Genomic DNA, 115,343 nt, shown 5'->3' on the forward strand with positions numbered 1-115,343 from the left:
TTTGGCAATCTCCTCGCCCATCTCAATGCGCATGCCCTTTAACTTGCCTTCACCGTCGACGTACTGCAGCGGCGGCAGCGTTGGGTTGGTAGACATTTTCAGTTCGCCTGAGGTGACCAGGCTGGCTCCCTGCGGTGCCGTACAGTCGGCGAAGCAGCTGCCGGACAGCAGCGTTAACGCGGCTAATAAGGTTAATTTGGCGTTCATGGTGATTCTCCGGGTGTCAATTCAGGCCAGTGATTAATGCTGGAAGCTGTTCAGCACGTTTAGTTTTTCTAATTCATGACGTAAAACATGATGCAGGTCGTCGGCCAGCGGCAGGCGCGGCGCGCGCGGGATGCCGACCTCCAGCCCAATCATCGACAGACCGGCCTTGCTGGCGGCCACGTAGTGCGGTCCGCCGACGGCGCGCACCACCGGCAGGATCTGGTGATACAGGGCGAGGGCCGCGTCGCGATCCAGGCGATCCGCCGCGACTTCAAACATCTGCGCGCACTGCGACGGCAGCAGATTAGAGGCCACGGCCACCCAGCCGCAGGCGCCCAGCCAGAAGGATTCGTAGCCGAGGATCCCGGCAAAGACGTTCATCCGATCGCCGCACAGCTCGATAATGTCGCGAACGCGGGTCACTTCCAGCGTGGATTCCTTGATGTAGCTGACGGTGTCGATCTGCGACAGGCGGGCGACGGTTTTCGGCAGCAGGTCAACGTTGGCGGTGGCCGGATTGTTGTAAATCATGATCGGAATGGAGATCGCTTCCCCGACCGCGCGATAGTGGGCAAACAGTTCGTCTTCGTTCGGGCAGCTGTAGAACGGTGGAATGATCATTACCCCGTCGGCACCCATATTTTCCGCTTCTTTGCTCAGCTCAACGCACTCCGGGGTCCACTCGGCACCGGTCCCCATCAGCACCGGCACGCGCCCGTTTGCGGTGCAAATCACCGTTTCGGTGACCAGTTGGCGCTCTTCACGGCTCATCGATAAAAATTCGCCGGTGCTGCCGAGTGGAATAAGCCCATGAATTCCCTGTTCAATTTGCCAGTTAACCAGTTTTTTCAAAGCTGGCACATCTATTGCTGAACCATCAGGGGTAAAGGGGGTAATCAATACCGTGTAAGTGCCGCGAAACGTAGACATGCTGAGTTCCTTGAGAAAGTTCTTGATGAACACCGTTTGTATACCGTATACGTACTGTATACGTATACGATGTCGGAGCACAAGATCTGTGGAACTAAAATCTCAAGATATCAGCCAGAGTGCGGAAACCCGGACCATCTGGTTTGATGGCCAGGCCGTGCAGGCTCTGGCTTCAGAGACGATCGCGGCCGCCCTGGCCCGCAGCAATATCGTGGCGCTGCGCGAAAATACCCAGGGTGAGAAGCGCGGATTGTGGTGCGGGATGGGATCCTGCTATGAATGCGTGGTGGAGGTGGACGGCAAAGGATCGCAGCGCAGCTGCATGACGCTGGTCGAGCAGGGGATGCAGATTCACAGCCGTCGTTCGGACGATCGCACACCTCAGCCGCTGGCGTCGGCACCCGCGACCACTGAACCCGCGGAAACCGTCTGCGATCTGCTGGTGCTGGGCGCCGGGCCCGCCGGACTTTCCGCCGCACTGACGGCGGCGCAGGCCGGGGCAGCGGTTATCGTCATCGATGAGCGACCGCAGAGCGGCGGGCAGTTTTTTAAGCCGCTGGCACCTTCCCATATTCTGCACGGCAACATGCCGCCGCAGTGGCGGGACGGCGAAAAGCTGCTGACCGACGCCGTCGCAGCGGGCGTCACCGTGGTTCAGCAGGCTACCGTCTGGGCGGCCTTCTCCGTGAATGAAATCGCCGTGATTGTTAACGGTCAGACGCGGCTGTTTCGCCCCAGGCAGCTGATTATTGCCACCGGTGCTTACGAACGCCCCGTGCCGTTTCCCGGCTGGACGCTGCCGGGCGTGATGACCACCGGAGCCGGACAAACGCTGGCTAAAGCCTATCGCGTGATCCCCGGTAGCCGGGTGGTGGTCAGCGGCAACGGCCCGCTGAACCTGCAGTTTGCCGCCGACCTGCTGGAAAGCCAGGGTTCGGTGGTGGAAGTGCTGGAGCGCGCGCCGAAACCCGGACTGAAGCATTTTCGCCAGATCTTCACCATGCTGCAGGCGGCCCCCGAACTGCTGTGGAAGGGGCGGCATTACCTTGGCGTATTGAAAAAGCATCGCGTGCCGCTCCGCTGGGGCTATGAGGTGGTGGCCGCGCACGGGCAGAATCGCCTGGAGCGGATCACCGTGATGCGCGTTGACGCGAACGGGCAGCGCATTGCCGGTTCCCGCCGGGAAATCGACTGTGATGTGCTCTGCCTGGGCCACGGCTTTATCCCTTCTACCGATCTTGCCCGTATGCTCGGCTGCGAACAGCAGCTCTCTTCCACGCCCTTCAGTACCCCGACGATAAAAACCGATCCGAACGGTGCCACCAGCGTTGGCGGCGTTTACGTGGTGGGCGACGGCGCAAAGCTGGGCGGCGCGCAGGTGGCGCAGGCCCGGGGTCGGCTGGCAGGTATCGCCGCCGCTGCCGCGCTGGGCAAAACGGTCAGCCCTCAGGATATTCCCACCCTCACATCCCGCCTCACGCAGGCCGAAGATTTTCAGCGCGCGCTGTGGCAGGTTTATCAGGCACCCGCCGTCAGCCTGGCCTCGCTGGAAGACGAAACGGTGATCTGCCGCTGTGAAAATATCACCCTCGGCAGCCTGCGCCGCGCCATCAGCCAGGGGATCGACACGCCCGCCGCGCTGAAGCGCAACCTGCGCAGCGGCATGGGGCTGTGCCAGGGGCGTACCTGTTCCGGAATGGTGGCGCAGCTGGTGGAAGAGATGACCGGCCGCCAAAACACCGTCAGCGGATTTTATGCTCCCCGTTTCCCCGTTCGTCCTGTCCCGATAGCCGCCCTTGCCTTTGAAAAGCCGGAATGGGGCGGGCACAAACCCGCCATCACGCCCAACCTTGCCCGGCCGGTAGAGCAGGCGGCGCTGCCGTTGCAAAAAACCGACATCCTGGTGATTGGCGGCGGCGTGATGGGCAACTGCCTCGGTTATTACCTCGCGGCGGGCGGTGCGGACGTACTGGTGGTCGAACGTGACGACATCAATTTGCAGGCGTCCGGTGCTAACGCGGGCAGCCTGCACGTCCAGCTGCTGTCATTTGATTTTGGCAGCAAGGCGCAGGAGGGCGGTGGACCGGCGGCGCAGACGCTGCCGCTGGGGCCTGTTTCGGTCAGGCTCTGGCAGGCGCTGGAGCACGCCAGCGGCGAATCGCTGGAGATCAAAATCACCGGCGGGCTGATGGTGGCCGAAACGGAACAGGACATGCGCTTTCTGGAGCAGAAAATCGCTCTGGAGCGCCGCTACGGTATTGAAACCGAGCTGGTGGATGCCGCCCAGCTCAGCCGGATTTCCCCACACCTGTCACCGGACCTGCTCGGCGCGGAGTTTTGCCCGATGGAAGGCAAAATCAACCCGCTGCGGGCTACCTACGTGGTCAACCGGCTGGCAACCGCTGCCGGGGCCCGATTCCAGCGCGGGACCGACGTGCAGGCCATCGAACCGCTGCCGCACGGCGGCTACCGGGTACAAACCAGCCGCGGGGTGATTGAAGCCGGGCGGGTGATCAACGCCGCCGGAGCCTGGGCGGCCAAAGTGGCTGAAATGGTCGATGTTGCGCTGCCGGTGAAAGGCGCGCCGCTGCAAATGATCGTCACCGAACAGTCCGCGCCGCGTATTGACCACCTGATCGCCCACGCGGGCCGCCACCTGAGCCTGAAGCAGACCGCGCACGGCAGCATCCTGATCGGCGGCGGCTGGAGCGCCGGATTCAACCCCGATATGCGCATGAACCAGTCACTGCGCGCCAGCATCGAAGGCAACCTGTGGGTGGCCGGAAAAGTGCTGCCCGCCCTGAACAGTCTGCATATGGTGCGCAGCTGGGCGGGCATGAACATCAATATCGATGGTGCACCGATCGTCGGTGAAGTTCCCGGCAAAGCGGGCTTTTACCACGCGGTCACCTCTAACGGCTACACGCTCGCACCGGTCGTTGCCTGGAGCCTGTCACAGCTGATTTTGCAGGGCCGCAGCGAGATCGATCTTGCGCCCTATACGATTTCCCGATTCCACTGATAATAAGGACCGCTTTTCGTGAGCAACACACAACACACCCTCGCCGGCTGGATTGACAGCCATTTCGATCGCCAGGTTGCCATGCTGAAAAAACTGGTGCAGATGCCTTCCGACAATCCGCCGGGCGACTGCACGCCGCACGCGTTAATGACCGCCCAATGCCTGCATGAACTCGGGCTGGAAGTGGACATTCTTACCGTGCCCGATGATGTTGTTGCCGCAGGCGGGATGCGCAGCGCCACTAACCTGATTGTGCGCCACCGCTTCGGCCCGGGCCCGACCGTGGCGCTAAACGCCCACGGTGACGTGGTGCCGCCGGGCGGCGGATGGAGTAAAGATCCCTACGGGGCGGAAATTGAAGACGGCTGGCTGTACGGGCGCGGGGCGGCGGTATCGAAATCCGATATCACCACCTACACTTCCGCGCTGCTGGCGCTGATCCACAGCGGTGCAGATCTGCAGGGCACCGTTGAACTGCATATCACCTACGATGAAGAGACGGGCGGGTCGACCGGCCCCGGCTGGCTGCTGGCCAACGGCCACAGCAAACCCGACTACGTGGTCTGCGCCGCGCTGAGCTACTTTGTGGTCACCGCGCACAACGGCTGCCTGCACCTGGAAATCGAGCTTAAAGGGCAGTCGGCCCACGCCGCGTTTCCCACCACCGGCTGCGATGCCATTGAAGCCGGGAACCGGTTAATGACCGTCCTTTACCGCTACCGCGATGCCCTGGCGAATAGCCATTCGGCGATCGACGGCATCGATTCACCGACGATGGTGATTGGCCTGGTGAACGGCGGCATTAACACCAACGTTGTTTCGGACAAGTTCGTGCTGCGCCTGGATCGCCGCATTATCCCGGAAGAAAACCCGGAGGCCGTTGAGCAGGAGCTGCTGGCGCTGGTCGCCGACGTTGAGCAGCAGGTGCCCGGCGTGACCTTTAACGCGCGCCGTATCCTGCTGGCCCGTCCGTTTACCCCTTCGCCGCAGAGCCTGGCGCTGGCGGCGATCTTCAGCCAGCACGCCGAAGCCGTATTCCATGAGCCGATCCCGCTGGTCGGCCTGCCGCTGTACACCGACGCGCGGCTGTACAGTGACGCCGGTATCCCGACCATCATGTACGGCGCCGGGCCGCGCAGCTTTCTGGAAGCGAACGGCCATCGCGCCGACGAACGCATTCACCTTGATGACCTACGCCGCGCCACCCTGGTGGTCGCCAACAGCCTGGTCACCCTCTTGCAGGAGAAAACCGCATGATTGCCATTAAAAATCTGACTAAATACTACGGCGAACTGCCGGTATTAAAAAACTGCACCCTCGATATCCAGAAAGGCGAAGTGGTGGTGATCTGTGGCCCTTCCGGCTCGGGGAAATCCACGCTAATTAAATGCATGAATGCGCTGGAGCCGTTCCAGAAAGGGGAAATCAATATCGATGGCATGATGCTGAGCGATAAAAAAACCAGCCTGCCCGCGCTGCGCCAGCAGGTGGGCATGGTATTCCAGTCGTTCGAACTGTTCCCGCATATGACGGTGATGGACAATTTAATCGTGCCGCAGATGCGCATCCTTAAACACAGCCGCGAGCAGGCGCAGAAAAAAGCCCACGAGCTGCTGGAGCGCGTCGGCATGAAACCGCACGGCCACAAATACCCGGCACAGCTTTCCGGCGGCCAGCAGCAGCGCGTGGCGATAGCCCGCGCGCTGGCGATGGAGCCGAAGGTGATGCTGTTTGATGAACCGACCTCGGCGCTGGATCCGGAAATGGTCGCCGAAGTGCTGGCGGTGATGGCGGAACTGGCGGAGCAGGGCATGACCATGTGCTGCGTGACCCACGAGCTGGGCTTCGCGCGGAAAATCGCCGACCGGATGATCTTTATGGATGCCGGAGAAATTATCGAAGATTCGCCGACCGACACCTTCTTTACCGCCCCGGCTTCCGGGCGGGCGAAAGATTTCCTGGAGCAGATTATCCACCATTAACCGCATTGAAAACCGCGCCTGTCCACTGAGCCAGGCGCGGGAACGCGCTCAACGGAATAATCGGGCGGCGCTAAACATCAGGCTCATCCCACAGCCGCGAACACAGTTCAAATACCCTCCGCGCGGCGGGCGTCACGGCGGTCATATGCATTGCGCCATGGACCGTCCCCGCCAGCCGTTCGAGCCGTACTTTTCCCCCGTCCCGCGCCAGCCTGCGGGCGTACTCTTCCGCCTCATCCCGCAGCGGATCGCATTCACAGCTCAGCAGCAGCGTATCCGGTAGGCCGTGCAGCGACGCTGCCGCAGACGGACTGGCCAGCGGATTCTGCTGCTCGCGGGCGCCGGGCAGATAGCACTCCCAGCAGTATTCCATCATCGACCGCGTCAGGCCAAAGCCTTCGCCGAACTGCTGCCAGGAAGCCGACCGCATCGCCGTATCCAGCGCCGGGTACAGCAGCAGCTGGCGGGCAATCAACGGCCCTTGGCGATCTCGCGCCAGCAGGCAGGCCGCCGCGGCCAGGTTGCCGCCCGCGCTGTCGCCGCCAACCGCGATGCGCTGCGGGTCGATGCCCAGCGAATCCGCCCGTTCGACAATGGCACAAAGCGCGTGATAAAAATCGCTTAACGGCACCGGGAACGGGTGCTCCGGGGCCAGGCGATAGGCGACGGAGAACACCACGCTGCCGGTGGCGTCGGCCAGCTGCTGGCACGGAGTATCCCAGGCATCCAGACCGCCCAGGCACCAGCCGCCGCCGTGGGCATACACCACCGCCGGGTACATCAGGCCGTCTTCTGACCCTGCCGGATAATACGTTCTTACCGCGATCGGCCAGCCATCCTGCGCCGCAATGCTTAACGCCTCCCAGCGGCGAGTTGCTCCGGCAACGGGCTGCTGACCGGCAATCAATCCTGCGTCGGTGGCCGATCGCATTACCGCCAGCGGCACGGCGGCGCTGAAAGCGGGCGCGGCGGCCAGCCAGCGTTGGGTTGCGCTATCGAGCGGCATAGCCTTTCTCCTGTAAAAACGCCGCGATCAGCGCGCAGAATTCATCCGGGCACTCTTCGGTAATAAAATGCCCGCAGTTGCTGACCATCGCGCTGCGTAAATCGGGGGCGACTTTTTTCATCGTCTCCGCCGGGGCATCCCGCGTGGCGTGCTCCGCACCGATAGCTAGCACCGGCATACTCAGCGGCGTGGCGGCCCGCTGCTGATTCTGGCGGATGGTCTCCGGGATGGCGCGATAGTAGTTAAACCCGGCCTCCAGTTTCCCCGGCACGCTGTAGGCGTCGATATAGACTTCCGCCGCCACGCGTTCCCGCCGCCATGACCATTTATCGAACATATAGCTGAGATACAGCCGTTCGCGCCCCGCGATCAGCGCCTCCGGCAGACCGCTCAGCTGGTTGAACATGAAGTGCCAGAGGAAGATATTCTCCTGCGGGCTGACAAAAATCTCCGGCGCGGGGGCCAGCCCGGGGATCACCGCTTCGGTCAGCAGCAGTGAATGCACGCGCTGCGGGAAGTCCGCGCCCATCGCATAGCCCACCCACATACCAATATCATGGCCGATAACCGGATAGCGTTCGTGGCCGAGTTGCAACATCGCGTCAGCCAGCTGCGCGGCGATATTCCCGGTGTCAAAGCCGCCGGTTGGCGCATCCGACTCGCCGGTGCCGGGCGGGTCGACCGCCACGGCGGTATAGCCCGCACGGGCCAGATGGTCCATCACGTGCCGCCACGTGTACCACGTCTGCGGCCAGCCGGGGATCAGCAGGACCGCCGGGCCGTGGCCCTGAGTCACGCAGTGCAGACGGCGTCCGCTAACGCGCAGATAGCGGTGTTGAAGAGTGGTGTTAACCATGGTGTTCAGCCTCCGTGGTGGTGATGCCTAACAGGCGGTCTATCTGACTCTGGCTGACCGGGGCCGCCGCGAAATCATCGAAAACTTCATCGGTGACCGGAATAATATGGTCGCGGATAAACGCCGCCCCCTCGCGCGCGCCAACGTCCTTATTCTTCAGGCAGCACTCCCATTCCAGCGCCGCCCATCCGGTATAGCCGTTCTGAGTCAGGCGGGAGAATATCGCCCTGAAGTCGACTTGACCGTCCCCCGTTGAGCGAAAACGCCCGGCGCGATCGGCCCACGACTGATAGCCGCCGTACATGCCCTGGCGTCCGGTCGGATTAAACTCGGCGTCTTTAACGTGGAACATGCCGATGTGGTCGCGATAGATATCCAGAAAATCGAGGTAATTTAGCTGCTGCAGGACGAAATGGCTGGGATCGAACAGGATTTTACAGCGCGGATGATGGCCGGTGCGCTGCAGGAACATCTCAAACGAAATACCATCGTGCAGATCCTCGCCCGGATGGATTTCATAGCAGAGATTGATGCCCCGTTCGTCGCAGGCATCAAGGATCGGCAGCCAGCGGCTGGCCAGCTCGTCAAAGGCGGTTTCCACCAGCCCGGCCGGGCGCTGGGGGAAGGGGAACACGTAGGGCCAGGCCAGCGAGCCGGAAAAGGTGCCCATCTCGGTTAGCCCCAGGCGGGAAGAAGCGCTGACCGCTGCCATCAACTGCTGTTTTGCCCATGCCGTGCGGGCTTCAGGATTGCCGTGCAGATGCGGCGGCGCAAAGCTGTCGCACAGCGCATCGTAGGCCGGGTGTACCGCCATCAGCTGGCCGAAAATATGCGTGGTCAGCTCGCTGATAACCAGCCCGTGCTGCGCCAGCATACCGGTGATCTCGTCGCAGTACTGCTGGCTCTCCGCCGCCAGATTGACGTCAAACAGCCGCTTATCCCAGGCCGGGATCTGCAGGGCGCGAAACCCGTTCTCCGCTGCCCATCTGGCAATGGCCTCAAGACTGTTAAACGGAAAAACATCATCACTGAACTGTGCCAGGTGCAGGCTGGGACCCTTGATTGTTTGCATATGAACCTCTATTGTTTGTCGATTGACAAACAATAGAGGTGTGACGGTTCAGCAACAAGGCGTTTTTGCTAACGCAGCACGTAGTGCTCAGTCATCAGGGCAGAAGGTGGCTGATTTAATGTGATATTCTTTTTGCCAGACCGTGAACGCATCATTCCAGAAAAGAGAACCGCTATGGCCGGAAGACCCAGAGAATTCGATCGTGAAGCCGCACTGATTCAGGCGCGGGATTTATTCTGGCGTCACGGCTTTGAGGGCACTTCGATGTCCGATCTGGTGGCGGCGCTGGGGATTGCCTCCGCCCGGATCTACAAAGCATTTGGTTCAAAGGAGCAACTGTTCCGCGAGGCGGTGGCGCACTATGCGGAACACGAAGGCGGCTTTGCCGCGCGCGCACTGGAAGAGGGGGAAATTACCCGCGCAATCAAACGCATGCTAACGGATGCCGTCGCGCTCTATACCCGGCCCCTTGCGCCAGCGGGCTGTATGGTGGTTTCCTCGGCCAGCGCGCTCAGCGATGAAAACCAGCCGTTGCAGCAGTGGATGTCGGAACAGCGCCGCCTGCGCACGGAATCTATCATTGACCGTTTCCGCCAGGCGGCGGAAGCCGGCCAGCTGCGGCGCGATGCCGACCCGGATCTGTTGGGTAACTATTATGCATTAGTGCTGCACGGCCTATCGGTGCAGGCCCGGGACGGCGTGCCGGTGGGCGTTTTGGAGAACGTGGTGAATGTTTCACTGGCGGCGCTCTGATTTATAAGCAGCGGATAATTTAACCTTCGCCATTCTCTTTGTTTAGAATCCGCGCCCGACAAACGTCCAGAATTTCGTCGGCCAGCGCAGAATCATCAGGGCAGGCGCGGGAGAGCACCACTGCGCCAACCAGCTGCGCAAGGGTCGCCATCAGATCGGCTCGCGTCGTGCCTTCTACACCGCTTTCGTCTGCCAGCCTGGCCAGATGTTTTTCAATGCCGTCGGCAAATAATGCCTTAACCGACTCAGGCTGACGTGCCGCGTCGGTACTCAGCGCCGACATCACGCAGCCTGAACCCATTGCATCGCGATGCTGGCGGGACAGGTAACGTTTATTAAAGGCGTCGCGGCTTAATCCTGCGGAGATGTCGGCCGCCTGCACAAAGCCGCAGCTCACCGCTTCCGCCATCAGATCCGCCTTAGAAGCAAAGTGCTTATAGAAGCCGCCGTGAGTGAACCCCGCAGCAGACATCAGTTCCGCCACGCCCACGCCGTCGAAGCCGCGCTCACGAAACAGCGCCGAGGCCGTTTCGACAATTCGCTTGCGATTTTCGCGCACCTGCTCTTTCGACACTTTCATTGCTTCAGGCTCCTCTGAAAGAAAATTCTGCCGTAATTATACATTGATGATAACCGTAATCAAAAAATGTTGACGATTTAGATTATGATCGTCATCATTAAATCCGCATCGCATCGCATCGCATCGCATCGCATCGCATCGCATCGCATCGCATCGCATCGCATCGCCACCGTCAGCGGGATCTTCCGTGACAGCCGGGCGCGGCGGGCAGAGAGCAATATGGGCAGCACGACTCATTCAATCATCCACACAGGAAATACGCAGATGTCCAAACCTTCCGTTCTGATTACAGGTGCTTCAACCGGTATTGGCGCAGTCTATGCGCAGCGCTTCGCCCAACGCGGAAACGACCTGGTGCTGGTCGCGCGCGATAAAGCGAAACTGGCCGCACTGGCCGAACGTTTGCATCAGGAATACGGCGTTGCCGTAGATATTCTGCCCGCGGATCTCACGCAGTCGGAAGATGTCGCCACGGTAGAAACGCGCCTGCGTGACGATGCAAAAATTGGCATTCTGATCAACAACGCCGGTATCGCCCAGTCGGGTGGATTTACCGGGCAGACGGCCGAATCGATTGAGCGCCTTATTGCGCTGAATGTTACCGCGCTGACGCGGCTGGCTAACGCGGTCACGCCACGTTTCGTGCAGGCCGGGGAGGGCACTATCGTCAATATCAGCTCGGTCGTGGGGCTGGCACCGGAATTCGGCATGTCGGTTTATGGCGCAACCAAAGCCTATGTGCTGTTCCTGTCCCAGGGGCTAAACGTGGAACTGGCGGGCAAGGGCGTTTATGTGCAGGCGGTGCTGCCTGCTGGCACCTACACCGAAATCTGGGATCGGGCGGGGATTGATATCAAGACCCTGCCGCAGATGATGGAAGCGGGCGATCTGGTTGACGCCGCGCTGGTAGGCTTTGACCGCCGCGAAACGGTGACGATCCCGCCGGTGCAGAGTGCATCAAGCTGGGGCAGCCTGGAGGCGGCGCGGCAGGGGCTGATTGCAGATATTAATCAGGCGAAGGTGGCGGACAGGTATCAATCTGCCTGACCAGCGCGGCCTTACGCAGGTCAATTTCAGATGTGATCGAACAGCTTCTTCTTGAGGGCGTGGTGGTGAAAGAGGATGCGTTGATAACATTAAAAAATGTCGTGGTTGAAGAATAGCTCAAAGGCAAATGCTGGCGCAAAGTACGTTTTCTTTGCGCCAGTATGACGGATTCATTCAGGCTATATTCAGTTACAGTCCACTCTGCGGCTGTAGCTGATAAATCCAGGCACTCACCTGCAGGCCATCAACCGTGGTGACGTCAACCGTCACCCGGTCATAGCCGTCTTCGAATTCATCCAGCATCGGCCAGTGCGCCTGCAGATTGTTGGATAAAAACAGGTAGCCGTTCACCTGCGCGCCATCGCTGTGCAGCACAATGCCGGGGAAATCCGCCGCCGCGCCCCAGCCCCGCTCGTAAAAGGTGCCGGTGACGTGGCCAGCCAGCCACTCGCCGCCGATGCTTTCCATGATATGCGCATTCGAATGGCCCGGGCGCAGCGTGCCGTAGACAAACAACGATTCCATCTTGCCTCAACAGTGAAAAAGGGATTACCCGCCGGGTAAGGAACAGCATTCAACATACGGTCTAATCCGGCGGCTGGCAAACCCTTCGTCATGCAGGCACTCAATGCCGCCCTCCTACAGATACTGCTCCAGCAACGTCTCCAGACTGTTCTGGTCGACGGCAAATAGTCGAATCCCTTCGGCCAGTTTTTCCACCGCCATCGCGTCCTGATTATGCGCCCAGTAGAATTCCGCTTCGGTCATGGCGGCAGGCCTAGCCAGCACTTCGCCCGCATAGCTTAGCGGCGCGGGCACCGGCTCCTGGCTTTGCTGTAGCTGTGCCAGCAGCGCCGGAGACACGGTCAGCCGATCGCAGCCGTTCAGCGCCAGCACCTGTTCCGGCGTACGGAAGCTGGCCCCCATCACCACCGTGCGGTAGCCGTGCTGTTTATAGAAGCGATAAATAGTTTGCACCGACTCCACCCCCGGATCGTTGTCGACGGTCCAGGCGGTGCCGGGATTGTTTTTCCTGTACCAGTCGTAAATGCGGCCGACAAACGGCGAAATCAGGAACACGCCGGCATCGGCGCAGGCTCTCGCCTGGGCAAAGGAGAACAGCAGCGTCAGGTTGCACTGGATGCCTTCTTTTTCCAGCGTTTCGGCGGCACGTATCCCCTGCCAGGTGGCGGCAAGCTTAATCAACACCCGTTCTTTGCCAATGCCTTTTGCTTCATATAGGGCAATGATTTCACGCGCTTTGGCAATGCTGGCTGCGGTATCGAAGGAGAGGCGGGCATCCACCTCGGTGGAAATACGCCCCGGCACGCTTTTCAGGATCAGCGCGCCGATGCTGACGGCCAGAGCGTCGGCAACATCTGCCGCCTGCACCGGTTTTCCCGCCTGGCGGGACTTCACCGCCGCGACGGCTTCCGTAATCAGCGCCTGATACTGCGGAAGCTGTGCGGCCTTGTAGATAAGCGACGGGTTGGTGGTGGCGTCTTCCGGCTGATACGCGATGATGCTGTCAATATCCCCGCTGTCGGCAACAATCGTGGTGTGCTGCTTTAGTTGTTCAAGCTGATTCATAATCGTGACCTGTAATGAGAAGTAGAATTGAATGCACGGGGAACGGCACGGAGCCGCTCCCTGTGGTGGGGCTGGCAGGGCGATCAGTTAGCCTGCGCGACGCGGGTGGTCAGGCCTGGCATATTGAAGCACTCGGCTTCATTCTGGATCATATCCTTGATTTTATTGACCACGTAACGCTCAGGCTCCACGCCAAACGATTTCAGATTGGCAAACATCGCCTTCATCTCTTTCACTACCGCTGGCTTTTCGTAGTTGTAGTGGCCGCTGAGTTCGAGGATCTCCTTCAGCAGTTCCGGCTCACTGAAGATTTGCTCTTCGGACTTATTTTTGTGCTCATCGGTCATCCATTTTTCCCACTTGTGGCTCAGCACGCACTCGCGGGTCAGCACGGTTTTCAGGTCGGACGCGGTTTTGATAAAGCCCTTCGCCGCCAGATCTTTTTCCACCTGTGCCAGCTTCAGATAGGCGCGGGTTTCAATGGTGCCGTAGGCCGGGGCGACGTTCATCGCGGTGATCCCCAGGCCCGGGTGCTTCAGCAGGATCTCATCCGGCAGGTAGTCGCCGTTGTGTTCTTTCAGGCCTACGCCGTGACGGGTGCTGATGGCGGACAGTTCAGCGGACTGCTTATCGTTGAAATGACCGACGTTCTTGGTCAGACGGGTCAGGGTACCGGTCTGGCCGACGATAAACAGCGGCTGCGGCAGCGATTCGGCCGCCAGGCGCTTGTTCAGCTCGATAATAAACTCTTCGTAGGCGCTGACGTCGGTCAGGCCACCGTTGGTCTCTTCGGTGCCGACTTCGTAGAAGAACTCTTTCAGGCTGTTGGCCCTGCGGTAATCTTCGCAGAAGCGGATCAGCTCAACGGTGCGGCTCAGAACCAGTTCAATATCAATCGCTTTACCAACGACGTACGGGTCTTTGGTCGGGTCGATATGCAGCAGGTCGAAACCGGCATCCATATCAATCTGGTAGGAGCGGCGGGCCAGCTTCATCGCTTCGTCTTCCGGGATATGGTCTTTACGTTCTTTATCGCGCTGCCACGGGCCGCCGTGGTCGCGGCAGAGGAAGTAATCGCCGTCAAAACCGACTTTATCCGCCATCGCTTTCAGGTCAGCGGCAAAGCGGAACTGATCCCAGTTGTTCACGTAACCGGCACCGAATTCATCGGCATCGACCTGGTTACGGCTGGCAATAAACATCAGCGGCAGATCTTTTTCTTTGCCCAGCTCAAAACAGGCCTGAATTAATGCCGGAGACATGGGGCCAATTCCCAGCATGGTAGATTTGCCACCGTTAACGATATAATCGACGTACTGTTTCATTGTGTTTTTCATAATAACTCCTCAGGCTTTATTCATATCAGAAGTGATGGGTTTTTTAGTCGACGATTTTTTTACCGGCTCGGTAATATTCGGTCGTAGAATATGCAGGCAGATGGCGGTCACAATCACGCCGATAGCCATATCAATGACGTACCACATCGGGGCTTTGTTCACCCCGGCAATAGCAATTAATCCGCCGTGGGGAACCATGGATTCAACGCCGTGAATCATGGCCAGACCGGCACCGACGGCGCTGCCGATAATAATTGACGGCAGTACAGTCTTGAGGTTTTTAACCGCAAACGGAATGGCGCCCTCGGTAATGCCGATTAATCCCATAAAGGCGGCAGAGGTGCCCATTCTTCTTTCGTCTTCCGCCCATTTACGCTGGGAAATAAAGGTTGAGAGGGCAATGCCCAGCGGTGGAATAGCGCAGGCAATACGATATGCGCCGTTTGGGCCATAAATACCTTCGGCCATTAAGGCGAGGGTAAAGGCCGTGGCGGTTTTATTAACCGGGCCACCCATATCAAAGGCCGCCATCGCACCCAGAATCAGGCCGAGAATAACGCCGCTGCTTCCCTGCATATTCGACAGCATGGAAACCAGCCACTTCATCGCAAAGCCGATTGGCCCAATCAGCACGTAGAGATAGAGCATGCCGACAATACAGGTGGAGACGATGGGGATGATCATGATTGGCATCACCGGCATTAACGCCTTGCCAACCTTCCAGGTTTTGATCCATTTGGCGACGTAGCCGCTGAGGATGCCGAGCAGCATGGCCCCCAGGAAACCGGTGACCACGTGGTCTGCGCCCAGCGGCGTGCTGGCCATAAAGCCGGTGATAAAGCCCGGCGTCAGCCCCGGTTTACCGGCAATGGAGTAAGAGATATAGGCCGCCAGCACCGGGATCATCATACCCAGCCCGGCACTGCCGATAGCGCCTAAATTCAGCAAAAACGGGTTAGTGACCACCATCCCTTTACCGACGACCGGCTCGCCGCCCACCAGCGATAGCGCCAGGCAGATCCCGCCGACCACCACCACCGGCATCATATAGGACACCCCGGTGCTGAACGCTTTGACTAAATCATCTTTAATGATTTTGATATTTTCCGACATTTTTTATCCTCCCGAACCCGCTATTTTTATTGGCTGCTGCGATTTTTGAACGCAGCGATCCCCGTGCGCCCGAGCGCGCTTTTAGAAATGCAGGATTCGCAGATATGTAATTAACGGTTTGAATTTTCCGGTGACGGCCGTCGAAATAAACGCACCGGTGTTGTGTTTAATTCACCAGGCTTACCGCTTTATCAATAATCGCTGCCGGATCGCGCACCACTTCGGCTGGGTTGAGGGAAATAACCCGACCCTCATCTTCTTTTTCTTCAAAGCGCTCAACGCCCTCAATACCGATAGCAATCGCCAGAATCACCACATCGGCTTCGGCAATTTCATCGTCACTTAATTCATTTTCAATGCCCATGCCGCCTTGGGTTTCCACCTTGACGTCATAACCTCTTTTTTTACACTCCTGCTCAATCGCTTCCTGCGCCATATAGGTATGGGCAACTCCGGTAATGCATGCTGCAACGCCGACAATTTTCATAATGAACTCCTGATTTTTTTTTGGCTGATTTTTAAAATAGGACTGACGGTTATTCTGTTTTTATATAGCCAGCGTGCTGGCCATCAGGTTGTAGAGTACGGTCACGTTTTCGGCCTGTTTTATTTCATTGCGGAAATCCTCTTTCATTAGCTTTCTGGCAAGCGTTGAGAAATATTTCATATGTTCGTTGGGGTCAGCAGATTTGCTCACCGTCAGCATAAATACGGTTTCAACCTGCTGATCGCCCCACATAATGGGCTTCGCAAGGGTGGCCATACTGATAGTGGAGTGCTGAATATGGTCCGATTTGGTGTGAGGAATGGCAAAGCCATAGCCCACGGCGGTGGAAAAGGAGTCTTCCCGCGCCCAGATATCATCGGTTAACCGATCGCGATTATCGGTACGGTGATGCAGCCAGAGATTGTCGGTCATCATCTTGATCGCTTCGTTCTTATCACCGGCATCCAGAGCGTAAAGGATAAATTCCGGCGTGAGGATCGGCATTTTGCTTATTGCCCTGACCTCCGGCGAGCGCAGGGCGCTTTTCACCCCGGCGGAACGTTTTACGCTGACGATCTCCTGCACCAGCCGCTGACATTTGGTGAAATCCAGCTCGCGCAGCGTGTGCTTAACCCCCGGGATCGCGGTGCCGCTCATGCTCAGTTCGTCAAAGCCCATTCCGACCAGCAGCGGCAGGAAATCGCTGCTGGCACCCAGCTCGCCGCAGAGGCCGATCCACTTGCCCGCGCGGTGCACCTCCTCGACGGCCAGCTTCAGGGCGCGCAGGAAGGACGGTGCATAATTGTCGTACACCGATTCAACCTGCGAATTGCCACGGTCGGCGGCAAAAAAGTACTGCGTCAGGTCGTTGCTGCCGACGCTGAAGAAATCGGCGTAGTCGGCAATTTCGCCGATGGCGAAGAGAACCGAGGGGATCTCCAGCATCACGCCCAGCGAGATGGCGTCGTTGAACGGCAGGCCTTCATCGCGCATCGTGCTTTTGACCTCTTCGAGCACCTCGCGACACCAGATAACCTCATCAACGTTGGCGATCATCGGGATCATGATTTTCGCCTCGCCCAGTGCCGAGGCGCTGAGAATGGCCTTCAGCTGCATGGCAAAGAGGTCGCGATAGCGGGGATAGGTGCGCACAGCGCGGAAGCCGAGAAACGGGTTTTCCTCCTCGCCGGTATCCAGATAGTCCACCGGCTTATCGCCGCCGATATCGAAGGTGCGGAAGATAACCGGCCTGCCATCTGCCAGCGCCATGACCTGGCCATAAAGATCCGCCAGCTCGCGGTAGTCCGGTGGCGTTTTGCGGTCCATAAACGACATTTCGGTACGGAACAGGCCGATGCCTTCCGCGCCGTTGTTGAATGCCGCTTCGGCTTCCGCCACGCTGGCAATATTGCCGGCGATTTCCACGCGGTGGTTATCGCAGGTCGTTGCCGGTTGCATCACGCCCGCCATCATCTGCTGCTGCATCAGCTGCTGGACGGTGATTTCATGGCGGTAATAGCGCAGGACCTGCTCATCCGGCGCGGTGATCAAAATCCCCGGGTTACCGTCGATAATGATGTCCGTGTTCGCCTCCAGCGTCAGGGCCGTAAAATCAATATCCGTCAGGGTCGGGATGCCAAGCGAACGCGCGAGGATCGCGGTGTGTGAGGTTTTACCGGTGGCGGATAAAACCAGGCCGGCAAGATACTGCTTATTGATGCCGAGAAACTGGCTCGGGGTCAGGCTGTTCGCCAGAATAATCGACGGCTGGGTTAATTCCAGGCTGTTTTGCGGCAGTGCACCCGTGCCATAAATCGCCATGATCAGCTGCCCAGTAATATCGAGAACGTCAAGGCTTCTCTCTTTGATATATTTGCTCGCTGAGCGGTTAAGAATGTCACAAAATTCCATCGCCGATTTAATCACGGAATTCCACGTATTCTCGCCGTTTGCAATGGCGCTGGTAATCTGGCTTTGAAAGGTCGCATCGGTCACGATCGATAAATGCGCCTGTAAAATATCATGCTCAACGCCGGTTTTAATTTCCAGTGCGGTAAGCTTCTCATCCTTCAGTGTCGCCAGGCCCGCCAGGAAAATACGCTGTTGCTGTTCTGCGGAATATTCTCCGCCGGGATTACGCGCCAGCATTTCGTTTAAAGACAGGCTCTGTATGCGCACCGGCTTCGCAATCGCCACGCCGCCGCTGATGCGTGAACCCTGAATAAAGTCGAGCCGGGTTTCCCGCAGGGATCGCGGCAGATAGCCCGCTGGCGCTGTGGCCTCCTCCGCCTGGCTGACCTCGAAAGAGGGCAGCTTTTTCAGCAGAGCCCGCAGCTGCTGTGCTGCTTCAGCCGCATCTTTCCCGCTGAGCGATATTTCGCAGGCGTCGTTGAATAATGTATCGGTCGCCACCACCGAGAGAGCGCTTTTCCCATTACCCTGAATGCCGCTGCGAATATTCTTCCAGCACACGTCGGATTGAAACGTATTACACAGTCGTTCGATGTGCCCTGCAGGCCGGGCGTGAATGCCTTCATTCAGTTCACACTGGTACGCTATTATTTCTGACATCATCGCTCCCGATAATACTTTGCAAAAGCAGGTTTATTTTCCTGGCAGGTATGTGGTCCTGCATTTCATGTTTTATATCCTTGACCTTTAATGAACATGTTTGAATAGAAAAAAAGTGACCTTTTCTCGAATAAAAAAGCAGAAATATTATTTTGTGATCGCAATCATAAAATTAATCTGCGCTGAGCCGCCTGTGATAATCGTCACGTTTTTATTCATCATCGCGCCGTGATGACATATTTTCTAATTAAGTACCTTTTCTACTCTTTAATGGCGGGGTGAATGGCGTTCAAACTAAAACACACTCTTTTATTTTCACGTGGTAAGAACGATGCATTTTCGTGGGATATTACTGGATTTAGACGGCACGCTGGTGAACTCGCTGGATTTCGTTGAGGCCTCCTGGAGTTTGTGGGCGAAAGGAAAGGGGCTGGACCCGCGAACGGTCTGCCATTACCTGCACGGCAAACCGGCGCTGAGTACCCTGCGCCACTTTATGCCGGACGCCAGCGATCAGACCATTCAGGACGAATTTCTTGCGCTGGAAGACTATGAGGCGAGCCATACCGACGGCATTACTGCCGTTGACGGTGCCGTGGATTTTCTCCAGCAGCTGGAGCGGAACCTGGTGCCCTGGGCCATCGTTACCTCGGGCTCGCTGAAGGTGGCGTCGGCGCGCATCAGGCAGGCTGGTTTTCCCATGCCGCCGGTGCTGGTGACCAGCGAAGATATTCAGCAGGGCAAGCCCCACCCGGAGCCGTTCCTGACCGGTGCCGCTCGGCTTGATGTTTCTCCCGCCCGCTGTATCGCTTTCGAAGACTCCACCGCCGGTCTGCTTTCTGCCAGTGGGGCAGGGTGCGTGGTGGTTGAAGTCCTCACCCGCCAGTCGGTGGTTCACGACATTGATAGCTGGCACACCATCGATCGCTATGCTGGCCTGAACGTGACGCCGAAGGGCGAGGCCGAATTTTTCCTGACTATTCAGAAGGAGCGTTAAATGTCATCACGAAAAACCCTGGCGAATGCCATCCCAGGCAGAGCGTTGACGCCGCGTAGCGGGTGAACGCCGGCCATCCGGGTGCGCCGCTGGGGATGGCAGGGCTTCCGCGAGCCTTAATCGGCAACTGACTTCAGATCGATCCGCCCGCCGTTATCTGCCCGCGAGGCTAAAGGTCGATCACATTGCCTCGCGGCAGATTCAGCGACTTGCGCATCGCGCCAATCACCTCGCCCGGCTTGAGCAGCAGCGAGTTAATGCAGACGTTCAGAATGCGGCAGCCGTCAAAGCGCAGAGGATTATCGATGGTGATATCGGAAGCGATAATCGTCAGCTCCGAGGCGAAAATATCCTCGCTGGTGATTTTATTCTTCAGCCCCAGCACGCCCTGCGTCTCGATTTTTATCGCAAAGCGATACTGCCTGGCCAGTTTCTCCAGCTGTTCCGCTGCCATGTAGGTGTGCGCCACGCCGGTGGCGCAGGCGGTCACCGCCACCACGTGCAGATTGCGTTCGCTGGAGAACGGCTGGATCTCTTCTCTTCCTGTGCGGATGGTCATAAGCCTGCTCCCTTATTTTTGCGCCGGTATTCCAGCGGCGTGCAGTCGTTAATATCGCGAAATACCTTGCTGAAATAGTTGGTATCGGTGAAACCGCACTGCTCTGAAAGCTCGTTGATTTTCAGATTGGTACCGATCAGCAGCGCCTTCGATCGCGTAATACGGGCCAGTTTGAGATATTCATTAAACTTCACGTCTGACTCCCTGGAAAACAGACGCGACAGATAGCCGGGGGAAATATTAAACGTCTCGGCGACGCTTTCCCGGCTAATGTCCGTATGGTAGTGGCTGTCGATATGGCTCTTAATTTCATCCAGCAGCGTGAAGGGCCGCTGGTTAACCAGGCCATCGGTGATTTGATACAGCAGATCGTTAATCAGCGCGTAGACCACGTGGGCAAAGGTCTCGCCGGTTGTATCCTGCGACCACGCCAGCGATTCGGCCAGATCGAGCAGCCGGTCGCGGACCGTACTGCTGGAGTTTTGCAGGTTGTACTTCTCCACTTCCTTAAACTGCGTGCCGTCCCAGTTGCTGATGCTGAAGCCCACATCCTGTTTCCAGAACACGATCGACATGCAGATCACCGGGCTTTCCCACTGCGGCGAATTCCAGCTGTTGGCGGGAATATAGGTGATAGTGCCGACCGGGCGCTCATACTTCACGATGCGATCCGCCCCTTTGGGCAACAGCATGCTGAGCGCGCCCTTTACCGTCAGCTCAATGCGCGGCACGTGCAGGTAATAGGCCATCGCCGGTGGGTTCGCGTTGCCGTTTGCCACCAGCACGCTGTCGTTGATCGCGCCCTGGCCGCTGAATTCGCTGAGGATAGACTGAATAAACGTGCCCATATTATGCCCGAGGTTTGATAACGGTTTTCAGAACTTTCACCGCCACGGCGGTGGCGACGGTTCCGGCAATGACCGAAACGATATAGCCAAAATGGTTGCCGACCACCGGTAAGACGATCAGCCCGCCCCAGGGCGCGGCGTTGGTGGCACCAAACCATAACGAGAGGATGGCCGCCACCGCGCTGCCGAACATAATCGCCGGGATCACCCTGACCGGATCGGCCGCCGCGAAAGGGATCGCCCCTTCGGTAATGCCCATAAAGCCCATGATTACCGCGGGCTTCCCGGCTTCGCGCTCCACATCATTAAAAACGTCTTTAAACAGAAAGGTCGCCAGCGCCAGTCCCAGCGGCGGCGTGCAGTCGGCGGCGGCAACGGCGGCCATCAGCTGCGGATTGGTGGAGATCAGCGCTACGGCAAAGAAAAAGGCGGTTTTGTTCATCGGGCCGCCCATATCAACGGCGATCATGCAGCCCAGAACGGTGCCGAGAATGATAAACGACGTGCCCTGCATATTGCCCAGCCAGGCGCTCAGCCACTTCATCAGCCCGGCGATCGGATCGCCAATAATGTAGTAAACCGCCATGCCGGTGAGGAAGGTGCCGAGCAGTGGGATGATAAATATCGGCAGTACCATGCGCAGAAAATTGGGGATGCGCAGCCGGGCAATCAGGCTGAGCAGCAGCCAGACCACCAGCCCGGCAATAATCCCGGAGAGCATGCCGCCTAAAAAACCGGCCCCCATCTGGTAGGCCATCAGCCCGCCAATCGCCCCGGGAGCCAGCCCCGGCTTATCCACCATCGACCAGGCAATAAACCCGGACAGCATCGGAATAAACAGGGTCAGACCGGCGAGGCCGATTTGCGACATCGCCTTGAGAAAACCGTGGTCGGGCACGGCCGCCTTTTCGTTGAACATCACCGCCAGCGCCAGCAGCACCCCTCCGGCCACCACAAAAGGCACCATATACGACACGCCGGTCATAAAATGACGTTTGGTATTTTTTAATATTTTTATCATGTCAGCCTCGTCGGGTGGGTGCTCAGCAGGCCAGCGTGCGGGATATCAGCGTATACAGCGCTTTCGGGCCTTTCGCCTGTTTAATTCGGCTGACAAATTCATCGTTCATTAGCATGCGCGCCAGGGTGGAGAAGTGTTTCATATGCGCGTTATTCTCCGCGTCTTTACTAATGGTCAGCATAAACAGCGTGTCCACCAGCACACCGCCCCAGGCAATCGGCCGCCGGAGCGTTGCCACGCTGAGGGTGGAGTGATGGATATAATCGCTTTGAGCGTGGGGGATAGCAAAACCCGAGCCGACGACGGTGGGGAACGGCACTTCCCGTGCCCAGATATCATCGCAGAGTTTATCCCGCGCGTTGGTGCGCTGCTGTAGCCACAGATTATCCACCATCATCTTGATTGCCTCGTTTTTATCGCGGGCGTCCATCCGCCATAAGATCGTCTCCACCGTCAGCAGCGGTTTTTCTATCACGCCGGTCTGGTCTTTATTTATCGCGGCGTTGATCCGCAGCCGCTGCTGCATCGCCTGCTGAACGGCCATTTCATGGCGGTAGTAGCGCAGCACGTTCTCATCAGGGTGGGTGATAAGAATGCCGGATTCAGCGTCGATGACGATTAGCTGCCCGGCATCCAGCGTCAGCGGCGCAAAGTCGACATCGGCAAGGGTTGGAATGCCCAGCGAGCGGGCCAGTATCGCCGTGTGCGAAGTTTTGCCGGTGGATGACAGCACCAGGCCCACCAGCCGGCTTCTGTCCAGCGCCAGTAAAAGGCTGGGGGTCAGATAGCTGGCGAAGACAATCGTCGGTTCAGTGAGCAGCAGCGGGCTTCTGTCCAGCGCCCGTTCACCGTAGGCCGCGCCAATTAGCTGCGTGGCGATGTCGAGCATATCCAGCGTGCGCTCCTGCAGGTAGCGACTGGACGATTGCTCAAGCTGCTGGCAAACGTCCAGCGACACCCGGGCGATGGCCGACCAGGCATTCATCCCGTCGTTAAGATACCCGATCGTTGCCTCCTGAAACTCACCGTCGTCGATCAGCGTGAGGTGCGCCGCAATCAGGTCGTGCTCAATACCCCGGGTCTGACTGAGCGCGTGCTGTTTTTCCCCGCGCAGCGACGCGATCCCGGCGCGAAAGCGCGCCGTTTCGCTTTCGATACCGTCGGTATGACCGGGATTGCGATCGATAATGTCGGCGAAGGTCAGGCTCTGCATCACTCGCGGCCGGGCAATGGCGGCTCCCGGATGAATACGGGTACCCTGAATCACCTGCGGGTTCAGCTCGCGCAGACAGCGGGGCAGGTAGCCCTGGCCGGTAACCGGTTCGGGCTGCATGCTGAACGCCGGAAGGTCCGCCAGCAGCGCGTGCAGCCTTGCTGCAGCTTGCTGTTCATCCTCCCCGTCCAGGGTGATGCGGCATTCATCGTTGAGCAGAGTGTCGCTGGCAATCAGCGAGAGGGCGCTTTTCGCATTCGCCCGCAGCCCGGTGCGGGTGTTTTCCCAGTCGATGGCGGCCTGAAAAAGGTTACACAGCCGGGCGATATAGCCAGCGGGTCGGGCATGGATCCCTTCATCAAGCTCGCATAACCAGGTGATTGAAACCGCCATGCCGACTCCTGAGCGTGTGTGCAGAGCAAAATTTGCAGAACAGGTTGGCTATCTTTCCCTGTTCACTACGGGGATGACATAGAAAAAATGTGACCTTTACTTGAAAATAGTGGACTGATTGTTATTTTGTGACATTTATCATATTTACGGCGGTGATAGGATTTGGGTAGTGTGTTGATTGTAGAGGGGATTGTTTTACCGCGGCGTTCTGAGTGGTTTGTGAGGATGGTCACAAAATTAAAGAAGATGAAGGGCTGCGGTGCAGGGAAGTGTTGTTGGATGCTCAATTGGTATAGCTTATGCTTCATCAGTTAATCAGTAGCAGGCGTTGTGATAGGGACATGAATGAGTTTCCTCAAGACGTCATTGCACATGCTGGCGGGTAGCACTACCGCCTGACTGGCCCACGTGACGGCAGTACATTCTTGCTATGAGGACAACATGTTAAAAGTTATTGCCGAAGATTTTATCAAACCCGAGCATATCGAAACCGTTCTGCCTTTGTACCGCGAGTTGGTTGCCGCCACGAAAAATGAACCGTTGTGTATCGCTTATGATTTGTATATTGATGAAAAAGATCCGGGGCACTTTATCTTTATCGAAGAGTGGCCGGACCGCGCGGCGCTGGACGCACACTGCGGCACAGAGCATTTCCAGCGGCTGGTGCCGCTGATAGACCGGCATAAGCGGCAGGATGCACGATTTACTCTGATGGATTCCGCTGTAGGTGTAAGTTATTAATTCAGCAGTTAATTCAAGAGCGGATCGCAGATATAATAAAAGCCCTGACCGTTGCAGCCAGGGCTTTCATTGTACTACAGACTTAGGATGTAACATTAGTGGACTTAATATGGATACGACTTATGGTACTGCGTTAAAATGTACGCGTTTATAACAGATAATATTGGGTGTCGATAACAACTAAATCCCCCTCTATTTTCTTTGTAAGCTATTCAGCCATAATAAAAATGGCACTGTAAACAAGTACATCTCCCCTCGCGACATCTACTCTTTGATGCGTGGCCTGACTTACATTGCGACACTAAAACTAATCTGACTTACACAACCCCGTCGCAAACATTAACTTTTAAAACATGGCCTTACATCGTCGCGCTATCTTCACAAATTTGCGATTAACTATTCTCACTACGTGGCCTTGAAACCTCGCTGACGTAAAAAAATTTATCTTATCGCCAGTGATCCCATACAACAAACTTCGTGACCTTTATCGCAAATTATACCGTGCTTCACTTGCTTTCAACTTAAAACCTAACTGCTTTCAACTTAGCAGCGAACTTTCATTTAACCGCTGCTGAAATCCAATCTACGCATTTTGAAAGTACTGTCAATACTGTTTTTAATGACATGTTTTTATTTACAGCAAAAGAGGTAAGCCAGTCATGAAATCGTGTTTTTTACCGTATCTTTGGTGTTAGGTGGTGACATTCAATTGGATGTGATCTGGCTAATAATAACTCCGCTAACAGTCTTATCTTTCAAATAGTATTTAAGGCAATTCATCTGAGTGTAATTGCTGTCAGTCTTCTTGTCAGTGCAATACTGTATTACGCCACGGTCGGGTTTGTCAGAGAACGTCGATGAGATTTTTTCTAATGAAGCGTTGAGTAACGGAATTCCCTTAATCGACACGCTCAAATTGCCACTATAAGTTACGCAGGTTTTTGGTTGTTCAGCTTTTGAAATTGCGATAGATGTTAGATCTCCTTTTCCCATTTCATTATCAGAGATAAACCAGTAATCCTGCCCTCTGGCACTCAGACAGAGCCATGAAGCCAGATCGTCTTGATTGACCATTGTGTTAGCGATTTTAGCAATATCTTCAAGGCGGCTGAATTCCATAGAAAAACGCTTTCCGCCGACTATCACATCAGGCACTAAACCTTTACGAGTCTCGACATCAGTGACTGAAGAGTCCTCATGATAATAATGAGAACCAAAACCTTCCATTTGTGTAGCGATAGCAACAGGAGAGGTTACTAAAATGGCCAGGAGGAGATGTTTCATTATACTATAAAATCTCATGTTCAATCCATAAGTTAACCGGAACGGCCATTGGGAAAAATCCTTTTTCGGGGTACGGTTAGGATATTATCTTTTTATATGCTTTTTATGGAAGTGATTTTTTATTTTTTTTGGTGAAAATCAAAGAGATTAGTGCACTTGTAGTGATAGCAATGCTTAAATTATTATTTGTTTAACTAATGACCGTTAAAGGAATGTATTTTATTTCAAGATCTTATATTTACCAAGAACAAAAAAGTAATAATTAGAACTGTGTTTAACAATAATTCAAGGTTAGCTTAGTGCCAAACGATCTTCACTAACAACAGTCTCGGTGATCCAGTGGGAAGAGAATCAGGCCAGTTCAAGAGGGTGTTCGTGCAATGTGGGTGGGTTTGCACCAACCTTGTCACAGTAGTCTCACTCAGATACAATCTGCTGTAAAAAAGACCCAATGAGATCATGAAATGACTCTGAATTATTATCTAAGAAAATGTCTCTGGAGTTTAACAAGTTGTGGCTATTTAGTTTACCTTATTCTAAAAGACTTACATGATGGGTTAATCTTTCCTTCATACCAACCCTATATTCCTTATGTTGCCGCTTACTTAGTCATAAGCGCAGTCGTTTATCCTTTTTCTTTCTATGTTTCAGAAAAGCTGGCAATGATGGTAATGAAAAAAGAGACGTGGGAATATTATTTTGCTTTCAATGGGCCATCCTGGAATTTATTCATTCTTACCCATTTTTTTTGTGTATTATTTTCTATACCACTACTTATGCTTTATCCACTTGTAAACAAAAAGCGTTAATCTTGCGCAGTTGCCCTAACGACCTGTACCTCATTAAAGCGAACCTTATTCCTCCTCACTCCGCAGCCTTATCCCAAAAATGTTCTTACCGCCCTCGTGCCGATAGTACGCACTGCCGCCGTGTAATGCGGCAATGGCGCTCACCAGCGACAGCCCCAGGCCGCTGCCGGCGGTGTGGCGCACGTTGTCGCCGCGCCAGAAACGCTCGAAGACTTTCTCCGGTTCCGCCAGCGCCTCACCGGCGTTTGCCACCTCTATTTCGGTGACATCGCAGCGATGAACGGCGCTGACCTTTATCGTGCCGTTGCCAGGCGCATAGCGGATGGCGTTGACCAGCAGATTGGTTATTGCCCGCTGGAACAGCATCTTATCGGCGGTCAGATAGCCTTCGGCGTGGAGTTCAATGAGCATTTCTCTCTCTTCGGCCAGCGGCTCCAGGAAATCGATCGGGGTTTCCAGGGCATCATGCAGTAAGAAGGTTTCTTTATTGAGCCGGATATTGTGGTGCGTGGCGCGGGCCAGAAAGAGGATATTTTCCGTCAGCCGCGACAGGGCTTCCAGTTCTTCAATATTCCCTTCCAGCAGCGCCTGATATTCAGCCGTGGAACGCGGGTTGCTCAGCGCCACCTGATTCTGGCCTAACAGCACGTTGATGGGCGTACGTATCTCGTGAGCCAGATCGTCGGCAAACTGCGTCAGCCGAATAAAGTCCGTCGACAGGCGCTGGCGCATGGTATTCAGTGCCTCGCCCAGCGGCAGCAGCTCTTTCGGGATCGCCTGAAGCGGTACGGTATGGGTTAAACGGTCGCTGCCGGTTTCCGCTACGATCTGACTTAACCGGCCAATCGCGCGCAGCCCGCGCCGGATAAGCAGCGGGCTGAGGGCGGCGCACAGTAATATCGCCGCCAGCGACACCAGGATACTTTGCTGGCGATAGCGTTCCAGCATTATCGCCCGCTCCCGCGCCACGCGCGCCAGCGTAATGACGATCGGCCCTTCCTGAGAACTGGCCTGCAGGCTCAGCGCCGAGGCTTCCGTATTATCCGCACCGATCCAGCGGTGCAGCTGCTGCTCATCGGGCGGGGTGCCGACCGGCGTGGGGGACATCTCCGGCAGCGCCACGCCGGTATGGTTAATGCTGACGTTTTGCTGATGCTGCGAACGGATACTGAGAATATCCTGGCGAATATCAACCATACGATTGAAATAGAGCGGCAGAGATTCGGGATGCGCGCCGTCTTCCAGCAGCTGCCGCAGCTGCGCGGCACGGTTGATTAGCGTCCGATCGTCGCGCCACACCAGCTCGCTGCGTAGCGCGTTGTACAGGATCACGCTGATACCGCCGCTGGCCAGCGCGACGATCAGCGTGAAGATCGCCGTCAGCCGTAGGGTGAGGGAAGGGCTATACACCGCCGACCTCCTGTTCAGACAGGCAGTAGCCCATGCCCCTGACCGTGGTAATCAGCTTTTGCGGAAAAGGGTCGTCAACTTTACGGCGCAGGCGACGAATTGCGACATCCACGATATTGGTTTCACTGTCGAAATTCACGCCCCAGATTTCACTGGCGAGCAGCGTGCGGGGCAGGATCTCGCCGTGACGGCTGGCCAGCAGCCACAGCAGCATGAACTCTTTGCGGGTCAGCGCCAGCGGAATACCCTCACGCGTTACCTGAAAGCGCGCCGAGTCCATCACCAGATCCGCCACGCGCAGCGTGCTGCTGTGCGGCTGATGCTGGCGAAGCTGATTTCTTACCCGCGCCAGAAGTTCAGCAAACGAGAAGGGTTTAACCAGGTAATCGTTCGCGCCCAGCTCCAGGCCTTTAACGCGATCGTCCACCGAATCCCTGGCCGTGAGGCAAATCACCGGCGTGCTGCTGGCGGTGCGCAGGGTTTTCAGAACCTGCCAGCCATCCAGGCCCGGCAGCATAATATCCAGAATCACCAGGCTGTACGGGTGCGCCAGCGCCAGATGCAGGCCGTCGCGACCGTCTGCGGCGTGATCCACAATATAGCCCGCTTCCTCAAGCCCTTTGCGCACCCAGGCGCTGGCCTTCTGGTTATCTTCAATCAGTAACAGTTTCATGGGCGCAGTGTGCCATGAAAGACAGGGTCGCCCCAGCGTTTCAGCGCCAGATGACAATATGGTCATCTTCGTGACAGGTAACCACGACCCGCGCGCAGGTATAACGGCACGGTCACTAACAAAGGAGAATAAAACATGAAAAAGTCCGTCGCTGCGTTGTCCCTCTCTATGCTGCTGGCCGCGCCAGGTATGGCCCTTGCCGCCGGTAAAAACCCGATCAGTGTGCATATCCTGAACCAGCAAACGGGGATGCCCGCCCCGCATGTAGCGGTAACGCTCGAGAAAAAACAGGGTGACAGCTGGACCGTGCTGAACACCGCCAGCACCGACGAAGATGGCCGTGTGGCGGCGCTGTGGCCGGAGAAACCGTTCGAGACGGGCGACTATCGCGTGATCTTTAAAACCGGCAAATACTTCACGGACCGCAAACAGGAAAGTTTCTTCCCAGAAATCCCGGTGGAATTCCACATCAGCAATACCGCCACCACCTATCACGTTCCGCTGCTGCTGAGCCAGTATGGCTATTCCACGTATCGTGGGAGCTGAATACCAAAACAAAAAGCCCGCTTAAGTTTCCTTAAGCGGTTTTTTTTAAGTATGGATCATCTGGCTGGGATCATATTTTCATGTAAATTGCTAATAAATATGATAAGTTTCAAGCTTCATCCTGTTAAGACCACCAGAATGACCACCAATGGTTGCTTGTTAGTTAAAAGGGGTTTTGAACACTTCGCTTCATGTGTTGATCGTTCTATGTGGCTGCGAATCGAACTCTGGGAAGAGTTGTGTCAGGGGCTACTGTTAATGTCATCTCCCTCCACCCAGACAGGCAGGAAAGCGATCCCCAACTCTTAACCACGGCCTGGCGCATTGCGTCGAAATTGTCACAGCCAAATATGGGCTGCAGGGGGCTCTCTGGCCGGATGACCAATCACGTTCGACCAGCAGAGCAGATCTGCACTGTGCAATTTGTCGATTAAACGATGGGAAGCTATTTCATTCAGTGAGGCAGTTTTCCAGATAGGCCGGGCTCGCACACTGTACGCGCGTTTGCATCGCTATTATACTAGCAATCAGCGTGCTGTCGGCTATGTCGCCAATGCGAATGACACATCTATCCGCTATCGACATGAACAGTTCACTCGAGAGGCTACGGGCTGCTCTAAGAACATAAACGGACATTCTTGTCTTCTCTGACTCGGGACGCTTTTTTAATTAACTTACTGATTATTAATATAAAGTTATGCTTTGTGGTGTCAGTAGCATCAGAATGACCACTAATTTTTTCTAATTTTCCTTTTCTGTACACAAGTCAAGTATTATGCTTTGTATGTCAGGTATTTTTGTCTTCAAACCAGAAACCCATTCCAGATAATGAACCATTGTTTTTATTAAATTTAGATTCTTTCTTCATACGGTGATGATTGAAGATGGAGTTATTCTGGCGAACATCTTTTTCATTGAACCTGATTCGCCGAAAATCTGTGAAAATAAATAATTTCAGCTTAACGATTTATCTCCAACAAATAAAATTTGAGTGATGGTTAAGGGGGTGTAATGTCATTTAACAATTTTATATTGAGCTTAAGAATCATTGAATTAATACCCGTAAATTAATTTAATGCATAGATTAACAATGAAGTTATTTATTTAAATTCTGTGTGATAATTTTTTAGGCCAAGCTGCCGGAGATAAAAATGGACAGACGGATTGTTATTTGCTGCGATGGGACTGGTAATGAATTAAATCGGACAATGTCAAACGTACTCAAGTTTTATCGCATTCTTGAAAAAAATACACAGCAGCAAGTTTTCTATACGCCGGGAGTGGGCACGCTGGCGCTGGATAATCCCTGGCAACGGTTTAAACAAAAATGTCGCCTGTTATTAGGACTGGGAGCAGGGTATGGTCTGGATAACGACGTACTCAAGGCATACGATTTTTTGTGCCAGAACTGGCATGAAGGAGACAAAATATATCTGCTTGGGTTCAGCCGAGGTGCTTACACGGTGCGTGTTGTAGCTGCGTTAGTTGAAACTATCGGCATCATTCCGCCTGGGCAGCGTAATCTGGTCGAATACGGCCTGACGGCGTATAAAAAGGCCAGAGGCGACCGTTCTGCCACAGCTACCTCTAATGATCTGGAGGACGCCTGGCTCTTTGGCCGTATTGCGGGCGGGCGACCTGCGAGAATTGAATTTATCGGCGTATGGGATACCGTCTCTTCAGTGATAGTACCCCGCAGCGATCGCCTGCTGCCAAGCATACAAACTCTTCGTTTCACCCGAACCAACAAGGCGGTGAAGTGCTTTCGACAGGCCATTTCAATGGATGAACGACGGCGTATGTTTCGTCTGAACCGATGGATAGACCCTCAACCCTACCGACCTGTTCCTTACCGGAAAGAGAGCGAAATCTCTCAGGATATTCAGCAGGTCTGGTTCGCAGGAGTTCATGCTGATGTCGGAGGAGGGTATCCTGAAAGTGAAAGCGGACTCTCCAAATATCCTTTGATTTGGATGCTGGAAGAGGCGAAAAAAGCCGGTCTGACCTATGACGAAGAGTGCCGTCGTGCGATCAGCAAGGGAGGAAAACTGGCTCGCGGCGGCGAAACCTTCGTTCCCCCGGATGCTACCGGAATGCTCCACCGTTCCCTGAGGAGGCTGTGGTGGCTCCTTGAGTACATCCCCAAAAATAAACGCTGGCGCGAGTGGTGCACTTCGCGACCTACTTTTCTGGGACACTACCTGCCTCTGGGCGAACCGCGCGCTATTCCACCAGGTTCGCTGATACACGCTTCGGTTCGGGAGCGAATGGCGAAGTACCCGCACTACCGTCCCATAAACCTCAAAGGTTCTTACCAGTTTACCGATGACGTTGTTTCAGAGCCACAACTCGAGGAAAGCATCGATGCAGTACATTGACAGACGGCGTGTTCCTCCACCGGAGGAGTTACGGGGCGATAAGCTTTTTAGCAACGGGGAGCGGATGTGGCAGTTTTTGCAGCTTGATCCCAATAGGCGTGCGCAAACTCGAGCCCCACAAAGCAGCGTTCAGTCTGGCAGCTATTCCAGCGTGCTGTCTGCACTTCACTCGCTGTTTAATGGCCGCTGTGCGTTTTGTGAATCCCAAACGTCAGCACTAAACATACATTATTTTCGCCCCGTGAATGGTGCAGAGCCTCATTACGGTTTGGTGGATAGCCATATTTACTATGCCTGGTTGGCAAACGCATGGCAGAACTTCTACCTAGCCTGTGCAGACTGTAACGTGCATGGTCGTAACTATTTTCCGGTGATAGGGCTGCGGGCGCCGATCCCCACGCAAGAGATGTATATGAAGTATCTGGAAAGTGGTACAGGGCTGTGGCCAGCGTGGCCTCCTAAAGAGAGAGCTCTGCTGTTAGATCCCTGCAAACTCCAAAATTTTTACTCCCATTTTTCGGTAGAAGTTGAAGGTCGATTAGTCGCGCAATCTGAAGCGGGTAATGAAACCATCAACACATTTGGCCTCAATCGCAGCGAACTAGTTAATAAGCGGTCGATACGTTTTAGCAACTATCTTGAAAGTGTTGCCAGAGCGATTAAGTATTCATCCTCAGGCGAACTCAAAACGTTGTTCAGTTTTTCAGAGATTGAATTTGGCGGTAGCTGGTATCTACTCTTACGGCGACTAGCGGAAAAAATTGGCACGCGCAAAGGACCAAAACCGAATCTCTCACCTGCAAGGATTATCCGCCTGTTCTTACCGTTGCTTAAAGAGCCACGCGGTTTGGAATGGTTTACTGACGCCATAAAGGAGAACCAGCGTGAAGAACCGCTATTCAATGAAGAGTTCAGCGAGGACGATATTTCTGGCGCGAAACCTGCGCGAATAAACGAAGTTGATTTTGAAAATTTTAAATCGCTGCAAAAAATCGCGCTGAAGGTCACCCCAGTGACGGTAGATCATGATGGTGCTCCGATAGCTCCTGCGGTGCTTATCCTTGGAGAAAATGCTACCGGAAAAAGTTCAATCCTTGAAGGTATTGCATTGGCGTTGGCCACCGAGGGAGCAAGAAAAAAACTCATCCTCAACTGGCGTAGCTATGTGCTGGATCCGCGGTACATGGGGGGGAAACCGGGGCGTGACTCTGATACCGCTTATGTCAATATTCTCAGTTCAGAACAGCAACGCCTCAAAATGACGCTCAAAAAGGGTAGTTATCAGATCAGCCGGGAACAAGGTTTTGATGTTGGACCTGTTTTCGCGTATGGCGCCTTCCGTCATTACCAGCATAAGCAGCGCCGCTATGCCGCCGATCACCCGGTGCGAAATCTTTTTGATGGCAACCTGCTCGGCAATCCACAGACCTGGCTATTGGGGCTTGAAAAAGATCACTTCAATATGGTGATCCGCGCTTTACGTGATGTTCTGGCGATCGAAGGAGAGTTTGACGTTGTAGAGCGCGATGAAGCGGCGGGGGTGTGCTATATCGTAACACCGCTGTTTCAACAAAACGGCGAGCCTCTTCGTATTCGCACCCCGCTGAATATTGTTTCATCAGGATTTCGTTCCGTGCTGGCGATGGTATGCGACATCATGGCCGGGCTGATGAATCCAGAATATAACCCCACCTTTGGAACGCTGGATAGCGCTCTGGGCGTGGTGTTGATTGACGAGGTTGAAGCGCACCTTCATCCTCGTTGGAAAATGCAGATAATGAAGGGATTGCGTCGTGCGCTGCCTAATATGACCTTTATTGTCACCACTCACGATCCGCTTTGCCTGCGGGGCATGTGCGATGGCGAAGTGGTCGTATTACAAAAAACGGTGAATGAGAATCCGGTATTGGACGATGAATTACCCACCACAGTTCAGGCCTTAACCGCTTTACCGAATATTGATACCCTGCGCATCGACCAACTTCTGACGGCCGACTTCTTCCAGCTCTATTCCACTGTTGAGCCCAAAATAAACCAGCAAATGGCCCATGTGGCCGACCTGCTGGCAAAGGCGCAGCAAGGGGACCCGCTAAATGACGTGGAAAAACAAGTACTTTACACGTTCGAGAAAGATATCGCCTCAGCAATGCCCGTCGGGACGTCGGAAGCGCATCGTCTGGTGCAGGAAGCCGTTGCGAGGTATTTGCAGGACCGGCATCGAGAAACGCCGAATTCCCGCGCGGCATTGCGGGAGCGCACAAAGGATAAAATTGTCGATATTCTGAAGCAGGTACTGCGATGAGAAAGGTCATCCGCACGCAGGAGCAGACGTTACCCCCCGCAGCCTTGAACGCGAAGAATAAAGACGGGACCACCGAACTGGAACGCTCGAGGGCGCATTATGCCGTGGAGCGCGAGAAAAGAGAGAGCTACGACTTTGTTGCTTATAAAGCCGATGAGGTGAAATGGCGACTTAATGCGCTGTTTCATTATAAATGCGCCTATTGTGAGAGCTTCTTTTCTGCCTCCGCACCGGTGGACATTGAACATTATCGCCCCAAAAGTGCCGTCAGCGAAGATGCGTCCCATCCGGGATACTGGTGGCTGGCGATGGACTGGGATAACCTCCTGCCAAGCTGTATTGACTGTAACCGTAAGCGTAAACAGCGGCTTGTTGACGGGGCAACCGAACTAAGCGTACTGCTGGACCGCCAGACGCAATCACGTAACTCGTCAGGTAAGAAGGACAGCTTTCCTGTTGCGCGTGGCGGGCCAAGACTTTTGCCGGAAGATAAAAACTATGTGACCGAGTCGCCGCTGTTGCTCAACCCTTACTATGACAATCCCGACGAGCATATGCGGTTTGTCAGCATCGGCAATCCACCGGTGAGCCTAGCGATCCCGATTGGCGTAGGGCCAAGTGAACGCGGGGTCACCTCAATTCATATCTACGGCCTTAACCGTCTCGGTCTCGTGCAGGAGCGGACGCGCTATCTGCGTCGGCTGGTATTTTTAGGTGAAATGCTGATTTCTCTCGGTGAACTTGTCGAGGCGATTGAGGCTACGCCGCTATCTGATGAGATTAAGGCGAGTATTAATCGCAAGCTGGAATTGCTCATGACGTGGACGGGGGAAGAAATGAAGAAAATGACTGCAGCGGATCAACCCTATTCGGCAATGGCCACGGCCTGGGTGACCGAGTTTACAGCGAAGATGGCGGAGCGCTAAAGCGATGTTAGTCTGGCGTAGCCCGCATACGGGAGCAATGCCGCATTTTGTTTATCTGATTCAATAACCCTTTGAACCGCAGAAGTAGTTTTCTGTTAGATGCCTTTGACGAATTCCCATAAGCAAGAGAACAGGATAGTGGGTGTTGCTGGTAGGGGCGTGTCCGCCTTCTAAGAGAGCGGGGGGGCTTTCTGTGAGTCTTTGTTGTAAGAAGCACGAAAACAAAAAGCCCGCTTAAGTTTCCTTAAGCGGGCTTCTTTAATTTGGCTCCTCTGACTGGGATCGCCTTTGCCAGTAACTGGCTAATAAGTAAGCTAAACCTGAAATTCCTTTCTGTCAAGACCACCAGAATGACCACCAATCGAAGCTGGTACATAGAACTGATATGAGCGATCTCGCAGCATGTAGTGCTCATTATTATGAACACTTTTACAAGGAAAGTTTGAGTTTGTCCCCGCGATGTGACCGTCAGGCTCAGTATTATAAGTGGTCGTTCATTTTGATAGCCTATCAAAAAGGACCTTTAACGTAGGTAACAGCCTGTATGAATTAACTCCTGCATCTTTTTTCGGGCTGACAACCATCCAGACCGCAACCCCTATAATGACTGACCCCATAATAAAACCGTTGTTGATGGTTTCACCCAGCGCCAGGTATCCCCATAACACGCCAAACGGAGGGATTAAGAATGTTACTGTTAATGAACGTAACGGCCCGACATCGGCAATCAGGCGAAAATACAGAATGTAAGCAAACGCAGTGCAGAGCGCCCCCACTGCAAGAACGCTTATCCATGCTTCTTGCGATAGCCAGTTCACAGCAGGACCGGTGCTGGTGCTCCATATGAAAAAGGGCAGCAGAAAAATAGATGCACCCAGTTGGCTACCGAAGGCAACGATTTCAGGATCGAGTCCACCTTTGTTTGAAATCCAGTTGCGTGTCAGAAAACTGGCGATCCCATAACAACCTGTAGCGATCAGGCAGGCAATAACACCGACAATTTGCCTACCAGCAGACTGCGTTTCTCCAATTGTGGTGATCACAGTGATGCCGACAAGCCCCAGGAGTACGCCAGCCCATTTACGGACTGTCAGTTTTTCCGCAAAGCATAAAGAACCAATGAGAGCCCCCATCAAAGGTGTTGTTGCATTCAAAATAGCTGAATACCCGGCAGGGAGCCATTTTGCCGCAAGGCAGTACATCAGGAAGGGCAACCCGGAGTTAATCACGCCAAGTATCACTGAGGACCTGAATTTATTTTTAAAGTCAAAAGAGGATTTAAACATGAGCAGAATGACCGCGAGGCCTGTAAAGCCAAATAACACTCGTAGAAAAGCAGTATTAATAGCGCCGAACTGCGGCACGGCTATGCGCATAAAAAGAAAGCTCGCCCCCCAGATAGCGGCAAGCAGAAGTAACCGGAGATAATCAGCAACACGCATAACGATTCCTTTTTATTTGAAGAGGAAGTAACAGCGAAACTTTGAACTATGTCAGAGATACCGACAAACAAGATTTTTGTTTATAATTAAGATTTTCTAACTCACAACATGGCCAATTATGAAACTGCCACCTTTACAAGCACTTATGTGTTTTGAATCTGCTGCAAGGCACATGAGTATGAAGGCCGCAGCCGAAGAGTTATGTGTGACGCCCAGCGCTGTCAGCCAGCAGATTGCGAAACTGGAAAACATGACTAACATCAGGTTATTCTTTCGGACTCCTCGCCGTCTCGAACTGACAACCGAAGGGCGCATTTATCTGCGGGCGATACGGCCCGCTTTCAGCCAGATAGCAGAAGCAACACAACGCTTAATGAATGAAGGAAAAAGGAACAAAGTTACGGTCAGTTGCACAAGTGGGTTTGCCATTCAGTGGTTGCTGCCACAGTTGCCGTCATTTGAAAAAGCCAATCCGGGTGTGGAAGTGCAAATCAGCACCACCAACAGACGCGTTGATTTACTGTCTGAAGGGATTGATTTCGCTATCCGGCACGGTGCTGGTAACTACCCCGGAATGGAGTCCGAGTGCCTGGTGAACGACGGACTTCTTCCGATCTGTAGCCCGCGGTTAATTGCACCGGAAGAGGGACTCTCATCACCGAACGATATGGCAAGGTATACACTGCTGCACGATGAGCACCGACTTGACTGGGGAGTCTGGTTTCGCGCCCTGGGTATTGCCGACGTGAATACTGACACCGGTCCCGTTTTTGTTGATTCCAACGGTGTGATTGAGGCTGCAATCGCAGGTAAAGGTATCGCGCTTGTTCGCAGTGCTCTTGTGCGCGAAGAACTGGAAAGTGGCATGCTGATTAACCCGCTGGAAATGCCGATTAGTTCACCAATTGCGTATTACCTGGTGTACGAGGAGTCCGCCATATTGCAGAGGATAAGTCGCCGCTTCCGTGACTGGATAACGACTACAGCAGCAGCCAGGAATGAACATTCAGATATGCTAGGTAATGTCAGATTGCATCACCGCATTCATCAGCGCCAGAAGAAGATGGACCAGTGCTGATAATCCCATCAGTACGGTGATGGGGTCTTCTGTGCATGAAAATATCAATCCCGCCAGCGCGATACCCACCAGGGAACCTGTCTGCCTGAAAGTGGTATGGATTGCTGAGGCGGTACCCGCTGTGTCCTGCGTTCTGCCGGCAAGTACGGCTGCGGTCATTGGCGGTACGGCAAACGCCACGCCACCTGCGAGCAGGGCCATTGAGATAAAGACCAACAGGGTTATCTGTCCGTTTAGCAATATCATTCCTGCATAACCCGCGCTGCCTGCGAGAAGGCCTGTGACCATTTGTTTTTTTATTCCCCAGCGCCGCATTAACCGCCCGGCGGACAGATTGCCTACGAAGAGAAAAAATGCCAGCGGCAGAAGCGCCATACCGGACTGAAAAGGCGTGTAATGCCAGTACTGTTGCAGAATAAGGCTGAGCGCATACAGGCTGCCAAAATAACAGACGTTGATAAAAAAGCCGCTGAGGTTGGCGAGATTAAATGCCGGGCTGCGAAAAAAAGCTAACGGCAGCATGGGCGACGCACTCCTGCGCTCCACCATGACAAAACCTCCCGCGCATAACAGTGATGCCAGCGCCATTAACGGCAGCGCACTCTGGCCCCATTCCTGTTCCGGGAGCTGTATCAGGACCCAGCTCAGACAGCCCAGGGTGGCCATCGCCAGAACCTGTCCGGTGAAATCCAGCGCCCGTAAACGGGATGGCAAGGCAGCAGGCAGCAGCCTGTAACCGGAGCAGATGCCGTACAGGCCCACAGGCAGATTGATGAGAAAGATGCTGCGCCAGCCGAAATCCCCCACCAGAACACCGCCAAGCACCGGGCCTGCCGCCGCCGCAACGGACACCAGACCGCCAAACATGCCGATGGCCTGCTGTCGTGCATGCCTGTCGGGCCAGCCCGCTGATAAAAGAGAGAATGAGGCCGGAATAAACAACGCTGCGCCAGCGCCCTGGAGAATGCGGAAGAGAATTAGCTGCCACATAGTCACACTCATACCGCACCCGAGTGAAGCGCAGGTAAACAGGACAAGCCCGGATAACCAGATGCGGCGGGAGCCATAGCGGTCAGCCAGCGTGCCTCCCGACAACATCAGGCCACAAAGCGACAGGTTATACGCATCCACCGCCCAGGTTATGGCGGAAACCGACGCATGGAATTCGGAGCGGATGTTGATGGTGGCAATATTAATCACATTCACATCCAGAATGGCCATAAACATCCCGGCGCAGAGCGTAACCAGGACAATGAACTGATGTTGTTCATGTGGGACTGTGGGCGGACCTTTCATTCTTTTTTCCTGTTGGCGAACCCGGGTATGAAGTGTAAAAAGAAAAGGCATACCTGAAAACGCAGCGGAAACAGGCACCCCCGCTGCAAAAATGCCGGGGGCATTATGAACTGGGATAATATCCGTTACCTGCTGGCGGTCGCCAGGACGGGAAGCTTACGTGCTGCTGCTGTCAGCCTGAATGTTGACCAGGCCACGGTAGCCCGCCGCCTGCGCCACATGGAAGAGGAGCTCAACACCGCTTTATTCAGCCGGTCTCCGGAAGGTTACCGTCTGACGGAATACGGGGAACGACTGTTGCCGGATATTGAGCAGATGGAAGCCACGGCGGCAATAATAGAACGTAAAAGCGCAGGAATGAACGCATCCCTGGCAGGAAAAGTCCATATTGCTTCGACGGATTCGCTGGGCAGATGTTTTATCCTGCCCGCACTGGCAGCCCTGAGGCAACGGCACCCTGACATCCGGGTAACGCTTTCCACTTCTCCTGAGATTGTGGATATCCGGCGGGGGGCCGCTGACCTGGCGGTACGTAGCGCCCGTCCGTCAGACGGCAATTTAATTATCCGCCGTCTGGCAACCTTCCATCCGGGTTTATATGCATCTCAGGAATATGTTACCCGACGGGGTCTGCCTGTACCCGGCAGTGCATTTTCAGGCCATGACCTGGTGATGTTTCCCGAGACGTCTGTTCCGCAGTACTGGCAGCGGCTGTGCGGAGAGCCGCTGACAAACGGACATTTTGTGCTGGAGGCAACGTCTCAGTGGCTGCTTATTGAAGCGCTGCGCCAGGGGCTGGGCGTGGGGATGATGGCCAAAGAAATCGTGCAGCGATGCTGTCCTGAACTGGTCAATGTCATGCCTGCGCGCAGCGAGCCAGCCGATATCTGGCTGGTCGTCAATCCGGATGTCTGGTCAGCGGAGCGCATTCAGGCAGTCATTGCGGCAATCAGTACTGCTTTTGAGGATATCTGAGCCGTTACTGGTTAATTCAACGTTTATTTGCTACACCATTTACTAAATAACTGCCTGTAGCGACAGAGATTTTTCCGGATAAGCGCAACGGAAGTCACTCCTCCGGCTGAACATATTCTGTTCAGCGATAACCTGTCTGGTTCATAAGCTCAGCCTCCCCCGCCAGCACCGCCGACCAGCTCCCACCCAACCCCATTTCACCACTGCGAAGTAAGGGGCGCTACGCCTGGTTATGCAGGGGGCGATTTTTTCTCCCGTGTGCCTTTCGTTTCCGTATTCGCTTCCGGTTAATCGTTTCCCGTTGCAACCCGTCCCGCAAGGGTGAAGTGCACGCATTCTGCGCCCCTGCGGGACAGAACGACGTCGGGAAAGCGAACCGTCAGGCGATACGAAGACGAAAATCACACCACTGACGGAGAAAAAATCATGTCCATTTCCCTGCACAACCAGACTACCGTCCCTAACACCGCAGCGGCGACCAGCGTATCGTCGCTGGAGCGCTCAGGCTCCTCAAAAACGAAAGGGTTGAAAACCCGGACAGATATTTACCAGATCGTGACAGACAGCATCATTGAAGCCCTGGAAGCGGGTGTTAAACCGTGGTTCTGCCCGTGGCAGCGCGTACCGGGCATGTCAGGATTACCTTCAAACTACGCGACTGGTGCTGCTTATAGTGGGATGAATATCATGTTGTTGTGGAGCAGTGCGTCAGAACAGGGATTCAAGGATTCACGCTGGATGACCTACAAACAGGCAAAAGCGGAAGGTGGGCAGGTACGCAAGGGAGAACACGGTACGACCGCCATTTTTTACACCACGCTGGAGAAGGAAAATGACGACGGAGAAACTGATTATATCCCAATGCTGAAGACGTTCATCGTGTTTAACGTTGAACAAATTGACGGTTTGCCTCTGACAACGGAAACAATCAGCCCGGAAGCAACCTTTGACCCTTTGCCGCAGGCTGAAAATCTGTTCCGGAAGAGCGGCGCAAATATCGTTGAGAAAGGACAAAACGCCTTTTTCAGCCCCTCAAACGATGAGGTCTGGCTGCCGGAGCGTCACCTTTTTTTTGATGCTGCTAATTTCTACGCCACCGGCCTGCATGAGCTGGTGCACTGGAGCGGTGGTAAAAGCCGCCTGAACCGTGAAATGAAAGGAAGGTTCGGCAGTGAGGTGTATGCATTTGAGGAGTTGATCGCCGAGCTGGGAAGTGCGTTCCTGATGGCGGATCTGGGGATTGACGGAGAGGTTCAGCATGAAAGTTATATTGCGTCATGGTTGAAAGCACTGAAAAACGACAAGCGTTATATCTTCAAAGCTGCCAGTGCGGCATCTAAAGCGCACCGTTATCTGATGGATAAGGTCTGAGTGAAAAATAATGTGTCGCAAGGGAATGCGGCTTTAGCCTATACCGTGGCCGACAGAATGAGTGATATTTCAGGAGATATTAATTTTCCTGCGGATATTCCGGGTATCAGATACCCGGAATATCCGCAGACTGCGGGTGCGGGCGGCAAAGAGCCCGCACGACCCGCAAACGGTATATCTACACTGGCATTGTAGTAGTGTAGCAGGTGACGAAAAAATCAGGGTTCAATGCAGACACTACAGTCTAAAAAAGAAATTTTAACAGAAGAAAGTTCCAGAGAGTTTTCTTCTGTTAAAAGAAATTTCCAGAGTCACTGTTTTTAATTATGGCCTAAGGTCTTCTTAAAATGATAAGTTGCAAACCAAAACCGATAAAAAAAAGAGAAGAAACTCTGCTCACTATCTTACCTGAGTTTTGGTGTCTTGCGAAAAATCCAGAAATATAACTTGAACAGAATATTAACAGTAATTCTATCAGTACTTTAACAAGTACAACTAATATGCCAAGAATGAACATCTGGATCTGCGGATGTGCATCATCACTCTGTACAAACATAGGTAAAAAGGCCATAAAAAAGAGGGCTGCTTTAGGATTTGAAATATTAACTAAAAAACCACTGGCAAAACTTTTTAAGCGTCCCTCTTTGATTTGTGCAGGGATCAATAAATCCTGTGAACTAAAAAATAATTTTATACCGAGCCATATCAAATATGCAGCACCTGTATATTTGATAAGTGTGAACATTGTCTGGGAGGCGAAAATAATGGCAGAGAGTCCAATTGCAACAGCACTGACGTGTGTCAGCGCCGCAGTCCATAGACCGACCGCCCCCCAAAAAGCAGACAATCTTCCGGAACGACTGGATTTTGATAAAATGAACAAAAGATCAGGACCCGGTGTAATATTTATCAGCAATGCAGCAGAAAGAAAAGCAAACCAGTACTCTATAGTCACAATTGTCACCTTTTATCTTTGCCTTAAACAGACATTCTTATAACATACCGCCCGATGTAAAATGGCGCAACTGAAATTATTTCATGTATTTCTCTTGTCCTGAAACTGCGCTACCAAAATTAAGTTTATAATGGCTGGCTTCATGCCTGACCTCTTTGGCTGCATCAATTATAGTGTCATAATCAACGGGGCAATATTTTTCAATATATTCTCTGGATATTTCATCAACATTAAACGGCCAGTCATTTTCTGAAAACTTTAATCCATCAGAAATCATTCTTTTCCCATAATAGTTTTGTGGAGTAGGTAATATGGGTTGTATTTCTATATCACTGATTAATCCTTCTTGTATTATTTTTTTAATCCACTCAATAGTTTCCCTTAACGTTGATTCCGTCTCAAACTCAGTCCCAAGAACGAATGAGCCATAGACATAGATACCTGTTTTTTTGAGTTTTCGCAGCGCTGCATAATTTACATCAACAGAATCTCGCTTACCTTTCATCATTTTTAACGTATGATTAGATCCTGATTCAAGACCAATATTCATCTTAAAAACGTTGAGTTTTTTAAGTGTACTCACCAGTTCTTCATTTCTGACGATATCAAGGGCCTGACCATAAATGAAAAAGTAAGGATCAAAACCAAGGTCGTAAGGTCTGAAATTAACCAGTTTTCTCATATAAGAGGCAAAGCTTGTAAGACTATCGCAGACTTCATAAAATAATTCAGCATGTATTTGCTGATTTGCTAATTTCACTTCTTCCCAAAACCGGTGTGGACTGGAAAATGAAATGTCCAGCAGCATATCACAATGCTTACATTTTATTTTCTCATTGGCACGACTACATCCTCTCACCCGATTCATTGTGGTTATACCAGATGGTAATGCACCATGATGCAAATGTCCGAATGACTTTTTATAATTATTTAAAGCTGTTGACCAGATGCCCTCAGAATATAGCAGGCGGTTTGTTGCAGGAAAAATATCTAAAGCATTATCTCTGTCCCGGTCACCGAGTAATTCATGGTTAAGTATGCCAAGTTTATGTTTGTCCGTATCATAATTGAAACCTGTAATATCACCATTTGCATTTCGCCATGTCAAGGACGGTATATCAGAAAAATTACAGTCATCATATGCAAGTTTTCGTATTAGTTTTTCTAACGGGTATTCTCCATACTCTGCACCTAACACAAAATCAACTTCTTTTCGATATTGCAGTATTTTATATGATAACTGAGAGGCTTGGTCATTTCCGAAAGTTGTATATGCACCAATTTTTTTTGCCTCTGAAGCAATACGAAGGGCTGGAGCATAAGTTGGTGCAAGAACACTAATCCCAACAAACCACGGCTTAAGCCGTTTTATGTCTGATAAGATTTCTTCCTCTCCTACGATCCCACCATCACTACATATGACTTCAAATTCAGGAATCCTTTTTTTTAACCATGTCCCAAGAACTAACATATTGAGAGCAGGGAAGCACTGCTCATTTGCAATTTTTGACATTGTTGGATCATTCGGAGCATTAACTAAATAAATAATCATTGTGTTAAGACCTTTCTTTTACCTTAGTAATAAATCTTACAATGTTTATAGAATACTCCCACTATCCAGCAGTGCTGGTATATGAAATGACTTTTTGATATAAAACAACAAAATGGTTAAATGGATGACTGTGAGTTTTTTCTGTATATGGATAGTGATAATGTAAAACGTTTATTTGCAGTAATATCTGTCAGCAATACTTAGCAAATCCAATAATACCATATAAAACATAATGAAAAAATCTCATTATAGTTTATGCTTTATTGGTTTCCCGACTGAAATATTATTGTAATCATGCGCAGTATTCACCTGAGATAATGGACGGGCAGGTAAAGGACAATATATTTTTCTTTATGGTAACTATTCTGAACAGAGCTCCATAACAGTGTATATATAACGATACTTGATGAGATCCCATCACTGATTTTTGTCATGAAAAACTGACACGCCATGAGCAGTCATTTTCATGCTTACTATGGGCGTCACTGATGGACGTCAGACCCTGCGTCCATCGGCGACGCCCACGGATGACGCCCATGAACCGGTTGCCCGCATCCCGCGTGCATGCTCGTTATCCGCGATTTCAGATACCCGCCGACCCGCAAGGGTGAAGTGCACGCATACTGCGCCCCTGCGGGCCAGAACGACGCCGGGAAAGCGAACCGTCAGGCGATACGAAGACGAAAATCACACCACTGATGGAGAAAAAACCATGCCCATTTCCCTGCACAACCAGACTACCGCCCCTAACGCCACAGCGGCGACCAGCGTATCGTCGCTGGAGCGCTCAGGCTCCTCAAAAACGAAAGGATTGAAAAGCCGGACGGATATTTACCAGACCGTGACAGACAGCACCATTGAAGCGTTGGAAACCTCCTCACAAAATCTAACATCTCCGCCATATCGTAGAAACCAGAATCTCAATATCATTTTAATCTTTAAAAACAAATGATTAGGAAAAAAGCATCATACTCTACTCTTATCGTATCGTTCAAATTTAGTAACCACAGAAAAAAACGTCTAAAATTTAACCATATTAAAACTAAATGGCAAACTCAAAACAGGAGATAAAATGATAAATAATGAAGGTCTCCTTCAAAAAATTCCAGTAGCTCAGTACCTTAGGATGTCAACAGATCATCAGCAGTATTCTCTCCATAATCAAGCAGACTTCATAGCAAAGTTTGCCGAGAAGCATAATATGGAAATCCTGCACACCTACGATGATGCCGGGAAAAGCGGAGTATCAATAGCCGGTAGAGACTCATTGAAAAAGCTGGTATACGATGTTATGGAGGGCATCATAAGCATACAGGCAATTCTACTCTACGATGTAAGCCGATTCGGACGTTTTCAGGAAACTGACGAAGCGGCCTACTACACTCACCTATTTAGGATGCATGGCGTTGAGCTGATATTCTGTGCAGAACCTTTGCCGACAAAAGAGTTCCCTCTGGAAGCCTCAGTCATGCTAAATCTGAGGAGAGCTGCGGCAGCAAGTTTAAGTAAAAATATTTCTGATAAAGTATTTCTCGGGCAAGCAAATCTAATCAGACATGGGTATCACCAAGGAGGAATTGCCGGATATGGATTACGTAGAATCTTAATTGATGAAAAAGGGAATATAAAAGAAATTCTTTCTTTCGGCAAACGCAAAAGTATACAAACTGATAGAGTAATACTTGCTCCTGGCCCAGCAAAAGAGGTAAGAATAGTAAATTTAATTTATGACATGTTTATAGAACAATACATCCCAGAGTTTCTTATTGCAGACAAACTGAATAGAAATGGAACACTTGCCGAAAATGGTACTCTATGGACTCGCAGTAAGATCCACACAATACTTACAAATGAGAAGTACATAGGAAATAATGTTTATAACAGAACATCTAGCAAACTAAAAACAAAAACAGTTAAAAATCCCAAAGAGGAGTGGGTTAGGTGCAATAAAGCTTATAAGAAAGTTGTAAGTATCAAGAAATTTTTGAAAGCACAAGAGATCATCCAAGCTCGTTCTAAAAACATGACAAATGAGGATCTTCTTGAATATTTAAGGCTAAAACTAAAGGAAAAGGGAAAATTATCAGGTGTAATTATTGATGAAGATGATTTTGGTCCTTCATCATCAATCTACAAAAGTCGATTTGGTGGGTTGATACGAGCATACCAATTGATAGAGTACAAGCCTGAACATGACTACACCTATCTTGAGATTAATAATCAATTAAGAGTTTTTTATTCAAAGTTAATTGAAATATTCAAAACTGAAATTGAGAATTGCAATTGTAAGATAGAAGAGGAGCCTAACACACAAGAATTTATAATAAATAACAATATGTCCGTTTCCGTGATTATATGTAAATGTAAGAAACTAAAATCAGGGAAACTTCGCTGGAAAATACGGCTAGAACCCAATCATACTCCAGACATAACTATAGTTATCAGAATGGATAGCGAGAACAAGCTGCCAGTAGATTATTTCATTTTGCCAAAATTAGACTTTAACTTCACTAAATTGATTATTAAAGAAAACAATCCTGCATTGTTTGAATTATATAGATATGACGATATTAATTTATTTTACCGCCTATTAAAGAGAACGCAAATAAGGAAACTATATGCAGCCTAGAACATTCCCACATCAGATAGTAATGATCAGTATAGATCAAATAAAAATCATAAACCCACGTTCTCGTAATAAATTCATTCATGATGGAATAAAAGAGAGTATAAATAAAAGAGGATTAAGTAAACCTGTCACTGTGAGGCGTATAGAGGATCCTTTATATTCATATGCACTTGTATGCGGCCAAGGAAGAATAGAAGCCATATTAGGGTTAGGGGAATCCTTAGTGCCAGCAATCATTCGAGACATCAGCGAAGAAGATGCTTACATCATGAGCCTTGCTGAAAACATAGTTAGAAGAAAACCTCGCTCAAATGAGCTGCTTGAAGTAGTAAGAACAATGAATAAAAAAGGGTTAAGTGACAGTGAAATAGCAGAAATACTCGGCTACTCAGGAAGCTGGGTTTCTTACATAAGAAAATTATTGGAAAAAGGGGAGCATAAATTACTGAGTGCAGCAGATAGAGGTGAAATCCCACTTTATCTAGCTGTAGAGTTTTCTAAATGCAATAATGAAGAATCCCAGAGGTTATTAGTAGGTGCATATGAAAAAAAACTAATTAAGACAAGAGACATACAAAAGATAAGAGGTATTCTTAACCAACGACAAGAAGGAAAAAAAGGAAATAGTATAATCTCTTTCTCACAAAAGAAAGACAGCAGGAGAATGACTACGGATGAACTAATGAAAATGTATAAAAATGTGATACATGAACATAGATCTATCTTAGAACATTCTGATTTTATAAAAGAAAAGCTGACAGTAATAAACGAAATATTCACCAAATTGCTACAACATGATTCGTTTATAAAATTAGCATATGAAGAAAAATTGGTAGAGATACCTAATCATATTCTTGCTGCAATAAATGGAGATAACAAAAATGATTAAGCAAAGCTTTTCAAATGAATTTATGCATTTAGATGTGTATAAACTAACACCTTCAAAACCTCTTATCCATAACATTAAGAACTCAATTAAATATCAGCAGATAAAAACATCTATTGCAGAATTTGAATTAGTTGAACCGATCTTGGTATACTTCGATAAAAAAGAGAATGAAATTCGAATCCTAGACGGACATTTAAGAATTGAAGCAATGAAAGAATTAGGAATTGAAAAGGCTGCATGTATAATATCAACTTTAGATGATACATTCACTCCCAACAAACACGTCAATCATATGAACCCTATACAAGAATATAAAATGATAAAAAAGGCTTTAACTAAAGTTTCTGTTGAAAAGCTAAGTGCTGTGCTGGGAATCTCCGTTGATAATATTATAGGGAAAACAAATCTTTTGACCGGGATAGACCCTATAGTTATTTCTCTTTTATCAGACAAACCTGTCCCTAGAACTACATTTTCCATTTTGAGAAAGATGAAGCCAATCAGACAAATTGAAGCAGTTGAATCAATGATAGGCTTTGATAACTACTCTCGAGGGTTGGCTGTATCGATGCTTGATAACACTCCGGCGCATTTACTGGCAAAAGAAGAAAAACAACCGCTTAAAAACAATCAAGCCAAACAAGCAATGCTACGTCTTGAAAGAGAAATGACTGTAACCAAAGAGGAAACTAGCAAGATAAAAAATGAATATGGGGCGAATACTCTAAAGTTTTCGATCGCCAGGTCCTATATTGATTCTTTGCTATCAAGCCCTAAAATACTCCACTGGTTTCTTGAAAATGAGCCACAATACCTTACTGAACTCAAGAATATATCGAAGGTAAATTCAATAGATGATATTAAGCCGCAAACAAATGAAGATCTATAGAGTGCGTCAGAAATCTGTCTGCGGAAACTGTCAGTGCGAGTCCGAGCCAATACACCTCATGAGAAGAGGTGCAGAATGTCCGCTTCACGCCCTGAGACATTCGACAAGCTTTTTATGGCTTCAGTAAGGGCGAGTGTCGCGCTTCGAGAGCCAGCAAATACTTTGCTTCATCGTACTGGGTTCTGGTCTTCCAGCAGCGGTAAATGATCCTTATCCATTTAAACGCCAGAGCCCGGATTGCAGACTGGTGAGATTTTCCTTTTTCTCGCAGTCCCTGATAATAAAGTCTGGCCCAGTATGATGAGGTAACCGTCTTGGCAGCCCATTCAACAAAGGTCTGCCTGACGAACTTGGCACACTGCCATCGCCAGTGAACCCAGGATTTCTGGCCGCTTCGTTCTGTCACCGGTGCAACACCTGCGTAGTTTTGAATTTCTTCAGCGCTGTTAAACCGGTCACGGTTATCACCAAGTGCAGCAAGCATCCGTGGGCCCATACACGGCCCCATGCCCGGAAGTGATTTGAACAGCCCCGCATCTGGCAATGTGTCAAACAGCGCTTCGATTCGTTCGTCATAGGTTTTGATGATTTCACTCACGACTTTAATTTGTGTCGCCAGTGCTGTTGCCATCAAAGCATTAGCCTCTATAACACTCGGGTCTGTCGTCAATGGGATCGCGTTATCAATACTCGCAACACGCTGCTCGGTAAGGGCTATTGCGCGGCCACCTTTGGCATTCAGAAAGTTGCGGATCGTGTCGCGCCTGGCTCGTTTAAGTTGTTGCAGACTGGGCCATCGTATAATCAGTTCACACAACAGTAAGCTACCCCGATGTGAGAACCACTCCAGGGGCTGAGGATAATACTGTTTAAGCGTGTTGATTATACGGTTCACAAAACGGCGTTTATCTTCAACCAGTTGACGACGCTGCTCAACCAGTTGCTGGAGTAACCGGATATTCGCATTGTCGGGTTCAATGGCTTTTATCTTTTGGGGATAACGCAGCATTAACTCTAATGCCAGCTCTGCATCCTGCGGGTCATCTTTAGCGCCGCTGGGAGAGAAGGCTTGCCGGTAACGAGCCAGTGACAAAGCGTGGACGGGGAAAACGGTGATAAAGGGATATTTTTGAAGAGCATATACCACGGGTCCCTTCTTCAGCTCGAGAGCTATTGCGATTCTACCTTTTACCTTCTGGTGTAACTCAGTAAGCCAGGCATCAAGCGCTTCTGCTGTATGTTCAATCACATGGAATACGCGTTCGCCGTTTTTAAACTGAACACAGACATCGTGTTTTTTATCTGCCCAGTCCAGACCAACGTGCGCAGCAAACTGATTAGTCACAGTCATCACCAACTCCTTTTTATCGGGGATTGGTATGCATTCCACGCTCTTCGAAAGAAATATAGCCAGCAGTTTATCTGCATGCCCTGAGTATTCGTTAGCGAACGTGGAGCACCTACTGGCTCGAAAGAAAAGCGGCGATCATCGCATGATTCTCGCTCAATATTCGTAACCAGTAAGCGCATACCCTGAATCACTTCAAAGTGTAATTCTCAGGGTGCGAATGACTATATTTCGCTAAAGCTGCCTGTCAACTGAGTAGGTGAGCTGCACTCATTTTTGTTGGCGATGGTCAAGTGATTAGCAAACGGGTAGTCAAGTAAGATGCAATTACGCAGTCGTGGCTGAAAGCACTGAAAAACGACAAACGTTATATTTTCAGGGCATCCAGCGCAGCCTCAAAAGCACACCATTATCTGATGGATAATGTCTGAGTGGAAAATAAGGTGCCGGCAGGGAATGTGGCGTTAGTCTTATATCGGGGCCGACAGAATGAGATATATTTCAGAAGATATTCATTTTCCTGCGAATAGTCCGGGTATCAGATACCTGGACTATTCGCAGGCTGCGGGTACGGGCGGCAAAGAGCCCGCGTATCCCGTTAGTCTCTCCTGCAGCCTTTCGCCCCATGGCATCATCCCGCTCATTCGGACCACGATATGGGGCGAATGGACGGGGCAATCCGTATAAAATCCCGGTGTTGTTTTTGCCATGAAAACTTATACACCAGGAACTGCCGTTTTCATGCGGGTATGAGCGTTGCCTGTGGGCGTCACTGATGGACGTCAGACCCCGCGTCCATCAGTGACGCCCACCGATGACGCCCATGAAACCGTTGCCCGCATCCCGCGTGCATATCCGTTATCCGTGCTTTCAGATACCCGCCGACCCGTGGTCGTCTGCCATCTGAAACGCCCGAATCACAGGCAACGGCGTGTGCCATGACGTTCGGGCTGGACGCCCTCACTGCCTGTCACATGGGGGTAATGTCGCAGCTGGACGCCACGCCAAAACCCCCAAAGTCAAAGGCGGCACACCGTCACGCGCTACGCGCGACCAACCCCTTTAAGACGCGCGTTTCGCCTGTTTTTTCTCGCAAGCTCCAAAAAACGGGAACGCTGCTTTAAAGGGGTTGGTCGCGCCTGATCGGTAATATTCCCCGCTGGGGCGGGAAATATTACCTGGCTTGACGGTGTGCGGGGCAAGCCCCCCAAATAAACCGCTGTCGTGGGCGACAGCTTTTCGCTCGCTGGGGCGGCGAAATTTATTCGGCTCCCCCCGGTCTGCTCAATTCGCTTTGGGCGAATGTTCGCAGGTGGGCGCGGTGCCTGAAAATTAGCAATTTCTGCGAAATTGAATTTTCTGTCCGCGCTCCACATGCTTATTTTACGGCTTAGCAATTTCTCCGAAATTGAAGCCAAAAATAAGCACGCCTGAAACCCGCCGTCTGTCAGTCTGTGGCGTCATTCGATACATTATCAATGTTTGTGATTCACATCTGTTCGCGGGCTATTTCAGCCCGGCATTCTCGTTCAGAGTTTAATACCGCATGATAGGTATCATCATCGACTTTCGTTCCCTGACTTTCGGCATACCGCCTGAGCTTCTCGGCGTCCGATTCATTAAGCTGTGACAGATGATGTCGCAATAAACCGATAAATCGGCTTTCATAGATCTCGTAATAAAGCCCGCATCCCTGATTGGCTTCTTTTGACAGAGAATCATAGATACATGTGACAGATATTCTGTCGTGATGCGTTGAGTGAATATTGGAAATAAATAGGTCTTCTTTATTCACTTTTGTTTCTCCATGCAGGGAATATATTAAGATAACGGCTAGGATTGTATTACCATCTGAACCTGCCAAACCTGGAAAGGATTTTATTCACCGCCTCCGGGTCAGCACTGGCGCATTCCCCCAGAAAATCTTTTCTGGCATTCAGTGTGTGGTTGGGTAAAAAACCGTGTTTATTCTTTTTAACGATTTTAAAGAAAGCACGCTCCGCAGAACGGCATTCGCTTCCTCCACTGTTTCCGGTTGCTTTACCGTACATACAAAGCACCACTTCGCACGGGTCAGCAGCGAAAGAATAAACAGGTGTTCCGGCGACAATGCACAGCATTGCCGCCACAATAACGAAGTATTTCATGATGGATTCTTTAGCCTATGATTAATTTCAGGATGTGAGAGGAGGATTTAATGTGAAAAATAAATGCGAGTGTCGCTGCATGTCAGGCATCCAGAGACAGGTTGATATTCAATAACGCCTTTTGCACCATATCGACGCAGCCAGTTTTTTGCAGTAAAGAATTCTGCGCCTGATGTTGTAGCAACAACAATACGTGCAGAGTGGGCGGCCGCGTAATATACGGCGGGCGTCCAGTGTGTCTCATTAAAATTCCGTGTGTGAATGGATAATAACCATGTATCTTTAACCATCGGAGAAAGAATAATTACCGGGTTGTCTCGCCATTGAGGTAAACCGGTATTGACTGACTGGCCCGGTTTATCCCATTCAACAGTAACCGGTGGCGGGGGTGAAGAACAGCCGGAAAGTACCAGCGAAAATAGCAGCATATTGATAACCTTCATCATGCTTTCATCTCCTCAAAAAAGGCGCTGCGGTGCAGTGGCCGGAAATAAATATCATTCATCCGGCGCATATTACCGTCCAGGTCGATACTCACGATAACGTCCAGACTGTCCAGCACCTTGCGTAACATAAAGGTGTAAGGCAGCCGGGCGCATTGCGGGTTTTCATAACAGCGGGTAATAAACCCGTCTACCGCTTCCATTGCTGAACCGGCATGGACAGAGGTCATACTGCCTTCATGGCCGGAACCGGTTATCTTTAGAAAATCCCAGGCTTCACCGCCGCGTACTTCGGTTAATAGTATGCGGTCGGGATTCATGCGGTAATTCCAGCGCAGCAGGCTGGCGGGCGTCACAATTGACCCTTTTTCATCTGCCGATTCTGACGGATAAAAAAGGTGGACGTAGTTTTTATGAATAAATAGGGTGATTTCTGGATTATCTTCAATGGTCGTAATACGAAGATGGCGCGGAATAAAACCAATCAGCATCTTCATATAAGTGGTTTTCCCGGTACTGGTTTCCCCGGCCACCGCAATGGTTTTGCCGTACTCCACGCACTTTTCCATAAAGCGTGGAATATCTTTTGCGTTATACAGGGCCAGTAATTCCTGATCGTGCGTCTGTATTTTTTCTGTGCCCGTCACCCGATTATAAAACCCGGCGGCGATATAGTCCTGATGCGGGATTTGCACCTGTGAGGGTTTACGCAGGGTGATGGACACCGTGTTACGCTCACAGGCCGGGGGCACAATAACCTGACAACGTTCGCCGGATTCCAGCGTGGCTGACAGCCCCGGCTTGATATCTTCGATATTGTCGCCGTGATGCTTCGCCAGGCATCTGGCGAAGTTGTAGCAGCCCTCATAATCCAGCGGGACGGTGTGCTGTTCCCAGACGCCGTTAATTTTGGTGAAAAGCTCACCCGGGCGGTTGACGGCGATCTCTGTCAGTCCCTGGCGATCCAAAAAATCGCCAAAAAATCGCTGCTTATAGCGGTCGAGAGAGAGGTTTTTCATGTGATATCCTTGAATCGGATGAACGTATGGAGGGCGCATGTCGAAGACGAAGGTACTGTTCGCTTATTGCCATGAACTGGGGCGCTGCTTGTCCATTGATGAAGCGCGAACGGAATTTTTTTCCAGAAAGCCGGAAGAAAGAAAGCGGTTCACTTTTTCCTGTAGCGATCGCAACTGTAATGTCACCATTAGCGGCGTTAACTATCACGTCAAAGCTGAGGATGGCGAAAAATTCAAGGCTGCACACTTCCGTTCCCCCCATCCTCACAAGTTCGGATGTGAATGGATCGCGTTCACCGAGGGTGCCGATCAGGACAGACGGCCGGACGAATCAGAGGCTGATTTCACGGAAAGAAAAGCAAAGCAAAAGCTGACGGACTATATCAACTGCTTTGACCCTTCGATTGATGATCCTGAGGGTGAGCCAGCTGATCCCCTGAAGCTTGCCACTCCCGCTCATGTAAAAAAACCTGTCGGGGATGATGAAAAGTCCGGTGCAGATGAAGAGCCACGCTGGAGTCGCTATACGCGAACCAACCAGCTGCAGCGACTGATCGACACATGGCAGGAAGCGAAAGAAACGCTGCCTCAGGATGAGTTCAGGGCATTGAGACTCAGGATCATGCATCACGGTCAGGTCTATCTTCATGAATATATAACGCATATTCAGCGAGGATTGACTAACCCCTACGCGGGCGTCATCTATGGCGGTGGGACCCTGATGCATCGGTATGGCCGGGGTTTTCTTATTAATTTCTTTGATAAATATGAGGGTAAACCTGTTCGCCTGTATGTCAGTAAAGATCTGATGGCGAAAGGGCGATTTGGTCATTATATCGATGAAATTTTGGACACAGAGAACGTCAGATATTTCCGTGTATTTCTGCTCAATCCGGTTGTTTTTGAAAGGGAAAATAGCGCAGGAAAATCCGTTATCAACCTTGAAATATCAAAGCTGCGCCAACTGGCGATTTACTACGAGCTGAACTCCAGCAGGGTAGATGATTCTCCATCCCCGGAGCAGGAGGGGGACAGTTCGGCATAGCGGGCTAATGTCGTCACAAGAATGATAATATCGGTGATGTCAGGCAGCGATATCTGCTTATGTGCCAGCCGGATATCGTCTGAGGTAAAAGGCGGTACATCCAGAGAACCTTCACCGATGGTGAGGCAGAACGTTTGTTCTTCCCCAAAGTCAATGATGAGCTCTGTCAATGTGCCCCCGGCACGATAACATGTCATGACTATTCTCCTGATCCCGGTAAGGTGTGACATTACGTCGTTGACTACGGCATTGCTGTAATCGTCCCTGACGATGACGTCTGTCGCGGTGACGCCAAACAGAAACTTTCGATTATTCACTCTTCAACCTCAGCGTATAGATGCCGGAAAAATCAATATCCCGCCCTGTGATCAGATTGATGATCTCCCCCTGATTTTTGTCGAGGGTCGGTGGGATATTGATGCTGTTTTCCAGCGTGGTACGTGCCATATCCGCCATGGCCTGACGGCTGTTTTCGGTATAGTCTGTATTACGATCTTTCTGACCGGCGCTGTTGGATGCCCATGCCCCAATATCAGGGATCATACCAACCAGTAATGCGCCGCCGAATCGCTCCCTGAAATGCGTGTCGATCCAACCGTCAACGCCAGCCTCGCCGAGCTCCCCAGCTGCGCGAGTGTCGATCAGCGGAATATCAAGATAAGGGGGCTGGCGGGTACGCAGTTTTGTGATGATGAGAAAGGCGCGTCCCTGTCCTTGCATCATTCCTGTCTCTGCACCAGTCTGATAAACGCCTGAAGCCGTGGTTCCTTTTTCAATCAGTTTGGTATTACCGCTGGCACTCCAGATATCGTCGGCGATCGTGCAGCGGATTTTCCCCGCCCGATCCGAGACAAAGCGGTAATCCAGTGAGCAGGGAATAGCGGTATTTTCCGGGACGTACAGGTCCGGGTTGTAAGGAATACGCCGCACTGCTGCAGGGGAGGGTTCCAGTGGTGGCGCGGTGGTGTTTTGCTGATCAGTAGATGACGTTCCTGACTGTTGCATGTCAGAGGTTGCCTGCGTCATCTCCTGCTGCCGGGTCCGTACCGGGTTTTGGGCCGCAGCGGCTGAACCATCGCGCCGAACCAAAAAATGGGCTTTATTGAGTTGAGGCGGCATTTCAGGCTCCGGGGCTGTCGTCATGCGCGGGCTGTTTTCTGCCGGTTCCGATGCTTCTGCTCCGGTATCTTGCGTACCCAGATCGGTGCGCTGCCGGTAATCGCTGCGGTTCGGCTGTGGCGCAGCATCCTGCCGCTTCTCTTCACCGGGTTGCCAGAGCAGATTGCGGTATATCCAGTTGCCCGCCCATGCCAGCGCAATCAGCGCAACGGCGGCGAGTGCCAGAAACGCGGTGGCTTTCCCGCGCCTGCGCTTTTTCAGTTTGTTTACGGCGGGTTGTAGCGGATCGTTCTCTTCATCGTCCTGCGCGGTGAGAAGCGTCGCTTCCCGCTTTGCACGGGCCTCGTGCTCCAGCGTGGCAATATCATCATCTCGTTGTGCTGGAGAAGGCTCTGCGCCATCAGGCACCGGATGCGGGTGTTCATCGTTCATCTGCATGACTCCTCATTTTTCAGTGGGTTGCGGCCTTTTCCACCCGCTCAACATGCGGTGAAACCGTGGCACCATCAGCGGCCTGGACCTTACCAAAACCGCGATTTTCCAGGCCGACCACGGCGTTACCGGAACGCAGGACCAGACGGGGCGTGACCTCCTGAATGACCAGTACGGTGAAGTCGCCTTTTCTGCGGATACTGCTGTTAGCCACATGCTCCTGGCCGTTAAGCTCTTTTGTCACGGAGGGAATAGATTTGGCCGGGGAGAAGCCCACGAACGTAAACCGGCCATCGTCATACGCAAAATCCGGAACGATACGGGTGCTGTCGCGCCCCGGATATTTGAGGTAGTCCCAGTTGCGTGGCGTCTGCGCGGCATTCAGGGCCTGCTGAATGTCAGTCTGCTGCTGTTTTTGCTCGCGCTCCAGCGCTCTGGCCGCTGTCTCACGGCTGGCCTTCTCCCTGTCTTCGCCCGGATAACGGTAACTCACCTGGAAAGCAGGCTGCTGCGGTGACTTATCATCGATGACGTTCAGCTCGACGTTGTACAGCCGACGGGTAGTGACGATCAGCAGGTTGGTATGCCAGTCCTGGCTGTTAGGGGGGATCACCACCTGCGTGGTGTTACCGTCCGCGCCGGGCGCGCCCTGAACGAGCGCCACCGGGCGGACGTTGACCCGGTTGGCGTCCGGTGTGGCTTCCCACGCTTCTTCAAAACCGGGTCTGGCACTGATAACCGCTTCGTCGCTGTCAAAGACCAGCGTGGTCATGAAACCGGGCCGGGTGCTGACGACAGTAACGTTCAGTGGGTTATAGACAACCTGCTGAACGCGGGCATCATAGCGGCTGGCCTGCGGGATGGCCGCGCACCATGCCGTGCCACACATCATCAGCGCCAGCGGGATAAGAGTGATGCTTTTCATTATTCACCTCCCCGAATTTCACGGTCTGCCTGCCAGCTGGTCACGATAAAACCGAACGGATTAACCTCCCGTTCCGTATCGCTCATTTCTCGGCCGGGGTCGGAGTGAAATGTCAGGCGGGCATCCCAGTATTCGATGCGTGTGCTATTGTCCGCGAGGCGGCGGATGGTCTTTTTGTAACGAAGGGTGGCAACTTTATCGGGATCCGTGCCTGAGGTGATCTGGTTTGACAGAATGTCGATTCGCACGGTATTTGTCCCATTCTGGTACACCTTGTCCGGGGCATCTTTTCCGGCATACAGCGCCAGGTAGTCATCGTTGACTGGGGGACTGTTAAAAACCTGTACTGTTGCATAATCGTCCTGCAGGGAAGGGTACATGTATCGTTCACGCAGTCTGACGTAGCTGGTGGTCATCGCCTTCTGATAAGCGTCCTCGGCCGTCAGGCTGGTCTTTGATACGCGGGTGACGTGCTCCACCCGCCCGGTATGATTATCAACTGTGTACAGTTCAATGACCGTTTGTTTCAGCGGCAACATCAGCACTACGGCGATAAGCGCCAGTGCGGCGAGGATCAGCCCCGCGCCGCCCACCATAAACCCGGCTTTTGTGGCACGTTTGTCCCGCTCAATCATCTGCTGTTCAAAGGTGCGGGAATCCGCAATGAGGGTCTGTTCACTCATGACTGTTTAACTCCGCCATAATCTGAGGGGTGTTCACCGGGATGCCCTGACCACCAAAGGCAGGAGGACGGGGAGACTGCGCGCAACCGGAAAGCGCGCACAGCAAAGCCAGCGCAATCAAGCGTTTCATTGGGTGCTTCCTTAGTGAGATGAAAACAGGGTTATGTTTTCGTCGGAGGAATTAACGGGAGTATTTCAGCAGGGATAACAGGTTTAACGATGGAATTTTTGAACGGCCGTTTCTCTTGATCGCGCCAGTCTCCGGGCTTCGTTGCGGGCAATCATCTGTTCAATCGCATTCTTACGTGCCTGAGCGGCACTGTATCCCGGACCACTGCCGGGTTTACCCGCACTGGCATTTCTCCAGCCCTGAATATTGTCCTGAAGGGTGCGGGTTGTCTGCTGCCCGGCTCCTGCTGCCAGTTTCCCGGCACCAAAAGCTGCCGCGCCGATACCCACCGCTGCCAGCCCTTGCATAGATATGGTTGCACTGGCTCCGGCCAGCGCTCCGGCCAGTTTTGCGGAGAGGTAGACCAGTATTGCAGCACAGACACCGGCCAGACAGACCTGTGCGCCTAACTCCACAATGTTGGATTGTGCTGACAGTTGGGTTGCAATATCTAACCGCGAGTTTAGATAATTAACGACAATGCGCAGTGACAACGCAGAAAACAGAACCGTTAATATGGCGGCGAAAACATTTTGCAGCCAGTTGTTAAACATGGGGCGTAAAAAGCCATACAGCAGACAAAAGATAAAGACGGGGGCGGTAATACTTAGCAGTAAAACCATGACTTCCGCGATCATTGAAATAAAGGCGGTGATAATCATTAATACGAATATCCCGAGCCAGACATAAAATTGAGCCGTCATGCCCTCATCTTTTATGTACGTTGAGTTATCCATGTCGTGTAACGTTTTACCCAATACTTTCGCTTTACCCCATAAGCTATCCAGTAACTGCCAGATATTATCGCTGCCGGAAAATCCCTCCTTTAAGCCATTGATGGCGTCAATAACCCCATCGAGATAACCGCTGACATTTGCCACAAAGGACAGGATGATTGCCATCCTCATGATGTCCCACATGACATCTTCCATTGGCGTGGACAGCTTACCTGCCAGGGTCTGGTAACCGCGCCACATGATATAGAGTGTGGCCGACGTTGCCGCCAGCCCTACCATCATGGAAGAATATGACATCATCAGTCCCTTTGTGGCGTCAGTAACTCCTCCTATCAGGTGTTTTTCAACACCGATAAATACACCACCGGGCATATTAACCTCACTATGAGTTCAGGTCGGGAGTGGGGGCATTTAACTGCTGAATTTGATAATGGGCTTCATTGGCGTTTTTACAGTTATCTGAGGCATCGCCGGTTTTTTGGCATTTTTCATACACTGCTTTTAGCTCATCGGGATGATCTATGTACCATTGAGTGGTTTTGGCTTCTTCTTTGCAGCCACTGATGATGAGTAATAAGGACAGGAAAGAAAAGGTTAATAAACGCATGTGAGACTCCTCTAGCGGTTTAAATCAGGGGTTGGCGCAGTTAACTGTTGCTGATTCCACTGTTTAATACGCTCACCCTCCAGTACTTTTTCGCGTTTTTCTGCTGTCTTCACGCTCATTTCCCACTGGTCAGTGAGCGTGTTCAGCATCACTGATTTTAGCTGAATGCTGTTGGCAAGGTCCTGAGACTCCTTTGAGTCTTTGGATAGTGCGATGCGGTTAGAGAGGCCGTTAATCTCGCCCAGTGTCTGGCTGACCTGCTCCTGGATCTCGCCAGTCTGCTCAAACTGTATCGCTTTATTGATGACCAGCTGTTTGCAGGTATTGGCATAACTTCCTGACAGATCCACGTTGCAGGTATCGAAGACCCGGTACTTCGCATATAGCGTATCGAACTGTCCGGAGGTGCCGCCGGAAAGTAGCAGGTCATTGAGTGTCTGGCCCGGTTTGCGCAGTTTTTCCAGATCTGATTTCAGACTATTCGTCTGATCCACAAAATCAGCGATATCACGGACACCAGTGGCCGTCGCCAGCTGATCTTTATACGCCTGGATCTGGCTCTGATAATGTTGCGCGGTCTGCATCCAGCGCTGTGCTTCTTTCAACCATTCGAGCTCACGCAGCGGGTCAGCATCAACAAGGACGGGAATACCAGCGTGCGACAGCGGGCTGGCAATGACGCCCGCGAAAATCAGGGCATGAAAACGCCTTTTCATCATGGACCTCCTTTGGGTTATCAGAGTGCCTGAGCCAGGTAGGAATTCAGCCATTCATGCGGCTGCATCCCTTGCCGGTACAGGGAATCAAAGATTTCGAGGTTGTCGGCGCTACCGCTCATCACTCTGGTGTATCTGCCGATACCTGAGAGGTCGAGCGTCACGCGTGCAGCAAAACGTTTTGTGTCGCCACGCCTGAACTGATTTTTCACGACCACATACTGGCGGGCCTGCGGATCCAGATTTTTCACCACATCGAACACTTCCGGTTCAAACTTCATCCCGTCCACATAGTGTGCCCGGTCTGCATTGGGGTTAGCTGCCAGGATCTGTGTTCCGCACTGCTCAATGATGGCGGGCGCAATCTCATCCCTGATGATCTCCGCCGGGGACTGGGTCCCCACAACCAGCATACCGTTGAGCTTACGGATGGTTTTTAACCGGTTATAGGCGAAATCCTTAAAGATAGGATCCTTCAGCCATTTCCAGAATTCATCCATGAAGATAACCAGTCGTCGTCCGTCGAGCAGAGTGGTGATGCGGTACAACAGGTAAAAGGAGATCGGCGCACAGACGTTGGCATCATCCAGAAACTCCGTGCCGTCAATGCCGAAGTTATCGCAGTGGCTGATATCGAAGGTGTCTGAGGCGTTATCAAACACCCAGCCAAACTCGCCGCCCTGTGCCCACTGCGACAGGCGAATACTCAGACCGTTCTCCTGCGCCTCCCGGGTGGCAGGCTCTGGCAGATTCTCCAGTAAACGGGTGATCCCATAGATGCGATACTGTGGTTCATTACTCATCACCGCCAGCACGGCGTCATTCAGACGGCGTTCATCACGGGGCGTGATGGTCGCGCCGTTACGTGTACACAGCAGTTTCATCAGTTGGCTGATGAAACTGCTATTGCGTTTCGTCGGTGGCAGAGAAAACGGATTCCACCCCGTGGGGTCGCCATGTGTGATGCGGTAGTAACGGCCTCCCAGTGCCCGAATATTCATCTCCGCGCCCCGATCCTTGTCCAGATAAACGGTGGTCAGTCGTTTGGTTTTCGCATCGGGGGAAAAGCTGTCCTTACGCCCGTATTTCTGCTGCATGTTTTCAAGGAACGTCATCAGCATGGTTTTACCTGAACCGTTGGTGCCGAGAATGCAGGTACTGGCCGGGTTCTTCTCATTGAATTCGTCCTTGTCCGCCAGCGTGTTATGCAGGTTCAGATAGTAACCATCCCCTGAGGGAGTGCGCAGTAAGGCCATCGCATCCCCCCAGGGCGCGTTATCGCGCTTGCCGGGGTAGAAATTGTGCAGTGCGGCCAGCTCAACAAAATTCTGGCTGCTCAGTTCGCCCTTGCGAGGCCGCAGATGATAATTGCCAGGAAGTTGCGCCATAAACGCGGCTGAAAGCGAAAGTGCGGCGGGAACCGGTGTAATGCCAAGGTTGTTCAGGGCATTGCTGATTTCACTGGTATCGGCCACCAGATTGTCCAGCGAGCGGGAAAACACCATGATGGAGAAATGGTGTTTTCCATAGGCGATTTTCCCCGAGGTCAGCAGGTCGAGCGCCACATCCAAATCCAGTCGCTGTGACACCGCATCATCATCTGCACTCATTAACAGACGTCGGGTACGTTTGATGGCCTTGCGGGCTTCTTCACGTGACATGCAGGTGTACGACTGGGTGATTATATAATCGCAGGGGGCATACAGCAGCGAGTCCATCATCCCTGTCGCGGTCTCCTCCGGGAACTCCTTCACTTCCAGCCCCCGGAAATACCGTGTACCGCTGGCGTGATTTATCTGCCCGGACTCCCCGGAAAAGAACAGCGCCGCCGACCCCATCATCGAATACGCCGGAGCGCGGGTGACGCGCACCTTGCGCCACTGGTGCGTCAACAGGTACTCATAAAAGGATAACTGGGAGGAGAATACCGCGTGACTTTCGGTGAACGTGCCAAGAGAACGTGCGGCGTAGCGTGACAGTGCGGTATCGAGCGAACCTTTGATTTCCAGCATTTCCCGCAGCGCAGCGTCCAGCTCTTTCAGCTTCTTGCCGTCATTCATGCGTCTGCGTCCGGCCTTTTCCAGGCTAACAAACGGACGGTAGCAGACGGTCAGGAACAGGCGGTTACGGCGAAATGGGTCTGCCGCCAGCGAGGCATAATACAGACGGCTGATTTCATCGGCGTAAGGGTTGCCGGATGCCTTATGCAGCGAATCGGTAAACGGCTCCCGCACGTTATGGATATAAAAGGTGACCGGCATCCCCTCGAATGAGCGGATGAGTCCGTGCAACTGGTTGCGGTCAATACTGAGGGTTTCTTCTGATTCGCAATCGAACGGGGTCCCTGTCAGTTCCCAGGTGCAGTAGAGATCACTGTGTGGTGAGCGAACAACATGCTGATGAATATGCGATGAATACGGAATGTACTTCCTGAGCGTGGCACACTGATTCAGTTTCATGGCGTTGAGAAACTCCGTGATATCAACAGCATCATGCTCAACGGGCATAAACGCTGTTGCACCAAACAGACGGTTTGCTGCCGGTTTTCCTCTTGCCCTGAGCCAGACGGCAATCAGGCTGAACCGCATGGGCTCATTCCGGGTGACGGATTTCATCACCAGAAATTCAACCGGGAGCAAGGCAAGGAAAGCGGCGGAAGTCCAGACAGCGACGATGATGGTGATACCTGTGACACCCAGCAGGGGGACCATCGGCACCCCCCATAGTGCCGCCGGGCGTTTCATTGCCTTAAGTAGCTTTGCCATAGATGACCTCTCAGCTCATCAGCAGTGCGCCGATCTCACTGCCTCCACCAATCAGAATCCCGCCGATGATGATGTAGGCGCACTGGGACAGGCTTTCGCCTTTCCAGAGGGTCTTGTAACCCACCCAGATCACGGCCACGGTGATGGTGATGGCCGCCAGACCATGAAGACCGGTGGAGACCTTTTCCATCACGGTATTTGCGCGAGTGAAACCATCTGCAAACGCCGTTGTTGTAGAAAAAACTGTCAGCATGCAGGCAGATAGGGGGCTGACAGCAAACTTTAGCTTACGGAAACGTGTCATTATTCTTCCTTATCTCGGGTTGGCAGGGAAAGGTTCCGGCGCACTGATGGCGCTGAAGTCTGTACGATGGCGGTTTTCTCCTGACGGAGTTTTGCGGGGACACCACGGACGACGGCTTCTGGCCAGATAACGCGGGGACGGGAAGTGTTACCGGCAGGAAAGGCTTCCTGGGGAACGGTTGCCGTTAATTTGTCCTCGCGGGTGCCCGGGACGACATAGCGGGGAGAGGCCGCAGCATAACCAATCCGTTGCACATAGCTGGTTCCTGAAAAAGCCGCTTCCGGCTGTTGTCCGGTACGGAAATTGCCGGAGTAATAGCAGCTCAACGCTCTTTTAAGAGAACCGCCACGTTGGTAACAGTCGCTGAGAATGCGTTCAAAGACGGACAAATTGGTACAGGGATCAAGCAGGTCGCGGGCAGTCACCTGGTAATGACGGAAGTTGGTGCTGGTAATTTGCATCAGCCCCACAGAGTAACGGCGTCCTTGTGCCATAAGACGGCGGATAATCTGCTCGGCTTTTTCCTGGCTGGCGGGATGATGTGAGATAATATTTTGATTACCGAGGGTGCCTGTGGCCTTCGGGATAATTTCGGCGATGGCATAAGGGTTGAAACCGGATTCCACTCGCGCCACGTCGAGCGCAGTAGAGGGATGAATGCTGGCGGCGCACTGCATGGCCGCCGCCAGAAAGGCAGAGGTTGAAAGCATAATGGCCTCGGAATTGAAGACAGCGTGCATAGTCAAAAGACCTTGCACGCAGAGGGGAACAGGAAGGGTTAAAGTGCTGTTTCGATATTGCCGGTACCTTGTGAAGTATTGGTGTCCTCTCTTGGCTCAAGCAGAACCAGTTTGCCGGAAACCGCGATACCGGGCGTCAGGACAATATTCAGGCCTGGCTTGCCGTTGTGAGCGAATGCCACGCCAACCCTGGTCCAGTAGGTGTTTTTTTCGCCCTGCGTATCGGGTGTGCTTTCCTGGGTAATAAATACGTGATATGTGGGTTTTCTCATGATTATCCTCTAACCAGATCAACAACGAATAAAATCAACGGGTCACATCCCGATTCTGCATTCCGGTTTCAACGGGTCAGCGAGAACATTCAGCGGCACCCTGAATTGTGGTTGCGTGACAGCCCGATTCATATTTTTAAAGAGCAATACTCGCCACGAACGAATAAACGTCCATAAAGCTCGCCAGTGGAACGTGGCGTGATTAGCGTGCGGTGTCAGCGTCAGAATGAAAATAATAAAATCAAAAAGGAAATGAGAGATAAATACACTTCTGTTATTCACTAATGAGTGGGTTTAATTAAATTAATAATCCTGCATCGCATGGGTAAAAATCGCATAGTGATTTATTAAGATAATAAAAACCGTGCAGAGAAGATAACTTCTCTGCACGAGTGCTATCTTGGTATCAACGTTGGTGATGCTCAAGTATGGTTTGGCATTCCGTACAAGTTGCCACACCTGGCAAAGTTTGCCGACGCTTTTCTGGAATGGGTTCACCGCACAATCGACAATAATGTAATGAGGGCGTGGTGGCTGGCTTGAAACGATTCTGTTCAATCATCTCTTCCAGACGTTGCTCATTAAATTCCTGATCGCGATCGATCTCATCTGGCATGTGATGTCCTCCTGTCCAGAGCTTCCTTCTCACAAAGTGTGATGCGGTTCCAGACGACGGTAAGGGAAGACCCTCTTTCTCGAGAAGACAATGATTCAGTGACCTGCATCATTGCCTCCAGAGCGTCAGGTGTATCAAGTCTCTCTGTTCGGTTCTTTTGCCATAACAGCCAGATTTCGGCATCAACGGCTTCATCTGGTATAGGCGTTCGGCCATAAGGTATGGTGACACCCAGCAACCGTCGGCGAGAGCAGACCTCATTCGAGGTGAGACCAAAAAAGTGATTCAGGAGTGCAATAGACCCTCCCAACCTGATGGCCCGATTAATCTGTTGCTGGCATTGAGCCTCTTGGCGGGACAATGTCAGGATTTGTTGTAGAACATTGTGACGGACAGTGATCGACATAAATTGTGCCGATGCCCGGCTGACGATGAAGAGTTCGTCGAGGGAGAGCTGATTGAGGGCATTCAATTCGTCGAATGTGAATCCTAACATTTCACAATAACGAAAATTACCGTCCTTGAGCGCGGCAAGGGCGTTTGTCAATACCACATAATTCAGTGAGAGAAACATAATGTTATATCTCCCTTCCGTGTGTTAAGCGGTTAGCTAATTTGAGGTTAATCCAATCGTCAATTTCAGATTCGAGCCAGGCTACGCTGGCAGGCCCAATCTTTATTGAAGAGGGGAAGGTGCCGTCTTTCATATACAGGTAGATTTGTGAGCGTTTCAGACCGGTTTTTAATTCCACTTGTTTCAGCCGTAATAACTGATGAGATGTCATAGATACCTCCAGCACAGAAATGGGATATGCCCGGAGATGACAAATAAGCACAGTGAGGGAGAGAATGACAGTTGATGAGCCCGTATTACGGATACCACAATCCTTAATACGGGTTTTTAGGTAGAAGAACTAAGTTTAATATTACTTTGATGCTAAAAATGATGCGGGTGAACCGCGTTCAAGCGCAGTTTTCAATGTGTCACCGCTGAGACGATCAGTCATGCCTTCTACTGAGGCCCACTGCTCGAAGATGGAAAGCAGTTTATAGGGTTGCTTGATTAATGAACTTATTGACTCATTGTTTTTGCAAGAGAGCCAGAATAGTCTTGATAATGGTGTAGTTATACGTGTCGAGGACAATCGGATAGTTTCGTTTTTGAGTCGTAAATTGATTAATTTTTCGAGTTCAGTTTGACGAATGACAAAGCATGCATCCTGAGGCAAATAATGGAGCGGAAAAAATTCTTTATTATAGAGTTTGCTTATAAGATTGGATGAAACTATTTCACTGATTTCCTTTGCAGTACCTTTAGGTAGTCTCCTCAATTGCTGTTCAAATCTTTCCTTCCAGGTCGTTCTCTCAAATACTTGATAAATAATTCCGGAAACAACAACAAAAATACCATAATTTGTATATTCAGGTCTTTTTATTGGTGTTGGGATGTTTAGGGATTTAGCAAGTAGCCGTTGTATTAATTTATATTCATGACCTATTAGAGCTGCTTCAAGTACACTATGGGTAGCAGAAATATACTCACCTTCGGTGCTTGATATTAAATTCCTACCACTGAGGAAGCAAGTGCTATCAAGGATACATATCCTGTTGAACAATGAGCTTTCAGTAGGTTTTACTTTTATTTTAGAATTGCATTCTTTTATTTTTCGAATCGTTATAGATGATTGAAAATATATTGATAGTGATATTTTACCGCATAGTGCACTCCTGCAAATATCACTGTATGTAATCTTTTTGTTTATCAATTGATTAGCCGTATTTACTGCCTCATCTATGGTAATCCAGTTCGGCATGATATTCTTAATGTTAGATAAGGTGTTATTTTTCTTCATGGCTTAAGTCCTCTTCTTAATTAAGTGCAAAACTTTTTATATCTGCACTTAACAAAGTTGTGGTTTTAATTTTTTTGAAATAAAAACCATAAAAGGATTTTTAATGATACTCTACTGAATGTGTCGATTATGCAAAATAACGAGGGTGTTTATTAGAGTGGAAATAAGGAATGTAAATTTGAGTTTTATATTGTAATCATGAGATTTGCGTCTTAATCGTATCATGGTTAAAATAGTTCTTTAGCCTTTTAAAGGTAATATTCGGCATTCTCTTTAAAGAATGATTAATGCACGGACATTTCTGTTCTATGTAACAAATAACTACTTGTAAAATTAACTTCCAGCTGACAGCGGATAAACGTACAAATAAATATAGTTTTAATGGGATTCTCTGGATGCCGTAAATAAATCCCAATTCATCTCAATCGTAACATTTCAGCACTATGTAAAAGCATTTTTAAGCAGAGGCATCCACCCAGCGGCATTATGCTGAATCAGTTAACTGTAACCCCATAGTGACGCGGAGAGAGGGGTTAACCTAATTCGTATCGTTATGGATTGACACAATCGAAACGAAACAGTATCGTTTCGTTATTATGGATTGTTTTTGTACTGTACGCAAACATCAGTATGTTTACCGTTTGAAGCGGTTTTAATGGTTATAGCGGTGCGATGGTCGCAGTAAAACTTACAAGTGTATGTATTGAAAGGTTTTTACCCAATCGAGTATTACTCAGGTCATCAATGGATAAGACTGCAACCAAGATGTTTAGCCCCAAATCCTTAGTGAGGAGTGACTTCGATTGTGAAGAAAGTGTTGTTGGCAAGATCACCGAGCATCAGCTCAATATGAGCTGCTTATGACGTTTTAAGTAGTAAAATCAGTAGATTAGAAGAATCAGAAGTGTATGAAGGCAACATAGTAAAGTACCACCTTGGTTAAGGTCACATATATTGGCTGGCCATTATGTCACTGAAGATGAATGTGTTTCTCCAGACTTATGAGCTTCGATCCCTGATTGATGGCTCTTGGATGTGTATCCCCCACGTTAAAAAGGACTATGCAATGAAGCATCGCTCTCACTCTAGTAAGTTGGTTGGCTGTTCTGTGTCTAATGTTTTGGCTTCTCTTATGATGTCAATTTTCTGGATACCAGCTGCAATAGCGGAAACATCAACTAGTAGCAGTAATGAAACCTCGAAATGGGGGGTGGGTGCCGGTGTTGCAGCCATTCAAAAACCATATCGCGATATTGATGTTGATGTACTCCCTTTACCTTTGTTTTCGTATGAAAACAGATGGATTAGTGCTTCTATTCCTAAAGTAGATCTTAAATTTCTCTCTAACGAGTCATTTACACTGAGCCTACGAGCCAAATATGCCGGGGATGGTTATGATGCGGATGATTCTCCATTTCTTACCGGTATGGATGACCGCAAGGGCGGTGTATGGGCCGGGGGAGCAATGATGTGGAAAACTGGGATTGTCGATCTTTCGGCGGAAATTCTCGGTGAAGTGTCCGGGTATAGTAAAGGCTCTCGAGCAAAATTACAGGCAGAAAAACGGTTTGCATCCGGGACTTTCGGTTTAACGCCAAGGTTCGCCGTCGAATGGGTTGATAGCAAATTTGTTGATTATTACTATGGCGTGAAAAGATCAGAGGTGCGGGTAGATCGCAGTTTTTATGAGGGGAATTCTACCACCAATATGGAGGTGGGAATTCGTATGGATTATACCATGGCTCGCCAGCATACGCTGTTCCTTGATGCAAGTGCCACCCGGTTTGGGAGTGGTATTAAAGATAGTCCATTAGTTGACAACTCAAGTCAGACATCGGTAAGTATTGGTTATATTTACCGTTTCTAATGCGCTAAATGATCTATCGCTCATGGAAATTCATATCATGAGCGATAAAATATCAGTTATGGAATAACCTTGATAGTATTTTCAGACCATACAAAAAGTTACTAACATGCAGTTACCTCTCTTAAAAACGATGTGCCAACCGCTATTTTTACTGGAGAGTATACTCATAATGTTCCAAGCTATGAGTGAATGCATTCAGTTATTCCCGGTTAGGAACTGCGTGTCTATAAGAAGAAGAACATTGGGACCGTTTGTTAGCATTTAAAATGCAACGAGTTTTACTCATTATTTAATGGTTTTTTAAATAAAATCCACTGAAAATAAAAAATATTGAGTAAGGGGATTCTATTACTAGGTTTGCTATAGGCCTGTGAAGGGGAGCTATGGAAACCTCAATCAGATGATTTATAAACATAAGCACGTATGAAAACCTCAACTGCGCGTGAAACAATATCTGTAATTTGCTGTTCACTGAGTTGCGTTATTACATTATATAAGCCTGCTTCATTTATCTCAGATTCAAGCAAGCCGAAATAATGACAAGCAACAACATTAGGATCCGCTTCGTATAAATAGCCTCGTTCAATGAGTGGTTTAAAGTATAGTCCTAGATGCTGTATGGCTTTGTTTGGACCTTGTTCATAAAACAATTGACCTAAGTCTGGATTTGCGGACGCCGTAATCATCATACGTCTGGCTGCAAGAGCGCGTGGTGTATGAAAACTAGAAAGAATGTAGTGTCCAAATTTTGTCAGAGCATCTTTACAATTTTCTTCATGGTTTGGGAAAAGAAGTGAGTCTACAGCACTTTCTGATGAACTAATCGGCTGTGGACCATCTCCAGTACAGTACAAGAAATTGATGATTTCATTGTCATTTCCTTGTGATGCTTTGATTATCAGTGCGGAAAACAACGACTCCTTTGAGTCAAAATATCGATACAAAGTAGATTTTGCACTGCCTGATCTTGATGCTATTTGATCCATGGTGGATTGCTCAAATCCGACCTCAAGGAATACGTCTCTTGCTGCGGACAAAAAGGCATTTCGTACACTCTCTGATTTGCTTCTGGACATCAGTGCTCCACTAAATCCTAATCTACGATAAAATGATCTAAGATACCGAAACGATGAAGTATCGTTTCGGTATTGTCAAGTGGTGCGATTGTGGACAGGATAATTTACTTCAAATGGCGAGGCGACCTGCATATTTTTTGAGTTAATTGATAACCTTTACCTGATTCAGGATGCTGGCGTTATTTTTAAATTCCGAAAAAAAGCCATCGTACCGGATTCAAGCCATACGCCAACACCACCACGCTGATTTGCACCCAGTTTCAAGTCTGTAACTATAAGTGATGGAGCTGATTTTCCGTCGAGATAAAGCTCAGCTTTTTCTCCTTTGACAACAATTTTCATGTGTATCCAGCGTTCCATATCCAGTTCAGCATAGCTTTCGTACTTTTCTGGGGATTCTTGTCTCAGTTTGTCAAACCTGTAATCAGGATAAGCTACATACTGAACACTGTGATTACGCCGAACCTGATCTTCAGCAACGCTATTTGTAGGACGGAGGTAGATACTTTCAAAGTGTCCCTTGCTGTCTATACGAAAAGTCAGGCCAATAAAACCTCTGGCATAGGTTGGCGCTTCATCTACAAGCTTACTGGCAATATCAACCTCAATTACACCGTCACCAAAATCAAACGGTAACCAAGCCATATAATTTCGGTCGGCCAGTTTTTCCTTCTTCGGATCCTGAATGGCATCAGTTGGCATGGTCATTTTGAATGCTGGTTCACCTTTGAAGGTACTGTGCTCCAGAGATACGCCGGATAGCGTGAAATCCTTGATAGTAATATTAGCCGAAGCACTTACCGAAAACATTTCAGCAGCACAAAGAAAAACAGTGGTAAAAGGAAGTTTCGGTATCAAACTCATAAGTTCTCCGAGTTGTTTGAATTAACTTTATGGTGCTTGATCCTCTCTCTGGTTAATATTACCGATCGGTATTATCAGTTTGCCTGGAGATGGATGAGACGGTAGCGTTCTTCACATGGATGGATTTATGGTTTTGCTGGTTTTTCATCATATAAAAGTTTTATCCTGAACCCTAAAAAATTCTATACATGAAACGAATTATCTAACCAATAATAAGTGGGGATGTTCGGAAAGATAAAGTTTCATTTTGGATGGACACTCCAAACGTTTCGTAGGGATTCCCAGTACTTAATGGCATAATGCTATAATGCTTATAGAGTAAGCAGATACGGATGTGATGTATGTAACAAATACCCTTTATGGCATGTCCACATGATGTAGATGAAGACATTACTAACATCGTTTTATGCCAAACCGTAGGGATGGGAGCATACGGAAGAAACTAGCGGCCTCAATTTAAGAGTCGTTTGATCCAAGGCATAATTGTTCTTAGTGCCTTGAACCAAGATAAAGGTATCTACTTAGCCGTCATCTCGGTCAGAATCCACTGGACAACTGAATTATGTTGCGGTTTCCATCCTAACTCCTGATGGGCGCGAACTGATCTAACCCTACTATTGGAGCCTAATGAGTAGCGAGCCCGCATTCTACCCCAAATCTTTTCAGCATCTTCAATAGGGCAACTTTGAGGTCCTTCAATTTCAAAACGTTTTGCGATGGCTGCCCCGAGTTCTGCTAAGGATGACTCTCCATTTTCTACAAAATAGAATGCTCCTGATGGCGCATTTTCCAGTGCTAGTTGGTAAAGTTTGCATAGGTCATCTATATGTACGTTGGACCAGATGTTCAAACCTTTTCCAATGATGCGTACTACTCCGCTGTCTAATGCCTGATTAATGAGCAGTGGAATCTGTACGCTGTGTGTGTCTGGCAGTTTCCCTTCTCCGTAGACTAGGCTGTTACACAAAACAATGCCTCGTATTCCTTTCGTCCTTAGGATTTTCTCGTCAATCGCTCTTCGTGCTTGTTTTTCAGGAGGGATATACAGTGTACTATTTTCATCGAAGATGACATTGTTGGATTTATTACCATCGCTCATATCAGCAATGACACTTGTTCCACTGGTATGCAGGAGCGGTTTGTTTGTCCCGCGAATAGCTGTCAACAGAGTTTCTACTGTATTTAAGTCATCGCTATTAGCGGCATTGATGACGGCATCTGCCCGTTGGGCTTCGTAAGTAAGTAACTCGCTGTTGTTGAGTTCACCGATAACGGGTTCGATACCTCGGGCTGTAAGTTGTACTGCCTTATCTGGATTACGAGCGAGTCCACGGATGTGGTGCCCAGCGTTACGTAAATAGACTGATAGAGAACCACCGATGTATCCTGTTGATCCAGTTATAAAGATATTCATCACCGACTCCTTTTTTAGAAACCCATAAAACTACTGAGTTTACCTCTACACAATTGATTTTATATTTCGGTGGATTTTCCCGCATGTAGTGAAAATATCATTCACTTTTTCAATGACAGCTTCGCACTCAGGCAATATGTCTCGACAAAACGCCGTCACAATGATACTTCGTGTATTGCGATAGAAGAGGATTTCTCCTAATACACTTTCAAGCTCCTTGTTAGACCGGGAGACTTCTCTGCGGAGTTGTCCCCATTTTTCTGCCGTTTCTTTAAATGAGTTTGAGCGAGCTGTTGTGATAAAAAAAGCAATAAATCCACTTTTGATAACATAACATCCCCCTGCAACTCGCCTAAAATTGAGAATAAAGCAACCTCTCGCCTTTCAGGCGAAGCAGCTGGAAATGGCTTTGAATCCGGGGAGCGTTAGCGAGTAAAACCGGCAAACGTTTTCATGTAAACAGCGCCAAAGGCATCCAGTCTTTTTCTGATATGTTCGTCGGTTTCACCATATACAGTCAGGCCGGTTACATCAACATGTGAAATAAAGCGTTCAGCAAACGGAGCAAAGGTCACATCAACATGAGATACCAGTGCATCCGCCTTATAACCTTCAATGATATGTGCTGTTTTTTGATCATCACTGACGCTGTACATATAGGTCAGTGTTCCCGGTTCTTTTTCAGTCTCTTTTACAATTTCAGACGCCAGATTACGAAAATTAGCAAACTGTCCTTCTTTTACAGAAAGAGTGAATACACAAATAATTTCATTCTTCATTACATCATCCTGCATAATGGATAGTAAAGAAATAACATCTCATTTCAATTTTGCTGATTACATCCCGACATTAATCAACATAAATAATCCGGTTGACCTCTTTCGATAATCATCATGTCGATTGGAAATATAAGCAACGAATGTAAATATTGCGTGTTCAGTACCGTGATATCAAGTCAGGCACGGTACTGGACGTCCGGCAATTTTAAAAATGTTCTTTAACCTGACTTTTTCATCGTTTCCGCAAAAATTTCGCCAGAAATAGCCCAGTTTTCAGTTTTCACATCATTGAAAATGACATAAACATATTGTGGGTCGACACTGGCGTGTGTGGCAATCGCTTCTGTTACCGCACGTGCAATAGCAGGTTTAGCCTCATCGCGGCCATCAAACATCTGAATATTTACTACAGGCATGGTATGTCCCCTCATTGTGAATAGTTAACAGATAGTGTGTTGCAGAATCTGTTAACTATCGTCGTACAGAGTGAACAATTGATAAACCCATATGTGGGGGACGCAGTGGGGAATTTTTTTCCCTAATCAGGCAAATCTATCGATATCGGCCAGCCGGATCAGTTCATCAATAATGAACCTGACCCCGGGCATGAGTGCCCTGGCACGAGGCCAGATTACGCTCAGTTCTGTCGGCGACGGTGTCAGTTCCGGTAGAACGGGAATAAGTCTCGCATCAGCAAAATAGGGGCGCAGTAGCGATTCAGGGAACTGTATAATGCCTGCTCCGGCAATCCCCGCTGCTATCATGGCATCACCGTCACTTATCTGATGAAATGGAACAGGATTGAAACGTATATCCTGTCCTTGCGGATCGCGAACTAGCCAGTTGAGTGGCGAGCCTCCCCGCCAGGCCATAACACATCGATGTTTATGCAAATCTTCCAGGGTAAGAGGTGTTCCATAACGGGACAGATACTCTGGTGACGCACACAGGAGTAAATGTTGTGCATTCAGGGAGCGGGCAACTAAATCAGTCGTGTCTTTCAGAGGACCAAAGCGAATAGCAAGGTCAAACCCCATATCCAGTGGATCGATAATACGGTCATTGAATGTCAGCACCAGTCGGAGCTCAGGATACTGCGCGGCGATTTGCAACAGTACCGGCATCATAACGGTTTTACCAAATGCAGCAGGCATATCAATTCTGACCACACCTGATGGTTCTGTCTGTCTGGCGAGCAGTGATGACTCTGCGGCCTGCATTGTTTCCAGTGCGCTTCTGCAACTGGCAAGATAAGCCTCACCTTCGGTGGTCAATGTCATTTTTCGTGTTGTACGGTGAAAAAGCTTCGTGCCTAGTCGTTCTTCCAGCCGGACAATGCTCTTACCGATTGCTGAGCGGGTCATTCCCAGTTGCTCGGCTGCTTCTGTAAAACTGTGTGCATCCGCCACGGCAACAAAATGGACAATGGCCCGGAGAGAATCAGTGGTGAAAGGTGCTGGCATACAGGAATTCCACTACAACACACGACGGGTAGCCGGGAGCGATTTCCCCTGGCCAGTGCCGAAGTGACGGGTCGAAAAATCAAGAAAGCTGCGAAGCTTTGGTGTCAGCCTTCTGTCCGGGGCATACATTACATGCAAAGGTCTTGAGGGTACGCTGTACTCGGGTAATACATGTACGAGTCTGCCTGCCACAATGTGCGGCCACACCAGTTCTGTTGGTTGCATTGCAATACCAAAACCAGACAAGGCTGCGCTGATCAGCGCCTCGCCACTGTCCAGAAGCAGACGCCCGGAAACGGGCAGTGAAACATGGCCTTCCGGACCATCAAATTCCCACTGTGTTCTGAGGGTGGTATGAGTGAAGATCAAACATTCATGCTGCAATAAGTCTTCTGGTTTTTTCAGTAACAGTGCTTTTTTCAGATAATCAGGTGCTGCGCAAAGAAGCAACTGGTAAGGGGCAAGGGATTTTGCCATCAAAGCACTGTCCGCCAGCGCGCCGACACGGAAAACAGCATCGTATCCTTCGTCAATCAGGTCCACTTTACGGTTAGTTAGCGTCATTTCGACCGATATTTCAGGATGTTCTTTAAGAAATAGCGGCAGAAGAGGGGCAAGCGCATTGATGCCGAATGTCACAGGGGCATTGATTTTAAGTCTGCCACGCGGAACAACCCTCACTTCCTCGGCAAACGATTCGGCAATTTCTACCTCCGCAAGAATAATTTTTGCACGCTCATAAAAATGATGGCCCGCCTCAGTCAGGCTATGTTGCCGGGTTGTTCTACTTATTAATCGTACACCAAGATGGTGCTCAAGTGCTGCGACATGCTTACCCACAAGTTGTGCGGACAGATTCATTGCATCCGCTGCGGCTGAAAAGGAACCCAGCTCCACAGCTTTGACATAGATAGCCATGCTGGTCAATCGATCCATTGAAAACAATCCAGTTATAATGTCCAAACATTAAAGCAATTTATCATGCTATGACGCAATAATAGACTGGTTTCGTTAATCATCAAGAGGAACGAAACATGAAAATTGGCGTAATTGGTACAGGCAATATGGGGGCAGGACTTGCTGCTCTTTTTTCTGGTAAGCATGACGTGTTTATCGGGCATCGGGACCCGGCTAAAGCCGCTGAATTGGCTCACAAAATAGGTGATTCAGTTCAGGGGGGAGGGATTGCCGCTGCTATCTCCGTTGCAGACATTATTATTCTTGCCACCCCTTACCTTGCAGCAACAGACGTATTTTCAGCCGCTGGTGATCTGGAAGGCAAAGTGCTGGTCGATATTTCTAATCCGGTCAGTGCTGATTTCAGTGAACTGGTTATTGGTCATGAGACCTCAGCGGCAGAAGAAATTCAGAAACTGGTTCCGAAGGCTAACGTTGTAAAAGCGTTCAATACGCTTTTTGCTCAACTGCTCCCGGAAGAATCACGTCAGAGCAACAAATTACAGGTATTTATTGCCGGGAATAATGACCAGGCTCGTGAGCAGGTAGCTGAACTGGCCACATCTGTGAATCTGGAGCCGGTAAATGCGGGCCTTCTCAAGAACAGCCGTTACCTTGAGCCTCTTGGCGCTATGAATATCCAGTTTGGCTATTTCCTGGGTCAGGGGCCGGTAGTCGCTCCTGCCTGGGTGAAAGCCTGAATATTCTGAACAATTATCCGGCTCCCCCTCTGTCGGATAATTTTATTGGAGCCTGTTCGATTACTAAACCGTTTCAGACGGGTTCATCTGCACATACAATTTATCCGGACATTGTCGTGAAAAATTTTAAAAAGTATGTTGTTAAATGGGTTTTCACTCTTCTTATGACCATTTCAACTCATGCCGTATTTGCCGCTTCTGCCGTTGATGTTATTGGTCGGGATTTTGTTTTTTCTGCTCCGCCTGAGGGGATGCCATCCAGGCTGTCCGATTTTAAGGGCTTAAAGTTAAATACCTTTACCACAAGTGATGGGGTCAAACTTCGGTACTGGGAAGCAGGGAAAGGGAAGCCTCTGGTGTTTGTTCCTGGTTGGGCAGCTAACGGGGCAGAGTATATCTATGTGATGTACCTTTTAAGCCAGGACTTTCATGTTTATGTACTGGATCCCAGAAATCAGGGGCTATCTGAATCCGCATCCTACGGAAGTCGTATATCTCGTTTTGCCATGGATCTCCGGGAAATGACGCAGCATGCAGGTATTACTAAAGCCAGTTTTAGTGGATGGTCCATGGGGGCATCTGTTCTGTGGAGTTATATCGATTTATTTGGGACTTCTGACATAGAACGAATTGCATTTGTGGATGAGCCCCCCTCTATCTACAGCCATCAAAACTGGACAGAGCAGGAACGCCTGCAAGCTGGCGGAAGTGTGACTTCACCCGAAGCAATGATCGAAGCATTCCGTGGTATGAAAACACCGAATAAGCTTGTTTCCGACCTGAATGCATTCGAACGGGTTCAGTTAATGGACTCTCCATGGTTTGCGAGTTCTGAGAATTTTTCCCGTCAAGTAACTCGTAACAAACCGCAGGATCTCGAACGGGTACTCTTTGATCATCTGACCAATGACTGGCGGGATGTTATTGAACACAAAATAGATATTCCAACGGCAATCTTCACCGGTGAATACAGTCCATATATTGAAAGCCAGCGCTGGATGCAGTCGGTTATTCCAGACTCCAGATTATTTATTTTTACCCGAGCAGAACAAGGTGATCACTTTTTGATGTTCAAAAACCCGCTCAAATTTACGTCTGAACTTAAATCGTTTCTGAACGAGAAAGTGAATGGAAATTTCAACACAACTGAGAGTGATAATAAACTCAATAAATAAAGGGAAATATAATTTTTTTCAACTACCCATTAGGAATTGGATTAGTGGGAGTGCCCCCTATTAAGTTGTCAGGCATGTTTATGGCGCAGTAGGGGGATAAAAGAACCACCACTCATCATAGCCAATTGCTGCTTAAGGCGTGCGATTTCGGTTGCCTGCTGCTCACGCTCAGAGGTGGAGCCCTGCTGACGTTGTTAACTGCACCAGGCGTAGAGTTTATAATCGTGCAGGCTGAGCTCCCTGGCGGCTTTGGCCACGCCGATACGCTCAGCCTGCGCCTGCTGGTGAAACTCCGGGGTATATCGATTACGGGATGTCTTCTTCATAGATTTTGCTTGCATCATGGTTCATCTTGTTAACGATTTACTCGCTTAACAGCGTGTCCGCTATGTCGTGGGTAGGATCATGCCTCCGCCGAACCGCACCGTCTCATAAGCCCGGACGTCTGCAACGAGCAGACTCATTACCAAATACTCAGCCTTACTTACTCATCAGTATCTGTTCTTTTGGTATCCACTACTACCAATTCAACATCGTTCTCTTCGATCAGCTTGAGGATGTTTTTTGGTGGTGTTTTATCCGTGATGATATGATCGATATCCGACCAGCTGCAGGATTGATACATCAGTTGTAGATTAAATTTGGCGAAGGTTGCAATACAAATCACTTTTTTTGACTGTTTAGCCATGGCGACTTTTTGCAGTGCATCAAGTTCTGTATCTGTGGTGATGCCACTTTCCGATAATGCACTGACGCCAATAAATGCTTTATCCGCATAATAACGCTTAATTTGCTCCAAGACGGTATTACCTAATATTGCGTGAGAATAGTCATCAAAATTACCGCCCAATACTGAAATACTAATCCCTTTATTTCCAATGATCTCGCCTAACACTTCAATGGAGTTGGTAATGACACTAACCGGTGACGGAAGCTGGCGGGCGAGGGCGGCAGATGTCGTACCGGCATCAATAAACAGGATCTCTTTTTCATTAATGGTTTTAGCCGCCCAGGCAGAAAGTAATGTTTTTTCAGCACTGTATTGTGCACGCTGAACATAAGGCAATTCGACACGCTTTTCTGCCAGAATAGCTCCACCGCGAATACGCAATATATGCGGAAGTTGTGTCAGTTTGACTAAATCCCGACGTGCAGAATCTGATGAAATATTATATTGCTGACAGATGTAATCGAGAGTCACTTTACCCTGATTTTTTATTAATTCCTCTAACTCGATCAAGCGTTCTTCTTGCGTCATTACGTATTCCAATCTTCTGAGTAAGGATAACCAGGCCATGTTAGCTGAAAACGTGGCTTGCGTACACGGCTTCATGACCGACCGGGTACGTCCTCATGGAAGGAGAACTTACTTCTTATTGTTAACACTAAATCACTTAAAAACACTTACTGATATGTCTGTTTAAATGCATTAACATTCATTTTGTGTATAAAAAGCAATCTATATACTTAAAATTAAGTGATGCACATCACATAAATATAATGATTTGTAAGTGATTTGGTTCTTTTTGAGATTCGGGTCACGGAATCCTGTGACCAGTACTGAGAGCATGCACCCGTCAAATGAAAAGAACGCTTTCTGGCAGATTTCATTCCCAATACGAAATGACCAGGCGAACGATAGCCACCAGTCCATGGTACGTGACCGAATGAAATGCCGGGCCAGAGTTACACACTATTTTTATAAAGAGGGCTGGATATGAAAAAAATTTTTCTCTGCTGCGCTGCCGGTATGTCAACCAGCATTGTGGTGAATAAAATGAAGCAGGCTGCCAGTGCCAAAGGTATCGAGGCTGAAATTATTGCTGTGGCGATGGAAGAGTTTGAATCGACCATCTCGCATTTTGATTGCTGTCTGATGGGGCCGCAAATCAAATATAAATTCGAAGAGTTTAAGGCGATTGCTCAACGTGAAGGAAAGCCGATAGCCATCATCAGCAATATGGATTACGGCATGCTCAAAGGTGAGAAAATCCTTAATGATGCTCTGAAGATGATTCAGGATTCTCAAACTAACCCAGTGCAATAATTTTACAGGGTAATATCATGTCGAACGCATTTTTTAATTTTATCGAAAATAAAATTACGCCCGTTGCCGCCGTTGCCGGAACCCAGCGTCATATTATGGCGGTTCGCGACGGTTTTATTGGCGCGATGCCTTTTATGATCGTGGGCTCTTTTTTACTTATTTTTGCGTTTCCGCCTTTTGCACCGGATACCACCTTCTTTATTGGCAAACTTTGGTTATCCGTTTCCCAGCAGTATTTCAACGAAATCATGACCCCCTTTCATATGACGATGGGGATTATGGCTTGCTATATCAGTGCAGGGATAGCTTACAACCTGGCACAAACGTACAAGCTGGATGCGTTCTCTTGCGCCATGCTGTCGCTGATGACCTTCCTCCTGATCACTTCTCCCTACAAAGAGGGTTCGCTGCCGGCGGCCTTCCTCGGCGGATCGGGGATTTTTACCGCGATTCTGGTGGGGATTTTCTGTGTTGAGTTGGTCCGGATTCTGAAGCTATACAACATTGGTATCAAGCTGCCAGAACAAGTGCCGGATAAAATTCGCCATTCATTCAACCTTTTGATCCCGGCGATTGTCATTATCTGCACCATCTACCCGTTGAACGTGGTGTTACAACACCAGTTCGGCATGCTGTTACCTGAAATAATCATGACCGCCTTTACCCCGCTGATTTCTGCGGCGGACTCTCTGCCAGCGGTGCTGATTGCTGTCTTACTCTGCCAGGTTTTGTGGTTCTCTGGCATCAACGGCGGGGCGATTGTCGGCGGCATCCTGCAACCATTCTACTTGATTAATCTTGGACTTAACCAGACGGCGCTGGCCAACGGTTTGCCCATCCCACATATCTTCGCGGAGGCGTTTTGGGCCTTCTTTATCAACCTCGGTGGTTCGGGTGCCACGCTGGCGCTGGTTATCCTCTACATGCGCAGTAAAGCGGGACACCTCCGAGCCATCGGCAAGCTGTCGGTGGTACCGGTCTGCTTCAACATCAACGAACCGGTCATCTTTGGTAGCCCGGTGGTGATGAATCCGGTGCTATTTATTCCTTTCATCGTCGCCCCGGTGGTGAACGCAATCATTGCCTGGTTTGCCACCACCAGTGGTCTGATTGCCAAAGTCATCTCTCTGGTTCCCTGGACCACGCCCGCACCGGTTGGCGCTGCGTGGGGTGCAGGCTGGGTCATGAACAATACGTTGCTGGTTATCACGCTGATTGTTATCGACATCTTCATCTACCTGCCTTTCTTCAAAATTTATGAAAAGCAGCTTCTTGAGCAAGAACGTGAGCAGGAAATGGCCACGGCATAAGCCGTCCATTCCGCCTTCTTTTATTGAGTGGAGACAAAACATGGATATGGAATCAACGGTCATGGAGTTGATTATAAACGCCGGGGAATCGCGCAGCTATGCGATGGAAGCCCTGCGTGCCGCCAAACGCGGTGAGTGGGAGCTGGTTGATGCAAAACTTGCTGCTTCGGCGGAAGCCTCGAAACGCGCTCACGATGTTCAGACCATGCTGATTGGCCTGGACGAAGGCTGCGGCAAAGTGCAGGTCAATCTGGTGCTGGTCCACGCGCAGGATCACATCATGACCTCAATGCTGGCCCGTGAACTGATTGCAGAAATCATCGACGTACAGCGCCAGCTACAGCGCTAACCTTCTTATTCAGGAGTAAAAAATGACATTTCCACGTGATTTTTTGTGGGGCGGCGCGGTTGCGGCTAACCAGTGTGAAGGGGCCTGGAATATTGATGGCAAAGGCCCGAGTATTCAGGATGTCACTCCGCAAGGGGTAATGGGGCCGATGACGGAGCATCCGACGGACAATAATCTGAAGCTTGCAGGGATCGATTTTTATCATCGTTATAAAGAGGACATTAAACTCTTTGCGGAAATGGGTTTTAAGGTTTTTCGCACCTCGATTGCTTGGTCACGGATCTTTCCCTACGGCGATGAACAAACGCCAAATGAAGCGGGCCTCGCTTTTTATGATGCGCTTTTCGATGAGTGCCATAAATACGGCATTGAGCCGTTAGTCACTCTTTCGCATTACGAAACACCACTGCATCTGACCAAAGAATATAACGGATGGGCAAACCGGGCGATGATCGGTTTTTATACCCGCTACGTCACCACGGTATTTACACGTTATCAGCACAAGGTGAAATACTGGCTGACCTTCAATGAAATTAACTCCGTGCTGCATCATCCCCTGATGAGCGGCGGCATTTTCACGCCTAAGGATGAACTGAGCCAACAGGATCTCTATCAGGCAGTGCACCACGAATTGGTAGCTAGCGCACTGGCTACGAAGATTGGCCGGAAAATCATGCCGCAGGCGAAATTTGGCTGCATGGTATTAAGCCTGCCCATTTACCCGCTGACGCCAAACCCGGATGACATCATCGCCTGCATGCATGCCGATCACCGGAATGATTTCTTTGCGGATGTGCACGTTCGCGGAAATTACCCTGGTTATATGCAGCGTTATTTCCGCGAGCAAAACATTGATCTGCAGATGGAAGAAGAGGATGTGCAGATCCTGACGCATACCGTCGATTTCCTCTCATTCAGTTATTACTTCAGTACCTGCGAAACTGTGCAAACTAACGTGGATGGAGCTACCGGAAATTTGATGGGTGGGGTGAAAAATCCGCATTTAGCCGCCAGTGAGTGGGGCTGGCAAATTGACCCACAAGGGTTGCGCTACATCTTAAACAAATACTATGACCGCTATCAACTCCCACTGTTTATTGTGGAGAACGGTCTGGGCGCGAAAGATGTATTAATTACCGAGGGCGTGGGCGAACCCACGGTCAATGACGATTACCGCATCCAGTATTTGCGTGAACATCTGGAACAGGTGCATGAAGCCATTAAGGACGGTGTGCCGGTAATGGGATATACCACCTGGGGTTGTATCGATCTGGTCAGCGCGTCCACCGCACAACTTTCTAAACGCTACGGGTTTATTTACGTCGATCGCAATGACGATGGTAAAGGTTCACTGGCTCGCTACAAGAAAAAATCGTTTTACTGGTATCAGAACGTTATCCATTCCAACGGCGCAGAGCTGTAAGTATTCAGGTGTGATTTAAAACAATGCCACCTGCATTGCGGCGGGTGACACGACGAGGTGGAACATGAAATTAGGCATTCTTGGCACCGGCATGATCGTTAAAGATTTGCTTTCGACGGTTCATAAACTGCCTTTTAGTGGTCTGGCGATTCTAGGCACGCCACAAACGGAAGAGGAAACGCGCGAGCTGGCAGCCCGTTACCACATTGATGATATTTATTTTGATTATCAGGCCATGCTGGACAGCGACGTCGACACAATTTACGTGGCATTACCAAACCATTTGCATTTCCCGTTTGCCAGCCAGGCGCTGCAAAAAGGTAAGCACGTTATTATTGAAAAGCCGATTACCACCAGCGTGGAAGAACTGAACACGCTGAAGAAGCTGGCAACAGGACAAAACGTTATCATGCTGGAAGCGATGAATATTCATTACCTTCCGGCCTATTTATCGCTTCAGTCGCAGCTGTCCCGTATTGGAAAAATCAAGCTGGTGACTCTGAACTACAGCCAATACTCATCGCGTTATGATGACTTTATGGCGGGCATTGTGCACCCAGCTTTTGATGTCAAAAAAGGCGGTGGGGCGCTGATGGACATTAATGTCTACAACCTCCATTTTGTCGCCGGATTGTTTGGTGAGCCGCAAGCGGTTAATTACTTCGCCAATATGCATAACAATATTGATACCAGCGGGATGATGGTACTCGATTATGGTGATTTCAAATGCGTCTGTATTGGCGCTAAAGATTGTAAAGCGCCGACCACCTCGTTGATTCAGGGAGATAAGGGGAATATGCAAATCACCCTGCCGGTCAACCAGATGACAGGTTTCGAGATGGCACTGAATAACGGTGACAGCGCGCAATTTGCGTTTGACCGTCGTGAGCATCGCTTGCTTTATGAATTCCTCGCGTTTATTCGCATTATCGACACCCTGGATTATCAGACTGCTGCACACCTGCTTGACGTAAGCACCCTGGCGGCTCAGATGATTGAAATGGGTAAAAAACAGCTGATTGTGGAGTGAAACAGTGACAACGAAATTAATTCTTGGTTTTATCGGCAATGGCAAAAGTGCTAATCGCTATCACTTGCCGTTTATTCTGTCTCGCGCAGATAAAATAACCACCAAAACCATTTATTCCGCCACGGCAAATCGTGATGGTTGGGATAAATTACCTAACATCACCTATACCAATAATCTGGATGTGCTATTGGGTGACCCGGAAATACAGGTGGTGGTGGTTAGCACCCCGGCCGCCTTGCATTATGAGTTTGCGCTGAAGGTTTTACAGGCCGGAAAACACTGCGTGGTAGAAAAACCCTTTACCCATACACGTGAAGAGGCCGAAACCTTATATAACCTGGCTAAAGAAAAAGGATTAATGGTGCAGTGTTATCAGAATCGCCGTTTCGACAGCGATTTTTTGACCACCCAGAAGGTGATTGAATCGGGCAAGCTCGGTGATTTACTCGAAGTGGAGATGCACTATGACTATTACCGCCCTTACATCCCGGAGTCGGTCAACGAATTCAGTGCCATTAACTCCTACCTGTATGGCCACGGTTGCCACACCCTCGACCAGGTGATTTCATACTTTGGTGCGCCGGACCATGTTAATTACGACGTGCGCCAGCTGTTAGGTGAAGGGCGTATGAACGATTACTTCGATGTGGATATGTTCTACGGTGCATTAAAAGTCTCGGTAAAATCGAGCTATTTCCGCATCAAAGAGCGTCCGAGTTTTGTGGCTTACGGCAAGAAAGGGATGTTTATCAAACACAGTAAGGATAAGCAGGAACATCACCTCAAGCTCTTTTATATGCCTGATAACGCCGATTTTGGTCAGGACACTCCGGAAGATTACGGTGTGCTGACCTGGATGGATGACGCAGGTATATATCACGAAGAAAAAGTTGTCACTGAACAAGGTGATTATGCCCGCTATTATGATGCCCTCTATGAGACAATTATTAACGGCAAAGAAAAACTGGTGAAAGATGATGAAACCCTGCTGCAAATTAATTTACTGCAAGCGGGCATCACTGGCCTGAAGTAAAACACATCGTACCATAGGGTTGTATTGTTAATATAAAACAATGCAACCCTGTTTTTATAATAAGACCGACCGTCATGGGTGATGTCACCTGTGCACCTCATTACGCCTGTTGTTAAAGAATAACTAAATAAAATTTAATTATAGGATTGATATGAATATTAATATACCCGTACTCTGCTCCGTTACATTAAGTGCCTGTTCTTTATTGGTGGCGAATGCGCTGTATGCAGCGCCGCTAACCCTGGAAGAGCGTGTGGCACTTCTCGAGAATAAGCTCTCCTCCAATATGAAGGAATTAGATGCCACCAAAGCGCAGCTTAAAAAATATGAATCGGTAATACCACCGTTGGAAGTTATTTCTGCCAATGTGGCGGCGCCAGAAAAAGTCGCTCCTGCTTCGTCGATGACTCTGGCAGATATCAGTAAATATGTGAAAGAAGATATCGGCTTTAATTATTCCGGCTATTTCCGCTCGGGATATGCGGTGGGAAACCGGGGCTCGGCAAAATCCTACGCCATTGGTTCCTTGGGGCGTTTTGGTCAGGAAAACAGCTCCTGGTACGATCTTGAATTTTCGCAGCGGGTTTACCGCGATGGCAATAAAACGGCCAAAGCGGTTGTGATGCTCGACGGCAACGTCGGCGGACAATACAGCGCTGGCTGGTTTGACAGCACTTCTGACAACCTGCTGCAATTTTCCGATATCTATCTGACCACGAAGGGTTTTTTGCCTTTTTCTCCGGAGGCTGATTTCTGGGTGGGCAAACATACGTTGCCGAAGTTTGAAATCCAGATGCTCGACTTCAAATACCACAAATCGGACTCCGCCGCCGGGATTGGGCTGGAAAACTGGCAACTGGGGCCAGGCAAGGTCAACGTAGCGCTGGTACGTGAAGACCTTGATGCCCACGCGGTCGACAGCAGCGTCAGCCAGACTCAACAGATCAACACCAACACGATTGATGCCCGCTACACCGCAATGCCCCTATGGGATAGAGCCACGTTGGATCTGTTTGGTCGCTACTCTGCTGCTAACAAAACCGACCTGAATAAGCACGATGAAAACAACGGCACGTATTACAGTGTGAAAGATGCTTGGCATGCCGGGGCGCGGTTGACGCAAAACTGGCAGAACGGCGGGTTTACCTATGTGACTGCCCAGATGGCAAACAACTCGATCGCCAGTGGCATGGCTCTGGTGACCGACTCCAGTGCGCTGTATGGCTATAACGGGCAGTATTACGGTGAACACACTAACGGCACGGCCTGGCGCGTACTCTCCGAAGGGGAAAACTACTTGTTGCCAAACGTGATCATGGCTCATGCCCTGGTGTATGCCGCTGGCAATGATATCTATGACTACTACACCGGTGGCCACACCGACTTCAACTCCACCCGTGCGGTGGTGCGTCCGGCGTATATCTGGGACACCTTTAACCAGACGGGAGTTGAACTGGGCTGGTTCGATCAGCGCAATAAAGCGGGCGGCGAGACGTACCATGAGTCGGGCCTGAAAACGACGTTGTTCCACACCTTCAAAGTGGGCACCAGCATGCTGACCTCGCGTCCGGAGATCCGTTTCTTCGCCACTTATCTGAAAACATTCGATAACGAGATAACTCAGTTCACCTTTAACGACAATAAGAAAGATCAGTTTACCGTCGGGGCACAGGCAGAAGTGTGGTGGTAAATCGCAATTGGCAGCACACTATCTACTATTCTTGATCTTAAATTACGGATTGGTTATCAGACTACCCATGCAGGAATCCTGTCTCATTCTGAACCTGGATTCCTGCATGCCAATATATGTAGATTAAAAAATTATGGCCCGCCGATAAATAAGGGCAGTTTGGGATTGCACGTTATCAAGACTGGGTGGTCGGGTGCGATGGAGCAGCAGGCGATTACATAGGATTTTTCACATCGCTTTGGAGAACTGGCATTATCCTACACACCAGCGCTCACTTGCTCGGCGGTATGAGCCATGTCACCAGGATTGGGCAAGTATTAGGTGCGGTGCTCGAGTCCGGCACATAGAAACAGTTCGAACTCGGTGAACCAGGCTATCTTCAGACCCAACGGATGTCAGGCGAGGCTGGCGCTTAAATGCCACTTCAAACAACGCCCGGGGTGTCGTGGGGTGAGGGTTCATGGTGTAACTCCTGTTCGGTGACCCTGGCCGTTGGGCTGCTCGGGTGTTTCGGGTACAAAAGAAAGGGAAGTCAGTTCGCCGGATTTTGGTCTGGTCTGCCGTTTTGCGGCGGTGCTGGATGTGCCGGAAGCGTATTTTTATGCTGTCGATGAAGATCACGCAACGCTAATCTTGCAGTATCATTGTTATAAGAAAAGTAACCCTAATACAACGTTATTGATTATGCCGCAATAGACCTTCCTTTATGTATCAAGTCTGAGTAATTCTCTGACATTACTCGATTTTTTGTGAAATGCTGAGGGGGGGAATTCCTCGCAGTCTGAAAAGCAGATCCTTTATCAGAATCTGCTCTTAAGAGCGTTATCGATCAGGCTGCTCCTGACGCCTAATGTTGTTGAGCATAAATATATGGCGCAACATATCCTTCCCGATTGGTATCCAGATAATCAGCCCACCACTGCATCATTGCCTTACGAGCATCGAGATATTCTGCTTTATGGATGTAAGCTGCTCGAACGCTGTTGCGTTCCTGATGGCTCATTTGACGTTCAACCGCATCCTGTGACCATAGCCCAGACTCCATCAGAGCACTACAGGCCATTGCCCGGAATCCGTGGCCGCAGATTTCATCTTTCGTGTCATAACCCATCAAGCGCAGCGCTTTGTTGACCGTGTTTTCGCACATTGGTTTGTACGGATTATGGTCACCGGGAAATATCAGTTCCTGATGCCCGGAGATTTCCCGTATCTGTTTCAGAATAGCGATGGACTGACGGGATAGGGGAACGATATGCGGCGTGCGCATTTTCGCACCACGCCCGGAATAACGCACACCGGGGATGGTTTCACGGGTAGCCGGAATGGTCCAGATTTTGTTTCTAAAATCGATCTCAGACCAACGGGCAAAGCGCAACTCGCTGGAACGGATGAACAGGTGCAGAGTAAGTGATACTGCCAAACGTGTTAATTCTCGCCCTTGCTTGTAGTCCTCAATGTGAGTCAACAGTTCCGGTAGTTTCTCCAGCAGAAGGGCAGGGTAGTGGCGTTTAACGGGCGGGGCGATTATACCGTTCAGATTAGCCGCCGGATTATGCTCTATCAACTCCTGATGCACGGCATGACGCATGATGTTGCACATATGCTGTCGGGTTCGTGCCGCCACTTCCAGCAGACCTTTTTTCTCAATCCCTTTCAGCAGGTCGATGAAATGGCGGGTTTTTAGTTCTGTGACTGGCAGGTGTCCAATTATCGGGAAGATATGATTGTTCATGCTGGCAAGCAGACGGGCGGCATGGTTCTCTGACCAGGCTCTGTTGTTTTTATGCCAGCTTAGTGCCACTGATTTGAAGGTTTCCTCTGGCGAGGCAGTGACTCTTTCAGCAGAACGTTGTTGTGCTGGATTGATATTCTGCGCCAGTAATTTACGAATACCGTCACGTTGTTGACGAGCATCGGCCAAAGATACACCGGGATAGGCACCTAAGCCGAGGCGTGATTCTTTTCTATTGATGCGATATTTGAGATACCAGAGACGTGATCCGCCTGGATTAACTAAAAGGTACAAACCATGAGAATCAGAAACTTTGAAGGGTTTTTCGGATGCTTTTAAGTTGCGGATTTTTGAGTCGTTAAGAGACATTTGGGGGTCACTCCGTCATCGAACCAACTTGACCCCAAATCTGACCACCAAATTCTCCCGATGCGGAGGGTAAACTGAAAATGCATCGGGAAGACTTTTCACGCTAACTTATTGAATCTGAATCACATAGGGATTCGCAAAGCGGCATGAAAACAAGAATTTGGCTCCTCTGACTGGACTCGAACCAGTGACATACGGATTAACAGTCCGCCGTTCTACCGACTGAACTACAGAGGAATCGTGTGAACGAGGCGCATATTAATGATCGCGACCGGGTGTGTCAACGTGGAAAATCAATAAAATCAGCTAACTGCTGATGTTTGCAGCAAAATGCTAATTTCGTCGGCATTTATCTCAGCATCCTCCTCATTTTTACGCCATTTGCGCCATCCCAGCGGGCTGCGGCTTACGCTTTCCCCAGCGCTCTTGTATTATCATCCTTCGGGCTGCGCTGAATCGATCCATCCTGAGGCGGAGCCGCAAAATTTGCGAATGTTGAAAGGATTACGGCAATGAAAGAAAGATTTCCGCAGGGCTTTATGTGGGGTGGCGCAACCGCTGCCAATCAGGTGGAAGGCGCATACGATAAGGACGGTAAAGGTCTGTCGATTGTTGATGCTATCCCCGGCGGCAAGGCGCGTCTGAGCATCGTTTCCTCGCCGGAATTTGAATTCTCGCTGGATACCGAGCGCTATACCTACCCGAACCATAAAGGCATCGATCACTATCACCGCTTCCGTGAGGATATCGCGCTGTTCGCGGAGATGGGCTTCAAATGCTATCGCTTCTCCATCGCCTGGACGCGCATCTACCCGAACGGGGTAGAGCTGCAGCCGAACGAAGCGGGCCTCAACCACTATCAGCAGGTCATCGACACCTGTATTGCCCACGGCATCGAGCCGGTGATCACCATTTCCCACTATGAAATGCCGCTGCACCTGGCGAAAACCTTCGGCGGCTGGCAGGGGCGCGAGGTGATCGGCCACTTCGAGCGCTTTGCTCGCACGGTGCTGGAACGCTTTGGCCAGCAGGTGAAGTACTGGATGACCTTTAACGAGATCAACAGCGCTTTCCACTTCCCAATCATGAGCCAGGGCCTGACGGTGAAAACCGGCGCGCTGGAGCCGCAGGCAAAATTCCAGGCGCTGCATAATCAGTTCGTTGCCAGCAGCCTGGCGGTGAAAATCGCCCATGAAACCAACCCGGACATCAAGATTGGCTGCATGATCCTCTATGCCACCAGCTACGGCTTCGACTGCAACCCGGTTAACCAGCTGGCGGCGCTGAAAGAGCGTCAGTCTTCCGACTTCTACTGTGCCGACGTGCAGGTGGGCGGCAAATATCCGTACTACGCGAAAAGCCTGTGGCAGTCGCTGGGCGTGAAGCTGGATATCCAGCCGGGCGATCTGGACCTGCTGAAAGCGCACACCGTCGACTACATCGGCTTCAGCTACTACATGTCCCGCACCATTTACGCCACTAATCCGGAAGCGGCGGCGGCGCACGGCAACCTGCTCGGTGGGGCGCGCAACCCGTTCCTTGAAGCCAGCGACTGGGGCTGGGAGATCGACCCAACCGGCCTGCGCATCGCGCTGAACGAGTTGTACGACCGCTACGAGAAGCCGCTGTTTATCGTTGAAAACGGCCTGGGCGCAATCGATAAGCCGGATGAAAATCACTACGTCGCCGATGACTACCGCATAAATTATCTGCGCCAGCACATCAGCGCAATGGCGGAAGCGGTGGAAGACGGGGTGGATCTGATGGGCTACACGCCGTGGGGCTGCATCGATCTGGTGAGTATGTCCACCGGGGAGATGAGCAAGCGCTACGGCATGATCTACGTCGATCTGGATGACAACATCAACGGCACCGGCGACCGCTACCGTAAAAAATCCTTCCACTGGTATAAGCAGGTGATTGCCACCAACGGTCAGGATCTCGGCTAAAGACGACGGCTGCCCCGCAGGGGGCAGCCTGTCTGAACGTTCAACACCGAGCTACCCGGCGCGGGCTGAATCAGAAAGAAGCGAAAAGTCTGGACCTGAGCGCCGCTGCACGGGCTCGGCTGCCTCAGAAAGCGACGGCCTAGGCCATCACCGCGCGGGCGCGCAGGCTGGACCAGATAAACGCCACGATAAAGATCAGGCTGAACAGTACCACGATCGTCGGTGCGGGCGCGCTGTCGAGGAAAAACGACAGCCAGGTGCCGAGGAAGCAGACCGCCATCGACAGCAGCACGGCGAAAATCAGCACTGACGAGAAGCGGCGCATCAGCAGCAGGGCAATCGCCCCCGGCGCAATCAGCAGCGCAATCGACAGAATAATCCCCACCGCCGACAGCGTAGCCACAATAGTCATGGCGATCATGCACAGCAGGCCGTAGTGCAGCAGCGAGGTGTTAATCCCGCAGGCCTTTGCCTGATGCGGATCGAAAGCGTGCAGCAGTAAATCCTTCCACTTCACCAGCACAATCAGCGCAATCAGCGCGGCAATCCCGCCGGTCTGCAGCATATCCGACAGCCCAATCCCCAGCATATCGCCGAACAGAATATGGTCGAGATGCACGTCCGACTCGATGGACAGATAAAGGATCAGCCCGAGGGCAAACATCCCGGAGAAGATTATCCCCATCACCGTATCGCGCTTGATGCGGCTGTTCTCCGCCACGAAGCCGGTGGCCAGCGCGCAGAACAGCCCGGCGACGAACGCACCGATCGCCACCGGAATACCGATGATGTAGGCTAGCACCACGCCGGGAAACACCGCGTGGCTCATCGCATCACCCATCAGCGACCAGCCTTTCAGCACCATAAAGCAGGAGAGCAGGGCACATGGGATCGCCACCAGCAGCGAGATCGCCAGCGCGTTCTGCATAAAATCAAACTCAAACGGGCTGAGCAGCAGTTCGGTCAGGTTCATGGCTGTGCCTCCTGCGTTTGTCGGGCCAGTCGACGGCGCGCCAGCATCCCGTGTTTAGGGGCCCAGATAAACGCCAGCAGGAAGATAACCGTCTGCGCCACCACGATAATGCCGCCGGTTGCGCCGTCCAGATAGTAGCTAAGCCAGGCACCGAAAAAGCTGGTGATGCTGCCAATCGCCACCGCAATCATCAGCAGCCTTGGAAAGCGGTCGGTCAGCAGATAGGCGGTCGCCCCCGGCGTTACCACCAGGCAGATCACCAGAAACGCGCCGACGGTCTGCAGGGCGGCCACGGTCGAGGCGGAAAGCAGGGTGAAGAACAGCAGCTTCAGCCGGGCAGGATTCAGGCCGATCGAGCGGGCGTGGTTCTCATCGAAAAAGGTCACCATCAGGTCTTTCCACTTAATCAGCAGGATCGCCAGCGAGGTGAGGCCGATAATCGCCAGCTGCAGGATATCGCCGGGCGCAATCGCCAGGATATTGCCCATCACGATGGTCTGAATATTCACCGAGGTGGGATTCAGCGACACCATAAACAGCCCAAGGCCGAAGAAGGAGGAGAAGATCAGGCCGATGATCGCGTCCTCCTTCAGCCGGGTGCGCTGGTTAAGAAACAGCATACCGGCCGCGGCCAGTCCGCCGGAAAAGAACGCGCCAAGGGCAAACGGCAGGCCGAGCATATAGGCACCCGCCACGCCGGGGACGATGGAGTGGGACAGCGCATCGCCAATCAGCGACCAGCCTTTCAGCATCAAATAACAGGAGAGAAACGCACACACGCCGCCGACCAGCGCGGAGACCCACATCGCGTTGAGCATATACTCATAGTGGAACGGTTCCGCCAGCCAGCCCATTACGGATTCTCCCAGACGATATCGCGCAGCGCGCCGCTGAAGGCATTTTCCAGATTCTCGCGGGTGAAGGTGGTGGCGGTGGTACCGCAGGCCAGCACCGTGCCCTTAATAATCACCGTGTGATCGCAGTACTCGCTGACCGACGCCAGATTGTGCGTTGACACCAGCAGGGTGCGTCCCTCATCGCGCAGCTCGTGCAGCAGGCTGATAATCTGCCGCTCGGTATTCACATCCACCCCGGTAAACGGCTCATCCAGCAGGATCACCCGGCCGCGTTGGGCGATGGCGCGGGCCAGGAACACGCGCTTCTTCTGGCCGCCGGAAAGCTCACCGATCTGCCGGTGGCGATAGTTGGACATCCCCACCCGCGCCAGCGCGTCGGCGACGATATCGCGATCCTGCTGGCGGGCGATGCGCAGCATGCCCATATGGCCGTAGCGCCCCATCATCACCACATCTTCCACCAGCACCGGAAACGACCAGTCCACGTCTTCCGCCTGCGGCACGTAGGAAACCAGGTTCTGCTTCAGCGCCTGGCTGCCGGGGCGGCCAAGCAGGGTGATGCTGCCGGAAGAGAGCGGCACAAACCCCATGATTGCCTTAAACAGCGTCGACTTGCCGGAGCCGTTAATCCCCACCAGCGCGGCGATGCTGGCGGTGGGAATATCAAGCGTGGTGTTGCGCAGCGCGGTGTGGCCGTTGCGGTAGGTCACGGTGACATCGCTCACGTGAATGCCGCCGGGCTGCTGAAGGGCACTAAGTTTCATTTTGCTAACCCCTGCTGGATACCGCTTACGATGGTCTCGCTGGTCACCCGCAGTAAATCCAGATAGGTCGGCACCGGGCCGTCCTGCTGGCTGAGTGAATCCACGTAGAGCACGCCGCCGTAGTGGCTGCCGGTTTCACGCGCAACCTGGCGCGCGGCCTTGTCGGAAATGGTGCTTTCACTGAATACCGCCGGGATTTGATGCTGCTTCACGGCGTCAATCACCCGGCGCACCTGCTGCGGCGTACCCTGCTGATCGGCGTTGATCGGCCACAGATACAGTTCTTTCAGGCCATAATCGCGGGTCAGATAGGAGAAGGCACCTTCGCTGCTCACCAGCCAGCGCTTGTCTTCCGGGATCTGCGCCAGCGCCTGCTGCGCCGGGGCAACGGTGGCGCTGATTTGCTGTTTATAGCGCTCGGCGTTGCGCTGGTAGGTGGCGGCATTGGCCGGATCGTATTTCACCAGCGCATCGCGAATATTATCGACGTAGATCAGCGCGTTTTTCGCCGACATCCACGCGTGCGGGTTCGGTTTACCGCTGTAAGGCCCTTCACTGATGCCCATCGGCTCCACGCCGTCGGACACCACCACTTCCGGCACCCCTTTCAGATGGCGATAGAAGCGGCTGAACCAGCGTTCCAGATTCAGGCCGTTGGCGAGGATCAGCTGTGCCCCCTGTGCGCGTTTGATGTCGCCGGGCGTGGGTTGATACTCATGGATCTCCGCGCCGGGCTTGGTGATCGAGGCCACCTCGGCAGCGTCTCCCGCCACGTTCTGTGCCATATCGGCAATCACCGTAAAGGTGGTGATCACGCGGAATTTTTCTGCCGCAGAGGCGGGCGTTAACGGCAGCGCCGCCAGCAGGGCAACGCAGCACAATCCTTTAAACCAGTTCAGACGAGGCATCAATGTTCTCCTGTAAGAAAGTTACGCAGGGCAATTAGCTGATGCTATGAGTTATAGCACAGGCTATAAATTTTTGAGAACAGAATTTACGCACAAATACATAAAATTAATAATGATAATTATTTTCATTTTTTCGAGCGGAATCTGACGGACCAGGCCATCCGAACTCGGATGGTTAGCCGTGGATCGTCGTGCCAGACGCCGGGTGACTACCTCTTGACGGGGACGGTGGTCGGCATCAATCCGCCGGGCCTTTAGATTCTTTTTGTGTCAATTACACCTTTCATTTTCCTATTTGCAACAATCATTTAACTTGATTTTGTAGGGTTATTGGCTATAAGATGCATTTCAAATGCAACTTATCTTTCGCATGATAACGATTCACAGACCTCACCTGCACTGAGCAACCTCATCAGGTTAACGACAAGGAAATTTGCTATGAGCCAGACTCTTAAATCCGAACAGCTGCTGTCCGCCCTCGATAAAGTGATGGTGATCTCCACCACCGATCTGCAGGGCACCATCACCTACGTTAACGATCTGTTTTGCCAGTTGACCGGCTACAGCCGTGAAGAACTGCTGGGCCAGCCTCATAGCATCGTGCGTCATCCGTCGGTACCCAAAGCGACCTACAAAGATATGTGGGACACCATCAAAGCGGGCAATATCTGGACCGGCATTATCCCGAACGTCGGCAAAGGCGGCGGCCTGTATGTGGTCGATACCACCGTGCAGCCGCTGTACGACGAGCAGGGCGCTATCACTTCTTACATCAGCATCCGTCGGGTGATTAACGACCTGATGACCGATTTTGAAGCGGTGGAGTTCTCTAAAGAACAGTTCGACGAATTCTACGATAACTAAGACATCACTATGGCCGATCTCATCGAACGTATCGTTATTGGCTACGGTTCGGAATCGGGCAATGCCCGGGCGCTGGCACTGCGCCTGGGCGAGCAGCCTTTTCTGCACCCCTTCGCTCCGCAGGTTCTGGAGCTTAACCATCTCTTTCAGGCAGAGCCGCGTTCCGGCGATTTGCTGCTGATCGTCTCCAGCTCGTTTGGCGATGGCGAACCTCCGGCCAACGCGGAACAGTTTATTGACCAGCTGCAACACTATGCGGGGGCTGACGGCCTGCACTACGCTATTTTTGGCCTTGGCGATACCGCCTATCCCAACTTTTGTGGCTTCACCAAAACGCTTGATGCGGCACTGGCGGAGCATGGGGCACGTAGCGTCATTAACCGTGTGGATGCCGATGCCGCGTTTGACGGCTTTTTCTCCCAGTGGCTGGCGGTGCTGGAAAAAGTGCTTAACGGCGATGAACAGGCGGGGCGCGATCTGCACCTGCAGGTAACCGCCTGGAGTGAAGATAACGCCTTTGCTGCGCCGGTCGTTGAACGCCGTCGACTCAGCGCCGAAGCACCCTACGCGTGGCATATCCGCCTGAATATTACCGATAGCGGCATCCACTACCGCGCCGGGGATACGCTCTATCTCCAGCCGGAAAATGATGCCGATCTACTGGCAGCCCTCAGCAACTGGCTTGGCCGCAGCGACGCTGCCGACGCCCTGCGCCGCCGGGAACTGCGGCAGATAAGCAAAACCACGCTGCGCGAGCTGGCGAAGCTCTCCGCTAGCGATGAGCTAAAGGCACTGCTGAAAATCAGCCAGCGCAAAACGCTGGAGGCATACCTTTACGGCGCTGACCTGCTTGATGTGCTCGAAGATTTCTGCACGCCGCAGTCGGTGACGCTGGACGCGCTGCTGGAGCTGCTGCCTGGCTGCCTGCCGCGCGCTTACTCTATCGCCTCCCGCCCCGATACGGAGATCGTCGATCTGTGCGTGCGTGAAGTGTGCTATGAACGCCGCAACCGGGGGCGCAAGGGTGTGGCAACCGGCTGGCTGCTGGGTGACAACGGTGCGATGCGCATATTCAGCCGTGCAAACCCGGGGTTCTGGTTACCGAAGGACGAAAGTGCGCCGCTGCTGCTGATCGGCACCGGCACCGGTATCGCGCCGCTGATCGGGCTGCTACGCGAGCAGGCAACGGAGAGCGCGACGACGCGTGAAACCTGCCTGATCTTCGGTGAAAAGCGCCGGGAGGGGGATTTCCTCTATCAGAGCGAGCTGGAGGAGCTTGAGCAGCAGGGCACTATCGGCCAGCTGATTACCGCCTTCTCGCGCGACGGGGCCAGCAAATACTACGTGCAGGATGCGATAGCAGAGCATGCTGAGTACATCAGCGCGATGCTACAGCGCGGCGCGCACGTTTATCTGTGCGGCAACAAGCAGCATCTGGAAGGCGCGGTAGAAGATGCGCTGACGGCGGTATGTGGATTAGAAGGTCAGGGCGAAGAGACGCTGTGGCAGCAGCTTGCGCAGCAGGGGCGGCTGCATCTGGAGCTTTACTAATCCGTCAGGTTAGTCGCAGATGTTCGCTTCAGTCACTTTTTTGGAGCGAACATCATTCGTTGTCGCCGACCTGCGCAGGTAAACCCTTTGCCATCAGAGGGTCAGTTCGACTGATGGCGCGGCAAGCCCCGCCATTAAATCACCGCAATCTGCAACTTTGCCAGCGCCTGGCTCATCTTGTCATTCAGGCTCTCTTCCACAATCAGCGTACTGGCTAACTCAAGGCCGCCGATCACAAAGGCCGAGGCGGAATTCAGCTTTTCCGGTGATGCCATCACCACGGTTTCGGCGGCGCGTTCTGAAAGTGCGCGCTTCACGCAGGATTCTTCATAGTTTGCGGTGGTAAATCCGGCAGTGGGATGAATGCCCGTCACGCCCATAAAGAACAGGTCGGCATGAATGCGCTGGATGGATTCGATCATCGCCGCGCCGACCGTCACCAGCGAGTGCTTGTATAACTGGCCGCCAATCAGAATCACCTCGGCCAGCGGATGATCGACCATGCTGACCGCAATGCTCGGGCTGTGGGTGACCAGCGTAAACGGCAGCGTTTTCGGGATCAGCCGGACCATTTCTCCAGTAGTGGTGCCCCCGTCCACGATTACCACGTTGCCCGGCTTAATCAGTGCCGCTGCTTTCTGAGCGATAATCTTTTTTGCCTGAGTTTGCACGTTTTTGCGCGTTTCATAGGGCGCGATGGCTGTTGAAACCGCCAGCGCGCCGCCGTGCACTCGCTGAAGTTTCCCCTCGGCGGCCAGTTCCCGGAGATCGCGGCGGATAGAGTCTTCAGAGATGGCGGGGAAATTCAGGATGCGAAAACCATCATGCTGATTCAGCATCTGGCGCTGAATTCGGTATTGGCTCAGGGCGGCGACAGGGCTGGATAATGCTGTAGGTAAGTGGGTAAGAAATTTGCGCAGCGCGAAGCGGATGTTATGTTATTTCATAACCAATCAGGTTAATCTCCAGTTTTTAAACTAAAACCGTTTCACCCAAGGCCCGCGGTCGTTAAGACAGCCCGACAGTGCCCGGAATGTTCATTAGGGGTTCAGATGAAAATCAGTAAAATTATTGCGCTCTCTCTGACGATGGCCTCAGCCCAGGCGCTGGCCTTTCAGGCGAAAGAGACTCAAATTTCCGCTCCGTCGCAGGATCAGTTAAAAACCGCTGAAAATGTGCTTATCGGCAACGTCTATAACCCGCACGGGGTGCGAGGGCAGGCCAGTGCCTTTGCCACCTGCGCCGCCGTCCCGGTCGCCGGATGCGGCTGCCCGTTCTGCACCCAGCTGCGCAGCCGGGCATAAACCGCAAGCCACGCCGCCGGGGCCTGTTCCGGCGGCGGTGCTTTTACCTGTTAATGCGTGTGTTCGTGGCTATGAGCGTGCTCATGGCTGTGACCCTGTTCATCGTGCGCGTGCCCGCCGCCGTGAACTTTGCCCGATCCGCCCACCGCCACGATATTAAACGGCTGTCCTGCCACCGCGATCTCGCCGGTTTCTTTAAACGCCACCGCATCCAGCACGTGGATTTTGCTTTTCAGCGGATCGGTCACGAAGATTTTGCTGTCCGCCACGGCAATGCGCGGGCGCGGATCGTTCCAGTGGCCGTCCATTGAGTAGGGTTCGGTGACCTTCACCGACTGGGTAATCTGCCCCTTCAGCACGTCAATCTGATTCAGCTTGCCGTCTTCTGTAAACACGTAGGCGAATTTCGGCCGCACCGGGTCAACGGTAAAATGCACGCGGCGGGTTGGCAGCTGGATCAACCGGAAGCTGTCCGCTTCTGTCGGGTCAATCAGCACCAGGCGGTCCGGGCCGTAGTTGCCAATAAAGTACTGCATGCCCTTACCGCCAATCAGCGTGGAGGTGCTGCCTTCCGGCAGTGATTTTGCGTAAGGCAGATGCTTAATCACCGGCGCATCGTCATTTTGCGTGATAAGCAGCAGGCCGGTAGCGCAGGAGAGGGCATAGATATTGCCCGAACCGGCAGAACCGTGTAGTCCCGGGCAGGCAGCATCTTCGCCGACTTTATTTCCTTTCAGGTCAACCACCCGCGCGCCGATGGGGCGCTTAGTAGCATCTTCAGGATTCGGAATAGAAACCACCGCGAAACCATCGTACGGCACCGCGACGCCGTGATGCGCGGCTACAACACTCACTTTGGCCGCATCATTTTTGCCCGCCAGTACCGCATGCTCGGTCAGCAGCTGCGCGCTATTTTCACCATCAAACCACTGCGCAACCTTGCCCTGGCGCTCCACAAAGTGGCCGGGTTTTTTGCCGTCCAGCTCCACCTTCAGCAGCTTCGCATCGTCGATATCGATATCGGCATGATCGCCGTGATCGTGGAAGGCAATGCCGGAAGAGATCGTCGACACCACGTTGGCGCTGCCCTGAATCGCAAATACCACCGCGCCGCTCTCGGTGCGCGAAAGGCTGGCCGGGCCTTTCACGTTAAGCGTCGCCAGCTTATCGCCGTCCAGCGCATCAATCACATTGATCGTTGGTTTATCGTGGTCGGCGACAAACAGCCGCCAGGCGTTAACGTCCTCTTCAGCCTGTGCGGAACCCGCCGCGAAGCCTAGCAGCAGCGCGGAAATCGCCGCTGATAAAATACGTTTTTTCATGCTTATCTCCATCTTTAACTATTTCCCAGAATAATGAGTCGGTTACTTTTTCCCGATGGCGGCGGCCGCAAGCGTTGTAGCGTTATGCTCCATCATGGCGAGATAGGTGGCGGCGGGGCCGTCTTCGGCGGACAGTGCATCGGAGTAAAGCGTTCCGGCAACGTGCAGCCCGGCTTCGCTGGCGATCTGCTGTACCAGCCGCGGATTAGAAATGTTCTCAGCGAAAATGGCGGAGGCGCGGCGGGTTTTTATCTCCCTTAAAATTCCGGCGACGTCCGCCGCCGAGGCTTCAGACTCCGTGGATACGCCCTGCGGCGAAAGGAAATGGATGCCGTAAGCCTCTTCGAAATAGCGGAAGGCATGATGCCCGACGACCACGGTGCGCTCCTCCGGCGGCATCTGCTGAATTGCGGCGGTGATTCTGCCGTCCAGCACGTTCAGTTTTTCCGCGTAGCGGTGGGCGTTCTGCTGATAAAACGCGCAGTTATCCTTATCCGTCGCGCAGAACGCTTCGGTAATATTCTTCACGTAAATTTTCGCATTGGCGACGGACTGCCAGGCGTGCGGATCGAACGGAGCGGCATGGAACACCGCCTTGCCGTTGTTAAAGTGATAATGCCCACCTGCCGGATCGCGCAGGATCGTGGCGTCATTGGTCGTTTCAACAACCGGCGCGGTGCTCTCGCTGGAGCGGATCAGCCTTGTCATAAAGCCTTCCAGCTTCAGGCCGTTAATCAGAATCACATCGGCTTTTGCCATCGCGATTGCGTCGGCGGGGGACGGTTCATAGACGTGCGCATCGCCGTTTGGTCCAACGATCGTGCGCAGCGTAATGCGGTCTTCACCAATATTTTTCGCCATATCGCCAATAATTGAGAAGCTGGCGATCACATTAATTTTGGCGTTTGCCTGCGCGGCAGCAAACAGCGACAGCATGAATGCCATCACCAGCGATAACGCGGGCAGGCCGGGCTTCTTCATCACATCACTCTCCTGATTTTATCCCTGGCGGAAAGCCATAAAGGCATACAAAAATTTACACAATGAAACGTTATAACATAACACTTGATGATGCAAACGATTATTGATTCCGAGGTTTGGTTAAGAAAGTGAGTGAACAGCCGCTCTCAAGCGAGGCGTTGAAGGGTGTGGATCTGGGGAAGCGTCAAAGACAAAATATAGCTAAAAAAGATAGGCCGGGGCCATCAATTTGCAGCCTACTGACCGGGGATAAGCAGTTCCTGCCAGGAAGGGGTTCAGAGAAATTAATCAGATAATACAAGAATCTACTAATACATTCTGAGAAAAAATTACAGCATACTACGCCACGGTGCTTGAGGCCTTTTGTCTGGTCTCATGCGAATGCGACGGAGACAAAAAGCAGAAAGCCCCGAAGGTAATTTTTCAATCACCAACGAGGCCTACTGATCGTCCGAACAACGTGACTGTAGCCTCTTACCCGTCGAAAGACAAGGAGTACGGCTATGAGATTGCCACCCGCTGTTATTATCGTGTGTTTGCTAATCATCTGCATGACACTGTTAATATTTACCTGGCTGACACGCGAAACGCTCTGCGAATTGCGCTGGAAGGAGGCAGATCGGGAGGTTGCTGCATTATTCATGGCTTACGAATCCGGTAAGTAGCAACCCGCGCGGGGGAATCATTCCCCCGCTAACGGGCTTATCACTCGTTGTGACGACGTCCAAAAGCACTGTCTACGGGGTTATCAGTTAGCGCTGATAACCCCGTCCTTTTCATCACGAGCCGCTTTTAAACGTGCCCTTAACCCCGTGCGGTTCCGAACGCAGATACTGCGGCGGCACGCTGACCTGGCCTTTAAGCGCGGCCGCAGCATGCCAAGGCCAGCGCGGGTTATAAAGAATGCCGCGCGCCAGCGCCACCAGATCGGCATCGCCATTGGTCAGCGCCGCTTCGGCCTGATGCGGATCGGTGATCAGCCCCACGCCAATGACCGGAATGCCGACCTGCTGACGGATGTCGCGTGCGAACGGCAGCTGATAGCCATCCCGCACGGTAATCGCCTGCGCGGTGGACAGCCCGCCGCTGGAAATATGCAGATAGTCACAGTTCAGCGCTTCCAGTTCGCGGCTGAAAGCAATCGACTGCGCCACATCCCAGCCGCCCTCCACCCAGTCGGTGGCCGACAGGCGCGCACCTACCGCCACCGATGCCGGCACGGCCTCACGCACCGCGCGGAAAACCTCCAGAGGATAACGCAGGCGATTCTCCAGCGATCCCCCGTACTCATCTTCGCGCTGGTTGCTGAGCGGTGAGAGGAACTGATGCAGCAGATAGCCGTGCGCCGCGTGCAGCTCAATCAGCTCGAAGCCCAGCCGCACCGCGCGCTCGGCGCTATCGACAAACGCCTGCTTGAGTTCGCCAAGTTCCTCTTTGGTCAGTGCATGAGGAGGTGCATCGCCTTCGGCAAAGCGGGCCGCCGACGGCGCAACGGTTTGCCATCCACCTTGTTCAGCTGCCAGCTGGTGGCCACCGTTCCAGGGTGCGGCGCAGGAGGCTTTACGCCCCGCGTGGCCCAGCTGGATGCCGAGGCGGATCGGCGAATAGATGCGGATATCGCGCACCACCTCGGCCAGCGCCGCTTCGGTTGAATCATCCCACAGCCCTAAATCGGCAGGAGAAATGCGGCCTGCCGGTTCAACGGCGGTGGCCTCTACAATCAGCAATCCGGCGCCGGAAAGGGCTAAATGCCCAAGATGAATGCGGTGCCAGGCGGTGGCGTGGCCGTTATCGGCAGAATACTGGCACATCGGCGCAATCACGATGCGGTTGTCCAGCGCCAGCTGGCCGATCTGGACGGGGCTGAATAGTTGACTCATAACACTCTCCGTTGCAAAAGTTAAAATATACGCCGCTCAGCGCAAAGCGATACCCGACAGCAATGTTGTTTTACGCTTTGCGTAAAGCAACACGCAACAGCGCAGCCGTCAAACCTTCAGTGTTTTGGCTCGCGCGATAGCGTAGGGTATGCCCTCAGTGCGAAGCCACGCCCAGGAGCGACGCCGTTTCACCCGCCACGCGAAACCCTTCCCGTTCGGTACGCAGCCGCTGCTGGCGGCGGCGTTCGCCGGGCAGACGCAGATCGGGATCGCTGTGCAGGTGCTTTACCAGGCTGGCGATGCGTTCCGCAAACGGCGTGGCGGTACTGAACGCCGGATCGATAACGATTATCGTCTGCCCGGCGTTGGAGCTGGCCGCGCCGGGATAATCCGCTGAGCGATCCTCAAAGCCGAAACGCCCGCCGGTCAGCGCGGCGGCCATCACTTCCACCATCAGCGCAATCCCCGAACCTTTGTGGCCGCCGAAGGGCAGCAGCGTGCCGCCGTGCAGCACCGCAGCGGGATCGGTGGTTGGCTGGCCGGATTGATCCAGCCCCGTGCCTTCCGGCAACGGTACGCCGCGCAGTGTATGCTGCTTGACCTCGCCTAGCGACATCGTGCTGGAGGCCTGATCCCAGCCCAGCACGCCGCCGTTGCCATCGGGAAAGGCAAAGGCCATGGCGTTGGTGCCGACCAGCGGCCCCGGTGAACCGTACAGCGCCAGGCGCGGGCGCGAATTGACAAAGTTTAGTGCAACATAGCCACGACCGGCATACTCCTCGATATCGGTCCACAGCGCGCCAATATGGTGGGCATTGCGAATGCTCAGCAGAGCGATACCGTAACGGGACAGCCGTTCAAGCACCGCCTGCCGCGCCAGCTGTGCGGCGGCCTGGGTAAAACCATTGCCGCCGTCCGCCTGCACAAACGGCGAAGGCTGCGCGTCAATCACCGGTTGCGCATTGGCAGTAATCCATCCCGCCTTTATCGAGGCCAGATAATCCGGCAGGCGCATCAGGCCGTGGCTCAGCGTGCCGTCGCGCTCGGCAATGGCAATACGCTGAGCCAGTATCCCGGCGATGGTGGAAGGAATACCTGCGGCGGCCAGTACCGCCTGTATACGTTCATGCAGCTGTTCAAAAGAGAGAGTCACGCTCATTGGGTGCTCCTTTTATTCGTCGGTAAAGCGGCGCAGGCTGAACGGTGACTGCGCGGCAGAATCATCAGCGCTGGCGAACAGATCGCTCACCCGGCGCGCGGTCGCCGGCGCGCCGGACATGCCGTAATGGCCGTGGCCGAAGGCGCAAATCAGGTTCGCGGCGGCGGGATGGCGATCGATGTAGGGCAGCGAGTCCGGCGTTGACGGTCGATGCCCGTACCACTGCGAAAGGCGTACCCGGGGATAGCGCGGAAAGCGCTGGCGAAAATAGCGCTCCAGCCGGTCATAGCAGTCGCGACGGGCGGGGCTGCCCGGATGCGCGTATTCGGCAAAGCCGCTGACCCGAATGCCGCCGGACATTTCCGTTATCACGCACTTATGGCTGGCGTCGTGCAGTACGCAGGGCGTCAGGCCGTCCTGGGGCGAGTCATTGAACAGCGGGCGACTGCGTTCCAGCATAATGTGATAGCCGCGCTCGGCGATCAGCGGAACGTGCAGATTACCGGCGGGCAACAGGGAAGAGGACGCATGGCCCGCCGCCAGAACGTAATGCTGCGCGCTTAGCCTGCCTCCGTCGCCAGTCACGCTGTGGATAAGGCCATCGTTCAGCACAAGGCGTTCGGCGCGATAGCGCTGCCAGCGGCCTCCGGCGGCGATAAAATGCTGCCGTAGCGTCTCCAGCAGCGCGGCCGGATCCCGCACGGCAGCGGTGTGGTCAACGGCGGTAAAAATACTGCCATCTGCATCCAGCTCCGTGAAACAGCGGGAAATCGTTGCAGGGGATAGAATTCGTGTTGCCACGCCAACCTGCGCCCGCAGCCGGATCGCCAGCGAAGTCATCACCGCTTCCGCGCTGGTGGATTGATGGCGCGAAACGGTGCTACCGGGCCGAAGCAGACGCGTCCAGGCCTCTTCATCCAGCAGTTCACGCCAGCCCTCAATGGCCTGATGATGCAGGGCGTGCAGGCCATCGCGACTGTGCAGCATCTGGGCTTCGTTAGCCATCTTCAGGCTAATGCGCAGCCAACGCAGGGCGGCGGGCAGCGCGTGCGGCCGGACGATCACGCTCTTCCTGTCGCCGAACAGCAGGGCAGGCAGCTGTCGCCAGAAGCCGGGCGTCGCCATGGGCACCACCGCATTCGGCCCGGCCATCCCCGCATTGCCAAACGACGCGCCCGCGCCGGGGCGCTCGGCATCCAGCAGCAGCACCGAATGCCCCTCGCGCTGCAGTCGGAGTGCGGTGGCGCAGCCAATCACCCCGGAGCCAATCACGATGCAGTCCGCCATGTGACTCATGCTACCGGCAGGGTAAAGGTGGTGTGGCTGGCGAGAAAGCGCTGGGTATGCGGCAGAGAAGGGCGCAGCAGGATCTCATCCGGCGTACCCTGCTCGTAGATCTTACCGTCGCGCAGAAAGACGATGCGGTCGGCAACGTGCCAGGCAAAACCCAGCTCGTGGGTGACAATTGCCATCGTCATGCCCTCATCGCGCAGCCCCTTGATGGTGTTCAGCACCTCACCGACCAGCTCCGGATCCAGCGCCGAGGTCGCCTCGTCAAACAGCATCAGCTCCGGCTTCATCGCCAGCGCCCGCGCAATCGCCACGCGCTGCTGCTGCCCGCCGGAGAGCTGGGTCGGCAGAGACGCGGCTTTATCCGCCAGACCGACCTTAGCCAGATAATGTTCTGCGATGCTTTTCGCCTCGCTGGCGCTGCGGCGCAGAATATGCGTCTGCGCCACGGTGATATTGCGCTCCACGGTCAGGTGCGGGAACAGGTTAAACTGCTGGAATACCATGCCGGTTTTCTCGCGCAGCGCCTGCAAATCGCGGTCGTCGTAGCGCCGTGCACCGTCGCGCGCGGGCTTACCCAGCGGCTGGCCGTTGAGAATAATTTCGCCGCGATCGGGCGTTTCCAGCAGATTCATGCAGCGCAGCAGGGTACTTTTACCGGAGCCGCTGGCCCCGAGGATCACCACTACTTCCCCTTTTTCGATGTGCAGATCGATGCCACGCAGCACCGGCTGCCCGCCGAACGATTTTTGGATATTGCGTAATTCAATCATAACGACCTCGATTTGGCGGGGACATAGCGGGCCTCAATCAGCCACGCCAGCGCGCTTAACAGCAGGATAAACACCATAATAATTCCCGCTACGGCCGTATAAGTTTCGACCGGGCGGTATTCGCTGTCGCTGATCATCCGTGCCTGGCTCAGCAGCTCAGGGAAGGCGATAGTCGCCGCTACCGCGCTGATTTTGACGATCTCAATCACCTCGTTAACCAGCGCGGGCAGGCTGTGGCGCAGCGCCTGCGGCAGCATCAGCACCGCAAACGCCCGGCGACGGGAAAAGCCCAGCATGCTGGCGGCTTCCCATTGCCCGGCAGGCAGTTTTTGCAGGCTGCCGCGCAAAATCTCGCAGAAGTAGGCGGCGGTATACAGGCTGAACGCCAGCCAGGCGGTCAGAAAGCGGCTCACCTGCATCCCGGTATACAGCGGCAGGGCGTAGAAAAACCAGAACAGCACGATCAGCGCGGGCAGATTGCGCAGCAGATTGACGTAGATCTGCCCCACGGCGCGAACGGCCGGGCGCGGTGAAAGGCGCAGCAGCGCCAGCAGGGTGCCGAGTAGAAAACCGCTAACCATAATCGCCAGCGACAGCTGCACGGTGTTGAGTAATCCTTCCCACAGCACCGCGCGGTAGTTCAGCAGGAAATGAAAATTCAGGTTGTAGTTCATCGGCGCGCCTCCTTCTGCCAGCGGCGTTCAAGCCCGCGCGCGGCCAGGCTGATCATCGCCAGCAGTACGAAGAACAACCCTCCGAGCAGGGTAAAGGTTTCCAGCGGGCGGAAGGTTTGCGACGAAATCCGCCCGGCGTTATACACCACTTCGCTGAAGCCGATCACCGACGCCAGGGTGGTGGTTTTGATCAGATCGATCAGCCTGTTCATAAAAGCGGGCATCACGTGGCGCAGCGCCTGCGGCAGCACAATCAGCCGAAAGCGCGCCCAGCCACGCATATTCAGCGCGGCGGCGGCTTCCCACTGGCCGCGATCGACGCCCTGAATCCCGGCACGAAACACCTCGCAGAAGAAGGCGGCGGCCTGCAGGCTGATGGCCAGCACGGCGGAGGTCAGCGGCGCGGGGCTGAAGGCAAACAGAATGGGGGCGGCAAAGAAAAACCAGTAAATCAGCACGATGGCCGGGGCGGAGCGGAAAAAGGCCACGTAAAGCCCGGCAAAAGCGCGGAGCAGCGCCGACGGCGACAGGCGCAGCACCGCCAGCAGCAGGCCGAGGGGAATGGCGGCCAACAGCGACCAGGCGACCAGCAGCAGCGTGCCCTCCAGCCCCTCCAGCAGCAGCGGCAGCAGCCGGAAAACCTGGGAGAAGTCCCATTGATAATGCATAACGTCCTCAGTGACTTCAGGCGAAGGGGGCGGGCGCTGAACGCCCGCCGGAAACAAAACGCATTACGCGGATTCGCGCTGCACCGGGATCACGCTTTTCGGATCGATGCCGCGGAACTTCAGGAAGGTTTCATAGAACTGCTGCGATTTTCCGGTGTAGTAGAAATAGCCCGCGCAGGTGTTCAGGTAGTTCAGCCAGCGGGAGTCGCTTTCCTGGCGCACCGCGATGCCTCCGGGAATATAGACCTTCGGCGCAGGCACCAGCGTTTTGCCGCTGCCGATGCGCGCGCGCGCCAGGTCGGCAGCCACGGCGGAAATCAGCCCGGCGTTAATGCGCCCGGCCTGGAAAGCGGCAAAAATTTCCGCACTGCTCTGGAAGCGGCTGATATTGGCCTTCGGCGCTTCCTTGGTGATGAACTCATCCCAGGTGGTGCCGAGTCCGACGCCGATAGTAAAGCTCGGGTCGTTGATCTGCTGCCAGTTTTCAATTTTGGCATCGTCCTTCGCCAGCAGCGCCAGCGGATACCACAGCAGCGGGGTGGGGATAAAGTTGACCGACAGCGCGCGGGCCGGGGTGGCATCCAGCAGCACGAAGGTATCAAACTGCCCGGTTTGCAGCCCGGCCACGGCGTTTGCCCAGGTGGTTTCCACAATCTCCAGCTGTACGTTCATCGCATCCGCCACCGCTTTGGCAAAGCTGATGCCCACACCACGCCAGGTCACGCCGTTGCTGACCACCGCGCCCGGCAGGTCCGAGCCGCTGCTGTCTTTAAAGTACCAGGGCTCCATCACCGGTGCGCCGATGCGCAGGGTTTTGGATTTCTGGATGCGGTCCCAGGTGCTGTCGCCGGGGTTTAGCGGCTGCGGGGCTGATTCGGCGGTGGCAATCAGCGGCAGGCTGGCGGCGGCGAAGGCCAGCGGCATGGCGGTAAGCAGTTCGCGACGGTTCATGAAGGTGTTCTCCTGGTGAAATAAAAAAAGTTAAACGCTGATTTTGCTGTAGATTTTTTTAACAAGCCCGGTACTGTGCCAGGCATTGCTGACGCCACGGTTGACCACCACGCCCTGGCCGGGGCCGTAGACGAAGGATTCCCCCAGCGCGTTGCTCAGTTCGATCTCTCCCTGCACCGGATACATCAGCTCGTAGTCGCCAAAGGCGGCCAGGCGACGGGTATAGGCCGTTGCCTGCCAGATGCCGACGCTGAATTTACCGTCGGCGCTGAGGTATAGCACGCGGCGATGCACCGTCGGGCGTTCGGCGGAGGTAATCAGATCGGCGGCAGGCCCTTCGATGGGATCCAGCTCCGCGTCGGCGTCCACTTTGAATGGTTGCGCAGTGGCATGACCGGCAGCGAGCGAAAACGGCGGCGCATCGCTATGACCGTCAGCAATTGCCTCCGGCTGATAGGCGGTAAACCACACTCGGGTGCCCGCCTCGTTGTGCAGTGCAAACTGCGCGCCGCGTGGGATCACCAGGCTCTCTTCGGCGGTAGCGATAATCTCATCGCCGTTGCTCAGCCTCAGCGTCAGCCGCCCGCCGATAACAATCAGCCACAGATCGGCAGCAAAAGCGTCGATCTGCAGAGAAACCTCGCGCAGCAGTGCGGTGCCGGAATAAACGCCGTGCTGCTCGTTTTTGCTGTAGTAAAAGGCGCGCTCGATCAGCAGATCGTCATCAAGCTGCGGTCGGCCATCAAGCCAGCTGCGGAAAATATCGCGGCGCTGCTCGTCGCGGTGGTAGGTAATAATCGGATACATAGCAATCTCTGGTGTTAAGGATGAAGTGAAGAAGGCTCACGGCCGTAGCGGGCATCGTTCAGACGATCCTCCAGCCGGTAGCGAGCGGTAAGGGAACTGACCAGCGGACGGTGGACGGCGTGGAACCAAAGCGGCCGGACGTCGGTCAGCGCATGCACCAGCCGATCTTCCTCTTCACCCCGCGCCAGCGCCGCGAGATCGCGCCCCATCAGCGTACCGATGGCGACGCCGCGCCCGCTGAAGCCGTAAGCGGCCAGCACGCCGGACGCCAGCCGGTGCAGTCGCGGATAGTGATCGACGGTCATATCCACCCAGCCCGCCCAGTGATGTTCCCAGTTCAGCGTGGTGAGCTGCGGGAACATCATTTGCAGGCGTTGGGTCGCAGCGTTAAGCCAGCCGCTGGCGTGATGGCGAAACAGCGGGCCGTCCAGACCCACATGCAGACGGCCATCGGGCCAGATACGCACCCCGGAGAACATCCGGCGGGTATCATTCAGCGGCTGGCCCCCGGGCAGGATCTGGCTGAGGATCTCCGGCGCCAGCGGCTGGCTGACGGCCTGATAGGCGCGCACCGGAATGATTTCGCGCTGGGTTTGTCGGCCCAGCAGATCGCCGGTAAACGCACCGGTAGCGAACACCACGTGATGCGCCGTTACGCTGCCGTGAGGCGTGGTAATGCGCCAGCCGCTGCCCGATTTTTGCACTGAGGTAAACGGCGACTGCGTATAAATGTTGGCACCTGCCTGCCCGGCGGCCCGCGCCAGCCCGCGCGCGTAGCCAAGGGGATTCAGCGCGCCGCCGCGTTCATCCAGCAGCGCGCAGCGATAGCGCTGGCTGCCGGTAAACTGCTGTGTTTCAGCGGCATCCAGCAGGCGAACCGGATAGCCGCGCCGCTGAAGATCCTGCGCCGTACTGCGCACCCACTGTTCCTTCGCGGGGTTATGCGCAGCGATAAGATTGCCGCTGCGCACCGCGTCGCAGCGGATGTCGTGCCGTTTAACCAGATTGAACACGACGTCCGGCGCGGTTTCGGCCGCGCGGTTAATACGCGCGGCTACCTCAGGCGGGAAATCCTTCTCTATTTGCGCAGGCATAAACTTGGCGGCAGCAGCCACCTGTCCCCAGGCGCGGCCAGAAGCACCCCAGCCGATTTCCCGCGCTTCCAGCAGCACGGTGCGTACGCCGCTTTCCGCCAGGCTCAGCGCACAGGAAAGGCCGGTAAAACCCCCGCCAATCACCACAGCGTCGGCATCAATGTCGCCACGCAGCTGCGGCCAGGCGATCGCCGGTTCAGCACGCTGGGAAAAATAAGCGGAGAGCGTTCCGGCGGTTTCTAAGAAATGTTTAGCAGATTGAGGCATGGGTTTTAACCGATCTAAAACCCAGACTATAGGGATTAACCGCGGGCAGCAGAAACGACAAACCCTGCTTTGCTTATGCAGCCAGCGAATTTGGCCTGGCGGACAGGCAATGTCGCTGCCGAGGGGGTAATAATGAAGACTATGCGGCTTTTATTCTCTGCCCTGGCGCGGGCTGAAGCGGAGAATAGCAAAATTTATTCGCTGTGCCGATTCGATTCAGCGCGTTGGGAATTAATTATTTAAAACCTCCATATTAACGATCAGGTAATTTATTTCAGAGTTGGTCGTTATTTTACGGGCATGTCTCATCGTACCACTTTGCGCATAAAATAATACTCATCACTAACTTATTGAATTATTACCGCAGATTTTAATGTTATTTTTACCCCTGTAAAAAGTGTCATTAAAATAAATGGTTCATGTATTGCATATAAAAGTGTGATCTACATCACGTATAAAGAATGCTAACGGTTATTGTCGTTGTTTTGTCAATTTTGGTAATGATATAACAAAAACCGCATAAGGGAGTGTAAGGAAATCTCCTTTGTCTATCAGGTCGTTGATCGGGTTTACAGACTGTGGCGGCACTTTCACGGCCTGCGTTACGAGATTTCCGAAAGCCGTAACATAAGAATAATTTGTTATTTTTATGTGAAATTAGCCCATAAAGAGTCTGTGGGCAACGTCAGTCACCTATAAGAATCAAAAACGGGTCATAGCAATGTCTGCGATCCGTGGCGTGGTATTAATTATTTTTTTCGTTACTGAAATTACCCTGATGATGATGGGTTTATTATTGCAAGGCAGTTGGCAACGCTATAATCATTATAATTTACACTGGAATGTACCGTGAGCAGATTCAGGTTTTTTAAAAGCCTTTACCTCATGGAGTATTACGATGAGATTTCATCGCAAAACTATCTTTGTCGCATTAAGCGCCGCGTCATTTATGGCAGGTGCGGCATCAACCGACAAAAAAACCGATAACGAAACCAAACCGGGCGAACTGCCCACCATTACCGTCACCGCAGAAAAAGTGGCTAAAGGCGAGCAGCAAACGCCAATCAGCATGTATACGCTGACGGATTTTGATATTGAACGACGCAAAATCGACAATATCTATGACGTTTCGACCTACATACCGAACTTCTACATGACCAAAGCGGGCAACACGTCTGATGCGGGATTCTTCACCATTCGCGGCCTGACGCCGGGCATGGAAGGCGAGCAGGCCGTGGGCTTCTTCGTTGATGGCGTATACAGCGCGCTGTTTGACGCCGAGCTGCTGGATGTTGACCGGGTCGAGGTGCTGCGCGGGCCGCAGGCCACGCTCTACGGGCGCAACACCGAGGCGGGCGTGCTTAACGTCATCACCAAAGATCCTGACACCGTGCCGGAATACAAAGTCGGCGTTTCCTACGGCAGCTACAACCGCACCCAGGCCGACGCGCTGGCGGGCGGCGCGATCGGTGACAGCGAAGACTGGTCATACCGTACCGCGCTGAAATACGTCTACGGTGACGGCTACTTCAAACGGGAATCCGACGGCGCGAAAGATGTTGATCGCATCCGTGATTTCTATGGTCGCGTGAAGCTGCGCTGGCAGCCGATGGACGGCAACTGGGACGTGATCTCCACCTTTGAGTCGCAGAACAAGCGCGACGGCAACTCGCCGTTCGTTAACTGGAACGACATCAAAAGCGGCCGCAAATACGTGAAGTCCGATTACGGCGGCCAGGCCGACGTGGACGTGTGGAAAGCGCAGATGAAGGCGGTCTACTCGTGGGATACCATCGACTTCACCTCGATCAGCGCCTACAACCACGACAAAAAAATCGACAACGAGGACCTCGACTTCACCGACGTTGACGAAGCCAAACTGTTGATGGATCGCGAAACGCGCTACTTCTCGCAGGAGTTCCGCCTGAACTCGACCGATCAGGGTCCGTTTAACTGGCTGCTGGGTACCTACTTCCTGCACCAGGACGATAACAACACCATCGCCTATCGCTACAACTCCTACGACTACTTCCAGTCGGGCAACACGCAGATCAAAACCGACAACTACGCGGTGTTTGGTAATGCGGGCTACTACGTACTGGATAATGTCGAGCTGGTCGCCGGCGTGCGCTACGACTACGACAAAAAGCGTCTGCACTACACCTCAACCGGCACCATGATGGGCTACCCGACCGGCGACGGCGAAGACAACAACGATCGTTCGTTCGATGCCTGGCTGCCAAAAGCGGGTGTTAACTGGTACGTCACGCCGGAAGCAATGCTGTACGCCAGCATCTCCAAAGGCTACAAGAGCGGCGGCTTTAACACCCTCGGCCCGAACATGGCCCGCTCCTACGACGCCGAACACACCACCAACTATGAAGTGGGCCTGAAATCAGACTGGTTCGATCATAGCGTTCGCTGGAACACCGCGCTGTTCTGGATCGATATGAAAAACCAGCAGACCGAAGTCACCTTCTACCCGGACTCCTACACCGCCAACAGCGGTAAGTCGGTCAGCCGAGGGATTGAAAGTGATTTAACCTGGCAGGTGACTGACGCGCTGCGCCTGGCGGCCAACGCGGGTTACACCGATGCCAAATTTAAAGACTTCCCGACCGAAGTCGATAACGGTACCGGCACCTACGTCTCCACCAACTACAAGGATAAGCGTCCGGCGAATGCGCCAGCCTATAACTACGGCTTCAGCGCGGACTACAACTTCGACAACGGCTTCTTTGTGCGCACCGACTATAACGTCACCGGCAGCATCTACTTCGATAACGCCAACACCAAAAAACAGTCGGCGTACGGCCTGCTTAACCTGTTCGCGGGTTATACCACCAACGAGTACGACATCACGGCCTACGTGAAAAACGTCACCAACGAAACCTACGTCACCCGTGCATTCAACATGAACGGCGACTGGTATGCCCGCGCAGGCGAACCGGTCAACTTCGGCGTCAGCGTTAACTACAAGTTCTGATTTATCCGGAACCTCAGGTGGCTGCGTGCAGCCACCTTTTCTGGCCGTTTTTTGCGGCCGGCATTTTACAGCAGGGCCATTTTTTACGTTACGTCCCCTTTGGGGGAATTAAGGGAGTTGGGATGAACCGATCGTCTATTGCCAGTGGCTGGGTCAGAGAGAAACTGTTGCAGCATGCGCAACACAAGCCGGACAGCATCGCGCTGCGCTATCGTGACAAACAGGACACCGATGAATGGAGCTATCGTCGGTTAGTGAACACCGCCTTCGCGATGGCGCAGGAGATGGGTGATTCGCTGAACGTGAATCAGCGCGCGATCCTGCTGATGCCGGGCGATGCACAATTTATCGCCAGCCTCAGCGCCTGTATTCTTAGCGGCGTGGCCGCCATCCCGGTCCATCTGACCAACGCCTTTCGCATCCACCGCAGCGCCGGGGTTATCGGCCACATTTTCGAAGAAAGCGCGCCGGAATACATCTTCACCTACCGCGCCATGGTTGAGGAGATCCAGTCGAAGGGCTGGCATCATCAGCGCAAACTGATAGTCGTTGACGAACTGCCGGGCAGCCTGGCATCAGGTGAACTGCCGGATGTCGGAGCGCTTGAGCGGATCTACCATCCCGGCGGCCCGGTTTACCTGCAGTACTCTTCCGGCTCGACCGGAAAACCGAAGGCCGTCCTTAACTACGACGATAATATCCGCGCCCAGCAGCAGCTGCTGCTGGATCTGCACTATCGCTGCCGGCCGGAAGTGATCACCGCCAACTGGCTACCGTTCTATCACGACATGGGCATGCTCAGCGGCCTGATGATGCCGCTGCTTTCCGGCGGCTGCTGCAACTTTATGCCACCGGCGCAGATGGTGGCTGACCCGCATCAGTGGCTGAAGCTGATTGAAGAGTACGGCGCGAACGCCGTCGCCGCGCCGGACTTTGTCTGGGCGCTGTGCAACGAGATGGTCAGCGATGAACAGGTTGCCCGGCTGGATCTGCGCTCGCTGAAGGTGGCCGCCAACGCCGCCGAACCGATTCGCGCCGATACCATGGCGCGCTTTACCGATCGCTTCGCGCCGTCAGGCTTTGAACCGCAGGCGTTTACCCCGGCCTACGGCATGGCGGAGTCCACTCTCGCCATCACCTACAAACCGGCCAATACCGACTACGTGATCCAGCGCTTTAACGGCGCGGCGCTGGCGGCGGGCAGGGCGCAGCCGGACGTTCACGGCAGGCCGCTGGTCAGCTCCGGGCGCGTCGATCCGCAGTGGCAGCTGCGTATTGTTGATGCAGAAAGCCATCAGGCACTGCCGGAAGGCCATATTGGCGAAGTCTGGGCCAGCGGCGCATCCAAAGCACACGGCTACTGGAACAAGCCGCAGCTTAGCGCGGAAACGTTCGAAGCCACCGTGACCGACGAGCCGGAAGGGCATCGCTATCTGCGCACCGGCGATCTGGCCTTCCTCTGGCAGGGGGAACTCTATATCTGCGGCCGCCTGAAGGACATCATCATTGTGGCGGGTGAAAACCACATGCCCAACGATCTGGAACAGGCGATCGAAAAGCAGTGCGAAGAGATAAAAACCGGCGGCGTCTGCGCCTGTCAGGACACCGACAGCGGCGAGATCCTGCTGATGCTGGAAGCGCGCCGCCATCAGAGTGAAGCGGTTTACACGGCGCTTTCCCGCGCCGCCAGCGCGGTGGTGGCGGAACACTTTGGGCTGACGATTGGCCGCGTTATCGTGCTGTCGCAGGGTAAACTGAAGAAAACCTCCAGCGGTAAAATCCAGCGTCGCCAGATGATGAAAGAGTGGCAGGGCAACGAGCTGAGCCCGCTGTTTATCTGGCAGAACGATCCGGCGGCCATATCTGCCCTGGCTTATCGCGCTGAAAATCCCGAAGGCGGGATAGCAGAGAAGGATCGTGACCTTGCTGCCGGTCGTGCTCTGAACGATGACATCCTGCCGTGGCTGCACGACACGCTTTGTCGCCTGCTGTCGGTCAGCGAACTGGACCCAACTCAGGGCCTGCTGGACGCCGGGCTGAGCAGCCTGCAGGCGCTGCGCCTGTGCCAGCAGATCAATGAAAAATACCGCTGTCGTCTGCTGGTCACCGATCTGTTTGCCCATCCGACCCTGCTACAGCTAAGCGGCTGGATCGCCAGCCACACCGCTGTGCAACATGCAGACGAACAGCCTGTACCGCCGGTTAACGGTAACGAGGTGGCGATTGTCGCCATCAGCTGTCGTCTGCCGGGCCAGCAGGATGATGCCTGGCAGGCGTATGCCGAATGGCTCTCCGCCGGGGAATCGGCGGTGCGTCAGGAGGCAAACGACCTGCGCCGCTTTGCGCTGCCGGTGGGTGCGCTGACTGATATCGACGGCTTCGACGCGGCCTTCTTCGCCATCAGTCCGAAAGAGGCGCAGCTGCTTGACCCGCAGCAGCGCATGCTGCTGGAACTGAGCTGGCACCTGTTTGAGCAGGCGGGCTGGCGGCCCGAGAGCCTGAAAACCTCCTCGCTGGGCTTCTGGATTGGTCAGAGCGGCAGCGAGTTCGGCATGCAGCTGATGCAGCAGAACGATCCCGACTACGCTAAAAGCTGGCTGGCGACCGGCATCAGCGCCAGCGCCAGCTCCGGGCGCCTGGCGAAATTTTACGGCACGCGCGGTCCGGCGCTGACGTTGGATACCGGCTGCTCCTCTTCGCTGGTGGCGCTGGACTGTGCGGTGCGCAGCCTGCGTGCAGGCCAGTGCAACGCGGCGGTGGTCGGCGGGGTTAACCTGCTGCTCTCCGCGCAGGTGGAACAGGCGCTGACCCACGCCGGGATGCTCTCGCCAAACGGCCGCTGCGCCACCTTTAGCGATAAGGCGGACGGCTACGCGCGCGGCGAGGGCGCGGTGATGATGCTGCTCAAATCCCACGCCCAGGCGCTGCGCGACGGCGATCCTGTGCTGGCGGTGATTGAGAACACCGTCGTGGCGCAGGATGGCGAAAGCAGCAGCCTGACCGCACCGAATCCGCAGGCGCAGGGCGCGATGATGCGCCAGCTGCTGGAGGGCGCGGACTGCACGCCGGAGGCGGTATCGCTGCTGGAAACCCACGGAACCGGCACCCCGCTTGGCGATCCAGTCGAACTGAGCGCCGTGGCGGCCGTGTACGGCGAACGCCAGCAGCCGCTGCCGCTGGGGGCAAGTAAAACCCAGCTCGGCCATCTGGAAGCGGCTTCCGGCCTCTATTCGGTGTTACGCGCCGTGGCGCAGATCCAGCGCCAGCAGCACTTCGGGCATCCCCATTTTCATCAGGTCAATCCGCAGCTGGCGGAAAGCTGGCCGCGCTATCGCTATCCACAGCAAACGCAGTCAGCCCGCGTTGAACGGGTGGCGGTCAACGCCTTCAGCTTTACCGGCACCATGTCGGCGGCATTGATCAAGCGCGCGCTAACGGCGGGATTGCCCGTATCCGCGCGGCCCGTCAGCGGCGAGTTGCCCGTCAGCGGCCACAGTGAAACCGCACTGCGGCAGACCGCCTCGGCGCTGGCAGACTGCCTGGTGAAGCACCCGGAAAACGCCGCTGCGCTGCTGAATGCCTGGTGCGCCGGGCGCGAACATCGTTTCCCGCTGCGTGCGCTGATCCGCTACCGTTCGCTGGATGAGTTAATCAGCCAGCTGAAACAGCCGGAGATCGTCACCACCGAACGCCTGAGCCGCTATCGCCAGGCGGGCAACGCCGAACAATGGCTGAGCGGCGGTCGCTTTGACTGGCGACAGGGTAGCGATCCGGCGCATCCGGCCGCGCTGGCGCTGCTGCCGCTCTATCCGTTTGACCGCCAGCGCCACTGGCCGCCGGGGCTGCGTTTCACGCCGTCAGAAATGGATAATTCAGCGGAGCCGGGCAGCACAACGTGCGAAACCAGCGCCAAAATTGAGGGGCAATCTTCGCCGGGCCAGCCCGGCAGCGAGTACGTGCGCGGCTGGGTGGCGGATACCCTCAGCCTGTCCGCGACGGATCTGAACGCCGATGACGATCTGCTGACGCTGGGGCTGGACTCCCTGCAAATGCTCGACCTGGTGGATGAGGGGAAAAAGCTCGGCGTTGCCCTGACGCTGGCGCAGCTGTTTGAAAAAACCACCCTTAACGCCTGGCAGCAGTGCTGGCAACAGGCTGAGCGGCAGGCGGAATCCGCCCCGCAGGCTGAAAAGGCGCAGGTACAGTGGGACGGCGGGGCCTTTACCCTGACCCCGGTACAGCTGGCCTACTGGCGCGGGCGTCAGGACGATCGCCAGCTGGGCGGCGTCGCCTGCCAGATCTATCTGGAGCTGGACTGCCCGCCGCTGGCCGATGGGCTGCTCAACGCCGCGCTGAACCAGCTGCATCAGCGC

105 protein-coding genes, 1 tRNA gene and 4 pseudogenes (2 of these 110 cut by a window edge) are annotated in these 115,343 nt (G+C 52.5%); 39 read left to right on the forward strand and 71 right to left on the reverse strand.

Translation table 11 applies throughout. The features are described 5' to 3' along the window. Both EC836_RS10860 and EC836_RS10865 read right to left on the reverse strand, forming a co-directional pair. Window positions 1-207 carry the beginning of an ABC transporter substrate-binding protein gene (locus EC836_RS10860; RefSeq protein ID WP_123332903.1) on the reverse strand. The gene continues 609 nt to the left of window position 1, outside the view, so 207 of the gene's 816 nt are visible here — the first part of the coding sequence; the start codon lies at window positions 205-207; its stop codon lies beyond the left edge, outside the window. Window positions 208-240: 33 nt separating this feature from the next. Then, window positions 241-1,137, reverse strand: coding sequence for a dihydrodipicolinate synthase family protein (locus EC836_RS10865; RefSeq protein ID WP_123332905.1), 897 nt, complete (start codon window positions 1,135-1,137; stop codon window positions 241-243). A gap of 88 nt (window positions 1,138-1,225) precedes the next feature. On the opposite strand from EC836_RS10865, the gene EC836_RS10870 reads away from it, so the two are divergent. From EC836_RS10870 to EC836_RS10880, 3 genes are read left to right on the forward strand one after another with little or no spacing between them, the layout of a single operon-like run. Further along, window positions 1,226-4,159 (forward strand): FAD-dependent oxidoreductase, encoded by a 2,934-nt coding sequence (locus tag EC836_RS10870; RefSeq protein WP_199735116.1) that lies wholly within the window; start codon window positions 1,226-1,228, stop codon window positions 4,157-4,159. Window positions 4,160-4,177: 18 nt separating this feature from the next. After that, window positions 4,178-5,416: a M20/M25/M40 family metallo-hydrolase gene (locus EC836_RS10875; protein ID WP_123332908.1), complete on the forward strand. Its 1,239-nt coding sequence runs from the start codon at window positions 4,178-4,180 to the stop codon at window positions 5,414-5,416. After that, window positions 5,413-6,141, forward strand: a complete 729-nt coding sequence (locus EC836_RS10880; RefSeq protein ID WP_123332910.1) for an amino acid ABC transporter ATP-binding protein — start codon at window positions 5,413-5,415, stop codon at window positions 6,139-6,141. The genes EC836_RS10875 and EC836_RS10880 overlap by 4 nt, the downstream gene beginning before the upstream one ends. Before the next feature lie 70 nt (window positions 6,142-6,211). On the opposite strand, the gene EC836_RS10885 is transcribed toward EC836_RS10880, so the two are convergent. From EC836_RS10885 to EC836_RS10895, 3 genes are read right to left on the reverse strand one after another with little or no spacing between them, the layout of a single operon-like run. Then, window positions 6,212-7,147, reverse strand: a complete 936-nt coding sequence (locus EC836_RS10885) for an alpha/beta hydrolase (RefSeq protein WP_123332912.1) — start codon at window positions 7,145-7,147, stop codon at window positions 6,212-6,214. Further along, complete coding sequence (locus EC836_RS10890; protein ID WP_123332914.1) at window positions 7,134-8,003, reverse strand: alpha/beta fold hydrolase; 870 nt, start codon at window positions 8,001-8,003, stop codon at window positions 7,134-7,136. Before EC836_RS10890 ends, EC836_RS10885 begins: the two co-directional genes overlap by 14 nt. Continuing rightward, the gene (locus EC836_RS10895) at window positions 7,996-9,075 is read right to left on the reverse strand and encodes a sugar phosphate isomerase/epimerase (protein WP_123332916.1); all 1,080 of its coding nucleotides are present in this window, start codon (window positions 9,073-9,075) and stop codon (window positions 7,996-7,998) included. The genes EC836_RS10890 and EC836_RS10895 overlap by 8 nt, the downstream gene beginning before the upstream one ends. Before the next feature lie 174 nt (window positions 9,076-9,249). On the opposite strand from EC836_RS10895, the gene EC836_RS10900 reads away from it, so the two are divergent. Beyond that, the gene (locus EC836_RS10900; RefSeq protein WP_123332918.1) at window positions 9,250-9,828 is read left to right on the forward strand and encodes a TetR/AcrR family transcriptional regulator; all 579 of its coding nucleotides are present in this window, start codon (window positions 9,250-9,252) and stop codon (window positions 9,826-9,828) included. Window positions 9,829-9,847: 19 nt separating this feature from the next. On the opposite strand, the gene EC836_RS10905 is transcribed toward EC836_RS10900, so the two are convergent. Continuing rightward, complete coding sequence (locus tag EC836_RS10905; protein ID WP_123332920.1) at window positions 9,848-10,408, reverse strand: TetR/AcrR family transcriptional regulator; 561 nt, start codon at window positions 10,406-10,408, stop codon at window positions 9,848-9,850. A gap of 264 nt (window positions 10,409-10,672) precedes the next feature. Here EC836_RS10905 and EC836_RS10915 point away from each other — a divergent pair, with 264 nt between their 5' ends. Continuing rightward, entirely contained in the window at window positions 10,673-11,455 is a 783-nt protein-coding gene (locus EC836_RS10915; protein ID WP_123332923.1) for an SDR family oxidoreductase, read from the forward strand. Between the two features lie 189 nt (window positions 11,456-11,644). Here the strand turns inward: EC836_RS10915 and EC836_RS10920 are convergent, their stop codons facing one another. The 6 genes from EC836_RS10920 to ptsP form a co-directional block, all read right to left on the reverse strand. After that, the gene (locus tag EC836_RS10920) at window positions 11,645-11,980 is read right to left on the reverse strand and encodes a gamma-glutamylcyclotransferase family protein (RefSeq protein ID WP_123332925.1); all 336 of its coding nucleotides are present in this window, start codon (window positions 11,978-11,980) and stop codon (window positions 11,645-11,647) included. Window positions 11,981-12,094: 114 nt separating this feature from the next. Beyond that, window positions 12,095-13,045: a transaldolase gene (tal, locus tag EC836_RS10925; RefSeq protein WP_123332927.1), complete on the reverse strand. Its 951-nt coding sequence runs from the start codon at window positions 13,043-13,045 to the stop codon at window positions 12,095-12,097. Between the two features lie 83 nt (window positions 13,046-13,128). Further along, entirely contained in the window at window positions 13,129-14,382 is a 1,254-nt protein-coding gene (locus EC836_RS10930) for a class II D-tagatose-bisphosphate aldolase non-catalytic subunit (protein WP_123332929.1), read from the reverse strand. Between the two features lie 9 nt (window positions 14,383-14,391). Beyond that, complete coding sequence (locus EC836_RS10935; protein ID WP_123332931.1) at window positions 14,392-15,495, reverse strand: PTS fructose transporter subunit IIC; 1,104 nt, start codon at window positions 15,493-15,495, stop codon at window positions 14,392-14,394. 166 nt (window positions 15,496-15,661) lie between these two features. Then, a complete protein-coding gene (locus tag EC836_RS10940) occupies window positions 15,662-15,982 on the reverse strand; it encodes a PTS fructose transporter subunit IIB (RefSeq protein ID WP_123332933.1) in 321 nt (106 codons plus the stop codon). A gap of 60 nt (window positions 15,983-16,042) precedes the next feature. Further along, entirely contained in the window at window positions 16,043-18,553 is a 2,511-nt protein-coding gene (ptsP, locus tag EC836_RS10945; protein ID WP_123332935.1) for a phosphoenolpyruvate--protein phosphotransferase, read from the reverse strand. Between the two features lie 331 nt (window positions 18,554-18,884). Here ptsP and EC836_RS10950 point away from each other — a divergent pair, with 331 nt between their 5' ends. After that, window positions 18,885-19,550 carry an HAD-IA family hydrolase gene (locus EC836_RS10950; protein ID WP_123332937.1) on the forward strand — a complete coding sequence of 222 codons (666 nt, stop codon included), beginning with the start codon at window positions 18,885-18,887 and terminating at the stop codon, window positions 19,548-19,550. Between the two features lie 169 nt (window positions 19,551-19,719). Here EC836_RS10950 and EC836_RS10955 read toward each other — a convergent pair whose 3' ends face one another. From EC836_RS10955 to EC836_RS10970, 4 genes are read right to left on the reverse strand one after another with little or no spacing between them, the layout of a single operon-like run. Then, a complete protein-coding gene (locus EC836_RS10955) occupies window positions 19,720-20,109 on the reverse strand; it encodes a fructose PTS transporter subunit IIB (protein ID WP_105592705.1) in 390 nt (129 codons plus the stop codon). Further along, complete coding sequence (locus tag EC836_RS10960) at window positions 20,106-20,957, reverse strand: helix-turn-helix transcriptional regulator (protein WP_123332939.1); 852 nt, start codon at window positions 20,955-20,957, stop codon at window positions 20,106-20,108. The genes EC836_RS10955 and EC836_RS10960 overlap by 4 nt, the downstream gene beginning before the upstream one ends. A 1-nt stretch (window position 20,958) precedes the next feature. Next, a complete protein-coding gene (locus EC836_RS10965) occupies window positions 20,959-21,978 on the reverse strand; it encodes a PTS fructose transporter subunit IIC (protein ID WP_123332941.1) in 1,020 nt (339 codons plus the stop codon). A 22-nt stretch (window positions 21,979-22,000) separates the two neighbouring features. Next, on the reverse strand, window positions 22,001-23,584 hold the full coding sequence (locus EC836_RS10970; protein WP_123332943.1) for a PTS sugar transporter subunit IIA: 1,584 nt from the start codon (window positions 23,582-23,584) through the stop codon (window positions 22,001-22,003). A gap of 441 nt (window positions 23,585-24,025) precedes the next feature. Here EC836_RS10970 and EC836_RS10975 point away from each other — a divergent pair, with 441 nt between their 5' ends. Continuing rightward, complete coding sequence (locus EC836_RS10975) at window positions 24,026-24,325, forward strand: putative quinol monooxygenase (protein ID WP_123332945.1); 300 nt, start codon at window positions 24,026-24,028, stop codon at window positions 24,323-24,325. A gap of 705 nt (window positions 24,326-25,030) precedes the next feature. Here the strand turns inward: EC836_RS10975 and EC836_RS10980 are convergent. From EC836_RS10980 to hprR, 3 genes are all read right to left on the reverse strand, one after another. Further along, window positions 25,031-25,627 carry a hypothetical protein gene (locus tag EC836_RS10980; RefSeq protein WP_233599234.1) on the reverse strand — a complete coding sequence of 199 codons (597 nt, stop codon included), beginning with the start codon at window positions 25,625-25,627 and terminating at the stop codon, window positions 25,031-25,033. Window positions 25,628-26,463: 836 nt separating this feature from the next. Further along, window positions 26,464-27,828: a heavy metal sensor histidine kinase gene (locus EC836_RS10990; protein WP_123332949.1), complete on the reverse strand. Its 1,365-nt coding sequence runs from the start codon at window positions 27,826-27,828 to the stop codon at window positions 26,464-26,466. After that, a complete protein-coding gene (gene hprR / locus EC836_RS10995; RefSeq protein WP_123332951.1) occupies window positions 27,821-28,501 on the reverse strand; it encodes a response regulator transcription factor HprR in 681 nt (226 codons plus the stop codon). Before hprR ends, EC836_RS10990 begins: the two co-directional genes overlap by 8 nt. 135 nt (window positions 28,502-28,636) lie before the next feature. On the opposite strand from hprR, the gene uraH reads away from it, so the two are divergent. The 4 genes from uraH (at window position 28,637) to EC836_RS11020 (ending at window position 34,653) form a co-directional block, all read left to right on the forward strand. Then, entirely contained in the window at window positions 28,637-29,047 is a 411-nt protein-coding gene (gene uraH / locus EC836_RS11000) for a hydroxyisourate hydrolase (RefSeq protein WP_123332953.1), read from the forward strand. A 1,151-nt stretch (window positions 29,048-30,198) separates the two neighbouring features. Further along, window positions 30,199-31,425, forward strand: a complete 1,227-nt coding sequence (locus EC836_RS11010) for a DUF2235 domain-containing protein (RefSeq protein ID WP_123332955.1) — start codon at window positions 30,199-30,201, stop codon at window positions 31,423-31,425. After that, window positions 31,412-33,727 (forward strand): AAA family ATPase, encoded by a 2,316-nt coding sequence (locus tag EC836_RS11015; protein ID WP_158612778.1) that lies wholly within the window; start codon window positions 31,412-31,414, stop codon window positions 33,725-33,727. The genes EC836_RS11010 and EC836_RS11015 overlap by 14 nt, the downstream gene beginning before the upstream one ends. Continuing rightward, entirely contained in the window at window positions 33,724-34,653 is a 930-nt protein-coding gene (locus EC836_RS11020) for an HNH endonuclease (protein WP_123332959.1), read from the forward strand. The genes EC836_RS11015 and EC836_RS11020 overlap by 4 nt, the downstream gene beginning before the upstream one ends. A gap of 494 nt (window positions 34,654-35,147) precedes the next feature. Here EC836_RS11020 and EC836_RS11025 read toward each other — a convergent pair whose 3' ends face one another. After that, window positions 35,148-36,095 (reverse strand): DMT family transporter, encoded by a 948-nt coding sequence (locus EC836_RS11025; protein WP_123332961.1) that lies wholly within the window; start codon window positions 36,093-36,095, stop codon window positions 35,148-35,150. 118 nt (window positions 36,096-36,213) lie between these two features. Here EC836_RS11025 and gcvA point away from each other — a divergent pair, with 118 nt between their 5' ends. Further along, the gene (gcvA, locus tag EC836_RS11030) at window positions 36,214-37,173 is read left to right on the forward strand and encodes a transcriptional regulator GcvA (protein WP_123332962.1); all 960 of its coding nucleotides are present in this window, start codon (window positions 36,214-36,216) and stop codon (window positions 37,171-37,173) included. Here gcvA and EC836_RS11035 read toward each other — a convergent pair. Then, window positions 37,111-38,469, reverse strand: a complete 1,359-nt coding sequence (locus EC836_RS11035) for an MFS transporter (protein WP_158612780.1) — start codon at window positions 38,467-38,469, stop codon at window positions 37,111-37,113. The two genes, gcvA and EC836_RS11035, sit on opposite strands and share 63 nt — an antisense overlap. 105 nt (window positions 38,470-38,574) lie before the next feature. On the opposite strand from EC836_RS11035, the gene EC836_RS11040 reads away from it, so the two are divergent. From EC836_RS11040 to EC836_RS24615, 3 genes are all read left to right on the forward strand, one after another. Then, window positions 38,575-39,444 carry a LysR family transcriptional regulator gene (locus tag EC836_RS11040; RefSeq protein ID WP_123332966.1) on the forward strand — a complete coding sequence of 290 codons (870 nt, stop codon included), beginning with the start codon at window positions 38,575-38,577 and terminating at the stop codon, window positions 39,442-39,444. A 426-nt stretch (window positions 39,445-39,870) separates the two neighbouring features. Beyond that, window positions 39,871-40,815 (forward strand): ArdC family protein, encoded by a 945-nt coding sequence (locus EC836_RS11045; RefSeq protein ID WP_123332968.1) that lies wholly within the window; start codon window positions 39,871-39,873, stop codon window positions 40,813-40,815. Continuing rightward, window positions 40,816-41,010 carry a hypothetical protein gene (locus tag EC836_RS24615; RefSeq protein WP_148050368.1) on the forward strand — a complete coding sequence of 65 codons (195 nt, stop codon included), beginning with the start codon at window positions 40,816-40,818 and terminating at the stop codon, window positions 41,008-41,010. Between the two features lie 136 nt (window positions 41,011-41,146). On the opposite strand, the gene EC836_RS11050 is transcribed toward EC836_RS24615, so the two are convergent. Together EC836_RS11050 and EC836_RS11055 are read right to left on the reverse strand one after the other, a co-directional pair. Further along, window positions 41,147-41,770, reverse strand: a complete 624-nt coding sequence (locus EC836_RS11050; RefSeq protein ID WP_158612781.1) for a LysE family translocator — start codon at window positions 41,768-41,770, stop codon at window positions 41,147-41,149. Between the two features lie 76 nt (window positions 41,771-41,846). Continuing rightward, window positions 41,847-43,322, reverse strand: a complete 1,476-nt coding sequence (locus EC836_RS11055) for a radical SAM protein (RefSeq protein ID WP_123332972.1) — start codon at window positions 43,320-43,322, stop codon at window positions 41,847-41,849. Window positions 43,323-44,034: 712 nt separating this feature from the next. Between EC836_RS11055 and EC836_RS11060 the strand changes: the two are divergent. The 4 genes and pseudogenes from EC836_RS11060 to EC836_RS11075 form a co-directional block, all read left to right on the forward strand. Beyond that, a pseudogene (locus EC836_RS11060) lies at window positions 44,035-44,220 on the forward strand (DNA primase); the annotation flags it as partial. Between the two features lie 174 nt (window positions 44,221-44,394). Continuing rightward, window positions 44,395-45,951 (forward strand): recombinase family protein, encoded by a 1,557-nt coding sequence (locus EC836_RS11065; RefSeq protein ID WP_233599236.1) that lies wholly within the window; start codon window positions 44,395-44,397, stop codon window positions 45,949-45,951. Continuing rightward, window positions 45,941-46,840: a ParB/RepB/Spo0J family partition protein gene (locus EC836_RS11070; RefSeq protein WP_123332974.1), complete on the forward strand. Its 900-nt coding sequence runs from the start codon at window positions 45,941-45,943 to the stop codon at window positions 46,838-46,840. Before EC836_RS11065 ends, EC836_RS11070 begins: the two co-directional genes overlap by 11 nt. Continuing rightward, window positions 46,833-47,729 carry a plasmid partitioning protein RepB C-terminal domain-containing protein gene (locus tag EC836_RS11075; protein ID WP_123332976.1) on the forward strand — a complete coding sequence of 299 codons (897 nt, stop codon included), beginning with the start codon at window positions 46,833-46,835 and terminating at the stop codon, window positions 47,727-47,729. The genes EC836_RS11070 and EC836_RS11075 overlap by 8 nt, the downstream gene beginning before the upstream one ends. Before the next feature lie 112 nt (window positions 47,730-47,841). Here EC836_RS11075 and EC836_RS11080 read toward each other — a convergent pair whose 3' ends face one another. Further along, window positions 47,842-49,080 (reverse strand): IS110 family transposase, encoded by a 1,239-nt coding sequence (locus EC836_RS11080; RefSeq protein WP_123332978.1) that lies wholly within the window; start codon window positions 49,078-49,080, stop codon window positions 47,842-47,844. Between the two features lie 332 nt (window positions 49,081-49,412). Between EC836_RS11080 and EC836_RS25120 the strand changes: the two are divergent. Beyond that, window positions 49,413-49,508, forward strand: a pseudogene (locus tag EC836_RS25120) (hypothetical protein); the annotation flags it as partial. A 1,058-nt stretch (window positions 49,509-50,566) separates the two neighbouring features. On the opposite strand, the gene EC836_RS11100 reads toward EC836_RS25120, so the two are convergent. Genes EC836_RS11100 through virB11 form a run of 4 tightly spaced genes read right to left on the reverse strand, consistent with a single transcriptional unit; the run spans window position 50,567 to window position 52,686 of the window. Further along, the gene (locus EC836_RS11100) at window positions 50,567-50,872 is read right to left on the reverse strand and encodes a dpoa decarboxylase (protein WP_123332980.1); all 306 of its coding nucleotides are present in this window, start codon (window positions 50,870-50,872) and stop codon (window positions 50,567-50,569) included. Window positions 50,873-50,921: 49 nt separating this feature from the next. Further along, a complete protein-coding gene (locus EC836_RS11105) occupies window positions 50,922-51,224 on the reverse strand; it encodes a TrbM/KikA/MpfK family conjugal transfer protein (RefSeq protein WP_123332982.1) in 303 nt (100 codons plus the stop codon). A 47-nt stretch (window positions 51,225-51,271) separates the two neighbouring features. Continuing rightward, on the reverse strand, window positions 51,272-51,670 hold the full coding sequence (locus EC836_RS11110; RefSeq protein WP_123332984.1) for a cag pathogenicity island Cag12 family protein: 399 nt from the start codon (window positions 51,668-51,670) through the stop codon (window positions 51,272-51,274). After that, window positions 51,667-52,686: a P-type DNA transfer ATPase VirB11 gene (gene virB11, locus EC836_RS11115; protein WP_123332986.1), complete on the reverse strand. Its 1,020-nt coding sequence runs from the start codon at window positions 52,684-52,686 to the stop codon at window positions 51,667-51,669. The genes EC836_RS11110 and virB11 overlap by 4 nt, the downstream gene beginning before the upstream one ends. 37 nt (window positions 52,687-52,723) lie before the next feature. On the opposite strand from virB11, the gene EC836_RS11120 reads away from it, so the two are divergent. Beyond that, complete coding sequence (locus tag EC836_RS11120) at window positions 52,724-53,731, forward strand: hypothetical protein (RefSeq protein ID WP_123332988.1); 1,008 nt, start codon at window positions 52,724-52,726, stop codon at window positions 53,729-53,731. 309 nt (window positions 53,732-54,040) lie between these two features. On the opposite strand, the gene virB10 is transcribed toward EC836_RS11120, so the two are convergent. From virB10 to EC836_RS11195, 15 genes are all read right to left on the reverse strand, one after another. Next, window positions 54,041-55,282, reverse strand: coding sequence for a VirB10/TraB/TrbI family type IV secretion system protein (gene virB10 / locus EC836_RS11130; RefSeq protein ID WP_123332992.1), 1,242 nt, complete (start codon window positions 55,280-55,282; stop codon window positions 54,041-54,043). A 19-nt stretch (window positions 55,283-55,301) separates the two neighbouring features. Next, window positions 55,302-56,207, reverse strand: a complete 906-nt coding sequence (gene virB9 / locus EC836_RS11135) for a P-type conjugative transfer protein VirB9 (protein WP_123332994.1) — start codon at window positions 56,205-56,207, stop codon at window positions 55,302-55,304. Next, window positions 56,207-56,890, reverse strand: coding sequence for a virB8 family protein (locus EC836_RS11140; protein ID WP_123332996.1), 684 nt, complete (start codon window positions 56,888-56,890; stop codon window positions 56,207-56,209). The genes virB9 and EC836_RS11140 overlap by 1 nt, the downstream gene beginning before the upstream one ends. Further along, complete coding sequence (locus tag EC836_RS24835) at window positions 56,883-57,020, reverse strand: hypothetical protein (RefSeq protein WP_017346468.1); 138 nt, start codon at window positions 57,018-57,020, stop codon at window positions 56,883-56,885. Before EC836_RS24835 ends, EC836_RS11140 begins: the two co-directional genes overlap by 8 nt. 83 nt (window positions 57,021-57,103) lie before the next feature. Then, entirely contained in the window at window positions 57,104-58,168 is a 1,065-nt protein-coding gene (locus tag EC836_RS11145) for a type IV secretion system protein (RefSeq protein WP_123332998.1), read from the reverse strand. A 10-nt stretch (window positions 58,169-58,178) separates the two neighbouring features. Next, window positions 58,179-58,403, reverse strand: coding sequence for an EexN family lipoprotein (locus tag EC836_RS11150; RefSeq protein ID WP_123333000.1), 225 nt, complete (start codon window positions 58,401-58,403; stop codon window positions 58,179-58,181). A gap of 11 nt (window positions 58,404-58,414) precedes the next feature. Continuing rightward, a complete protein-coding gene (locus tag EC836_RS11155) occupies window positions 58,415-59,119 on the reverse strand; it encodes a type IV secretion system protein (RefSeq protein ID WP_123333002.1) in 705 nt (234 codons plus the stop codon). Window positions 59,120-59,139: 20 nt separating this feature from the next. Further along, window positions 59,140-61,884, reverse strand: a complete 2,745-nt coding sequence (locus tag EC836_RS11160) for a VirB3 family type IV secretion system protein (protein ID WP_123333004.1) — start codon at window positions 61,882-61,884, stop codon at window positions 59,140-59,142. Window positions 61,885-61,894: 10 nt separating this feature from the next. Further along, on the reverse strand, window positions 61,895-62,188 hold the full coding sequence (locus EC836_RS11165) for a TrbC/VirB2 family protein (RefSeq protein WP_123333006.1): 294 nt from the start codon (window positions 62,186-62,188) through the stop codon (window positions 61,895-61,897). Continuing rightward, window positions 62,188-62,898: a lytic transglycosylase domain-containing protein gene (locus tag EC836_RS11170; protein ID WP_123333188.1), complete on the reverse strand. Its 711-nt coding sequence runs from the start codon at window positions 62,896-62,898 to the stop codon at window positions 62,188-62,190. The genes EC836_RS11165 and EC836_RS11170 overlap by 1 nt, the downstream gene beginning before the upstream one ends. Window positions 62,899-62,966: 68 nt before the next feature. Then, window positions 62,967-63,200 (reverse strand): hypothetical protein, encoded by a 234-nt coding sequence (locus tag EC836_RS11175; RefSeq protein WP_123333008.1) that lies wholly within the window; start codon window positions 63,198-63,200, stop codon window positions 62,967-62,969. 406 nt (window positions 63,201-63,606) lie between these two features. Beyond that, entirely contained in the window at window positions 63,607-63,816 is a 210-nt protein-coding gene (locus EC836_RS11180) for a TraR/DksA family transcriptional regulator (protein ID WP_039493204.1), read from the reverse strand. Then, on the reverse strand, window positions 63,806-64,390 hold the full coding sequence (locus EC836_RS11185; protein ID WP_039493206.1) for a DUF2857 domain-containing protein: 585 nt from the start codon (window positions 64,388-64,390) through the stop codon (window positions 63,806-63,808). The genes EC836_RS11180 and EC836_RS11185 overlap by 11 nt, the downstream gene beginning before the upstream one ends. A 4-nt stretch (window positions 64,391-64,394) precedes the next feature. After that, a complete protein-coding gene (locus EC836_RS11190; protein WP_123333010.1) occupies window positions 64,395-64,601 on the reverse strand; it encodes an AlpA family transcriptional regulator in 207 nt (68 codons plus the stop codon). A gap of 141 nt (window positions 64,602-64,742) precedes the next feature. Then, entirely contained in the window at window positions 64,743-65,669 is a 927-nt protein-coding gene (locus EC836_RS11195; protein ID WP_123333012.1) for a hypothetical protein, read from the reverse strand. A gap of 1,066 nt (window positions 65,670-66,735) precedes the next feature. On the opposite strand from EC836_RS11195, the gene EC836_RS11200 reads away from it, so the two are divergent. Beyond that, window positions 66,736-67,536, forward strand: coding sequence for a MipA/OmpV family protein (locus EC836_RS11200; RefSeq protein ID WP_123333190.1), 801 nt, complete (start codon window positions 66,736-66,738; stop codon window positions 67,534-67,536). Between the two features lie 392 nt (window positions 67,537-67,928). On the opposite strand, the gene EC836_RS11205 is transcribed toward EC836_RS11200, so the two are convergent. From EC836_RS11205 to EC836_RS11240, 8 genes are all read right to left on the reverse strand, one after another. After that, on the reverse strand, window positions 67,929-68,612 hold the full coding sequence (locus EC836_RS11205; protein ID WP_039493212.1) for a TetR/AcrR family transcriptional regulator: 684 nt from the start codon (window positions 68,610-68,612) through the stop codon (window positions 67,929-67,931). A gap of 165 nt (window positions 68,613-68,777) precedes the next feature. Beyond that, a complete protein-coding gene (locus EC836_RS11210; protein WP_233599239.1) occupies window positions 68,778-69,476 on the reverse strand; it encodes a DUF1080 domain-containing protein in 699 nt (232 codons plus the stop codon). Between the two features lie 517 nt (window positions 69,477-69,993). Continuing rightward, window positions 69,994-70,890, reverse strand: coding sequence for an NAD-dependent epimerase/dehydratase family protein (locus EC836_RS11215; protein WP_123333014.1), 897 nt, complete (start codon window positions 70,888-70,890; stop codon window positions 69,994-69,996). A 45-nt stretch (window positions 70,891-70,935) separates the two neighbouring features. Beyond that, window positions 70,936-71,256, reverse strand: coding sequence for a LysR family transcriptional regulator (locus EC836_RS25125; RefSeq protein ID WP_123333015.1), 321 nt, complete (start codon window positions 71,254-71,256; stop codon window positions 70,936-70,938). A 59-nt stretch (window positions 71,257-71,315) separates the two neighbouring features. Next, window positions 71,316-71,669, reverse strand: coding sequence for a putative quinol monooxygenase (locus EC836_RS11225; protein ID WP_123333017.1), 354 nt, complete (start codon window positions 71,667-71,669; stop codon window positions 71,316-71,318). A gap of 218 nt (window positions 71,670-71,887) precedes the next feature. Continuing rightward, window positions 71,888-72,085, reverse strand: a complete 198-nt coding sequence (locus tag EC836_RS11230; protein ID WP_039359963.1) for a 4-oxalocrotonate tautomerase family protein — start codon at window positions 72,083-72,085, stop codon at window positions 71,888-71,890. Between the two features lie 126 nt (window positions 72,086-72,211). Further along, window positions 72,212-73,132 (reverse strand): LysR family transcriptional regulator, encoded by a 921-nt coding sequence (locus EC836_RS11235; RefSeq protein WP_039493218.1) that lies wholly within the window; start codon window positions 73,130-73,132, stop codon window positions 72,212-72,214. Window positions 73,133-73,144: 12 nt separating this feature from the next. Then, window positions 73,145-74,068 carry a LysR family transcriptional regulator gene (locus EC836_RS11240; RefSeq protein WP_039493219.1) on the reverse strand — a complete coding sequence of 308 codons (924 nt, stop codon included), beginning with the start codon at window positions 74,066-74,068 and terminating at the stop codon, window positions 73,145-73,147. A 98-nt stretch (window positions 74,069-74,166) separates the two neighbouring features. Here EC836_RS11240 and EC836_RS11245 point away from each other — a divergent pair, with 98 nt between their 5' ends. After that, complete coding sequence (locus tag EC836_RS11245) at window positions 74,167-74,790, forward strand: NADPH-dependent F420 reductase (RefSeq protein ID WP_072440259.1); 624 nt, start codon at window positions 74,167-74,169, stop codon at window positions 74,788-74,790. A gap of 116 nt (window positions 74,791-74,906) precedes the next feature. After that, window positions 74,907-75,965, forward strand: a complete 1,059-nt coding sequence (locus EC836_RS11250) for an alpha/beta fold hydrolase (protein ID WP_199735118.1) — start codon at window positions 74,907-74,909, stop codon at window positions 75,963-75,965. Window positions 75,966-76,084: 119 nt separating this feature from the next. Here the strand turns inward: EC836_RS11250 and EC836_RS24960 are convergent. Both EC836_RS24960 and EC836_RS11255 read right to left on the reverse strand, forming a co-directional pair. Then, window positions 76,085-76,309 (reverse strand): annotated as a pseudogene (locus tag EC836_RS24960) (transposase); the annotation flags it as partial. Between the two features lie 140 nt (window positions 76,310-76,449). Beyond that, window positions 76,450-77,223 carry a DeoR/GlpR family DNA-binding transcription regulator gene (locus EC836_RS11255; protein WP_039493222.1) on the reverse strand — a complete coding sequence of 258 codons (774 nt, stop codon included), beginning with the start codon at window positions 77,221-77,223 and terminating at the stop codon, window positions 76,450-76,452. Window positions 77,224-77,682: 459 nt separating this feature from the next. Between EC836_RS11255 and EC836_RS11260 the strand changes: the two genes are divergently transcribed. From EC836_RS11260 to EC836_RS24965, 8 genes and pseudogenes are all read left to right on the forward strand, one after another. After that, entirely contained in the window at window positions 77,683-78,012 is a 330-nt protein-coding gene (locus EC836_RS11260; protein ID WP_123333019.1) for a PTS sugar transporter subunit IIB, read from the forward strand. Window positions 78,013-78,029: 17 nt separating this feature from the next. Next, window positions 78,030-79,322: a PTS sugar transporter subunit IIC gene (locus tag EC836_RS11265; protein WP_123333021.1), complete on the forward strand. Its 1,293-nt coding sequence runs from the start codon at window positions 78,030-78,032 to the stop codon at window positions 79,320-79,322. Between the two features lie 40 nt (window positions 79,323-79,362). Then, window positions 79,363-79,671, forward strand: a complete 309-nt coding sequence (locus EC836_RS11270; protein WP_123333023.1) for a PTS lactose/cellobiose transporter subunit IIA — start codon at window positions 79,363-79,365, stop codon at window positions 79,669-79,671. 22 nt (window positions 79,672-79,693) lie between these two features. After that, window positions 79,694-81,094, forward strand: coding sequence for a glycoside hydrolase family 1 protein (locus EC836_RS11275; RefSeq protein ID WP_123333025.1), 1,401 nt, complete (start codon window positions 79,694-79,696; stop codon window positions 81,092-81,094). A gap of 64 nt (window positions 81,095-81,158) precedes the next feature. Further along, a complete protein-coding gene (locus EC836_RS11280; RefSeq protein WP_039493233.1) occupies window positions 81,159-82,124 on the forward strand; it encodes a Gfo/Idh/MocA family protein in 966 nt (321 codons plus the stop codon). 4 nt (window positions 82,125-82,128) lie between these two features. Then, a complete protein-coding gene (locus tag EC836_RS11285) occupies window positions 82,129-83,157 on the forward strand; it encodes a Gfo/Idh/MocA family oxidoreductase (RefSeq protein WP_039493235.1) in 1,029 nt (342 codons plus the stop codon). A gap of 151 nt (window positions 83,158-83,308) precedes the next feature. After that, window positions 83,309-84,847 (forward strand): carbohydrate porin, encoded by a 1,539-nt coding sequence (locus EC836_RS11290; protein ID WP_123333027.1) that lies wholly within the window; start codon window positions 83,309-83,311, stop codon window positions 84,845-84,847. Between the two features lie 522 nt (window positions 84,848-85,369). Beyond that, window positions 85,370-85,543 (forward strand): annotated as a pseudogene (locus EC836_RS24965) (XRE family transcriptional regulator); the annotation flags it as partial. A gap of 151 nt (window positions 85,544-85,694) precedes the next feature. Here EC836_RS24965 and EC836_RS11300 read toward each other — a convergent pair. Continuing rightward, a complete protein-coding gene (locus EC836_RS11300) occupies window positions 85,695-86,948 on the reverse strand; it encodes an integrase arm-type DNA-binding domain-containing protein (RefSeq protein WP_123333029.1) in 1,254 nt (417 codons plus the stop codon). Window positions 86,949-87,109: 161 nt separating this feature from the next. Continuing rightward, window positions 87,110-87,185: transfer RNA gene (locus EC836_RS11305), tRNA-Asn, on the reverse strand. Between the two features lie 275 nt (window positions 87,186-87,460). On the opposite strand from EC836_RS11305, the gene EC836_RS11310 reads away from it, so the two are divergent. After that, window positions 87,461-88,897: a glycoside hydrolase family 1 protein gene (locus EC836_RS11310; RefSeq protein ID WP_123333031.1), complete on the forward strand. Its 1,437-nt coding sequence runs from the start codon at window positions 87,461-87,463 to the stop codon at window positions 88,895-88,897. A gap of 139 nt (window positions 88,898-89,036) precedes the next feature. Here the strand turns inward: EC836_RS11310 and EC836_RS11315 are convergent, their stop codons facing one another. From EC836_RS11315 to EC836_RS11330, 4 genes are read right to left on the reverse strand one after another with little or no spacing between them, the layout of a single operon-like run. After that, window positions 89,037-89,870, reverse strand: coding sequence for a metal ABC transporter permease (locus EC836_RS11315; RefSeq protein WP_123333034.1), 834 nt, complete (start codon window positions 89,868-89,870; stop codon window positions 89,037-89,039). Beyond that, window positions 89,867-90,724 carry an iron/manganese ABC transporter permease subunit SitC gene (sitC, locus tag EC836_RS11320; RefSeq protein WP_123333036.1) on the reverse strand — a complete coding sequence of 286 codons (858 nt, stop codon included), beginning with the start codon at window positions 90,722-90,724 and terminating at the stop codon, window positions 89,867-89,869. Before sitC ends, EC836_RS11315 begins: the two co-directional genes overlap by 4 nt. Then, a complete protein-coding gene (locus EC836_RS11325; RefSeq protein WP_123333038.1) occupies window positions 90,724-91,491 on the reverse strand; it encodes a manganese/iron ABC transporter ATP-binding protein in 768 nt (255 codons plus the stop codon). Before EC836_RS11325 ends, sitC begins: the two co-directional genes overlap by 1 nt. Then, window positions 91,488-92,399: a metal ABC transporter substrate-binding protein gene (locus EC836_RS11330; RefSeq protein WP_123333040.1), complete on the reverse strand. Its 912-nt coding sequence runs from the start codon at window positions 92,397-92,399 to the stop codon at window positions 91,488-91,490. Before EC836_RS11330 ends, EC836_RS11325 begins: the two co-directional genes overlap by 4 nt. 438 nt (window positions 92,400-92,837) lie before the next feature. Between EC836_RS11330 and EC836_RS11335 the strand changes: the two genes are divergently transcribed. Next, the gene (locus tag EC836_RS11335) at window positions 92,838-93,263 is read left to right on the forward strand and encodes a PAS domain S-box protein (protein ID WP_123333042.1); all 426 of its coding nucleotides are present in this window, start codon (window positions 92,838-92,840) and stop codon (window positions 93,261-93,263) included. A gap of 9 nt (window positions 93,264-93,272) precedes the next feature. Further along, complete coding sequence (locus tag EC836_RS11340; protein ID WP_123333044.1) at window positions 93,273-94,814, forward strand: sulfite reductase flavoprotein subunit alpha; 1,542 nt, start codon at window positions 93,273-93,275, stop codon at window positions 94,812-94,814. Window positions 94,815-94,948: 134 nt separating this feature from the next. Here EC836_RS11340 and EC836_RS11345 read toward each other — a convergent pair whose 3' ends face one another. Further along, on the reverse strand, window positions 94,949-95,653 hold the full coding sequence (locus tag EC836_RS11345) for a DeoR/GlpR family DNA-binding transcription regulator (protein WP_123333046.1): 705 nt from the start codon (window positions 95,651-95,653) through the stop codon (window positions 94,949-94,951). 213 nt (window positions 95,654-95,866) lie between these two features. On the opposite strand from EC836_RS11345, the gene EC836_RS11350 reads away from it, so the two are divergent. Then, window positions 95,867-96,118 (forward strand): hypothetical protein, encoded by a 252-nt coding sequence (locus EC836_RS11350; protein WP_123333048.1) that lies wholly within the window; start codon window positions 95,867-95,869, stop codon window positions 96,116-96,118. Between the two features lie 50 nt (window positions 96,119-96,168). Here the strand turns inward: EC836_RS11350 and aztD are convergent, their stop codons facing one another. Beyond that, window positions 96,169-97,440, reverse strand: a complete 1,272-nt coding sequence (gene aztD / locus EC836_RS11355; protein ID WP_123333050.1) for a zinc metallochaperone AztD — start codon at window positions 97,438-97,440, stop codon at window positions 96,169-96,171. A gap of 42 nt (window positions 97,441-97,482) precedes the next feature. Continuing rightward, window positions 97,483-98,421, reverse strand: a complete 939-nt coding sequence (gene aztC / locus EC836_RS11360; protein ID WP_123333052.1) for a zinc ABC transporter substrate-binding protein AztC — start codon at window positions 98,419-98,421, stop codon at window positions 97,483-97,485. Between the two features lie 503 nt (window positions 98,422-98,924). Between aztC and EC836_RS11365 the strand changes: the two genes are divergently transcribed. Beyond that, entirely contained in the window at window positions 98,925-99,086 is a 162-nt protein-coding gene (locus tag EC836_RS11365) for a type I toxin-antitoxin system Hok family toxin (protein ID WP_123333054.1), read from the forward strand. A 114-nt stretch (window positions 99,087-99,200) separates the two neighbouring features. Here EC836_RS11365 and EC836_RS11370 read toward each other — a convergent pair whose 3' ends face one another. The 9 genes from EC836_RS11370 to EC836_RS11410 form a co-directional block, all read right to left on the reverse strand. Further along, a complete protein-coding gene (locus EC836_RS11370) occupies window positions 99,201-100,301 on the reverse strand; it encodes an NADH:flavin oxidoreductase/NADH oxidase (RefSeq protein ID WP_123333056.1) in 1,101 nt (366 codons plus the stop codon). 154 nt (window positions 100,302-100,455) lie between these two features. Next, window positions 100,456-101,460: an Ldh family oxidoreductase gene (locus EC836_RS11375; protein ID WP_123333058.1), complete on the reverse strand. Its 1,005-nt coding sequence runs from the start codon at window positions 101,458-101,460 to the stop codon at window positions 100,456-100,458. A 12-nt stretch (window positions 101,461-101,472) separates the two neighbouring features. Then, entirely contained in the window at window positions 101,473-102,756 is a 1,284-nt protein-coding gene (locus tag EC836_RS11380) for an FAD-binding oxidoreductase (RefSeq protein ID WP_123333061.1), read from the reverse strand. Beyond that, window positions 102,753-103,523 (reverse strand): amino acid ABC transporter ATP-binding protein, encoded by a 771-nt coding sequence (locus tag EC836_RS11385; protein WP_123333063.1) that lies wholly within the window; start codon window positions 103,521-103,523, stop codon window positions 102,753-102,755. Before EC836_RS11385 ends, EC836_RS11380 begins: the two co-directional genes overlap by 4 nt. Further along, the gene (locus EC836_RS11390) at window positions 103,520-104,197 is read right to left on the reverse strand and encodes an amino acid ABC transporter permease (RefSeq protein ID WP_123333065.1); all 678 of its coding nucleotides are present in this window, start codon (window positions 104,195-104,197) and stop codon (window positions 103,520-103,522) included. The genes EC836_RS11385 and EC836_RS11390 overlap by 4 nt, the downstream gene beginning before the upstream one ends. Next, complete coding sequence (locus EC836_RS11395; RefSeq protein ID WP_123333067.1) at window positions 104,194-104,865, reverse strand: amino acid ABC transporter permease; 672 nt, start codon at window positions 104,863-104,865, stop codon at window positions 104,194-104,196. Before EC836_RS11395 ends, EC836_RS11390 begins: the two co-directional genes overlap by 4 nt. Before the next feature lie 63 nt (window positions 104,866-104,928). Then, entirely contained in the window at window positions 104,929-105,816 is an 888-nt protein-coding gene (locus EC836_RS11400) for a transporter substrate-binding domain-containing protein (RefSeq protein ID WP_123333069.1), read from the reverse strand. Window positions 105,817-105,846: 30 nt separating this feature from the next. Then, window positions 105,847-106,623, reverse strand: a complete 777-nt coding sequence (locus EC836_RS11405) for a cupin domain-containing protein (protein ID WP_123333071.1) — start codon at window positions 106,621-106,623, stop codon at window positions 105,847-105,849. A gap of 14 nt (window positions 106,624-106,637) precedes the next feature. Then, window positions 106,638-107,984 carry an FAD-binding oxidoreductase gene (locus EC836_RS11410; RefSeq protein WP_123333073.1) on the reverse strand — a complete coding sequence of 449 codons (1,347 nt, stop codon included), beginning with the start codon at window positions 107,982-107,984 and terminating at the stop codon, window positions 106,638-106,640. A gap of 898 nt (window positions 107,985-108,882) precedes the next feature. On the opposite strand from EC836_RS11410, the gene EC836_RS11415 reads away from it, so the two are divergent. Further along, the gene (locus EC836_RS11415; RefSeq protein WP_123333075.1) at window positions 108,883-110,970 is read left to right on the forward strand and encodes a TonB-dependent receptor; all 2,088 of its coding nucleotides are present in this window, start codon (window positions 108,883-108,885) and stop codon (window positions 110,968-110,970) included. Between the two features lie 122 nt (window positions 110,971-111,092). Next, on the forward strand, window positions 111,093-115,343 hold the start of the coding sequence (locus tag EC836_RS11420; protein ID WP_123333077.1) for a non-ribosomal peptide synthetase. It continues 7,254 nt past the right edge of the window; only the first 4,251 of its 11,505 coding nucleotides appear in the window; the start codon lies at window positions 111,093-111,095; its stop codon lies off the right edge, out of view.

This window comes from Erwinia sp. JUb26 (assembly GCF_003751505.1).
In the GTDB taxonomy this organism is placed as follows: domain Bacteria; phylum Pseudomonadota; class Gammaproteobacteria; order Enterobacterales; family Enterobacteriaceae; genus Erwinia.

Bases quoted from the DNA above. Each gene is read 5' to 3' on its own strand.
- virB10 (WP_123332992.1), bottom strand. From the start codon at position 55,282: ATGAACGATGAACACCCGCATCCGGTGCCTGATGGCGCAGAGCCTTCT.
- EC836_RS11365 (WP_123333054.1), top strand. From the start codon at position 98,925: ATGAGATTGCCACCCGCTGTTATTATCGTGTGTTTGCTAATCATCTGC.
- EC836_RS10955 (WP_105592705.1), bottom strand. From the start codon at position 20,109: ATGACCATCCGCACAGGAAGAGAAGAGATCCAGCCGTTCTCCAGCGAA.
- EC836_RS11225 (WP_123333017.1), bottom strand. From the start codon at position 71,669: ATGAAGAATGAAATTATTTGTGTATTCACTCTTTCTGTAAAAGAAGGA.
- EC836_RS11385 (WP_123333063.1), bottom strand. From the start codon at position 103,523: ATGATTGAATTACGCAATATCCAAAAATCGTTCGGCGGGCAGCCGGTG.
- EC836_RS11245 (WP_072440259.1), top strand. From the start codon at position 74,167: ATGAAAATTGGCGTAATTGGTACAGGCAATATGGGGGCAGGACTTGCT.
- EC836_RS11185 (WP_039493206.1), bottom strand. From the start codon at position 64,390: ATGTTTCTCTCACTGAATTATGTGGTATTGACAAACGCCCTTGCCGCG.
- EC836_RS10970 (WP_123332943.1), bottom strand. From the start codon at position 23,584: ATGGCGGTTTCAATCACCTGGTTATGCGAGCTTGATGAAGGGATCCAT.
- EC836_RS11275 (WP_123333025.1), top strand. From the start codon at position 79,694: ATGACATTTCCACGTGATTTTTTGTGGGGCGGCGCGGTTGCGGCTAAC.
- EC836_RS11410 (WP_123333073.1), bottom strand. From the start codon at position 107,984: ATGCCTCAATCTGCTAAACATTTCTTAGAAACCGCCGGAACGCTCTCC.
- EC836_RS10865 (WP_123332905.1), bottom strand. From the start codon at position 1,137: ATGTCTACGTTTCGCGGCACTTACACGGTATTGATTACCCCCTTTACC.
- EC836_RS11175 (WP_123333008.1), bottom strand. From the start codon at position 63,200: ATGAGAAAACCCACATATCACGTATTTATTACCCAGGAAAGCACACCC.
- EC836_RS11105 (WP_123332982.1), bottom strand. From the start codon at position 51,224: ATGAAATACTTCGTTATTGTGGCGGCAATGCTGTGCATTGTCGCCGGA.
- EC836_RS11415 (WP_123333075.1), top strand. From the start codon at position 108,883: ATGAGATTTCATCGCAAAACTATCTTTGTCGCATTAAGCGCCGCGTCA.
- EC836_RS11195 (WP_123333012.1), bottom strand. From the start codon at position 65,669: ATGAAGAAAAATAACACCTTATCTAACATTAAGAATATCATGCCGAAC.
- EC836_RS11040 (WP_123332966.1), top strand. From the start codon at position 38,575: ATGAACTGGGATAATATCCGTTACCTGCTGGCGGTCGCCAGGACGGGA.
- EC836_RS11280 (WP_039493233.1), top strand. From the start codon at position 81,159: ATGAAATTAGGCATTCTTGGCACCGGCATGATCGTTAAAGATTTGCTT.
- EC836_RS10905 (WP_123332920.1), bottom strand. From the start codon at position 10,408: ATGAAAGTGTCGAAAGAGCAGGTGCGCGAAAATCGCAAGCGAATTGTC.
- virB11 (WP_123332986.1), bottom strand. From the start codon at position 52,686: ATGAAAAACCTCTCTCTCGACCGCTATAAGCAGCGATTTTTTGGCGAT.
- EC836_RS11260 (WP_123333019.1), top strand. From the start codon at position 77,683: ATGAAAAAAATTTTTCTCTGCTGCGCTGCCGGTATGTCAACCAGCATT.
- EC836_RS11205 (WP_039493212.1), bottom strand. From the start codon at position 68,612: ATGTCCAGAAGCAAATCAGAGAGTGTACGAAATGCCTTTTTGTCCGCA.
- EC836_RS10940 (WP_123332933.1), bottom strand. From the start codon at position 15,982: ATGAAAATTGTCGGCGTTGCAGCATGCATTACCGGAGTTGCCCATACC.
- EC836_RS10880 (WP_123332910.1), top strand. From the start codon at position 5,413: ATGATTGCCATTAAAAATCTGACTAAATACTACGGCGAACTGCCGGTA.
- EC836_RS11405 (WP_123333071.1), bottom strand. From the start codon at position 106,623: ATGTATCCGATTATTACCTACCACCGCGACGAGCAGCGCCGCGATATT.
- EC836_RS10930 (WP_123332929.1), bottom strand. From the start codon at position 14,382: ATGAAAAACACAATGAAACAGTACGTCGATTATATCGTTAACGGTGGC.
- EC836_RS10920 (WP_123332925.1), bottom strand. From the start codon at position 11,980: ATGGAATCGTTGTTTGTCTACGGCACGCTGCGCCCGGGCCATTCGAAT.
- EC836_RS11330 (WP_123333040.1), bottom strand. From the start codon at position 92,399: ATGCCTCGTCTGAACTGGTTTAAAGGATTGTGCTGCGTTGCCCTGCTG.
- EC836_RS11215 (WP_123333014.1), bottom strand. From the start codon at position 70,890: ATGAATATCTTTATAACTGGATCAACAGGATACATCGGTGGTTCTCTA.
- EC836_RS24835 (WP_017346468.1), bottom strand. From the start codon at position 57,020: ATGAAACGCTTGATTGCGCTGGCTTTGCTGTGCGCGCTTTCCGGTTGC.
- EC836_RS11170 (WP_123333188.1), bottom strand. From the start codon at position 62,898: ATGCTTTCAACCTCTGCCTTTCTGGCGGCGGCCATGCAGTGCGCCGCC.
- tal (WP_123332927.1), bottom strand. From the start codon at position 13,045: ATGAATCAGCTTGAACAACTAAAGCAGCACACCACGATTGTTGCCGAC.
- EC836_RS11325 (WP_123333038.1), bottom strand. From the start codon at position 91,491: ATGAAACTTAGTGCCCTTCAGCAGCCCGGCGGCATTCACGTGAGCGAT.
- EC836_RS11190 (WP_123333010.1), bottom strand. From the start codon at position 64,601: ATGACATCTCATCAGTTATTACGGCTGAAACAAGTGGAATTAAAAACC.
- EC836_RS11045 (WP_123332968.1), top strand. From the start codon at position 39,871: ATGTCCATTTCCCTGCACAACCAGACTACCGTCCCTAACACCGCAGCG.
- EC836_RS11400 (WP_123333069.1), bottom strand. From the start codon at position 105,816: ATGAACCGTCGCGAACTGCTTACCGCCATGCCGCTGGCCTTCGCCGCC.
- EC836_RS11345 (WP_123333046.1), bottom strand. From the start codon at position 95,653: ATGCTGAATCAGCATGATGGTTTTCGCATCCTGAATTTCCCCGCCATC.
- EC836_RS11380 (WP_123333061.1), bottom strand. From the start codon at position 102,756: ATGAGTCACATGGCGGACTGCATCGTGATTGGCTCCGGGGTGATTGGC.
- EC836_RS10885 (WP_123332912.1), bottom strand. From the start codon at position 7,147: ATGCCGCTCGATAGCGCAACCCAACGCTGGCTGGCCGCCGCGCCCGCT.
- EC836_RS10895 (WP_123332916.1), bottom strand. From the start codon at position 9,075: ATGCAAACAATCAAGGGTCCCAGCCTGCACCTGGCACAGTTCAGTGAT.
- EC836_RS11340 (WP_123333044.1), top strand. From the start codon at position 93,273: ATGGCCGATCTCATCGAACGTATCGTTATTGGCTACGGTTCGGAATCG.
- aztD (WP_123333050.1), bottom strand. From the start codon at position 97,440: ATGAAAAAACGTATTTTATCAGCGGCGATTTCCGCGCTGCTGCTAGGC.
- EC836_RS11025 (WP_123332961.1), bottom strand. From the start codon at position 36,095: ATGCGTGTTGCTGATTATCTCCGGTTACTTCTGCTTGCCGCTATCTGG.
- EC836_RS10900 (WP_123332918.1), top strand. From the start codon at position 9,250: ATGGCCGGAAGACCCAGAGAATTCGATCGTGAAGCCGCACTGATTCAG.
- EC836_RS11230 (WP_039359963.1), bottom strand. From the start codon at position 72,085: ATGCCTGTAGTAAATATTCAGATGTTTGATGGCCGCGATGAGGCTAAA.
- EC836_RS11395 (WP_123333067.1), bottom strand. From the start codon at position 104,865: ATGCATTATCAATGGGACTTCTCCCAGGTTTTCCGGCTGCTGCCGCTG.
- sitC (WP_123333036.1), bottom strand. From the start codon at position 90,724: ATGGGCTGGCTGGCGGAACCGTTCCACTATGAGTATATGCTCAACGCG.
- EC836_RS11235 (WP_039493218.1), bottom strand. From the start codon at position 73,132: ATGCCAGCACCTTTCACCACTGATTCTCTCCGGGCCATTGTCCATTTT.
- uraH (WP_123332953.1), top strand. From the start codon at position 28,637: ATGAAAAAGTCCGTCGCTGCGTTGTCCCTCTCTATGCTGCTGGCCGCG.
- EC836_RS11120 (WP_123332988.1), top strand. From the start codon at position 52,724: ATGTCGAAGACGAAGGTACTGTTCGCTTATTGCCATGAACTGGGGCGC.
- gcvA (WP_123332962.1), top strand. From the start codon at position 36,214: ATGAAACTGCCACCTTTACAAGCACTTATGTGTTTTGAATCTGCTGCA.
- EC836_RS11390 (WP_123333065.1), bottom strand. From the start codon at position 104,197: ATGAACTACAACCTGAATTTTCATTTCCTGCTGAACTACCGCGCGGTG.
- aztC (WP_123333052.1), bottom strand. From the start codon at position 98,421: ATGAAGAAGCCCGGCCTGCCCGCGTTATCGCTGGTGATGGCATTCATG.
- EC836_RS11370 (WP_123333056.1), bottom strand. From the start codon at position 100,301: ATGAGTCAACTATTCAGCCCCGTCCAGATCGGCCAGCTGGCGCTGGAC.
- EC836_RS11020 (WP_123332959.1), top strand. From the start codon at position 33,724: ATGAGAAAGGTCATCCGCACGCAGGAGCAGACGTTACCCCCCGCAGCC.
- EC836_RS11290 (WP_123333027.1), top strand. From the start codon at position 83,309: ATGAATATTAATATACCCGTACTCTGCTCCGTTACATTAAGTGCCTGT.
- EC836_RS10950 (WP_123332937.1), top strand. From the start codon at position 18,885: ATGCATTTTCGTGGGATATTACTGGATTTAGACGGCACGCTGGTGAAC.
- EC836_RS11255 (WP_039493222.1), bottom strand. From the start codon at position 77,223: ATGACGCAAGAAGAACGCTTGATCGAGTTAGAGGAATTAATAAAAAAT.
- EC836_RS11350 (WP_123333048.1), top strand. From the start codon at position 95,867: ATGAAAATCAGTAAAATTATTGCGCTCTCTCTGACGATGGCCTCAGCC.
- EC836_RS11015 (WP_158612778.1), top strand. From the start codon at position 31,412: ATGCAGTACATTGACAGACGGCGTGTTCCTCCACCGGAGGAGTTACGG.
- EC836_RS11210 (WP_233599239.1), bottom strand. From the start codon at position 69,476: ATGAGTTTGATACCGAAACTTCCTTTTACCACTGTTTTTCTTTGTGCT.
- EC836_RS11070 (WP_123332974.1), top strand. From the start codon at position 45,941: ATGCAGCCTAGAACATTCCCACATCAGATAGTAATGATCAGTATAGAT.
- EC836_RS11270 (WP_123333023.1), top strand. From the start codon at position 79,363: ATGGATATGGAATCAACGGTCATGGAGTTGATTATAAACGCCGGGGAA.
- EC836_RS10935 (WP_123332931.1), bottom strand. From the start codon at position 15,495: ATGTCGGAAAATATCAAAATCATTAAAGATGATTTAGTCAAAGCGTTC.
- virB9 (WP_123332994.1), bottom strand. From the start codon at position 56,207: ATGAAAAGCATCACTCTTATCCCGCTGGCGCTGATGATGTGTGGCACG.
- EC836_RS11180 (WP_039493204.1), bottom strand. From the start codon at position 63,816: ATGCCAGATGAGATCGATCGCGATCAGGAATTTAATGAGCAACGTCTG.
- EC836_RS11155 (WP_123333002.1), bottom strand. From the start codon at position 59,119: ATGAAAAGGCGTTTTCATGCCCTGATTTTCGCGGGCGTCATTGCCAGC.
- EC836_RS11240 (WP_039493219.1), bottom strand. From the start codon at position 74,068: ATGGATCGATTGACCAGCATGGCTATCTATGTCAAAGCTGTGGAGCTG.
- EC836_RS10980 (WP_233599234.1), bottom strand. From the start codon at position 25,627: ATGAGATTTTATAGTATAATGAAACATCTCCTCCTGGCCATTTTAGTA.
- EC836_RS11145 (WP_123332998.1), bottom strand. From the start codon at position 58,168: ATGCCCGGTGGTGTATTTATCGGTGTTGAAAAACACCTGATAGGAGGA.
- EC836_RS11075 (WP_123332976.1), top strand. From the start codon at position 46,833: ATGATTAAGCAAAGCTTTTCAAATGAATTTATGCATTTAGATGTGTAT.
- EC836_RS11315 (WP_123333034.1), bottom strand. From the start codon at position 89,870: ATGAACCTGACCGAACTGCTGCTCAGCCCGTTTGAGTTTGATTTTATG.
- EC836_RS11010 (WP_123332955.1), top strand. From the start codon at position 30,199: ATGGACAGACGGATTGTTATTTGCTGCGATGGGACTGGTAATGAATTA.
- EC836_RS11140 (WP_123332996.1), bottom strand. From the start codon at position 56,890: ATGAGTGAACAGACCCTCATTGCGGATTCCCGCACCTTTGAACAGCAG.
- EC836_RS11110 (WP_123332984.1), bottom strand. From the start codon at position 51,670: ATGATGAAGGTTATCAATATGCTGCTATTTTCGCTGGTACTTTCCGGC.
- EC836_RS11150 (WP_123333000.1), bottom strand. From the start codon at position 58,403: ATGCGTTTATTAACCTTTTCTTTCCTGTCCTTATTACTCATCATCAGT.
- EC836_RS11165 (WP_123333006.1), bottom strand. From the start codon at position 62,188: ATGACACGTTTCCGTAAGCTAAAGTTTGCTGTCAGCCCCCTATCTGCC.
- EC836_RS10915 (WP_123332923.1), top strand. From the start codon at position 10,673: ATGTCCAAACCTTCCGTTCTGATTACAGGTGCTTCAACCGGTATTGGC.
- EC836_RS11265 (WP_123333021.1), top strand. From the start codon at position 78,030: ATGTCGAACGCATTTTTTAATTTTATCGAAAATAAAATTACGCCCGTT.
- EC836_RS11200 (WP_123333190.1), top strand. From the start codon at position 66,736: ATGAAGCATCGCTCTCACTCTAGTAAGTTGGTTGGCTGTTCTGTGTCT.
- ptsP (WP_123332935.1), bottom strand. From the start codon at position 18,553: ATGTCAGAAATAATAGCGTACCAGTGTGAACTGAATGAAGGCATTCAC.
- EC836_RS10965 (WP_123332941.1), bottom strand. From the start codon at position 21,978: ATGATAAAAATATTAAAAAATACCAAACGTCATTTTATGACCGGCGTG.
- EC836_RS11300 (WP_123333029.1), bottom strand. From the start codon at position 86,948: ATGTCTCTTAACGACTCAAAAATCCGCAACTTAAAAGCATCCGAAAAA.
- EC836_RS11160 (WP_123333004.1), bottom strand. From the start codon at position 61,884: ATGGCAAAGCTACTTAAGGCAATGAAACGCCCGGCGGCACTATGGGGG.
- EC836_RS11080 (WP_123332978.1), bottom strand. From the start codon at position 49,080: ATGACTGTGACTAATCAGTTTGCTGCGCACGTTGGTCTGGACTGGGCA.
- EC836_RS11035 (WP_158612780.1), bottom strand. From the start codon at position 38,469: ATGAAAGGTCCGCCCACAGTCCCACATGAACAACATCAGTTCATTGTC.
- EC836_RS11335 (WP_123333042.1), top strand. From the start codon at position 92,838: ATGAGCCAGACTCTTAAATCCGAACAGCTGCTGTCCGCCCTCGATAAA.
- EC836_RS10960 (WP_123332939.1), bottom strand. From the start codon at position 20,957: ATGGGCACGTTTATTCAGTCTATCCTCAGCGAATTCAGCGGCCAGGGC.
- EC836_RS10890 (WP_123332914.1), bottom strand. From the start codon at position 8,003: ATGGTTAACACCACTCTTCAACACCGCTATCTGCGCGTTAGCGGACGC.
- EC836_RS11310 (WP_123333031.1), top strand. From the start codon at position 87,461: ATGAAAGAAAGATTTCCGCAGGGCTTTATGTGGGGTGGCGCAACCGCT.
- EC836_RS11065 (WP_233599236.1), top strand. From the start codon at position 44,395: ATGATAAATAATGAAGGTCTCCTTCAAAAAATTCCAGTAGCTCAGTAC.
- EC836_RS11375 (WP_123333058.1), bottom strand. From the start codon at position 101,460: ATGAGCGTGACTCTCTCTTTTGAACAGCTGCATGAACGTATACAGGCG.
- EC836_RS11055 (WP_123332972.1), bottom strand. From the start codon at position 43,322: ATGATTATTTATTTAGTTAATGCTCCGAATGATCCAACAATGTCAAAA.
- hprR (WP_123332951.1), bottom strand. From the start codon at position 28,501: ATGAAACTGTTACTGATTGAAGATAACCAGAAGGCCAGCGCCTGGGTG.
- EC836_RS10975 (WP_123332945.1), top strand. From the start codon at position 24,026: ATGTTAAAAGTTATTGCCGAAGATTTTATCAAACCCGAGCATATCGAA.